Below are 115,343 nucleotides of genomic sequence, written 5' to 3'. Positions count from 1 at the left end.
TTGGTCGCCGCTTGAATTAAAAGCAGAGGAACAAAATCAAAAAGAACCGATTATTCTTATTCATGGTTTAGGTGGTTGGGGCCGTGATGAATTATTTGGCTTTAAGTATTGGGGTGGTTTCAAAGACATCGAGACAAATTTGAATCGACAAGGGTATAAAACATATACAGCTTCTATTGGACCACTCTCAAGCAACTGGGATCGTGCAACAGAGCTATATTCTTATTTAAAAGGTGGAACAGTTGATTACGGAGAAGCTCATGCGAGAGCGCATGGACATGCCCGTTATGGAAAAACATATTCGGGGGCATATAGCCAATGGGATAATCAACATAAAGTTCATTTCGTTGGACATAGCATGGGTGGTCAGACAGCAAGAGTATTATTACAACTATTAAAAGAGGGAAGTTTAGAAGAACGAGAGTATTATAAACAGCATCCTGAGGCAGGAATATCGCCTTTATTTGAAGGGAATAAAGATTGGGTACGTAGTGTAACAAGTATCGGTACGCCGCATAACGGTTCTACGTTTGCTGATGAAGAAACGATGTCTTCGTTTATAAAAGAATTTGTATTAAAGATTGCTAGTTTATCAGGCAGTAATCCAGAAACATTTGGCTATGACTTTAAATTGGAACAATGGGGATTAAAGCGAAAACAAGGAGAGAGCTTTTTACAATATGCAGATCGAATGCTTAATAGTTCCGTTTGGAAAAGTAAAGATGTCAGTGCTTACGATTTAACGACAGCGGGCTCTAAAGAGCTTAATCAATGGGTAAAAACATACGATGATGTATATTACTTTTCTTATACAGGAGATGCGACGTATCGATCACTACTGACAGGGCATTCTGTACCTTTGTTGACGATGAATCCACTTATGTATTTGTCGGGCTTACATATTGGCAAGTTTACACGAGGATATGCAGAGCCGTTTATTAATGGAAATTGGTGGCCAAATGATGGCCTTGTTAGTGTTGTTTCGTCACAATATCCGATAGGGCAGCGAAATCAGCTGTATGCAGGAAATGCTCAAAAAGGTGTCTGGAATTATACGGCGACAAAATATAATTGGGATCATCTCGATTTTATTGGAATTGATCTTGCAGATACGTTAGGGATTAGTGATATATATTCGTTTTATAATGAAGTTGCTGGCAATATTTATCGTTTACCCTTGAATTAAAAGAAGGAAATAGAAATCCCCTTCATATATTATGAAGGGGATAAAATATTATAGCATCTTTGTCCAAATCGCCTTTGTATAAGCAGTTTTGATTGCTTGAAATGAAGGGTTTCAATAGTAGTTTAACGAATATAAATCTAAATATATAGAAAAGAATGGGGAAATACATATGATACAATATCCGTTTTTGCAAAAAGGAGCAACAATTGGGGTAACGGCACCTTCTTCTGGTGTAAATGCTGCCTTACATAATATGTTCAAACAATCTTGTGAAAGTATGGAAAGAAAAGGTTATACAGTCGTCTGCGGAGAAACAGTTTGGACGCAAGAGAAAGTTAGGTCTGCTAGTGCGAACAAAAGAGCAAATGAATTTATGGAAATGATGCAAGATGAGAACATTGATATCATCATTCCTCCTTGGGGTGGTCAGCTATTAATTGAAATACTAGAAGATATTGATTTTGAAAAGATAAATAAGAAATGGGTATTGGGATACTCGGATATGAGTGTTTTATTATTAGCGATTACGTTAAAAACAGGAATAGCGACTGCTCACGGAACAAATTTCGTAGATGTAAGAGGCGAATATTCCGATCATACAACAGCAATGTGGCAAAGTGTATTATCAACGGAAGTAGGGGATTCAATCACTCAGTATTCTTCAGAGAAATATCAAGCGAAATGGCAACATAATAATCCATCGCCATGTGTGTTTCACTTAACAGAAGATACAAATTGGAAAACAATTTCGAATGGGAATGTGAATATTACAGGTCGATTGCTTGGCGGATGTATTGATGTGATTAGACACCTCATTGGCACGCCATTTGGTAACGTGCAAGAGTTTAGGAAGAAACATTGTAATAACGATCCGTTCATTTGGTATTTTGAAAATTGTGAGTTAACGACTACTGATTTACGACGTTCATTGGTTCAAATGAAACTGGCTGGTTGGTTTGAAAATTGTTCAGGTATTTTATTTGGCCGCAGTGCTGCAAATCATCCAGTGAATGAATATACCGCTGAAGATGTATATGTAGAATTAGCTAATGAGTTACAAATTCCAATTATTTATGATGTAGACTGTGGTCATACGCCTCCGCAAATTACATTTATAAATGGGGCACTTGCAGAGGTTGAAGTGGAGGATGGTAAAGGAGTAATTACACAGCATTTCAAGTAGAAATGTAGAAAGGAAATGACATGAATGGAATATGAAAAGATTGCCGAAAAATATCCAACACTCATTACAGAACGATTATGTTTACGGCCGTTAACAATAGAAGATGCTGATGATGTATTTGAATATGCTTCAAATTCAGAAATTGCAACATATACAGTATGGTATCCCCATGAGACACTACAAGATTCAAAAATGTTTGTTCAGTCAATCTTAGATCAATACGAAAAAGGAGAAATGGCGGCTTACGGAATAGAACTGAAAAAGGAAAAAAAGATGATTGGGACGTGTGGTTTTATCGAGTATGACAAGAATCATCATAAGGCAGAGCTGGCTTATGCATTATCGCCAAACAATTGGGGACAAGGCATTGCGACAGAAGCAGCAAAGGCATGTATCCGTTATGGATTTGAAATCTTACAGCTAAATCGTATTGAAGCAAGATGTCATGCTAGTAATGTACAATCCGAACGAGTGATGAAACGTTTAGGAATGCAATATGAGGGAACGTTACGAAAAGATATGTTTATGAAGGGAGCATATCGAGATACGAAAATATATTCGATTTTGCGAGAGGAATATGATTTACAAAAGGGAGAGTAATAGAGTGAATTATTCTTCTTTTCTTCTACTCTCTTAATCATCTAGAGGTATGCCCATTTTGACTCCAAATTCTTCGAGAGTGCGGTTTTTACCAGTGTAGGTCTACTGGTTTAGAACCCTACTCTTCTTAACACAACATGAGATAGAGAGAAAAATTATGAACCTCGATTCCAAAGTGAGTCGAGGTTTTTTATGACAATGGTTAAAATACAACGGAATAGTCCTTGTTTTAATTTTTTAAAAAACTGAATAGAAAGAAAAATGTGATATATTTATACTATCCAATCATTTTTAAGGGAGATGGGGAACATGACAACGGAAAATCAAACAATTGAAAATAAGGAACTCACGATTTTTAACCACATTGGAAACACAATTGTAACAGAAGATAGAGAAATCCAAATTATTTCAAGATTAGAAGAGCCTCTTATTGTCGTGTTAGCAAATGTATTAAGTGATGAAGAGTGTGAAATGTTAATGCAAATGTCCAAAAATAAAATGAAACGTTCTAAAATTGGTGTTTCGCGCAAAATAAATGACATTCGGACGAGTAGTGGTACGTTTTTAGAAGAAAGTGAGGTCACTACTAGAATCGAAAGACGAATTGCTTCGATCATGAATGTTCCTATTGAACATGGAGAAGGGTTACAGATTTTAAAGTATACAGTTGGCCAAGAATATAAAGCGCATTATGATTTTTTCGCAGAAAACAGTGCGGCAGCAAATAACAATCGTATGAGCACTCTTGTCATGTACTTAAATCATGTAGAAGAAGGCGGAGAGACTTTCTTTCCCAAACTCAACCTCTCTGTATCTCCGAAAAAAGGAATGGCGGTATATTTCGAATATTTTTATCAGGATGCATCATTAAACAAACTCACTTTACATGGCGGTGCACCTGTTATCAAAGGTGAAAAATGGGTTGCGACGCAATGGATGAGAAGAAGACCTTTGTAGTCAACTACCCACCACTTAAACGCTAACACGTTTTGAAGTGGGGGCTTAAAAAAAGCTCTGGTTGTCTAGCCTCAGTCTTTCGTGGACTCCGTTCGTAGTTGCATACCCAAGAATGATTCCCTAGTTCTTGGCTCTATGGTGGCTCTCTTTTAGTCAATATCAACATGAATGTTTGGCAGTGCTTTATTTAAAAAGAAAAATTTAAAATATATCAATATTTATCTAAATTTTCTAAAAATATTGACAAAATAACTTTCAATTTTTATACTTATGACAGCATAATGAACTGTTAATAAGTCCTTTTGTAATATCTAAAAATGAAAGCGTTTTTATAAGGGGGAGAAGAAATATGATGATGGATGTGCCATTAACAATTAGTTCGATGATCGAAAGAGCAGAGAAGTTATTCCCGAAGAAAGAAATTATTTCTCGTACACATAGCACAATTACACGGTTAACGTATAAGGAGTTAGGTGAGCGAACGAGACGTTTGTCTAGCGCGCTGCAAAAATTAGGTGTGAAGCAAGGAGAACGTGTTGGCACATTAGCATGGAATCACCATCGTCATGTAGAAGCATATTTTGCGATTCCTAGTATTGGTGTTGTCCTGCATACGATTAACATTCGTTTATCTCCGCAGCATATTTCTTATATTATTAACCATGCAGAAGACCGCATTTTACTCATTGATGAAGATATGGTACCGGTTGTTGAGAAAATGCAAGAGGAATTATCAACTGTACAAGCTTATATCATCATGACCGATAAAAAAGAGCTTCCTGAAACTTCGCTTCAATCTGTATACCACTACGAACAACTTCTTGAAGAAGGGAATCCTAATTTTTCATTTTTAAAAGATATTGATGAAAATATGCCGGCTGGTATGTGCTATACATCAGCTACAACAGGCAATCCCAAAGGCGTCGTATATACACATCGCAGTACTGTTTTGCATAGTATGACGCTTGGGCTTGCAGATACAGCGGCACTTTCTGAAAGTGATGCTGCTATGCCGGTTGTTCCTATGTTTCATGTAAACGCTTGGGGATTACCGTTTGCAGCAACATGGTTTGGATCAAAGCAAGTTCTTCCTGGACCGATGTTTACACCGAAAATTTTATTAGAAATGATGCAGGAAGAAAAAGTAACATTGGCAGCCGGTGTGCCAACAATTTGGCTTGGTGTGCTGCAAGAATTAGAAAAGAATCGTTATGATCTATCAAATATGAAACGAATTTTATGCGGCGGTGCAGCTGCGCCGAAAAGTGTGATTGCAGCTTTCGAACAAAAATACAATGTCCCATTTGTGCATGCATATGGAATGACAGAAACAAGTCCGCTTGTCACGCTTGCGCGTTTGAAAAGTTATGAACGTGAACTACCATATGAAGAACAACTTACGATACGTGCGAAGCAAGGTTATTTAGTACCTGGTGTTGAAATGAAAGTTGTTGGAGAAAACGGAGATGTAGCATGGGACGGACAAGAAATGGGCGAGCTATGCTTACGTGCTCCTTGGATTGCGGCAAGTTATTATAAAGACGAGCGAACAGCAGAGGGATTTCGAGATGGATGGTTATATACAGGAGATGTCGTTACGGTTGATGAAGAAGGGTGTATTAAGATTGTCGATCGAACGAAAGATGTAATTAAAAGCGGGGGAGAATGGATTTCATCTGTTGATTTAGAAAATGCTTTAATGGCACATGAAGCAATATTTGAAGCGGCTGTTGTTGCAGTGCCGCATAAACAGTGGCAAGAGCGTCCTGTTGCATGTGTTGTTGTAAAACAAGGTCAATCTGTTACAAAAGAAGAACTATATGATTTTTTAAAACCACAATTTGCAAAATGGTGGCTACCAGATGAGATTGTCTTTCTGAAAGAAATTCCGAAAACTTCAGTTGGGAAATTTCTGAAGCAAGCACTTCGAAAAGAATTGGAGCAAGTCTATAATGAACTAATTTAGTATAAAAAAGTGTAAAATTATATAAAGGTGTTGGCATATCAATGCTCAACACCTTTTAAATTTATTTAATAGTATACGGTAATTTAAAATGGAGTTCTTCCGTTAGTCGTTAAAGTAAGTTTTATAATTTCATTTTAATCAAACATTATTCTGAAGTTGCAAATAAAGGATTGTTTCATCATTATTTCTAAAATTGTTCTTGTGTACAAGAGGAAGGTATTTTCTCGGGCTAGCAGGCGCAGAAATATCTTTCTCTTTTTACTTTTACTTTTTACGTTTAGATTCATCAATAAGATATATGAATTATTTTTCATTGTTACTTCTCGGCATAAATTATCTCACCTTTTGATCTACTTGTAGATTACGCAACACCGACTAATGTATCATTTAAGTAAAGTTCAATAATTAAAAAAGTTTAATTATTCTTGGATAAGAAGGTGAAGTGAATTTAAATTTTCCACATTCTTCATATTAAAGTTGTATGAATGGTGCCTAAAACCATACCACTGGTTAAAGAAAATACCTATGTTGTGGACCTTTTGGGATAGATATAGTTATGCAAAAATGATAGCAAGGGGGTCAAGGAAGTGTTTAATGATTTTAAGCTTGTGGATAATCGTCCTGTTTATATTCAATTAAAGGATTATTTAAAAAAAATGATTATGAAAGGACACCTGCTGGAGCACCAGAAGCTTCCATCTACCCGAGAACTTAGTAAATTATTATTGATCAGCAGAAATACTGTGCTCACTGCTTACGCAGATTTAGAACAAGAAGGTCTAATCTATGCAATAAAGGGAAAAGGAAATTTTGTAGGGAAAGTCAAAACAGCCAAAACTCCATCCATCGAACTGAACTGGAAAGAAAAGGTCAATGAAGTTACCTTGCTAGCTGATGAATTAGATTTAATGAAGCACGGTGTTCGCTGGAAAAAAGGTATGATTTCATTCAATAGCATTGCCCCAGACGAAAAGCTTTTTGATGTTGAAAATTTTAAAAGGGCTTTTCTGACACGAATGTCTATTGAAGGAGATATCGTTTTGAACTACGGATATGCAAAAGGCTATAAACCCCTAATTGATTACCTTCTTCACTATATGGAAATGAAAGGCGTAGATATTTCCAATAAGGATATTCTGATCACAAATGGCTTCACCGAGGGTCTGGATATTTTATTGTCTTCCTTAGCTAAAAAATCTGGGCGTATTATTTGCGAAAATCCTACCCATCATGCCGCATTAAAGCTTTTTCGATTATATGGACTTGATATCTACGGAATAGAAATGAAGGATGATGGTATCGATATTTGTGAAGTTGAGAAAATTTTATCCGAAATGGATTTTGATTTTGCATACTTAATCCCGTCCTATCATAATCCGACCGGGATTGTCACGTCCTCGGAAAAAAGAACTGAAATCATGAAACTTTTTTCAAAATATCAAATTCCTATTGTGGAAGATGGATTTAATGAGGAATTACGTTATTCAGGTTCCCATTTAGCACCGTTATTGACTTTCGCCGGATTAGGCAACAATGTGATCTATATCAGCAGTTTTTCAAAAATTCTTTTTCCGGGATTACGTGTTGGTTGGATTTTAGCAGACAAGGAATTAATCCACTGTTTGGAAAGTGTGAAAAGGGCACGAACGATTCATACATCCACGCTGGATCAGGCGGTGCTTTATCAATATTTGCATGATGGTTATTTTGAAAAATATTTAAAAAAGGCCAAGTCAGTTTATAAGAAAAAATATGAACTAGCCCTTCATGCTTGCAATCAATACATTCCTTTTCAAAGAATGACAGGGGATGGCGGACTTCATCTTTTTATAGAGTTAGAAAAAGGAATGAATTCGCGTACACTTTTGAAAAAATGCTATGAAAAGGGAGTTGTTTTTTCTCCTGGAGACGTCTTTTACACGGATGGAAGGGGAAGTAATACGTTTCGATTAGGATTCTCTCGGCTAAAAGAAGCGGATATTCTTAAGGGAATTAAGATAATTGGAGATACATTGAAAAATGAAAATGGGAGTTGAAAAAAGTGAGAGTTGGCGTAATTATGGGAGGCGTGTCCTCCGAAAAACAAGTATCCCTCATGACTGGGGAAGAAATGATTTCCCATTTGGATAAAAGTAAGTACGAAATTGTGCCTATTCAACTAAATAACAAAAAAGAGCTAATTGAAAAGGTAAGGAATATCGATATTGCCTTGTTAGCGCTTCACGGAGAATATGGGGAGGATGGTACGATTCAAGGTACACTGGAGACGCTCGGCGTTCCATATACCGGAAGTGTCATGTTATCAAGCGGTATTTGTATGGATAAAAATATGTCGAAAAAATTGATTCGTTATGAAGGAATTCAAACTCCGGATTGGATTCATCTTTCGAATATGGAAGAACTTCAGCTTGATGAAATCGAAAAAATGGGGTATCCGTTAGTGGTAAAGCCTAATTCGGGTGGCTCTAGTGTAGGGGTGAAAATCGTATACGATCAGGATTCTTTACTATCCTCGCTTGAGGATGTATTGAAATGGGATTCTGAAATCGTAATTGAAAAATATATAAAGGGTGAAGAAATTACCTGTTCCATTTTGGACGGAAAACTTTTACCGATTATTTCGATTCAACATGTGGCTGAGTTCTTTGACTATCATGCGAAATACGATGATGCGGCTACGATTGAAGAGATTGTAGAACTTCCGGTCACAACTCAAAAGCGTGTCGCCGAGGCTGCAATGGCCTGCTATAAAGCATTAAAATGCAGTGTTTATGCTAGAGTTGATATGATTATAAAAGATGGAATCCCATATGTCATGGAGGTTAATACATTGCCGGGGATGACAAAAAACAGCTTACTGCCGAAAAGCGCTCATGCGGTGGGAATCCCTTATAGCAAGCTATTGGATATGATCATTGAAATCTCTTTAAAGGCTAGGAAAAGCGAAGGATTTTAATAGAAATATAATTAAATGCAGTGTTAAATGTATTGTTAATTCAGAGGCTTTAGACATAGTGAGGCCGTAACTATTCGTTTGATTAGTATGCTTGATCAAACTTTTTTCCTAAGTAATAACTGGAGTATTTCTAAATTGTAATTCATCAAATGTAGAGACCCGTAATTGTGATATACTGGGATTGGGAATTAACAGAAGATTCGATGCATAATAGAGAAAGTAAATAAGGTACGTGTCAAAAAATTGTAATTAATAAGTATATGACTTTATACACATGCCCATCAACTTAAGACATTTTAATACCCCCAAAGTATCAAAAAACGTTATTCTTTCTAAGCAAGCTAGATTAGAAAGGATGACGTTTTTTGATGAATCTCTCGATTCAAGATGAACTACAACCATTTGTAGAAGAATTACAACAATATGTTACACCTGTATTCTTAGAAGAACTTGCAAGAGAAAATGGATTCGTAATGCGCTTGGATTGAAAACGTTTCAGACAATAAAAAAGATGGTTATTGGAATCAAGATGATGCGAATGATTTAAAAAGACGACAAGATTTATAAGGTGAGTCTGTTCAAAATAAGAGAAAATCCATTCGGTAATTGTTTGGATTTTTGGAATAAGATACAAATCCGTTAGGTAGCATATTTTTTTCATTCTTTATTATGTATTTTCACTAGAACCAATACCCATTATTAGTGTGTATATTATTTTGTATAGATTTCACGATATTTATTAATCAATTCATTTTGATTTAAAATTATTATGTTAGATGTAATATCTGTATGTAATGTACACATAGACATTTTATATTCGGGATCTATTTCTAAAATTTGAAGAGTATATTTTGCGGAACTACTATCTGTAACTAATTTGATGTCGTTGCATCCATATATTTCAACAGAAAAAGAGTTTAAGGGTAAGGATAAACCTTTACCACAACATTTAATAAAGCTCTCTTTTAACGTCCATATATCATAAAATTTATCTAGTTGTTGCCGGAAATCACCTTTCATTATATAGTTGTATTCTTTTTTTGTAAAAAATTTTTTAGCTAAACTAATGTACTCAATAATTTTTATCTTTTCAATATCAATTCCTACAGGATGATTATCAAATACACATACAACAAAATCTCCGGAATGAGATAGATTAAATGAAATAGTGGGATGATTCTTTAAATATGGTTTTCCGTAATTATTTTTGCAAAACATGATATCTTTATGATGAATATTGAACTTTTGATTAATTACTGATCTTAGTAATATTTCCCCAATTAAAGCTCTAAGTTTATCTCTTTTTTTTATAAATTTTTCAATTCTATTTCTTTTTTAGTATCAATTAATAAACTGAGGGTGTTTAATTGCTCATTAGTTATATCAAGAATTTTGACTGCATATACCTCCATAAACTTGCCTCTTTTCTTTTATCTCACCATTATTATTTGAATACGCCACAAATTTATATATAGATGACATACCATAATTGTTTCATGTACTATCCGTAACTTCGTTATTTCGTTCATTAATATACATATAAATGGTTTAGTAATGATTAAAAAAACTTTGTTTAGTAGTTGATGATTATATACAATTTCAAGAATGAATCAAATTAATATACATCCTAATATATTTTAATTCTTTTTTTAACTGCTCACTTGTAATCTCTCGTATTCCGTTTCAATATAGGATCGAGTCTCAATTAGTTGGGTATGAAGATGTTTTAATTCTTTGATAGATTCTTCTTCTATAACCATATAAACCTCAATTAAGCTCATCATTATATTGATATCGTTTATAATATTTTGAATGACTTGGTTAGATGTATGTTTTTCATCATATTGTAAGGATCTTAATACTTTCCCCAGGCAAAATGTTATTTTTTGTTCTAAATTATTGATAAATTTTTTTGTATGTATTCCCATCCCGCTTTCCCCCCAAATTACGTTATAGATATTCAAGTTAAAAAGACTGATAATTCAAAATGTTTTTTGAGTATAAAAATCAATTACATTTTATCATGAAAGATAAACAAATAAAGGTATATATTGGTTGAAATAAAAAATCCCGATGATAAAGATTGTAAGGGGAATTTTACTTTTTATAAATGCCCTAAGTCTTAATAATGAACAAAAGTATCCACAGAAAACTTGAGAAATATAGAGAAAAATGGAAATGAAATGTACAATATTAGAAAAATATGGTTCAATAATGTCAGGTTACATTTTGAAGAAAGAGGTGGCATTTTTGGTTGTCGAATTACAATATATTCCGTTGACACACCCTCAAAAAAGAATACTTAACATTGAATATTTTTATCCAGATATTCCCATAAACCATATTGGTGGCATTATTCAAATAACAGGAAAATTAAACCTTATGTATTTAGAGCAAGCAATTCAGTCGTGTATTCAAACAACAGAGGCATTAAGAGTCCATTTAACTAGTAAGGATGGGGAGGTCTTACAATATATTAAAAAAAATAATCATATAAAGATTCCATTCTACGATTTTTCTAACGATGAGTGCCCGAAAGAAAGAATGTTACAATGGGCCGAAAGAGAATTTCAACAACCATTCTTGTTTTTGGAAAATCCGCTTGTTAAATTTGCTGTACTAAAGATTGATGAAAATACATGTGGTTATCTTATCAAGTGTCATCATATTATTGCTGATGGATGGTCAATGAAAATTATTATTGATAAAATCGAGAAACTTTATATGCAACTCGTAGAAGAAAAAAATCCCATTGAAAAATCCGACAATTACTATATCTGGGGTGAAAAAGAAAAGAAATATATGGAATCTTCACGATTTAAGAAAGATGAAGATTTTTGGAAGAACGAATTTTCAGATTTGAAAGGAATCTATTTGCAGAAAAGTTCTGAGCAAATTAATGGGAATCGAAAGACATTCAAAATTGGTGCTGTCCAATCAAAAAAGATTTATCAGTTCATAAAAGAACAGGGATGCTCTCTTAATGCACTATTTACAGCCGCGGTATTCTGTTATTTAAGTAAAGCATCTGCTCAAAATGATTTAATTATAGGAACACCTGTTCTTAATAGGTCAGGGAATAAGGAAAAGGAAACAGCAGGAATGACTGTTAGTACAATGCCATTTAGAAAAAAGATAAATTTAAATTTACCCTTTTCAACTTTTTTATTAGAAATCAATAAAACATACTTAAAATATTTTCAACATCAGCGTTATCCATATGACGTACTTGTAAAAGAATTACAGTTAGCTAAAGAAGGTTATGAACAGCTTTTTCAAATCTATATTAATTCATATAGTACTAATATGGTATCTGATATTGATGGGAACTCAGTAGAATATATTGAACTTTATAACGGATATCAACCGTATTCCTTACAAATTGTGATAAAGGAATGGGATAAGAGCGGGACTATAGAACTCCAGTTTGATTATAAGCAATTAGACTATAGGGAAGACGAGATAGATCTTCTAAATGAACGCTTAAATATATTAATTGAAAATGTTTTACAGAATCCTGAAATTTGTATGAAGGATATATCTCTTTTAAATAATCATGAGTTAGAAGAAGAAATCTATGAGTGGAATCAGACGAAAACTGATTATCCTAAAGAAAAAGTTATTTATGAGCTATTTAAAGAACAGGTAAGATTACATTCAAATAAGGTAGCAATTGAAGATCAAAATAAGGTGTTATCTTACCAGGAATTAGAAGAATATTCAAATAAAATCGCCCGTTATTTTTTAGAAAAAGGCTTAAAGCGTAACGATTTTGTTGCAGTTTGTATGAATCATTCTCCAGAAATGATTGCTTTGCTGCTTGGGATTTTAAAAGCGGGTGGTGCTTATGTACCCATTGATCCTGATTATCCTGTAGAGCGTATGGATTTTATATTAGAAGATAGTGAATCAACTTTTCTTGTAACAGATTCAACCGTAGAGCAGATAAAAAACTGTACATTCAGTGGAAATATTATTCGCTTTGAGTTGAGTATTTTTACACCATATGACGCGGGATACTTGCATACAATAAATTCCCCAACAGATACTGCATATATGATTTATACCTCAGGGTCTACTGGCCAGCCTAAAGGGGTTATTATTGCACATCAAAATCTTGTGAATTATATTACATCCTCCTCTAACAATTATATAACATCTCATGAAGATAGTTTTGCCTTATATTCATCCATTTCATTTGATTTAACAGTTACTTCTATATTTACGCCTTTAATAACAGGGAGCAAAATTGTTATTTATAGACAAGAAGATACAACAGAGTTTGTTATTCAACGCATATTTAGAGAAAATAAAACGACAGTGATCAAATTAACACCTGCACATTTATCTTTACTAAAAGATTGTGATATATCAAAATCCAGTGTTAAGAGATTAATTGTTGGGGGAGAGCAGTTATCAACGGATTTAGCAAAAAAAATAGTAGAAGCAGGAAAGAACCAAATCACAATTTTTAATGAATACGGACCGACTGAAGCTACAGTGGGATGTATGATTCATAAATATGATGTAAATACGGATTTACATAAATCTGTTCCAATCGGTTTGCCTATTCAAAATACGGAGATTTACCTTTTAGATGAGTTGCGTCAGCCAGTAATGCCAGGGGAAATTGGTGAAGTGTTTATTTCAGGAGATGGAATAGGAAAAGGGTATTGGAAACGACTAAATTTACAGGAACAAAATTTTATGGAAAATCCATTTGTTAAGGGCAAAAGGATGTATAAAACAGGAGATCTCGGGAAAAGATTGGAAAATGGAAAAATTGAATATTTAGGAAGGAAAGATAACCAAGTTAAAATACGGGGCTATCGAATAGAATTAGATGAAATTGAATTGACATTACTTTCTTTGAATGAAATTGAAGAAGCTGTAGTTGTGGCGTTTGATAATGAACATAAGCAAAAACAGTTGGTAGCATATATTGTACAGACGGAAGAATCAACAACCTTTCTTTTAAGAAAAAAACTTGCGAGGTTGCTTCCTGCTTTTATGATTCCATCCTATTTTGTTCCTGTAGACAGGCTCCCTTTGACACAAAATGGAAAAATAAACAGAGGTGCACTGCCAACTCTAGATTTAAAGCATTTGGGTAGTCATCTTGAATTGAACAACCAACAAAAAGCATTAGAGGGTCTTTTGTTAGAAATTGCACAAGAAGTGCTGGGGCGACAGAATATTAAGTTAGAGGATCATTTCTATCAAATAGGCGGAGATTCAATTAAAGCTATCCAATATGTATCTAAATTAAAAGAAAAAGGATTGTATTTAAAAACAAACGACATTTTTACTTATCCCGTATTCAAAGAGCTAGCAAGTGTTGTGGGAAATCAACCAGTAAGGGAAATTCCACAAGCACAAACAGAAGGGGAAGTAATGGAAACGCCTATTACAAAATGGTTTTGGTGTTTAGGTTTGAATCAACCTGCTTTTTGGCATCAATCTGTTATGTTATCTTCGGAAAATATAATAAGAGAGGCTGAAGTAAAAGAAGTTGTACAGATTCTTTTAAATCATCATGATGCATTAAGGATAAAGGTAAAAACCCAAAATAATAGACTTTATTATGATAACGCTATGCAGGATATAGAAATAAAAAGTTATGACTTATCCTTGTTAACTGAGGATCAAGTAGATGAGGAAATAAAACGACTTGGACCACAATTAAGAGAAACTATGGACATATATAGTGATACTTTATTGAAAATTGGATTAATTAAAACGAAAAATAAAACTATGGTGCTGTTCACAGCACATCATCTTATTGTTGATGGTGTATCTTGGCAAGTTTTTATAGAAGATTTTCTGAATATTTATAATGCTATTCATAAGGGTGAAACATGGAGATTGCCTTTAAAAACTCATTCATACCAAGTATTTGCGGAGAAGGTAAATGAATTAGCTAAATCTGAAGAATTATTAAGTGAGCAGGCATATTGGCTAAAAGAAGTGAAACGCATCCAGCCTTTATATAATCAAAATAAAGGAGAGGAAAAAGTAAAAGATAGTATGAAAATGCAACGGAAATTAGATTTAAGTATGACTGAGAAGCTTCTAAGTACAGCGAATAGAGCTTATCAAACGCGAATTTATGAACTGCTGCTTGCAGCTCTAACACGTGCTTGTCATCAATGTACAAGTCAAAATATCGTCTCATTAGAATTAGAGGGGCACGGTAGAGATCAGATGGAAGGGAATATGGATTTTTCAAGAACGTTAGGGTGGTTTACTACAATGTTTCCTGCTAATTTCAGTATGGAGCAGAGTTTATCGGCACATATACGTTCCGTAAAAGAAACATTCAGACAGATTCCGCGAAAAGGGATGGGCTATGGTATTTTGGCTTACTTAAACAATCAGTTTCTTCCTCATCAAAAACCAGAATTAAGATTTAATTATTTAGGAGAAATTGATCAAATGTTAACTGATAAATGTGGTTACAGTATATCATATCTAAATTCTGGAAATGAGTCTTCGCCAGAAAATCAACTGACTACACATTTGGATCTAACTGCAAGTATTCATAATCAACAACTTACTTTTAATTTGGCATTCAGTCACCACACGTATGAAATTCAGCAGATGGAGGAATTAATGGATGAACTGCTGTATCAGCTGGAGCTAATAACAAACCATTGCTGTGAGAAGAATTATACCGAGTTTACACCATCCGATTTTGAGACAGCCTCTATATCTTTAGAAGAAATGGATTCATTGTTTAGGTAATGAGAGCTGAAAAATTACCTTCTATATTAAAGGTTTGGATAGTATGTACTCTCTGTTTATTGGTTATTGTGATGAATGCTGATGTGGGTAGTGCGAAAAATGATTACAATGCATTGAATCAAATTATTGAACAACAAATGAAAAAAGGTAAGATTCCAGGTATGTCAGTTGTTGTTGTTAAAGGAGATACCGTCATTTATAGCAAGGGGATTGGTCACATAAATGACCATAGTAATAAAATGGTTACTAGTTCAACATTGTTTGAGCTAGGGTCCACATCGAAAGCGTTCACTTCATTGGCGATCTTAACGCTCGCTCAGAATGAGAAAATCGATTTAAAAGCACCTGTTAGTCGATATATACCAGGATTTCATGCTATGTACCATGGAGAAAAACAAGAAATAACAATTGAACAATTGATTCATCATACAAGTGGTATTCCTTTATCATCCATTGCTCGTATAAAAGCGGATTCTAGTGAAAAAGCTTTACAGCACACAGTCGAGAATATCAGTGGGATTGAACTCGATCGTAAGCCAGGAACTGCATTTCAATACGCTACTATTAATTATGACGTACTAGGTTATATCATCCAAAAAATTTCAAGGCAGACGTATGAAGAATATATAACTGAGCAGATTTTTAAACCACTCAATTTGTCACGTACGTATGCAGGAAGGCAGGATGTATATAAAGACGAATTTGCAGAAGGTTTTAAACTGAATTTTTTTAAAGCCAGTGCATACGAAGCACCTGAATATAAAGGAAATACACCAGCAGGCTATATCATTATGAATGCAAATGATCTGGCAAAATGGCTTCAGTATCAATTAAACGAAAACAATTCAATTATAAAAAAGAGTCATGAACCGGATTTGAAAGTTAGAACAGAGGAGTATGGAGTGTACTATAACTACGGGTGGTATATAAAAAAGGATAAATATCATACGCAAGAACTTTTTCATGGAGGTTCTAATCCCAATTATTCGTCTTTTTTCATCATCCGGCCGGAAGAGAACCTAGCTATTGGTGTTCTAGCAAATATGAACAGTGCTTATACAGAGCTGGCAGCCAGGAAAGTGTTGCATACAGTAGCGAATGAAAAAGCAAACAGTAATATGACTGATCCTTTTCAATTCATCGACGCGTTATCTGTGATTGTATTTATATTATGTATATTTGTTAATTTTATCATCACGTATCGTGCATTCGTTTTTATAAAAGAAATGCACCGAGGAATAAGAGGGTGGCAGGTACTAAACCGCCGAGTAGTTTTATCGATAGCAATGTGGTTTTTTATTTTGATATTAGGTTTCTTGATACCGAGTTTGATCTCGCAAGTTTTCTTTAAAGGTTTGCCCTGGGATTTGATTTTGATATGGGGGCCTTATTCACTTCGTTATTTATCTATTGGTTTTTATGTAATGCTAATAGGTGTTTGTTTATTTAGAATTATCAAAAGTTTCACTAAATTAGAAACCAAAAGGGGTAAAGTATATGAGTGTTGACAAGCAGATTCGTCATATTCAGCCATATAATGACGTATTTTACCGAAGCTGTTTTTTTAATTGTTATTTTTCAGTAGTGCGCTCGTTTCATGAAGAGCTTTATCCATACCTCCTGAATGACAGTTATTCATATGTTACAGACAAAGATGGTTACTTAAAAATGGAAAGTATGTCTGTATATAATCCTGAAAAGCTAATGAATCTGCAAGGGATTTTTACAGATAAACAATTTAAAAATGATGATCTCATTTTGAATTTAAAAAAAGATCTGCTTCAAGAAAGACCAATCATTATATGGATGGATATGTATGCGCAGCCCTACAGATCGGAATACTTATCTAAGCATGAGCGCAACTGTGTATTAATTTTTGGCATCCAAGAAAATGAACAAAAGTTTACTATTTTAGAAAACCGTTATTATGATAATTTGTCATATGAAATTCGTCAGATTTCTTTTCAAGATGTAAAAAAGGGATACTATGGATTTCATGACTATTTTAACCCTCATCATACATTTCACTCTTATGCAGCTTTTTATCATGATTCAAAACAAAAAAAAGCTAATGCACTTATGTTTCAAGACCGAGAAGTTTATTTTCTTCAAAATATGACTAAAAACATAAAGATAATGTTTAATGGTTTAGAAAGTTTTAAGCTCTTTATCAATCGGTTACATACAATCACGAATTCCGAAAAGTTACTTCAATCATTTAATCAAATAATGAATACAAAAAAAATTGAGCAGTATCGTTTGTCATATCTTCCATCTATGGATAAGAACGTTATTAAATTATTTAATGAAATGATACAAGAATGGGAAAAAGCTCGGTATCAGGCTGCAAAAATGTTTTTTTCAGAAAGTCATATATTAGATTATGCGACACGTATAGGAGAGCCTTTAGAAAGAATTATTCAAATGGAAAGAGAGTATTTAGAGTGGTTAGTGGATGCTTGTGAAAAGGAGCGTACTTTGTTATGAAATTATTCTGCCTACCATATGCAGGAAGTTCAAGCACAATCTTTAGTTCGTGGAAAAGATTTTTAGATAAGTCGCTTGAACTAGTAGCGCTAGAATTACCGGGACATGGAACAAGGATGGCGGAGCCGTTGCTCCATGACGTACTGACAGTAGTTGAAGATCTTTACTTACAGGTTCAGCCGCATCTCAGTTATGATGAGGAGTTTGCGATTTTTGGACATAGTATGGGTTCACTTCTAGCATATGAATTACAAAGAAAAATAAAAGATGAAAAGAAAAAAGAGCCTGTGCATGTATTTTTTTCAGGGCGTTTTCCCCCACATATCGCCGAGAAAAAAGTTTTTCATCAATTGCCAGATAACGAGCTCAAGGAAGCCATTATTAATATGGGGGGAGTACCTGAAGAATATAGGAGGAATCATCAAATTCTCGACTTCTTTATACCTGTATTAAGAGCAGATTTTCAATTGCTAGAAACATATAAGTGTCAAGCTGTTCATTCTGTGCAGTGCGATATTTCTATTTTTTATGGAAAACATGATTTGCCGTCCGTGCTTTTTGATTTAGATGAATGGGGTCAATATACAAAAAGTCACTGTCGTTTTTATGAATTTAACGGGGATCATTTTTTTATCAATCAGTTGCCTGAAGAAGTAGTTTCATATATTAATAATATTTTAAATCGAACAGGAGTGGTAGGAAAATGGAGATGAAATATGTAGGTGTTGTTGGGGCCGGAGTTATGGGTGCCGATATGGCTCTAGATTTATCAATGAATGGTTATAAGGTTATATTAACTGACATAAATGAAGAAAAACTTCAAGGTGCAGAAGAAAATATCAGGAAAACGTTCAAACTAGTGCAGCTAGTAAGAAAAAGAGTAATTAAGTCCTCTCTTGAAGAGGTACTTGAAAATATTCATTTTAGTACAAATATTAACGATTTTGCAAGAGCAGAAATTATTATTGAAAATGTAACGGAAGATTGGTCAGTGAAACAAAAAATCTATGAAAAATTAAGAGATATTTGTCATGAAAACACAATCTATTTTGTAAATACAAGTTGCATTTCTATTACAAAGATTGGAGCACTTATGCATTATCCAAATAAGGTAATCGGCGCTCATTTTATGAATCCTGTTCCTTTAAAAGAACTCGTTGAGGTAATTAAAGGCCATGAAACATCTGATGATACGGTTGAAACTACCAAACACTTTTTAAAATCGTTTGGTAAAAATCCAGTTGTTGTAAATGATTTTCCTGGATTTGTTTCGAATCGTGTATTGATGTTGACTATTAATGAAAGTATCTGGACGGTTCAAGATCAAGTAGGAACACCGTATAATGTCGATAAAATCTTTCGAGATGGATTTGGGCATAAAATGGGACCTCTTGCAACAGCTGATTTAATTGGTCTTGATACTATATTGAACTCACTTCTTGTATTATACGAAAGCTATAAAGATCCTAAATTCCGTCCGTGTCCGCTATTAGTAAAAATGGTTGATGCAGGTCAGCTTGGGAAAAAGTCAGGAAAAGGATTCTTTAGTTATGAGTGAAAGGAGAAAATGCTATGAATAAAAAAGTGAAGTGCGTTGTATGGGATTTAGATAATACATTATGGGAAGGTATCTTACTTGAGTCTGATGAGGTGAAATTAAAAGAATCAATGAAAGAAATATTAACTCAGCTTGATGAAAGAGGAATTTTACATTCAATAGCAAGTAGAAATGATAAACAGACTGTTTTAAATAAACTGAAAGAATTTGGTATAGATCACTTCTTTTTATATCCTGAAATCAATTGGAATGCTAAATCTACTTCAATAGACAAAATTAGCAAGAATTTAAACATTAATAAGGATACTCTTCTCTTTATTGATGACCAAGTGTTTGAAAGAGAAGAAGTTCAAAGTGTGCATCCAACTATAACATGTTGGGATGCAAAAAATTATAAAGATCTAATAGAAGATATAAGATTAAAACCTGATTTTATTACGGAAGATGCTAAAAGAAGAAGGGAAATGTATCTTGAGGATGATTGTAGAAAGAAGGATGAAGATAGCTTTGAAGGACCTTCTGAGCAATTTCTGGCTGGACTCAATTTGAAATTTAGCATTATGCAGGCTGAAGAAAATGATTTACGTCGAGCTGAAGAATTGACAGTTCGCACAAATCAATTAAATACAAGTGGTTATACGTATGATTATAAGGAATTAAATCATTTCAGAGTATCAGACTCACATATTTTACTCATTTGTGAGTTGGATGACAAGTATGGTTCATATGGAAAAATTGGTCTCTCTTTAATAGAAGAAAAAAATAATGCATGGCATATTAAACTGCTGCTAATGTCATGCCGTGTCATGTCAAGAGGGGTCGGAACAATCTTATTAACAGCCATTTTAAATGAAGCGAAAAAGCAAGGGAAAAAAGTATTTGCTGATTTTAAACAAACAGATCGTAATAGAGTAATGTATATCACATACAAGTTTGCTAACTTTAGAGAAGTAGCATCAGATGCCGAAGGCTATATTTTATTTGAAAATGATCTAAATCAACTTCAAGCATATCCACCATATGTTGAAGTCGTATCAGATTTTGGAATGAAAGTATCTGCAGGGAAATGAAATTAATAAAAGCGAGGAGAATGACTAATGAATCTTCATGAAAGAGTGAGAGAATATATTGAGAAAAATCTAGTTGTTTTTGATGAGGAAATAAATTTATCAAATGATAGTCATATTTTTGAGATGGGATTCGTTAATTCCCTGTTTGCAATGAAGCTTGTAAACTATTTGGAACAGGATTTTGGATTTGAGCTAGATAATCAGGATTTAAATATTGCGAATTTTAGTACAGTCAATCGAATTGTTGCGCTTATAGAAAAAAAACAGACAGGAGCGAACGTTCATGAAAATAGCTGAAAAGAAAACGGATATTATTGAAGAAATTCGTCGGTATTGTACAGAGAAGATTAGACCTTTTGCAGGGGAATTTGATGAGAAGGAAACTGTACCTAGAGAACTATTAAACGATATGGGAAGAAGAGGTTATTTTGCAGCGAATATTCCGGAAACTTACAACGGACTTGGGCTTAATCCTATTGAATATGGTTTGTTTACTGAACAAATTGGTAAAGCGTGTTGTAACATTCGGACATTGACTACTGTGAATTCATTAGTTAGTGAATCTTTGTTAAGATACGGAACAGAACAGCAGAAAAAAGAATGGCTGGTTCCAGTAGCAAGGGGAATGAAAATAGGAGCGTTTGCATTATCTGAGCCGAATATTGGCTCAGATGCTACTAATGTCGAAACTACTTATTATAGTCAAGGAAATGAATACATCATAAATGGAGTTAAGAAATGGATTTCTTTTGGAGCAATTGCTGATTTTTTTATTGTAATTGCAAGGAATGGCAAAGAGGTTACTGCTTTTCTTGTTGATAGATATCAGAGTGGGGTAGATGTAAAACGGATTTCTGGTATGATGGCGAATCGTGCTTCATATCTTGCAGAAATTAATTTTAATCAAGTAAGAGTGTCGGAGCAACAAATACTCGGCCCATTGGGGGGAGGGTTTAATCACATTGTTTCTTTAGCTTTGGATCATGGGAGATATAGTGTGGCATGGGCGGGTCTTGCTATAGCACAAGAGGCTGTTGATACTATGGTTACTTACTCAAGAAAAAGAACTCAGTTCGGAGAGAAATTATACAAGCATCAATTAATTAAAGGGATGATTGGTGACGCTGTAACGCGGCTTCATGGTGCACGTGCATTATGTTTGAAAGCTGGACAAATGAGAATGTCTCAAGATCCAGATGCAATAATAGAAACATCTATAGCTAAATATTTCACGTCAAAAATAGCAGTAGATATTACAAATGAAAATATACAAATTCATGGAGGAGTTGGTATTAGTAAGGAATGTTCCGCAGAGAGACTGTATAGAGAAGCAAAGGTTCTAGAAATCATTGAGGGAACTTCTCAAATTCAGCAACAGATCATTGCAAATTATGGACTAAGAAAATATTTCGTCAAGCATATATAGGCAGAACGGAGATGATCTTGTGAGTGATAAAGTGGAAAAATTAAATCGAACAAATATAGAGAATATGCTTGGCTTAACAACAATACAAGAAGGTTTACTTTTTCATCATTTGATGGAGCCAGACGGTGATGCATATTTTGAACAAATGTTTTTGCAAATTAAAGGGCAGATAGATCAAAGTTATTTTAAAGAGGCCTGGGAACTGACTGTTGAGAATAACGAAATGTTGAGAACTCTATTTAGATGGAAAGAAGTAATGAAGCCTGTACAAATTATTTTGAAAGAAAACACGGTGGATATTCGATATGTTGACTTATCTAATCGAAACGAAATTGATGTAAAACAGCTGAAGGAAAAAGTATTATCCCAAGATAGAAAAGAACGATTTAATCTTCAAGACGTACCTTTTCGTATTACCATTTGTAAAATAAGTGAAGAAAATAGTTGGATTATAGTCAGCTTTCATCATATTTTAATGGATGGCTGGAGCATGGGAATTGTACTAAGTGAATGGATGGAAGCATATAAAAATCTCACTGAAGGACAGGAAGTAAAGTTTTTGACAAAACCTTCTTATCAAGATTTTGTCAAGTGGCAACAAGATCAGGTACGGAAAAAAGGTAAACAAGAAGAGTATTGGAAGAAATTATTTAAAGGATGGGAACCTGTAAGGTTGATGGCTAAAACAGAAGAGTCTGTTCAAAAAAGCGGACGGTTTTCTAAACATGAAATGCAATTATCAGCATTACAGGTAAAGGCTCTTCGAGAATTTGCGTCTGAAAATCAAGTAACATTAGCTTCGGTTGTTTATAGTGTATGGGGATTTCTTCTTATGAGGTATTCAGATCAAGAAGATGTTGTTTTTGGTACAACTGTTTCGGGGAGAAATATTGAATTGCAGGGTATTGAAAAAATGACGGGGTTGTTTATTAATACATTACCATTACGTATGCAAGCTCATGCGCGATCCACAGTATTGGATTTTATACAAACCGTAAATAAGCAAACAAAAACAAGAAACGAGTATGAACACACACCTCTATCTGATTTGAAAGTATACGCAGGAGTTACAGCTGAGCAGCAATTATTTGAATCAAATGTCGTCATTGAAAATTATCCGATTGATCAAGTACTGAAAAATAGTGATCATCCACTTTCAATTTATCATTTTGAAATGTTTGAGCAGACAGAATTGGATTTAACTTTAAGTGTGCAGGCATTTAATGAAAATATCCATCTCTCGTATATCTATAATCCTGCTGTGTTTACAAGTAATCAAATGAAAATGATAAGTGAACACTTTACTCGCTTATTGTCTAATGTATTAAGGCATCCAGAGTATTCAGTTCCACAGCTTCAAATGCTGACAGAGACAGAAAAAGAATATCAACTCAATCAGATTTGTAAATATGATGGTCTCACAGGTTATGAAGAGCGAACTGTTATTGATATGTTTGAAGAGCAAGTGAAAAAAACCCCAAAAGCCAAGGCAATTGAATTTGGTTCAGAACAATTGACGTATGAGGAACTAAACAAAAAGGTTAATCAATTTGCTTATTTTTTAAAGAGAAAAGGTGTCTTGCCAGAACAAAGAATAGGTATTATGACGGAACATTCTATTGAAATGGTCATTGCTTGCCTAGCTATTTTAAAAACAGGTGCTGCCTATGTTCCGATTGATCCAGATTATCCAAGAGAAAGAATTGAATATTTATTAAATGATAGTGGAGTAAAGATTCTTTTGACCCAGGAAATGAATAATGTTACATATTCATACAATGGTATGAAATTTGATATTAAAAATCGAGAGTTATTTCAAGGAAATGATGAAAATCCAGCTAAAAATTACGGTTCTCAAAATATTGCGTACTGCATCTATACTTCAGGTACGACAGGTAGACCGAAAGGAGTATTAGTTAAGCATTTAGGTCTTGAAAATTATATTGATTGGGCAGCAAAGAAATATGTTCGAGGAGAAAAAAGAGATTTTGCATTATACACTTCTCTGGCATTTGATTTAACAATAACATCTATTTTCACGCCACTTGTCACGGGAAATACGATTATTATTTATCATCATAATAACCGCCAGTTGCTTGTCGAACATATTTTGAAAGACAATCGTGCTCATGTTATGAAATTAACACCATCTCATTTGTATTTTATTAAGGATTTACAGTTTCCAAACAGTGCGATGAAGTGTTTCATTTTAGGTGGTGAACAATTAGAAACATCATTGGCTGAGAAGATTGAAAAAAACTTTGACCATCAGGTTGAGATTTTCAATGAATATGGACCAACTGAAACAGTAGTTGGGTGTACGAGTTATCTCTATTCTTCGACTAAAGATCATAATGTGGATGTACCAATTGGACTTCCAGCTACCCAAACAGACATTTATATACTGGATCGTCATATGAATTTATTGCCTCAAGGTATGATAGGTGAATTATATATTGGGGGAAAAGGTGTAGCTAGGGGATATTTAGGAAGAGATGAATTAACAAAAGAGCGATTCGTTGAAAATCCGTTCAAGCCAGGTGAAAGGCTGTATAAAACTGGAGATGCTGCTTGTTTTATGCCTGATGGAAATATTCGATTTTTGGGAAGAAAAGATGAGCAAATTAAGTTGAGAGGCTATCGTATTGAAATCGGTGAGATTGAACATTGGCTCAATACATATGAGAAGATCAAATCAGCAGCAGTTGCTGTGAAAATAGATCCATCAGAAACTCCTTGTCTTGTTGCTTATTTTACATCAAGTCAATCAGTGAAGCAAAAAGAATTACGTGATTATTTAAGTCGTTATTTACCGGAATATATGGTCCCGTCACATTTTATAGCAGTAGATACAATGCCTCTTACGGCAAATGGAAAACTGGATAAAAAGGCTTTACCAGCCATCAATAAGACTGTACGAAAAGAAGATGAGGCTGAACCTAATTCTGATACAACAAAAATTATTCAAGAGATTTGGCACAATGTGCTTGGTGTGGCTAATATTGGTGTCCATGATAAGTTTTTTGAAATAGGTGGAAATTCTTTGAATCTCATTCAAGTTAATCAGCAATTATCAAAAAAGATGGGGAAAGATATTCCGATGGTCGAAATGTTTCGCAGGCCGACGATTTTTACGCTTGCTGATTACTTATCGGGAGTAGAACAAGAACCAAGTGAGAAAAAAGATACTACAGATAAACCAATACATGTCAGAAAAGCGAATGAACACATCGCGATTATTGGTATGGCAGGCCGTTTCCCAGGAGCAAAAAACTTAGATGAGTTTTGGGAGAATCTTCGAGGGGGAGTAGAATCTATTTCCTTCTTTACAGATGAGGAATTATTGGAAGCGGGTATTGATAAACAAACATTAGATAGACCTGATTATGTAAAAGCAAAAGGAATTATAGAAGGTCCTGATTTATTTGATGCTCCTTTTTTCGGATATTCACCAGTACAAGTTGAGATGATGGATCCTCAAATTCGTTTGCTTCATGAGTATGCATGGAAAGCGTTAGAGGATGCAGGTTGTGTTTCTACTGAGTACCATGGGAAAATTGGATTGTTTACTGGCTCATCATCTAATTTTCAGTGGATTCAGCGTTTTGCTAAATCTTTGGATGGGAGTATGTCTGAGCTTTTTGAAATAGGTTCTTTAAATGATACTTATACTGTTAGTACGCGCATTGCTCATAAGTTGAATTTAAAAGGTCCAGCTATAACGCTACAGACAGCTTGCTCAACTTCTTTAGTGGCGCTGCATTTGGCATGTCAATCTATCTTAAATGGTGAATCGGATGTAGCACTTGCAGGTGGGGTCTCAATTCTTCATCCTGTCACATCAGGATATATTTATCAGGAAAATATGGTGAAATCTCCAGATGGACATTGCCGCGCATTTGACCAAGCCGCAAATGGAACGGTTGGGGGAGATGGGGTAGGCTTTGTGGTATTAAAATCGCTTAGCCAGGCATTAGCAGACGGGGATCAAATACATGCAGTGGTAAAAGGTTCGGCTATTAATAATGATGGAGATCAAAAAATCGGCTACAATGCACCAAGTGTCCAAGGACAGATGCAGGTCATACAAGAAGCGATTACTATGGCTAACATTAATCCAGAAACAATTAACTATGTAGAGACACATGGTACAGGTACTGCTCTAGGAGATCCGATTGAGATAGATGCATTGACCAAAGCTTTTCAAACAAATAAACGAAGATTTTGCAGAATTGGCTCTGTTAAAACCAATATTGGTCATCTTGATGCGGCAGCAGGAATAGCTGGTTTAATCAAAACAGTTCTTTCATTAAAAAATAAGCATTACGTTCCAAGTCTTCATTTTAAACAGGCAAATCCTAATATCGACTTTGAAAACAGTCCGTTCTTTGTCAATGATCAACTTACGCCATGGGAAAAAAATAGTACTCCACGTCGAGCTGGTATTAGCTCATTTGGAATGGGGGGGACAAATGCTCATGTGATTTTGGAGGAAGCACCATCGTGTAAAAGAAAAGAAAATCCAAGATCTTACCAGCTGTTTCCTTTATCAGCTAAAACGAGGACTGGTCTTGAAAAGATGAAAAAAGATTTATTACATCATATTGAAAGTAATGAGAATTTGAATATCGCGGATGCTTCATATACTTTACAAACTGGAAGAAAGCATTTTGACTATAAACAAATATTTGTTGCAAAGGATAGGGAAGAGGCTGTCCGTTTGCTTACACAAAGTCAAGAGCGAGGTATTGGTTCGATTACTCATACTCAGCAAAATAAGGAAAAAAAGTTGGTATTCATGTTTTCAGGCCAAGGTAGTCAGTACGTGAATATGGGGCTTAACCTTTACCGGGAGGAACCTCTATTTAAAAAAACGATGGATGCTTGTTTTCAGGAGTTTTACAATATCACAGGTGAAAGATTAGAAATGATTTTATATCCTGATAAACAGTATGAAGAAACAGCATTCAAAAAGATTTTAGAAACAAAATATGCCCAACCGGCAATTTTTTCAATTGAATATGCACTAGCAGTTCTGTTAATGAATTGGGGAATGCGTCCTTGGACCATGATTGGGTACAGTTTTGGAGAGTTGACGGCTGCAACATTATCAGGAGTTTTTACATTATGTGATGCTATGAAACTGATCTGCCTAAGAGGACAATCCATGCAAGAAGCACCAAAGGGAGCAATGTTAAGTGTCCCACTTCCGGAAAAAGAAATTCAAGCCTTGCTTCCTGAACAAATATCATTAGCTGTAGTAAACGATTCCTCCTGTATTGTATCTGGTTTGGAGAAAGAAATTTTCGCCTTTGAAGAACAGTTAAAACGGAAGAAATTACTGTGCATGCGCCTAAATGGTTCTATTGCAGCACATTCTCATGTAATGGCTCATGCGGCTAAAGTCTTCGGAGAACAAGCAAAACATATGTCATATCAGAAGCCTAAAATTCCGTTCTTCTCTAATTTAACAGGTGATTGGATGACTGATAAAGATGCCGTAAACTGTGAATACTGGATGAAGCATATGACTGAGCCTGTTCGGTTCGCAGAAGGTATTCAGAAATTGTCAAATTATGAAGATATTATATTTATCGAGATTGGCCCTGGACAAGATTTAAGTGTTTTGGTGAAGAGATCTTTAAAGATAGAGAAAAATCAACAAGCATGTAATATGCTAAGGCACGCGAAGCAATCTATGTCGGATGTTCAATTTTTACTCGGAAAAATTGGAATGCTTTGGATGCACGGTACTAAAATAGATTGGATCAGTTTCCATTTAAATAGAAACCCAGGAAAAATTTCATTACCGACTTATCCGTTTGAAAAAGAATCTTTTTGGTATGAAACAAATAAAAGTCCGGTATCACCTGTAATTTCATCAGAAGGTGTGAAGAAGCCATTGAGGGATTGGTTCTATATGCCTCAGTGGAAAAAGGAAATTTTACCATTTTCCTCACGAGGTCAAGGTAATAATGAATGCGTACTAATTTTTATGGAAGAAACGGCCTTTGCACAACAGCTGATAACTGAAGTCACAAAGGTTCAAGATCATTGCATTATTGTGCAAAAGGGGAGTCATTTTAATAAACATGAAAATAACTTGTATACCATTCGTCCGGATTCAGCTGATGATTATCAACAACTGTTTGATTCTTTAATAAAAGATGATAACCATATTTCTCGTGTAATACACTTGTGGGGGCTAGCTGAAAGGGATACTAAGGTTGAAACGCCTGAGTGGATTAAGCAAATGCAAAGTGAATGTTTTTATTCACTACTTTACTTAGGACAAGTTTTAAAAAAGAGAGTAATAGATCAAGAGGTTCATATCACTGTCTTATCCTCACTTGCTTACTATATCGGAGGAGAAACGGTTCTATATCCGGAAAAAGCGCTTCATCTAGGGCCGAGTATGGTAATTTCGCAGGAATCACCGCTTCTTCATTATAGAATTATAGATATTGATAAACAGCAGATAGGAACGTGGAAGGAAGAGAAGTTGCTGAAGCTATTACAAGAAGAATTGTTGAGAGACAAGGGAAGTATATTAACAGTTTATAGAGATAATAAACGGTACATTAGAGATTACGTTCAAACAGCTCTCCCTTCACAATCTATGCAAGGTAATATAGGGCATTTAAAACAGAACGGTGTGTATATATTGATAGGTGGATTGGGCTTTATTGGTTTGAATTTGGCACAAACATTGGCGGAAAAGACCCAAGGAAAGCTTATTCTGACAAGTAGATCAGGACTTCCTCCAAGGAAAGAATGGCAGTTATTAATTGAGTCGCACTCTCAAGATGACCCTATGGTTAAAAAAATAATGAAAGTGAAGGCGATTGAAGAAGCTGGAGCACAAGTCATAATTGCTGCATTAGATGTCGGCAAAGAAGAGGATATAAATGAAGTGGTTCAGTTGGCGGAACGTACATTTGGAATGGTAAATGGTGTTATATATGCTGCAGGGGTAACTGGGGAACAATCATTTAGAATGATGGAACAAACAGACAAGGTATTTTCCGAAGCACATCTCCAAGCTAAAATGAACGGTGTTCTTTTGTTAGAAAAAGTTTTAAGAGATCGTCCGCTTGATTTTTGTATATTGCTTTCGTCTTTGTCACCCATTTTAGGTGGGCTTGGTTTCACTGCTTATACGGCTGTCAATCAATTCATAGATACTTTTGTGTATCAACACAACTTAAATCATCCTGTGCCATGGACTGCATTGAATTTTGACGGATGGGAATTTGAAGATGGAAAAAATCCTGATATACCAATCGCGAAAAATTTACAAGAGACGTTGATTCGTGCAAATGAAGGAAGAAATGTATTTGAAATAATTCTAAGATTAGGACATTTCGATCAAATTATTGTTTCAGCAACCAATTTACAAGAACGTATTGATAAATATGTGGATCGTTTACAGTTATCAGGGGAAAAGGATACAAAAGAAAAGCTTCCTTTATATGATCGTCCGGAGATATCTACTGAATATATGGAACCAGTTACTGTTTTAGAAAAAGAGTTGAGTATTTACTGGCAGAATTTCTTTAAAATCAGTCAAATTGGTATTGATGACGATTTCTTTGAGATGGGTGGTGACTCATTAAAAGCAATTAATTTTATATCCATTATCCATAAAGCATTCAGTGTTGTAATACCATTACCAGAATTCTTTAAAATACCAACAATTAGGGAAATGGCTCAATACTTGAGCGGAGCAGAGAAAAAGACATATCAAATTATTGAAAAAGCGCCGCAAAAGGATTTTTATCCACTTTCTTCAGCTCAGAAGCGACTCTATCTTGTACAGCAATTTGATAAAACGAGCACTGGTTATAATGAATTTACTGCTGGAAGAATAGTGGGAAAACTGAACATGGAAAAATTAGAGCGTACATTTATGAAATTAATCAAGCGGCATGAAAGTTTAAGAACTTCATTTGTCGTAATAGATGGTGTACCTGTTCAAAAAATTGAGGATAATGTTGAGTTTCATGTTGAATTCTTTGATTTATCAGATATAAACGATCAATTAAAGTCTGAACAAAGTCAAAAGGAAGTTATTAATCAATTTTTAAAGCCTTTTGAATTGGAACAAGCACCGTTGATGCGAACGGGCGTAATGAAGGTTACTGAAAATGAGTATGTGTTGATGCTTGACATGCACCACATTATCTCTGATGGATTATCGCAGGATATTTTAATTAGTGAGTTTATGGATTTGTATGACGGAAAGGAATTAACTTCTTTAGAGCTTCAGTACAAAGACTTCTCTGAGTGGCAAAATCAGATACTTGCATCAAATGAACTTAACAAACTAGGTGAATACTGGATAAAAAGGCTTGAAGGTGCACCTGTTTTGCAGCTTCCTACTGATTATAAAAGACCGGAAGTAAAAAGCTTTACAGGAGCCCATTATCAATTTCGGATTAGTAAGGAAGAATTAACGGCATTTAAGCGAATAATCGCAAGGGAAGATGCAACGCTGTTTATGGGGATCTTGACGATTTATCAAATATTGCTTCATAAGCTTACTGGTCAATCAGATATTGTAGTTGGTGTTCCTGTTGCAGGAAGAAAACAAGAGGAGCTTCAGAAGATTATAGGCATTTTTGTCAATATGCTTCCTCTGCGGTTCTATCCTAAAAAAGAAATGACGTTTATAGATCTTTTACGTCATGTAAGGCAGCTGGTGATCGAAGATTTTGAACATCAAGACTATCAATATGAAAATATGGTTCGAGATTTAAAATTAAAACGAGATATGAGTAGAAACCTTATATTTGATGTCGTGTTTGCTCTTCAAAATCTAAACCAGCCTGAATTGGAGATAGAAGGAATTAAGCTTCATGACTATAAATATGAAACAGCAGTTTCTCGGTTTGACTTATTATGGATTGTAACTGAGGAAGATGGGCTATCAGCTGTCATTGAATATAATACGGACTTATTTACGAAGGAAACGATTGAAAGGTTAGTAAATAGTTTGAAAGAAATTCTAGCGGCCGTAATAAATGATACACATATCAAATTAGAGGACATTGAGAGCCTTTCATCTTTACAGAAACTAGATGAAGTCTCATTACTCGAATTAGATGACTTGAAAATCTAGTATAAAGAGGTGAGTAAAAAGTGGATGAATTAAAAGTAGCAACTCTTGAAAAGGTGAGAGAACGGGCGTATTGGACAGATATTTTATCTGAGGCTCAGCCAGCTGTGCAATTTCCTTATCTTTCACATCGCCTCAATCAAAGAGATGAAGCAGCCAATCTGACATTTACGGTTCCATCTGATCTAAGTAAGAAAATTTTAGAGTCAGCAGGGGAATCGGATTTGCGCATGTTTACCATTTTAATGACTGTAACTGTAGTTTTAATGCATCGTTATAGCGGTAAGTCGGAATTACTGACTGCCGCTCCTATAATTAAGCAAAAAAATACACAAACAGGTATCAATAACATACTTCCATTAAAAGTAGAAATTGAGTCTACAATGAACTTCAGGGAATGTCTTCAACGTGTAAAGGAGGCAATGAAGGATGCATTCATTCATCAAAATTACCCTGTGAAAAGTTTCTTAGATGAGCTGTGGATGATACAAAAGAAAAATCAAAATTATTTTGGTTTTTCTCTAATGTTAGAAAACCTTCACCAGGAAACAACACTGAAAGAAATGAATACCGATCTGTTAATTTCATTCAAGCGTGGAGAAGATGATCACCTTAGTGGGGGGATTTTCTGGAATCTTCGCCATTATGATCAAGAAACAATACGCAGGCTGTCAAGCCATATCTGTACGCTGGCAGAACAAGCTTTAAATTCACCAGAAAAAGAAGTGTCTGAATATAAAATACTTTCTGATGAAGAGTTGGAACAAATGAAGGTATTCAACCAAATTATACAAACTTATCCTGAGGACAAATCGATTGTTGAATTATTTCAAGAGCAGGTAAGACAAAAACCTGATCATCTTGCGGTTGTTTTTGAGGACGTGCGCTATACGTATCGAGAGGTTGATGATTTGTCAGAGCGCATTGCTATGTTTTTAAGAAAAAAGAATGTAAATCAGAATGAACCAATCGGTCTTATGGTTTATCGTTCGGCTGAAATGATTATTGCGATACTAGGTATATTAAAAGCGGGTTGTCCATATTTACCGATTGATGTTCACCTACCTGTTGAAAGAATATGTTATATGCTTGAAAACAGCTGTACAAAGGTGATTTTGACAAATTCTACAGAAATATTACCGATAGAAAATAGAGATATCATTCTAATTGATGACTTGTTTGATTTCATTGGAAATATGGCGGTTCATAGTGATAAACCTGTCCCCACAGATTTGGCTTATGTTTTATATACATCCGGTACAACAGGGAATCCAAAAGGTGTGATGGTTGAACATCGTCAAGTCATAAATTTAGTACATGGACTAAAAAACCGTCATCTTAATAGATTACCATTAGAAAGTCTTCATATTGGAATGCTGGCATCGCATATATTTGATGCTTCTGTACAAACGATGTTTCCAGCTCTGCTTTTAGGTCATACTCTTTACATTGCACCTGACAATATTAGGGTGGATGGAAAACAATTATGGTCTTTCTATGAAAAAAACCACATTCATGTGTCAGATGCAACACCTTCACATTTACGTTTAATGACTGAAGCAGTTTCGGATAATGATTCCCATTGCGTTCAAGAATTAAAGCTGCTTTTAGTCGGAGGGGAAATTTTAACATCAGAATTAGTGAACCGATTTTTACAAACTTTTAAGAAAAATAGGCCGATTATGACAAATAACTATGGTCCAACAGAATGCTCTGTACAATCTACTGCATTTATAATTCCTGAAGATTGGAATGAAAATGTGGTTCCAATTGGAAGTCCAATGCCGAATGAACAAATATATATAGTGGATTCGTTTGATCAACTTGTACCAATTGGTATATTTGGAGAATTATGCATTTCTGGTGATGGTGTCGCAAGGGGATATATAAATCAGCCTGAGTTAACCAATCGAAAGTTCACATGGCTTCCTAGTCTTTCTGATAAAAAAGTGTATCGTACTGGTGATTTAGCGAGATGGCGTTCAGACGGCTTAATAGAATTTTTGGGAAGAAATGATAATCAAGTGAAGATCAGAGGTTTTAGAGTTGAACTGGATGAAATAAAGCAAGCCTTGCTTAATTTTCGAGAACTTGGTCAATGTGTTCGTGAAGTGGTTGTGGTTCCACAGCAAAAAGAATCACAAGATCAATTTCTTTGTGCATATATCATATCAGACAAGCCACTGAATCAAAGAAAGCTGCGGGAATTTTTGAGCACGAAAGTGCCTAGTTATATGATCCCAAGACACTTTATTCGAATTGATAAGTTTCCAATGAATATATCAGGTAAATTGGACTATCGTGCACTTCCTGATCCGGCGGAGCAGATGATACTCAATGAAACCGTGATAAAGGCTCATAATGAAACTGAAAAAAGACTAATTTCTATTTTTTCTGAAATCTTAAATATCTCAGCTTCACAAATTAGTATTGAAGACAATTTTTTTGATATTGGAGGCAACTCATTTAACATTGTTGAATTGTCACACAAGATACTAAAAGAATTTCATAGAGAAATATCTGTTTTACAATTGTTCCAGTTTACATCTGTATCTGAAATTGCCGCTCTATTAAACAATACACATGATAATCAAAAATTGTTGGACAGTAGTGAAGATGAGGAGGATGAATCTTTTGAATTAGAAAATATCGCGCAATTGTTAGGGGGGAGTAATGATGAGTAAGACAACAGGTTTAGAAATTGCTGTCATAGGTATGGCGTGCCGTTTTCCTGGTGCAAACAATATTAAAGAATTTTGGAGAAATCTAAAAAGTGGTACGGAATCTATCACCTTTTTTTCTAAAGAAGAGTTGTTAAAAGCGGGTGTTAAAGAAGAAGTACTAAATAATGATAACTATGTGCGGGCAAAAGGAACAGTCGATAATTATAATCATTTTGATGCAGAGTTTTTCGGATATTCTAAGCGAGAGGCAGAAGTAATGGATCCACAAATCCGTATGTTTCATGAAGTAGCTTGGGAATCGCTGGAGGATGCGGGGTATAATCCCGAATCTTACGATCAACCAATAGGACTGTTTGGAGCGGCATCGGCCAATTTATATTGGCAGGCATCTTCGATGCTATTACGGAATAATAGCGCATCTGAACAATTTTCAGCTATACAATTAACAGATAAGGATTTTATGAATACGAAAATCTCATACAAGTTAAATTTAACAGGACCAAGTGTAGCAGTTGACACGGCATGTTCATCTTCTTTAACAGCTGTTCATCTTGCCTCTCGTTCCTTACTTACAGGAGACTGTAAAATGGCACTAGCAGGAGGGGTTACGGTGTATTCTCCTCATAAGAAAGGGTATATGTATCAAGAAGGAATGATCATGTCTCCTGATGGCCACTGTCGTGCGTTTGATGCGGAAGCGAGGGGAACCGTCGGTGGAGAAGGGTGTGGTGTGGTTGTATTAAAGACACTTAAACAAGCAATAAAAGATCGTGATCATATTTATGCGGTTATTAAGGGTTCTGCCTATAACAATGATGGTAGTCGAAAAGTTGGTTATACAGCCCCTAGTATTGACGGTCAGGTGGAGGTTATAAAAAAAGCGCTGAAAATCAGCAAAGTAGAACCTGAAAGTATCTCTTATATTGAAGCACATGGAACGGGTACATCCCTAGGAGATCCAGTAGAAATTGAAGCTTTAAAACAAGCTTTTAATACAAATAAGTACCAATACTGCGGAATAGGATCTGTAAAAACTAATATTGGTCATTTAGATTCAGCAGCTGGAATTGCTGGTTTTATTAAAGCAGCGTTGACTTTATATAAAAAAACATTAACACCAAGTCTTCATTATCGAAAACCGAATCCGAAAATTGATTTTGAGAACAGTCCTTTTTATGTGAATACAACTGTGAAAAAGTGGACGAAGGAAAATGTTTTCCGAGCGGGAGTAAGCTCTTTTGGAATCGGTGGAACAAATGTCCATGTTGTAATGGAAGAGCCACCACTTCAAAGTAGAGATTTTAAGGAATCAAAAATGGATCAATTAATGGTCCTTTCCGCAAGGTCTGAAGAAACAGTTGAAAAATCAGTGGAACGCTTAAAATATTTTATAGCAGAGAATCAGCATATACCGTTAAAGGATATGGCCTATACATTACAGGTAGGACGTAAGCACTTTCCTTATCGTCAGACATTTACTATTGGTCAACATGGTATGACTGGTCATGAGTTAAAGCCTTATCGCTGCTTACAGCAGCCTGCAGTTATTTTTATGTTTTCAGGACAAGGTTCTCAGTATGTGAACATGGGGAAAGACTTATATGATAAAGAACCTGTTTTTAAAATGGAAATAGAACGTTGCTTTTCTATCGTAGAAGAAATAGAAGGAGTACATTTCAAAAAGATTTTGTACCCAGAGAATGCTCAGGACACGGCAACAGCTGAGAAATTGATCCATCAGACAGTCTACACACAGATTATTCTATTTTCTTTTGAATATGCATTAGCTTCTTTATTAATAAGTCGTGGTATTAAGCCTCATTACATGATAGGTCATAGCCTTGGAGAACTGACAGCAGCTTGTTTGTCAGGTGTATTTACCCTAGAGGATGCGCTTAAGATTGTAATAACGAGGGGTAATTTGATGCAAACGATGCCTGAAGGTGACATGGTAAGTGTGTCAATGTCGGCAAAAAATGTAGAAAAAGAGCTAATAGAAGGAATTGAGCTGTCAGCTGTTAATAGCTCGGACCTCTCTGTTGTTTCAGGTTCAACAGAGAAAATGAAAACTTTTGCATTAGGGTTAGAAAAAAAAGGAATCACGGTTCAGTATTTAAAAACATCTCATGCATTTCATTCGAGCATGATGCAAACAGCCTCGATCCATTTTGCGAGAATGCTCAAAGGGATGCATTTTAGAGAACCTTCTATACCATTTCTTTCAAATGTAACTGGTACATGGATTGAAAATGAAGAAGTAATGGATGCAGAATACTGGGCATCGCAAATAAGAAGTAAAGTGGAGTTTGATACCGGACTACAAACGCTTTTTAATATGGGAGAAGCCATCTTCGTTGAAGTTGGACCGGGAAACACGCTGTGTCAATTTGTCAGAAAACATAAAAATTATTCAAAAAATCACGCAGCAGTAAATTTGATTAGGCATCCAAAGGAAATAGGAGAAGACTATGCTTATTTGCTAAATGGAATCGGGAAACTTTGGAAACTAGGTGTCAGTATCAATTGGGGAGAATTTCAAGGAAGTGAGCAATATAAGCGTGTGTCACTTCCGACGTATCCTTTTGAACATCAACAATTTCCTGAGCCTCACGAGTTCTCTGAAAATATGGAAGGAAGACTAAAGGGGCAAATAATATCCATAGATAAGCACCAATCGCCTTTTGATGAATGGTTTTATATTCCGGTCTGGGAGCGGATAGAACCGACAATCAAATCCATACGTCATCAGGGGAAAAAGGTAATTGTTTTTGAAGAGACAGAGCGTCTAAGTGAGTATTTAAAGAACCAAGGTGCGGAAGTCGTAACAGTTAAAGTGGGTAAAAATTTTTTGGAAATAGGAAAAAATGTATTCGAAGCAGATCATCATCAAACTCCACATTTACAGTTACTCATGAGCAAGTTGAAAGAGAAAGATTTTGTACCTGATGATGTTGTGTGTATGTGGAAACCAGTAGAGGGAGATGAGATGGCGGACTTAGAAAAGACATTGTCAGGCTATCTTCCGATTTTAGATATTGTACGATTAATAGGAGCAGATAGCACTAAAAAAGTGAATCTCACTGTTATTACGAACAAAGGGCATGATGTAACAGGAACAGAGCATCTGCAACCTCATCAAGCTGCCATCGCAGGAGTTTGTTTAACAATTCCACAAGAATATAAAAATATTAAATGTAAAAATATTGATCTTTGCCTTGAAGAGAAAGAGTATGACACAGAGGAATGGCCTAGTTTTATTTCATATGAATTAGTAAAAGATGATTCACAAGCAGTTGTTGCATATCGAGGTAAAAGTCGCTGGATACGGGGGACAAAAAAGGTAAGTAAATCTGATAATATCTCAACTTCTAGCATGCTTAAGAAAAAAGGAGTTTATATTATTACTGGAGGACTTGGAGGCATTGGTTTAACATTAGCAGCTTATTTGGCAAAGCATGTTCAGGCAAGGCTTGTTTTAATCAGTCGTACTTCAGTTCCTAAAAGGGAACTATGGCATGAAGAATCAATTCGGGAAACTATTCAAGCCAGAAAAATCAAGAAACTGTTGGAGTTAGAAAAGCTTGGGGCAGAATTACTCGTTATAGAAGCTGACATATCAGAAGAGGATATGCTTCAAAAGGCTATAGCTAGAACAATAGAGCGGTTTGGTGGTGAGATAAACGGTATCATTCATGCAGCTGGGATTGCTGACGGGAAAATGATTCATACAAGATCAATAGAAGATGAGAAAAAGATATTGAGAGCAAAATTAAAGGGTACATTGCTATTACGAAAGGTATTAAAAGATAAAAAAATAGATTTCTTTCTTCTTTGTTCCTCCCTTGTTTCATTTTTAGGTGCTGGTGGACAGGTAGCTTATGCAGCAGCTAATGCCTTTTTGGATAGCTATGCACATGCTGCTATGAGAGAAGGGAAAAATGTAATAACGGTGAATTGGGATCGTTGGGATAAAGTTGGAATGTCATTTGAATGGGAAACTGCTGGCTTATTATCTCGATCACTTAAGGAACGGGAAAGTGAAAATAATGGAATGCAACCTGCTGAAGGGGCACAAGCATTCGCAGAAGTATTGCAGCTTGGTTATCCGCAAGTTCTTGTCTCGTTAAGTGATTTAAATACAAGAATAGAAAACAGATTGTATCAAACAGTTGAGAAACAGCAGGATGCAACAGTTACTAAAAATGATTTAGGTAGTCTTGAAGAAAAGTTGACTAACATTTTTAAAGATTTTTTCCATTCTCAACAGACTGATATAAATGAGAATTTCTTCGAACTAGGGGCATCTTCACTTGATTTACTCCAAGTGAGTGGAATCATAAAATCTGAATTGGGGTTGGAGGTTCCTGTTGTTATGATGTACAGCCATCCATCAATAGCATCTTTAGCAAATGCTATAAAGTCCCAGCATGGGTACAATGAACAGGAAAATGTAAAAAAAATTGACAGACAGCAAGCGATAAATGAAGGGAAAAATCGTAGGAAACAGCGTTTAATACGAAAATAAATGTAACCCACACTTTAATTTTAGATAGGAGAGTGAAATCTATGTCAGATGAGAAGTCATGGACTGAATCAGGATTGGAAGTTGCCGTCATTGGATTGGCAGGGAAATTTCCTGGTGCGAAAAACATTAATGCCTATTGGGAAAATATATCAAAGGGAAAAGAATCGGTTACCTTTTTTTCAGATGAAGAATTAAAGGAGGCGGGGGTTACTGAAAAATTTCTACAACATGCCGATTATGTAAAAGCAAAACCAATCATTGATAACGTTTCTAAATTTGATGCCGATTTTTTCGGATATTCTCCTAGAGAAGCTACATTAATGGACCCGCAAATTAGGATGATGCATGAATGTACATGGGAGGCTTTAGAACATGCAGGTTGTGATCCGGAACGTTACGATGGATCAATTGGTTTATATGCAGGTGCATCAAGTAATCTTTCGTGGATGGGAGAGCATTTATCTTCTTTACAAAAGAATGAAGATACGTTTCAAATCATGAATTTAAATCATTCATCTTTCGCTTCACGAATTGCGTATAAGCTCAATTTGAAAGGGCCGAGTGTATCTGTACAGACCGCGTGTTCAACCTCCCTTGTAGCAATCCATATGGCATGTCAAGGGCTTATCGGCGGTGAGTGTGATTTAGCTTTAGCAGGTGGGGTGTCACTCAATCTGCCGCACAAAACAGGTTATTTTTATCAAGAGGGGATGATTTATTCACCTGATGGTCATTGTCGGCCATTTGATAAAAAGGCACAGGGAACGATTTTCGGAGAAGGTGTGGGGGTTGTTGCTTTAAAGCGTTTAAAAGACGCAAAAGAAGACGGGGATTTTATTTATGCTGTTATCAAGGGTTCAGCTATTAATAATGATGGAAATAATAAAGCTGGTTTTACAGCGCCAAGTGTAGAAGGACAGGCAAGTGTGATAGGAATGGCAATGGAAATGGCGGGAATTGAACCTGATTCCATTGGGTATATTGAAGCACATGGAACTGGGACTCCTATAGGGGATCCAATAGAAATTGAGGCATTGACACGTGCATTTAAAACTGATAGAAAAGCCTTTTGCGCGCTAGGATCTGTAAAAGCTAATATTGGTCATCTTGACGCAGCATCTGGTGTAGCTGGTTTGATCAAAACAGTGATGATGTTACATCATAAGAAATTCGTTCCAGCTCTTCATTTTGAGAAACCGAACCCAAGTATTCGCTTTCAGGAAACACCGTTTTATGTGAATACAGAACTGAAAGCATGGGATTTACCACATGGTCCAAGAAGAGCGGGGGTCAGTGCTTTCGGAATAGGTGGCGCAAATGCTCATGTTATTCTTGAAGAATCACCGAATATGCAGGAAGAATCAAAACCGAAGGAGGAGGTATCTTCTGAACTGATTTTAATTTCTGCAAGAACAAAAAATGAGCTTATGAAGTTAGCGGAAAATCTTAGGGATTATGTACATGATCATCCTGAAATACCGCTTTCTCAAATTGCGCACACATTAAAAATAGGGAGAAAGTATTTTAAACACAGATATTCTTTGGTTTGCTCAAGTACACAAGAATTACAAGAAATGTTGAATATTAACCCTCTGAAGATCAATGAAACAGTCAAAAAAATTAAAAACAAATCTTTTATCTTATCAGGAGAAAGTCAAGAGAGACTAAGAAGCTATATGCAGCTTTACCGTTTGGACAGACAATTTCAGGAAGAAGTGAATACTTATTTAAGACTATCTCAAGCGGTTTTAGATGAAGATATTAATGGTTTTTTTGCAGAATGTTTTGCAAATCCCCAAAAAATTGGCATGAAACATACACTCGGTCTTTCTTATGTCGTAATGTTCATTATGGAATATGCATCCTCGTGTTTTTTACAAAAAAATGGTATCAAGCCAGATAAGCTTATTGGAAGAGGATTTGGAGAGTTCACTGCAGCATGTGTAGCTGGTGTTTTTAAGCTGGAAGATGCGATATCTATTGCTTATAAAAGGGGCGAACTGATTAGTTACTCACCTACGGGAAAAATGATTGGAATTCCTTTATCCGAACAAGAAATCTCTCCTTATTTGGAAAATACGTTATCATTGGCGCTGATAGAAGCAAAATACTGTGTCGTATCTGGTATTGAAGAGGACGTACGTAGATTAGAGGAATGCCTTAAAGAACAAGCGATCCATGTGGATTTATTGGATATGGATTGTGCACTACAGTCAGTTGTTATGAGGGAAGCGGCTGATGAATTATTTAAGTTGATTCAATCTGTTCCGTTGAATCAACCTAAGATTCCATTGGTTTCTTCAGTGACAGGGAAGATATTAACTAATATTGAGACGGTTGATGCTCAATATTGGGCCTCTCAGATATGCAAACCAATTAGATTTTCTCAGACTATAAAGGAAAGTTTAAAAGAAGAAAATATCGTGTATATTGACTTGCGTTTACTGACAGACTCTTGTGTTTTTACAAGCTATCAAGTAGCAGATAGCTTGGAGAATATAAGTGATGACACAAAAAGCGGTAATTTTATATTATCAATCTTGGGGATGATGTGGAAACTAGGTGTGGATATTGATTTTACAACTTCAAAGCATTCTCAACATATAAAGAAAGTTCCTTTACCAACTTATCCATTTACGAGAAAGGATTTCGCATTTCCAAATGTACAAAAAGATATAAAGCTCAACATAGATCAGTCCGAAATTCAAGAATTTGTCTCATTCATGCCGCTCTCTTCTCTTGAAAAAGAAATAAATTTAATGATTAGGAATCATTTTGGATTTCGGGAATTAGATGACCAAGTACCATTTTTTGAGTTGGGTGCATCTTCACTCGACATATCACAGTTAGCAGTAAAATTGACTGAGAAGCTGCAACTAAAAGTAGAAACGGTTCTTCTTTACCAGTTTTCCACTGTTAATAGCCTTGCTAAGCATCTGCATCAGAAGTATAAAAAGACGTTTAAACAAAGAAAGCCACCTTCAAGAGCCAATGAAAATCAAGTAGATGATAAGGAGCTTTATAATCAAAGTGATATTGCTATTATTGGAATGGCTGGACGTTTTCCAGGTGCAAGTACGTTAGAGGAATTTTGGAATAATCTTGTTCAGGGTAAAGAATCAATCAGTTTTTTCAATGATGAAGAATTAAAAGCATCTGGTGTGGATGAAAACTTGATGAAACATCCTAACTTTGTAAATGCAAAAGGTATTGTTGAGAACATTGATATGTTTGATGCTGACTTTTTTCAGTATTCTTCTAGAGAAGCAGAGCTTATGGATCCGCAATTTAGACTTTTGCATGAATGTGCATGGGAAGCATTAGAGGATGGAGGATGTGACCCAGAGCGCGTAAATGGGAAAATCGGTGTATTTACTGGAACGAGTCCAAATTTCGAATGGATAAATCGATCAGCAGCAAATTTGAAAGGGACAGAGCAATTCAGTTCTATGTTGTTAAACGATAGAGAATTTTTTAGTACACAGTTGGCATATAAATTAAATTTACATGGTCCGAGTATTACGATGCAGACCGCCTGCTCGACTTCTTTGGTTAACATTGGGATGGCTTGTCAGGCATTATTAAATGGATCATGTGACGCTGCACTTGCTGGTGGGATTACAGTGGGAATACCGCATAAATCCGGTTATATATATCAAGATGGGATGATTCAATCCCCAGATGGTCATTGTCGTCCTTTTGATGGAGATGCAAAGGGAACAGTATTTGGAGATGGGGCAGGGATTGTTTTATTAAAAAGGTATGAGGATGCTGTTAAAGAAGGGCATACAATCCATGCTGTTATTAAGGGCATAGGCATAAATAATGATGGAAGTCGTAAAGTTGGATTTACAGCGCCAAGTGTAGAAGGACAAGCAGATGCGATTCGGGAAGCATATAAGAGTGCTAATATCGACCCCCAGACTATTGGATATATTGAAACTCATGGGACCGGAACGCAAATGGGGGATCCAATAGAAATTGAAGCATTAGGTCATGTGTTTGCAAATAAGAATCAACCATTAATACCAATTGGATCTGTAAAAAGTAACGTTGGTCATTTAAACAGTGCGGCTGGGATTGCAGGGCTTTTCAAAGCAGTGTTGGCTTTGAAATATAAAACAATTCCTCCAAGTCTTAATTATAAAACACCAAATAAGAATATAAATTTTGCCGAAACGCCGTTTTATGTTACTGAACAAGCAATGTATTGGAAGGAATCTGATTATCCAAGAAGAGCAGGTGTGAGTTCATTTGGTATTGGGGGAACCAATGCGCATATCGTTATAGAGGAACCGATAAATCAAGAGAGTATGAAGGCGTCAAGGAACAATCATTTATTGTTATTGTCGGCGAAAACAGAGACGGCTTTGGAGACAATGACGGATAATTTGAAAGATTTTATACGTAAACATCCGAAAGTTCCTATTGAAGATATAGCACATTCATTACAAGTTGGTAGAAAACAATTTCCATATAGAAAAACAGTTGTTTTTTCTAACAAAAATGAATGGATTGACCAAGGGTATACTGGTCATTTAGAAATGACAGGGGTACAAAGTAAAAATAGCCGTACGGTTGCGTTTATGTTTTCAGGACAGGGGTCACAATATACTGGTATGTTAAAAGATTTATATCAGGAGGAAATAATTTTCCGTCAGGAAGTAGATTACTGTTTTGATTATGTAAGAGATAACTATGAAGTAGATTTAAAACGGATTGTGTTCTCTGAATCTAACGAAACTGAGAGTTTAACCCAAACATCAAAAGTACAACCGCTCCTTTTTATTTTTGAATATGCACTTGCGAAGCTTTTGCAAAGCTTTGGTATTATTCCGGATTATATGATAGGTCATAGCATAGGAGAATATACAGCTGCCTGTCTATCGGGTGTGTTTTCTCTAGAAACGGCTTTGGATCTTGTTGTGATGCGAGGCAAACTGATGCAAAGTGTGAAACCAGGTGCAATGATGAGTGTAGCACTTTCGGAAGAAGAACTTTTGCCAATGTTATATGGGAATTTATCAATTGCTGCTGTAAATGCTCAAAATTTATGTGTTGTGTCAGGTGAAAAAGAGGATATTAATCGATTTGAAGCCCAGCTTACAGAGAAAGGGATTGTCACACGCCACTTGCATACATCACATGCGTTTCATTCATATATGATGGAACCTGTTCTTCAAGAATTTGAAAAGGTTATTAAGGAATTAGATTTACAAAAACCACGTATTCCTTATATTTCAAATTTAACAGGAACATGGATTGACAGTGAGCAGGTGCTGACTCCTGCTTATTGGACAGAGCATCTTCGCGAAACAGTACGCTTTTACGATGGATTAGAACAAATTTTAAAAGATGAGCATGTGACATTAATTGAAATTGGACCAGGAAATAGTCTGACAGCATTAGCCAAAAGGCATCAAAAACGAACAAATAACCAGGAAGTACTGAATATAGTTAGACATGTTCACGAAAAAGCTAATGATCATGTATATTTTCTAAAATGTTTAGGTCGGCTATGGATGACGGGCTGTGAGATTGATTGGCAAGGATATTATAAAAATGAAACGAGAAAGATTATACATCTACCAACTTATCCATTTGAAAAGAAAAAGTATTGGATTGAAGCCAATAAGCTAATTGAAATTCATGCTTTTGATTCTTCATCCGAGGATAAAAAGAAACCAATGGATGAATGGTTTTACTTACCTTCTTGGGAACGTAAGCCACAGTGTCCACGTATACAACATGACAAGGTAGAAATCGATAGTCAACAAAATCGGGTTTGGTTAATTTTTTATGAAGAAACTGATTTTAGTGATCAATTGATACGAAAAATTGAACAAGATGGAGAGCAAGTGGTTATTGTAAAGAAAGGGGTGGACTTTGAAGAAGAGGGAGAACTAGTTTATAAGATTAACCCAGCTAAATCCAGTCATTATAAACGCCTGCTAGAATCGATTGAATTAAATAGTATGATGCCTAATCGTGTCATTCATTTATGGGGGATTTCAGACAATGATGAAATTGAACAAGACATTCAATTTCAAGTACACAATGAAAGTGGTTATTATAGTTTAATTTTCTTGGCACAAGCAGCCGGGATACAAAAGAATATAAAAGAATGTCGGATATTTATCTTAACAAGTAATATTCATGAGGTGACTGGGGATGAACATATATGTGCTGCGAAGGCTACAGTGCTTGGACCTTGTAAAGTCATTTCCCAGGAGTATAGCCATATTAAGTGCTGGAATATTGATATTGCTAAACCTTCTATACGTATAACCTGGAAAGAAGAAGATCTATTAAAGCAAATTTGGTCTGAACTTAAGTATCCGGGAAAAGATCAACTGATTGCATATCGGAATGGACGCAGATGGGTTCAGAATTATAAAAAGATGAGCCTGGCAAAAGAAGGTGGTCTACCTAAAATGATTCGTTCTGGAGGAACGTATTTAATTACCGGTGGATTAGGGGGTATTGGATTTGTTTTATCGAAAATGCTGGCAAAAACAGGCGGCGTTCAGTTGGTTTTAACAGGGAGAAGTGCTTTACCACCTCGTGATCAATGGGAAAGTTGGATGAATAAAAAAGGAGAAAAAGATCCTATAACAGTAAAAATTAAGAAAATAAAAGAATTAGAAAGACTAGGTTCAAGAGTGACAGTTTTACAGGCTGATTCTGGTAATCTACATCAAATGCAGGCTGTTTTTAAAGAAATTCATGCAACATATGGACAATTAAATGGTGTTTTTCATGCAGCTGGTTTGCCAGGAAGTACATCTTTTAGAGCGATTAAAGATATCCCGAAAGAAATCGATCAAGGAGAGGATCAATTTCAATCAAAGGTCAAAGGCTTAACTGTGCTTGGAACATTACTGCGGCGAGAGGAAGTAGATTTCTGCCTTTTATTTTCATCAATTAGTTCACTGCTTGGTGGACTCGGTTTTTCAGCTTATTCTGCAGCTAATATATATATGGATGCCTTTGCACAAAGGATGAATCAGGAAAGTAAAACTCCTTGGATTTGTATCAATTTTGATGCCTGGAATTTCTGGGGAGAGCATGATTCGACACTCGGAGAATCCATTACTAATCTTGCTATTATGCCAGAAGAAGGGGCGGATCTGTTTAGTTATTTATTATCAGATGTTCAGAATCGCCATATATTGATTTCAACAGGGGACCTAGAGGAACGGATCAATCAATGGACTAGCTTCGAAACAAGAACACTGCTCAAGGAAGAAAAGAAAACATCAATACACACAAGACCGGATTTAAAAAACCCATATGTAGCTCCTAGAAATCGGATTGAACAAGTAATTTGCCAAATTTTCCAGGATTTCCTTGGTCTTGAGCAAGTGGGCATTCATGATAATTTCTTTGATCTCGGCGCAAATTCCCTGGATATTGTTCAAATAACAAATCGTGTGAATAAAGAATTAGGGACAAATGAAGCCGTAGTTACGTTATTTACTTATCCGTCAGTAGCTGAACTAGCACAACATTTGAATCCTACTCAAGAAGATAGCAATGAGGATTATGAAAAGGAAGTAGTACTAGCAGGATTAGATAGCAGAAAAAATCGTGTTCGTAATCAAAGAAACAAAAGATTGAGAGGCGGCGATAATGATGAAAAATCAAACTTATAATTATCATGGTGGAGAGATTGCTGTAATTGGAATAGCTGGGCGTTTTCCAGGAGCTAAAAATATTGAGCAATTTTGGGACAATATTATAAATGGAAAAGAATCAATTTCCTTTTTCAGTGAAGAAGAACTGAAAAGTGAAGGGGTAGAGGAGTCTTTATTGAAGAATCCTCGTTTTGTTAAAGCAAAAGGAATAGTAGATGATATTGATTTATTTGACGCTGATTTTTTTGATTATACTCCAAAAGAAGCAGTAATAATGGATCCTCAATTTAGAATTTTTCATGAGTGTGTATGGACAGCTTTAGAAGATGCTGGCTATGATCCTTTCACATACAAAGGGCAAATTGGATTATATGCTGGTGCTGGAATTAATGCTGATTGGATGATGAGAACTCTGCAAGGTGTACAAGCAGGAGGAGATTCCAAAGTTTTAGAAACCGCTGTTTTAAATATGCGCGATTATCTAACCACACTCATTTCCTATAAACTCAATTTAAAAGGACCGAGTATGATGGTACAGACTGCATGTTCGACTTCGATGGTATCCATTCATCTTGCAGCTCAGGCATTATTGAGCGGAGATTGTCATATGGCTGTAGCAGGCGGAGTGTCTATCCGTCTTCCTCAAAAATCGGGTTATCTTTATCAAGAAGGAATGATTCATTCACCAGATGGCCACTGCCGTGTTTTTGATGACCGAGCAGAAGGAACAGTGTTTGGAGACGGGGCGGGAGCTGTTGTACTAAAAACACTTGAAGATGCATTAGAAGACAGGGACCATATTTATGCGGTTATTAAAGGAACAGCTATTAATAATGATGGGAATCTAAAAGTTGGCTACACAGCACCGAGTACGAAAGGGCAAGTAAGGGCTATTAAGACAGCATTAAATATAGCAGAGGTGGATCCAGAGACAATCACATATTTAGAGGCTCATGGTACAGGAACAACACTTGGAGACCCTATTGAGATTGAAGCCTTAAAACAAGCTTTTCAGACTAAACAGTATGGATTTTGTCGAATTGGTTCGGTTAAATCTAACATTGGTCATTTGAATGATGCTTCTGGTGTTGCAGGGTTTATTAAAACAGTTTTAAGTTTACAGCACAAACTGATTCCTCCAACAATCAATTTTAAAAAACCGAATGCTAAAATTGATTTTGAGAAATCACCATTTATTGTGAATACATCTCTGGTTCCATGGGAAGAGAAAAATTTCCCTCGTCGTGCTGGTGTCAGTTCATTTGGAATAGGAGGAACGAATGCCCATGTGATTTTAGAAGAAGCACCGTCAGTCCAAAGATCATTTGCAGATGAACCTTCTGATCAACTTATACTGTTATCTGCAAAAACACCAGCCGCATTAGAAAAAATGACTACAAATTTTGCCGAGTATCTTATTAAAAATCAGCAAATTAACCTGGCTGATGTATCGTATACACTTCAAAGAGGAAAACACGTTTTTCCTTATAAGAAAGCGATTGTAAGTAAGGATGTTCCAGAACTGCTTGATATAATTAATGAAAATAGAAAAGACAAGATGAAATTAGCAAGCTCCCAAACTTCTAGCAGACCTGTTGTCTTTTTATTTCCGGGTCAGGGTACACAGTACGTTGATATGGGAAGAGAATTATATGACACTGTTCCTGCTTTTAAAGCTGAACTAGACAAATGTCTGAATCTATTACAGCAGTTTATGAGAGTTGATCCTCGTACTGTTTTATTTACTGACTCAAAGGACCATGATTCGGATCTAATTAATCAAACTGAATTTACACAACCTCTTCTTTTTAGTATCGAGTACGCCTTAGCAAAGACACTTATTCATTGGGGGATTAAGCCGGAAGCTATGGTGGGACACAGTATAGGGGAATATACTGCAGCAGCAATTTCAGGTGTTATGTCCTTAGAAAATGCTTTAGAAATTGTGGCGTACAGAGGTAGTACTTTGCAAAGCTTACCTTCAGGCTCTATGCTAAGTGTGGAACTTAGTGAAGCAGATTTAAAGAATTATTTAGAAGATAATGTATCGATTGCAGCTGTCAATTCAACTAGTTTGTGTGTTGTATCTGGAAAAGTAGATACACTGGATGCGTTAGAAAAAAGGTTGACTGTAGATGGACACATATCTAGGAAACTTTATACTTCGCATGCGTTTCATTCAGCTATGATGGATCCTATTGTACAGCCTTTTAAAGATAAATTGTTAGAATTCTGTTTTGAAAGCCCAAGTATTCCGTTTGTTTCAAATGTAACAGGGGATTGGATAACTAATGCAGAGGCTACTAATCCAAGATATTGGGCAAATCACCTGCGCGGAACTGTTCGTTTTATGGATTGTGCAAAGCGTTTACAAGAAGAGTTGAACCCGATTTTTATTGAGGTTGGACCAGGCAATTCACTCAGTTCCTTTATTCACAAAATGGATCAAGAAGAACAAGTATCTGCTATTCAATTGTTGCGGCACCCTAAGGAGCAATATTCGGATTACCGTTATCTTTTAATCAGATTGGGAGATATGTGGCTTCAAGGGATACCAATTGATTGGAAAGAAATTCATCAAGTAGAAAAGCGTCATACGGTATCACTACCTACTTATCCGTTTGAGAAAGAACGTTATTGGATCGATAAAGTAACGGAAGGGCCTGATATAGCCTTATCTTCTGAGTTTAAACTTGTAATTCCTAACAGCCCGAAAACTGATAATAAACAAAACATTTCGAATTATAACGTGGATTTTAATGCAACTGAGGTTGTATTGGCTAATATGTGGAAGGATATTCTCGGAATTAACCAAGTTAATATTGATACCCATTTCTTTGAAATGGGAGGGCATTCTTTAAATGCTACGGGATTAATATCAAGAATTCACAGAGAATTTGGGGTAGAATTAACATTAAGCGATATATTTAAGCATCCAACAATACAAACACTTTCAGGACTTATAGAACGTTCAGAAAGAAATCAATATACAGCGATTACACCTGCTGAAGTGAAGGATGTATATAGGCTATCAGCAGCTCAAAAGAGAACGTTCCTTGTTCATCAAAGAATAGGGAAAATGACCACTTATAATATGCCAATGGCGCTAATATGCTATGGTCCAATGGATGTGAAACGTTTTGAAAAGACTTTTAAACAGCTAATTGAAAGGCATGAAACACTTCGTACGACATTTGAATTGAAGGATGGAGAACCTGTACAAAAAATTCATCGTGAGTTTGATTTTGCAATTGAAATAACTGAATCAGATATGGAAAATTTAGATAAGGAAATAGATGATTTTATTCGTCCTTTTGATTTAAAAGTGTCCCCTTTAATTCGTGTGAAGTTTGTAAAATTAGATAATAGAAAGCATGCTTTATTGGTTGATATGCATAATATTGTTGCTGATGGCGCGAGCATGAATATTTTTATTAAGGAATTTACGCAGTTGTACAAAGGTGAGAGTCTACCTGAAATAAAAGTACAATATAAGGATTACGCTGAATGGCAGCACGCATATTTCCAAAGTGATATGTTCTATAAACAAAAGCAATATTGGATTCAGCAACTTGAAGCTGATGTACCGCAATTAGCAATGCCGTTTGATTTCGAACGAACAGAAAAGAGCTTTCTTGGAAAAGCCATCAAATTTACAATTGACCCTAAAATCGTGAAAAAACTTGAACAGATTGGTGATCAGTATCGCTTGACAAACAATGTACTGTTATTTCAATTATATGGAATTTTGCTTTCGCGTTATACAAATCAGCAGGAGCTAATGATTGGGTCTTTAGTTGCTGGCCGACGTCATGCTGACATAGAGCATACAATTGGGATGTTTACTAATTTTCTACCGATAAGGCTTCGAATTAATCAAGAACAATCTTTTATTGATAATGTATTGAAAACAAAGCAGACTCTACTTGAAGCATATGATCATCAAGATTATCCGTTTAATCAAATTGTTGAAGAATTGTGTCCTAAGACCGAACCAAACCGCAATCCTTTATTTGATACGATGTTGATTTACCATAATGAATATGATCCAAATATTAAAATGGAAGCAGATGGAATGAAATTTGAAACTTATGAGTTTGCAAAAGGTATATCGAAACTAGATATGAAAATGGACGTAGTTAAAGAGGTAACAGGAGAATTAAAATGTGTACTTCAGTATAATAGTTCATTATTTAAATCAGAATCCATGCAGGCATTTGTCTCACATTTCAGTTCATTGATTGAAAAAGTAAGTGATCAGCCTCAAGAAATTATGAAAAATATACCAATACTTAGTCCGAAAGAACAGGAAGAAGCAAAAAAGAAGAGGGAGAAAACAAACAAAGTTTCAAACTCAACTTTACTAACTGTGAGTTCGACTTTTATAGCTAATCCACTTGCTCCATACATTAGATGGTGGGGAGAACAGTTTGATTTGAATGTTGAAATTGAATTTTCTCCCTATGGACAAGTCTTTCAGGAATTATTAAATAAAGATAGTTTGTTATCTCGTCGTAAAAAAGGAGCGAATCTTCTAATGATCCGTTTAGAGGATTTAATGGGAGATGCAAGTCTATCAGAAAAAGAGAAAATGCAGCATTTACAACAGAATTTGTTTGATCTTTTAAATATCATTAAGAACATAGAAAAGCATGTACCTTACCTGATTGGAATTCTTCCACTTAGAGAAATATTTAATGGTCAATTCCAGAAACAGCTTGAGAGAATACAGAAAGACTGGATTGAAGGTTTAACTAGAATTGAAAATATTCATCTTATAGATTTCCGTCAATTGAGGGAGACATATCAATTAGATGAAGTATTTGATTATCAAGCTGAAAAAGCTGCGCATATTCCATTCACTGAAAATTATTATGCAGCATTAGGAACGAGAATTGCACGCGAATTAATTGCTTGGCTAAAAGTGCCGTTCAAAGTTGCAGCAATTGATTGTGACCATACATTATGGAAAGGTGTGGTTTCTGAGGTTGGTGTTGAAGGAATTGAAATAACAAAGGCTCATCAAGAATTACAGAAGTTTTTAAAGAAAAAACAAGAGGAAGGATTACTACTTGTTCTTTGTAGCAAAAACAATGAAGAAGATGTATGGAGCGTGTTTGATCATCATCCAGATATGATATTAAAGAGAAGTGATTTTGTTGATCATCGTATTAACTGGGGACAAAAGAATGATAACATTGTAGAACTTGCCAAAGAATTAAACTTATCTACCGATCGTTTTATTTTCTTGGATGATGATCCCGCTCAATGTTTAACAATGAACCAGCGACTTCCAGATGTCCTTACGCTACTTTTACCGACTAGCACTGAAGCGATTCCTCTGTTTTTGGAGCATGTATGGGCATTTGATCATTTTCATGTGACTGATGAAGATAAAAAACGAACGGAAAGATACTTGGCAGAAAAAGAGCGGAAATCGGCTCTTCATACAGCAGCTTCTGTTGAGGATTTTCTCAGTACTCTAAATTTAAAGGTCAGTTTAAATCGTATAGTAGAAGAACATCTACCTCGCATTTCTCAAATGACTGCTAGAGTTAATCAGTTTAATATGAATCCAGCTGTTTATGATGAGCAATGGCTTCGCCAACAGTTGAATTCAAAGGGGAGAATTGGATGGGTTGTTGAATCAACTGACCGATTTAGCGATGAGGGGATAATCGGAGTGATCCTGGCAAAACAGGCACAAGACACTTTATTCATTGATACCTTTTTAATAAGTTGCCGAGCACTTGGAAAAGGAATTGAAAGTAAGGTGTTATCAGGTATCGCTAAATATTGTCGAAACGAACAGCTTAAGTATATAAAGTTTAAATATGTTGATTCAGGGAAAAACCAGCCTTTTAAAGTATTTATGCATACACACGATATACATCTGATAGATGTGGATGAGCAATCGACGTATCACATTGCAGTGAAAAATATTCCTGATTATAGTCCGTATATCGAGTACTATACAGATAAAAAAATAACATTGATTAAACAAGATGAATCGGATAAAGCTGCTGAATATGAAGTAAAAAGGGATCGATTAGCAAAAAGTTCAGTTTATCAATGGGATGTGTTATATCCTGAAAAATCTATGCATACATCATACTTACGTGCCCTTGAAATGAATTGTCCTGAAAAACTTCAATCTTTATTAGTGAGAAAAAATCAAAAATTCAGTTTACAAGAAGTTGAATCAATGACTGAGCAAGAAGCAATTCTTATGAATATATGGAAAGATATCCTCAAATTAGATAAAATAGGAATGTGCCAAGACTTTTTCAGTTTAGGAGGAAATTCGCTGTTAGCTATCAAAATGGAAGTGGAAATAGAAAAAAAAGGATGGGTTGTTGATAATATGAATTTTGCGACGGAACATACAATTAGAGGACTCGCAAAATGTATGAGGAGAGAGAATCAGCATGCATAAAGATATAAAAGCTATTTTTAATGAAGAAGAGATAATAAAAAAAGCAGCAAAAATATATGGGTTTAATAGAGAAGATGCTCATTTTCTTGCTGATGCAGAAAATTATGTATATGAATTTTCGAAAGATCGAGTATCATATATTTTGAAAATTACTCATACAATTCGCAGAATACCTGAATATATTATGGGAGAAATGGAATGGCTTCACCATTTAATAAAGGGAGGACTCTCTGTTTCCAGACCAATTCCATCACTAAAAGGAAATTATATTGAAGAAGTATGTGATGGAAAAGGTGAGGGTGGCGCATTTTTATTGAGAGTTTATGAGAAAGCCACAGGTCATAAAGTAGAGGCGTCAGATTGGAACGAAGAATTATTTTATCAGCTTGGAAAGTATACAGGTAACATGCATCGTTTAACAAAAAGCTATCAGTTAAGTAATTCTGCATATAAAAGACAAGAGTGGGATGAAGAGGAACAATTAAAATTGAGAAAATACGTACCAAAAGATCAAACAATTGTTTTTCAACAGGCAGATAAGTTAATGGATGCACTACGTCAATTACCAAAGGATCGAGATAATTATGGGCTAGTCCATGCGGATTTGCATCACGGTAATTTTTGCTGGGATAATGGTAAAATTACCATGTTTGATTTTGATGATGTAGGCTACAACTGGTTTGTAAATGACATTAGCATTCTATTATACAATGTTTTATGGTACCCAGTGATTCCATATGAAGATAAGGCAGCGTTCACGGAAAAATTTATGCGTAATTTTCTGAAAGGGTATGAAGAACACAATAAGCTGGATTTAAATTCCTTAGAGAGAATTCCTGATTTTCTACGTTTACGTCACATGCTCATCTATGGATTATTACATCAGGCTTTTGATTTTGATACAATTGGCCAAGAAGAAAAAGATATGCTTGCTAGATTTAAAGATGAAATAGAGAATCAAACTCCTATCACGGACTTTAATTTTACGGCATTAACAAAATAGAATAGGGTGCTTGTCAAAAAGACTAAACTACCTGTTCTCTAAATTTTTTAGGGGACAGGTAATTTAAATTCTCTTGAATTAGCATACAATTGTAGTAATGAATGTATGCTAGTACACTCTTTCGCACGACTATGTTAGATACTCTTGTTATTTTTGGTGAATAAAAAGCTTTACTTTTCAAATGTTTTAAGAAATCTTCTATTACGGTGTTATTATACAAATTTCCTTTTTATGATGTGCTTGTAATCATTCTGTTGTTTTTTGAGACTTGAAATGCTTTCGCTATATAAATATTTCCTTGATTAGAATAAAGAAGAACACCTTATACCTTTTTTGTTTGTTTCAACGTTGCTATTGTTACCAATTCACTCAGATGTTAATTCGTTATATGCGTATATTAGAATTATGTTTGTTTTTTATTTTAATTCCTTTCCAGTTTATTTTTCCTGGATAATGGACCTTTCTCATCCCCCATTACTGGAGGTACTCCACTCACATAAGTAAGTATTTTTTATTTGTTTATATAAATAAATGTTTCTCTCTTATAAGAATTGTAAAAGAAATAAGCTCTACTAAAGGAATTATTATAAGGGTACTTCGAGATAAGATTAAGTAAGAATAAAACTTTCTCAATATATAAAAAGCCAAAATTAGGTGAGAGTTATTCATATTTACAATAGCATATTCTATACTATGAATTGTAATACGAATCTACTAAACAAGAGGGCAAGTATGAAGAGAATGAAATATTTATACTTAATGAAGCTATTTATTAGATCAATAATCAATTGATTTATATTTAATTGGAGGAGAGATGATGTTTAAAAAAGTAGCAACAATTGTATTGGGAGTTAGCCTATTATTTTCAGGAGTTTATTTTCATTTTGATAAAAAAGTATCTGCAAAAAATGGAAATGTAAATAAGAAAGTTAAAAATGTAATCTTTTTAATCCCGGATGGTTTTTCAGCAGGTTATGCGAGCAGTTACTATTGGTATAAAGGTTCAGGTTTAGTGATGGATCAAATACTTGTTGGAATGATTCGTACACATCCTGCAAATCAGCAAGTGACTGATTCGGCAGCAGCAGGAACAGCAATGGCAACGGGAGTAAAAACTAATAATGATATGGTAAGTGTTTCGCCTCAAGGAGAGAAATTAAAAACAATTCTTGAAGCTTCTAAAGAAGCAGGGAAATCAACGGGATTAGTTGCAACAGCAAGTATTACTGATGCTACCCCGGCAACTTTTGCTTCTCATGTAGTTTCTCGTGCTAAAGAAGTGGATATTGCAACTCAAATAGTAGATAACAATGTTGATATACTCTTAGGGGGAGGAAAACAATTTTTTCTTCCTGTAACAGAAGGGGGAAAGCAACCAACAAGAAATTTAATTGCTGAGGCACAAAAAAAAGGATATCAATTAATAGATACGCATGAACAGCTTGTTAAAGCTAAAACAAAAGGGAAAATATTAGGTTTATTCGCTAATGAAGCAATGTCACCTGAATTAGATCGGGAAAACACCAATCAGCCAAGCCTTGAAGATATGACAACATTAGCTCTGAATACGTTAAAAAAAGATGAAAATGGATTTTTTCTTATGGTGGAAGGTAGTCAAATAGATGATGCGGGTCATGAGCATGATGCTGCAAAAGCTATGAAAGAAGTTGAGGCATTCGAAAAAGCAGTAAAAGTTTCTCTTGATTATGCAAAAAAAGATGGAGAAACTTTGGTTGTTATAGCGGGAGATCATGATACTGGAGGGCTATCAATTGGGAGAGGAAGCGTCTTTGCTACACATGTTGAAATCTTGCGTAATGTAAATGCTTCAGGGGATTTTATGACCAAGCAAATCAATAATGAAAAAAGTAACATACAAGAAGTGTTAAAACAGTATGCAAATATTGATTTAAATGATCAAGAAATAAAAAGAATTAAGGAATCGGCAGATATGAAACCGACTATTAATGATATCATTAGTGAACATGCAGTAATAGGGTGGACAACTATTGGGCATACAGGTGTTAATAATCCCGTATATGCATTTGGTCCGAATTTTGAATGGTTTAGAGGGTTACATGATAATACAGACCTTCCAAAATTAATTGCAAAAGCATCTGGAATTAAGCTTTAAAATTCGGAAATATGTTTACTATCCATATTTCCCCTTTTTGTATTAGTAGGTATAACAATAACTACTAATACAAAAAGATGGGATGGCGATGTTGTCATGCCCCTTTTAGTTGTTTTATAGAGTTATTTTAGAAAGTCATATGCCATATCTACCACACAAATACATGCTAGCACAAAACCGAACAGTGTTTCAATCATTTCACTCCTTTCAATTTTAGATAAGTCTCCAAATACTGATACTGTCCCTACACATTGACCATCTACATTCGTTATAAAAGTAATTGGAAATATATCTGCGTATGTTTCCTTAAAAAAATCGACAACTTCTTCATATGTTTTTTTACTACTAGTTGGTATAACAAATTTTTTGTAAACCATTTTAGTAACATCTTCTATATGCTCTGGCCGATTTACTAATAAATCAATGTCCATAAATACCTCTCCTTTTTTTAATTCTTACTATTGTCTTTGTGTTAAATATCAATTACCAAATATTCTATATAATCATTATAAACGATATAGAAAAAACGACACTAAATCTCTTAGTATCCATTTTATTTTGAACAACTTTATTATTCGTGAACAAAAACCAAAAAAGTGAACTTAATTATCCTAAATAAATTTGGCGAGAAAAATTTCATCTTGGGGGTACTTTAAAATCTTAAGTTGATGGGCATGGACTTTATACATCCTAAGGAGAGTGCGTATGAATGTAAATATATTGTGGGATTTTGATGGTACCTTAGTAGATAGTTATTGTGTATTTATACGTATGTTTAAAAGAGTTGTAGAAGAAAATATACATGAAGATGAAATTATGAACCATTTAAAGATTTTATTTACACATGTAGTAAAATACTATGGATTATGACAACAACAAATTGATCAAATATTAGAAATGGAAAGGTCTTTGCATCCATCAGAATATCAACTGTTTCCTAGAATAGAAGGAGTATTACAAAGAGCGAATTGCAATTGCATTGTAACGCATAATTCGAGGCAGGAAGTACTGCGGATCTTAGAGTATTATGGGTGGTTACACTACTTTTCTGAAATTATTGGATGGGAAGATGGATTTCCTAAAAAGCCGAATCCGGAAGCATATATCCATATGCAAAAGAAACACTCTATTAATTTTGTCGTGGGAGATCGTGAGTTAGACATTATACCAGCTACAAAACTAGGAATCACAACATGTGCTTTTCAAAACGAGATAATTCAAGACGCAGATTATTATATTGATTCTTATCATCAGTTACTTCATATTCTGAAAGAGAAGAGTCTTCACATATAAAAGAAACACAAGAAGCTATTTATGCTTCTTGTGTTTCTTCTTGTATATGAATAAGGTGCGATAAAAATACTTCGCCTGTAACAGTTGCTTTACCGCCGCCGCGTGCGCTTTTTGGATTTCCGCCACCTTTTCCTTCTATAAGGGGAAGGGCTGCTTTTAAAAGGATATTCATATTTAGCTTAACGGCTGGACCACATGCACAAATGCATTGTAAGTTTTCGCCGTTTTGTGTAACAAAATATGTAATGGCATATTCATCTTTTTCTGTAAGGATAGCTGCTAATTTTGCAAGTTCCTGCATAGAACGATCTGTAAAATTAACACCAATTTGTTTCCCAAATGAAGTTTTTTCTGCTTGCTGTAACAATTCATTTGCCTCTACAAGAATGAGTTTTTCGTTGACTGCTTGCAACGCTTTCTCAGTTTCCTTTTGAGTAGAAAGGAGCTGCTTTATTTTGCTTGGGATATCGTTTTCTTTACTATGTAATTGTTGCGTGGCATCTTTTACGAGGGATTGATTGCGCTTCATCAGTTCAATTGCACGCCAGCCGCAAACGAATGTAAGGCGAATGTTTCCTTTATGACGCTCCCAATTGATGATTTGAACTGGGCCGACTTCACCAGTTTGTTTTGGATGTGTACCGCCACATCCGTTATAATCAAGATCTTCAATAATAACAACACGAATATTTTCTGTTACGGTTGGTTCCTTGCGCAAAGGAAGTTGCTTTGCTTCTTCTAAATTTACCCACTGAACTGTAATTGGCCGATTTTCAAATACAATTTGATTAGCAAGATAAGCAGCTTCTTCAGCTGTTTCTAAAGAAAGGTCAGAAGTTTCTAAATCAATTGTTACGATTTCTCTTCCTAAGTGAAAACCGATTGTTGGAATGTTGAAGTGATCCCAAAATATAGCGGACAAAATATGTTGCCCAGCATGTTGCTGCATATGATCGAAACGACGTTTCCAAGAAACATGTCCCGTTACTTCATCTGCATGTATCTCTTCAGTAATGTAATGACGAATTTCTCCATCTATTTCTTCTACATTTATAACAGGAATTTGATTTAAATACCCTGTATCATGTGGCTGACCACCGCCCGTTGGATAAAACGCTGTTTGTGTTAATACAACATAGACTTTGTCGTCTTTGTCACGTATTTGTTTTGTGATTTGAGCTGTAAATGTTTGTAAATATGAATCTGCATAAAATAATTTGTGATTCACAATCTTACTCCTTTCAAACTTAGCTATATAAATACAAATTAAAAAATCGACCTAAAAACACTCTTTCTTTTTAGGTGAGCGAGAGCATCTGGCCATGCATAGAAGCGGTCAGGGCCTTTTTTTCTGCCACAGGCAAGGTTTAAAACAAAAGGAGAAAGCAAGTAGCAGTCCTTTTGTATTCTACATAGCAGCGAGTTATATGTGGAAAAATTAAAATGGACAAATATAGTTCTATTGTAAAACAATACGTATAATTTTCCTAATATTTCATAAGAAAAATTCTCCTTTTTGGAATTTTCTTGCTATAATGAGAAAAAGGAACATAACGGGGGTGGATGATATGTTGTATGAAAATGGCGTACGCAAACTGATTCATCTAAACACAAGTATTTCTGAACTATACCGAGAATTGCATGAAATGACCCGTCATTTAAAAGAATGTAACCGTGAAAGTGTAACATTTGATCGATTATATGTGAAAGAATTATTTTGGAAAAAAGAAGATATAGTTTCTATGTATGATCAGCTCCTAATTCAACTTTGTATTAATGAATGTTTTGATATGAAAAGTTTCATTTCTGGGGAATATGCTTATACACATGAAGAAGTAGAGAACTGTGTAGCAGAATTTAATAATAAACATAATGTGAATATTACAGTAGAGGAAGTATTAAAAGAATTACAGTTTACATATGGTATTGATATGGAGCTGAAACGAACAGCTCGTGTTTAAGAAAACGAAAATTATGTTTTCAAAGGAAGCTGCTTTTCAGCTTTCTTTTTCTTTGCATTTAGATATAGAGAAGGTGAAAGAGATGAAGGAGAAGTTAAGGAACATTCATCCAATCGGGATGAATATCATTATTGGAACATTATTTGCAAGATTTGCAACATCGATGAGCATTCCATTTTTAGCAATTTACTTGACGACTGCAAAAGGAATATCAGCTGGAGTTGCAGGAGCTATTATTGGAACGAGCGCATTAGTTGGTGTATTCGCAAGTTTTATTGGCGGAAATTTATCAGATCGTTATGGGCGAAAGAAGATTATGTTAGCCTCTATTTTTGTTTGGATTCTTGTCTTCATTGGATTTGGATTTGCGGAGCATGTTGTTGCATTTTTCCTGCTAAATGCACTAAATGGGATGTGCCGTTCATTTTTTGAACCAACGTCCCGTGCTTTATTATCCGATTTAACAAAGCCAGAGCATCGCTTAATGGTGTTTAACTTGCGCTATGGTGCGATTAATGTCGGATTTGCAATCGGACCGCTTATTGGTCTTCAGCTTGGCAGTGCAAAATCAACAATGCCATTTTTTATAACAGCTGTTGTGTATGTTCTATATGCAATTGTGCTTGTAGTACAGTTTCGAAAGTATCATATTGAAGAAGGAAAAAAAGAAGAGAAAAAGGCAGCTACTTTTATAGATTCTTTGCACATTATAAGAAAAGACATTGTCTTTTTAGTTGCGTTAATTGGAATTATTATTAGTACAGCAGGATATGCGCAATTTTCATCAACGCTTTCTCAATATTTCGCGAACTCCCATGTATTTGAAAATGGAGTGACGTTGTTTTCTTACGCATTAACATTAAATGCAGTTACTGTCGTTATCGTCCAGTATCCAATCGTGCAAGCTTGTAAAAGGTATACACCGCTTGTATCAATTATGATCGGTACACTACTTGTTAGTGCGGGATTATGTGGATTTGGATTTGCAGGGTCAATGTGGGCTGTTTTCGTTTGTACAATCATATTTACAATTGGAGAAGTACTAATGTTTTCCATGACAGATGTGTTTATTGATCAAATTGCAGCTTCAAATTTAAAGGGAACTTATTTCGGTGCGATGGGGTTCTCTGGAATTGGTGCTGTTATTGGACCATGGTTTGGAGGAGCTCTGTTAGATTATTACGGTTATCAGAGTGGTTTTGTGATTTTTACAATTTTGGCGACTCTTTCAATGTTTGCATTTCCGATTCTTTTATTAACAAGAAGTTTGCTTCGTAAAAGAACGATAGAAGAAAACATGAGCAGTACAAATGTAATGTGAGTTTACATGTAGGAATAAGGTTTTGAAAGAAAAAGGTGGATGAATGTAGTCAGCCACCTTTTTTTCGTATACATTATTTTAGTTAAAGAAAGGGTATTTCTTATATTACTTGGAAAATTTGTATACGATTATTTTGTAAGGAGAACGGTTCGTTCTGTTAATTGCGCTGCTTCTGTTTTAGAAATGTGAATGGCAAGAAGGCCATTTTCAAGATAGGCTAACATTTTTTTATATATAATATTGGCTGGTAAGAAAATCATATGCTGCAATGCAGAATTATTACTAGATACACTAATTTGTAGGCCTGTCTCCATCTTTTTAATAAGAATATTTTGCTCAACTACGTTCGGGATATCAGCTTCTAAAATATATTCTTGTTCTGTTTCAAAAAGGTCAACGTGAATATCGTTTGGAGAGGGGGAGTTTGCGTATAAATCGGAGCAAAATTGATTCATCCATTCTTCAAAGCCATCAACATGAAAAAGGCAGTCTTTTTTCTTTTTCTTGCCCATTGTAAGAAAACCTCCGTAAAAGTTCATTCATAATACGATATTCACTTTGAAAATAGAGGTGAAAAGGAAAGAGGAAATGTGCTTAAAAAAGAAGAGGAGATAATATAAATATATGATAAATAGACAGTGCACATGCACTGTCTATTTTTTACATGTCGTGGTGAGCATGGTTTTTTTGGCGTGAATGCTTACGGTTTTTTACTTTGTGTGATCCGCTTAATGGTTCTGGTTGTCCTCCAGAAACTTGTCCTTGCGGTGAATTTTTACGAATGGATTTGCTGTTGTTTTTTTCCATTTATAATACCCCTCTTTTTATTAAGCTCCAGTGATGAATTGGATAAACGGTAGAGCTTGATTAGCGAAACGAATCAGCTGAGAAAGAGCACTTCAGCTTAAAGTTTCGCTTTATATTAGGATGAGAGAACTTCATAAATTTATACGAGAATGTTTTTTGAGAAAAAGGTAAAAGATAATGGAGAGTAAAGACAGAAAGGGGAATGATTATGCCGTACCACAAGGATAAACAACAAGCATTTCAAGCTGCGCAGCAAGGAACGGAAGATGCAGAAAATTTATATCAAAACATTGTGAAAAACGATCCAAATTATGCCCAGGACTTAAAACATTTACGTCAAGAAGTGCAAGAAGCATATGAACAAATCCAAAATGCATTAGAAGTCGCTTCTGAAACGCAGCGAACGCAATTACAGCAATATGAGCAAGAGTTGCAACATATTATGCAAAATGTGGAGGAAGCACGTGATTAATAGGTTGTTGAGTGTCCTCAGCAGCCTTTTCACATAAAAAGGGATAATAATGATTAAAAAAACGAACCGCATTATAATCAGTTGTCTAATCATAGTGTTAAGCTTGATGGGAATTGAAAAAGTTGATGCAAAAATGTTAATGAGAAAAGAGTTAGAGCCAACTGGCTATGTAACATGGGAAGTACCAACGAATGAAAAAATAATAGCAATTACTTTCGATGATGGTCCGGATCCTACATATACACCGCAAATTTTAAAAACATTACGCGAATACCACGCTGAAGCAACCTTCTTTATGATTGGCTTCAGAATTCAGCGTAATCCATATTTAATCGAACAAGTATTAAAAGATGGTCATGAAATTGGGAATCATACAATGAACCATTTGTATGCACGCAGTGCAACAGGCCAAAAGCTTGAAAATGATATTCTAGAGGGAAAAAAATATTTGGAAAAGTGGGTAGAGAAACCACTCCTTTTCCGTCCGCCTGGTGGTTATATTAATGAATCGGTGTTTAAAACAGCGACAGAAGCAGGATATCAAATCGTATTATGGTCTTGGCATCAAGACCCAAAGGATTGGTCTAATCCTGGAAAAGATAAAATTGTAAAGCATGTTCTAAACAATGCAAGAAGTGGTGATATTGTTTTACTGCATGATGGCGGAACCGATAGAAGCCAAACTGTTGAAGCATTAAAAGAAATTTTGCCAGCGTTACAAAAACAAGGATATCGATTTGTGAAAGTATCAGAGTTATTAAAGTACAAGCATTAAAAAATCCCAAAAGATTATCTTTTGGGATTTTGAATTATTGATTCTTTTTACGTTTTTTATTGTTTTGGCGTTGTGCAGGTGTTAATGGCTCATTCGAAAATTCCTCATTGTATCCTGTACCTTGTCCTTGTGCAGAGGCGGCATTCATTCCAGGAATGACATGATTTGCTTTACGTTTTCCCATTACTATTCCCCCTAATTGGCTATAAGAACTTGAATTGTTCCACTTATTTATAAAGTAAAATATCTTTTAAAAAGAAGTTTCACTTTACAGGAATAGTATCTGTTAACGAGAAAATTATTATACAACAACGAAGGTATAAAGAAAACTTATGGGAAACTATAAGTTTCTTATTATTTACTTATCCATTAAGTTGTAATAATATATTATCGTAAGGTATTGAAAAATTTGTCTACATTTTATATTCAGACAATTTTAGTCACGTTTAACAGGGGGGTAACCATAATGGTAAAACACAATCCATTTCACGCTCGCGCAACATTTGAAGTAGATGGAAACACGTATCATTATTATAATTTGAAAGCGCTTGAAAATGCAGGGGTAGGTAATGTTTCTAAGTTACCTTATTCAATTAAAGTATTACTTGAATCAGTACTTCGTCAAGTTGATGGCCGCGTTATTAAAGAAGAACATGTTGAAAATTTAGCGAAGTGGGGAACGAAAGATATTCAAGATATCGATGTACCGTTTAAACCATCTCGCGTTATTTTACAAGACTTCACAGGAGTTCCAGCTGTTGTTGACTTAGCTTCTCTTCGTAAAGCAATGGCAGATATGGGCGGAGATCCTGATAAAATCAATCCAGAAATTACAGTTGATCTTGTTATTGACCACTCTGTACAGGTTGATAGAGCAGGTACAGCAGATGCGCTTCAATTTAACATGGACTTAGAGTTTAAACGTAATGAAGAACGTTATAAATTCTTAAGCTGGGCACAAAAATCATTTGATAACTACCGTGCAGTTCCACCAGCAACAGGTATCGTTCACCAAGTAAACCTTGAATATTTAGCACCAGTTGTTCATGCAGTGAAAAATGCTGAAGGTGAACTTGTTGCATACCCAGATTCATTAGTAGGAACGGATTCTCATACAACGATGATTAACGGTATCGGTGTTCTTGGATGGGGCGTTGGCGGTATTGAGGCAGAAGCTGGAATGCTTGGACAGCCTTCATACTTCCCAGTACCAGAAGTAATCGGTGTGAAATTAACGGGTACACTTCCAAGTGGTACAACAGCAACAGACGTTGCATTAAAAGTAACACAAGTATTACGTCAAAAAGGCGTAGTTGGAAAATTTGTTGAATTCTTCGGTAGCGGTTTACAAAGCATGCCATTAGCTGACCGTGCAACAATTTCTAACATGGCACCAGAGTACGGCGCAACTTGTGGATTCTTCCCAATCGATGATATTTCATTAGATTACTTACGTTTAACAGGAAGAAGCGAAGAACAAATTCGCATCGTTGAAGAATATTGTAAAGCAAACGGCTTATTCTATACAGCGGATAGTCAAGATCCAATTTATACAGATCTTGTTGAAATTGATTTAAATACAATCGAGTCTAACCTTTCTGGTCCGAAACGTCCACAAGACTTAATTCCTCTTTCTAACATGAGAGATGATTTCCGTAAAGCTGTTGTGGCACCAGTTGGTAACCAAGGGTTTGGCTTCACAGAACAAGAATTTGATAAAGAAGTGAAAGTAGTATTACAAGATGAAGAAGTAACGATGAAAACAGGTGCAATTGCAATTGCTGCGATTACAAGCTGTACAAATACATCTAACCCATATGTATTAATTGGTGCAGGTTTAGTTGCGAAAAAAGCAATTGAAAAAGGCCTGAAGGTACCTGGTTATGTAAAAACATCATTAGCACCAGGATCTAAAGTTGTTACTGAATACCTAGATAAGTCTGGATTAACAACTTATTTAGATCAATTAGGTTTCCAAACAGTAGGTTATGGTTGTACAACTTGTATCGGTAACTCTGGTCCATTAGCACTAGAATTAGAAGAATCAATTGCTGCAAATGACTTATTAGTAACATCAGTATTATCTGGTAACCGTAACTTTGAAGGTCGTATTCATCCGCTTGTAAAAGCAAACTACTTAGCATCACCACCGCTTGTAGTTGCATACGCACTTGCTGGTACAGTAGATATCGACTTGAAAAATGATGCAATCGGTAACGATGCAAACGGCAACCCAATTTACTTTAACGACATCTGGCCAACAGCGGCAGAAATCGAAGAAGTAGTACAGAACGTAGTAACATCTGAACTATTTAAGAAAGAGTATGCACAAGTATTTAACAGCAATGAACGTTGGAATGAAATCCAAACTTCAAACGAAGCGTTATATACTTGGGATAATGACTCAACATATATCCAAAACCCACCGTTCTTTGAAGGATTATCTAAAGAGCCAGGTGAAGTAGAAACACTTTCAGGACTGCGCGTAGTTGGTAAATTTGGTGATTCTGTAACAACAGATCATATTTCACCAGCAGGATCTATTGGTAAAAATACACCAGCAGGCCGTTACTTATTAGAAAATGGCGTACAGCCAGTTGACTTCAACTCTTACGGTTCTCGCCGTGGTAACCATGAAGTTATGATGCGTGGTACATTTGCGAACATCCGCATTAAAAACCAAATCGCACCTGGCACAGAAGGTGGATTCACAACGTACTGGCCAACAGGCGAAGTGACATCTATCTATGATGCAGCAATGAAATACAAACAAGACGGTACAGGTCTTCTTGTTATCGCTGGTAAAGACTACGGTATGGGAAGCTCACGTGACTGGGCTGCAAAAGGTACAAACCTATTAGGCATTAAAGCAGTTATCGCAGAAAGCTTCGAGCGTATCCACCGCAGTAACCTTGTATTAATGGGTGTATTACCACTGCAATTTAAAGATGGCGAAAGTGCAGAAACATTAGGTCTTACTGGTCAAGAATCATTTGAAATTCAAGTTGATAAAACAGTAAAACCACGCGACCTTGTAAAAGTAGTTGCGACTGACTCAGAAGGAAACAAAAAACAATTTGAAGTTGTAGCACGTTTCGACAGCGAAGTAGAAATCGACTACTACCGTCACGGCGGTATCTTACAAATGGTTCTTCGTGAGAAATTAGAAGAGTCTAAGGTTTCTAACTAAGTTTAGATGTCAATGATTTTAAATGAACAGTAGTTTAGTAGTTTCTAGATTAGTATAAATATTTACACTGTATGGAAATGGGAAGGTGACGAAAGTTATCTTCTCTTTTTTGTAATTACTCAACTACTTTATAAAAAAAGGCAGAAAAGCATTTTTTTTAGTGGGCGAGAGGGAGTGGAGATGCATAGGAGCGGTCAGGGCCTTTTCCTACCACGTGCAAGGTTTGAAAACAAAAGTAGACAATAAGAGCAGGCTCCTGCCCTTGTTTGCATGACAGCAGTCTATATACCAAAAAATGAATTTATCCCGCATTAACGAGCAGTAAGACCCCCACCTCAAGATGCAGAGAGGAACGTTGTCCAGCTCTAGCGGCTAGAATCTCCGGTCGTTTCGCCCCCTCGGACGAGGAAAAAAGCGCCTCTTTGCCGGGTGCTCCAACGTCCTGAGATTCTAAGCGAGCCGCTTCCGCTTTTCTTAAGAAGATAGGTGGGGGATAACTGCCAGTAAAGGCCTGATTGGACGGGCTTTCCATCAGTGAGAAAAGCGTCACTGATGGAAGCTTCACTTTATAAGTAATAGAGGGACACATCTTCACTAGAACCATACCCTTTTCTAAATTTCTAAAAGGTATAGCTGAGTAGTTCCCTTTTTTTATAATCGCGAATTCTGAATTTGGGCGGATAAAACTAACTTATAATGGGGGGAAGAAATATATCGGTGGTAATCATGCTTTTTAGTGATCAAAATTGGGTTGAATATAATAAAGAAATACAAATACATTTTTAAAATAGTAATAGGGGCGATAGAATGACTGTTATTCAAGATATCGGAAGTCTATGTATGGTAGATAAAGAGGGGCATATTATCAACCAGTCGGATAAGAAGAAAATCAATCCTATTTTTTTACCTGTAATACATGATGTGATTCATGCTTATTCTACCTATCTCAAAGATGATTTACATAGTGTATATATAAGAGGATCAATTCCAAAAGGGATAGGCATTGAAGGTGTGGCTGATTTAGATACAATAGCGGTTACAAAGCAACGCCCTACTGAAATACAGTTAAATTGGGTGAAAAAAATAGAACACAGGTTAAATCAAAAATATGATTGTGTAGATGGTATTGAACTAAGCTTCTATTCCATAGAAGATATTCTAAATTCTTCATCTTTTTCTATAATGAGTTTTATACTTAAAACCAATGGAATATGTGTATTTGGGGAGGATTTTATACCTCAATTACCAAAATATAAAGCTAACGAAGCTTTAGCAAATGACCATCTTATTCACTTAGAAGCTCAAATTAAAAATGCTTGTGATGACCTTCAAAATAATTGTGACATAGAGGATATTAAAGATTGTTGCAAGTGGATTATGAAAATTATAGTAAGAGCTGGACTTGCACTTGTTATAACGAAAGAAAACACATATACAAGAGATTTATATCCTGCTTATAAATTGTTTTTGAAATATTTCCCTGAAAAGGAACATGATATGAGAAAAGCACTTGAATATGCAATAACACCTATAATAGATACAAAAGTACTATTATTATTTTTAAATGAATTTGGAAAATGGATGGTTAGTGAAGCTGATAGATGGCTACAAGTCTACAATCCAAACAGGGAATGTTACATGAAGATATAGGTTAATTAGTAACTTTTGAGGACATGGATTGTAGAGTTAGAGATGAAAATATTTTTCTCAACTTTAAAATGTTTGAATTGATAAAAAGGTCTTTGACATAAATGAAATAAAAACAATTGGTAATTTATATTGTAATATTATAAAAGTTTTGGAGGGGAAAATGATGAAAGGAAATAAAAAGGAGATACAAACAAACGACAAGACGATTCGTTATACACATATAGAAAGGGGTTTCAAAACGATTTGCTTTATGTTTTCAGGTTCAGGTTACAATTACGATAAACCATTGTTTTATTACGCGACAATGGCAATGCTCCAAAATAAAATTGATATTGTCCATATCCATTACTCCTATAATGAGCAACCAACGAAAAACAATATTGAAAAGATAACAAAAATAATGATGGATGATATTAATCCTGTGATTTTAGATGTTTTAAAAAATGGACAATATAACAATTCTATTTTTTTAGGAAAATCACTCGGAACAATACCAATCGCGAATGACCTAATGAAGAGAGAAGAATTCCTAAAGTCAAAAATGATTTTATTTACTCCTCTAATAAATTTTGATTCAATCTTTGACTCAATCTTGAATAGTCATCATCAAGGTCTTTTCGTTATCGGGGATAAAGATCATTATTACAATGCAAATCAAATTGACCAATTAAGTAAAGCGAATTTAAAAGTTGATGTAATTCAAAATGCAAATCATTCCTTAAATGTTGGAGAACTCGAAACAACAAATTCAATTTTAGCTTTATCAAGAGTAATGGAAAAACTCCAAGAAACCGTTAGGACAAATTAGTGATAAACTGATATTATCAAAAGTATTAATTTAATTGCTAAATAAATGCAAAATAGGTGCTAATTGCACCTATTTTTGAATGGTCATTTTTAATTTTGTATTTCAAATCCGAACCCGTTACTATTAGAAGAACTGCTTTATTATGCTTTTAAACTTTCAGCACCTTGAGACGAAGATTGCTGTTTTCCTGGTTTCACAAATACCATGGCCAGCATACCAATAACGACTGCAATTGCGGCAGCAAGGAACATGGCTTGATATCCATATTTTGCAACAAGGCTTCCTGTTAAGGTCGGTGCAAGGATTGTCGCAAGATTGGCAATGAAATGCGTAACACCTCCAAATGTACCTGCCTTATTGGGCTCTGTATCTAATACAACCGTCCAGTAAATTGAGTTAGGTAAGTAATTGAATGCATTCCCAATACACATTAAAGTTAGTACCATTGCAGGACTTTTTACAGTCGGAATCAGCATAAAACAAACAGCAGTGCAAAATAAAGATGCAACGGTAAACCAAGATCTTGCTAGGCGCAAATTCCCTGTTTTTTCTCGTATTTTATCAGAAATTTTCCCGCCAAGCAGTCCTGTGAATATCGCACCAATCCATGGGGTCATTCCTAAAAACCCAAGCGAAGCTAATGAAAATCCAAATTCATCTTGTAGATATTTTGGTGTCCACGTAAGTAGTAAAATATTCACATATAAAAACGCAAAATATCCAATGGCATTCATGACTAAGGAAGGGTTTTTGAAAAAATGATACCAAGGGATCTGGGTTTGTTCTTTATTTTCTAATTGACTTTCCCCATCAAGCAAGCCATCTGTACTTCGAATTTCTTCTAATTCTTCTTTTGATACGTTCGGATGATCTTCTGGTAAATCCGTAAACACTTTCGCCCATACAAATACCCATAGTAACCCGACAACGCCTAAAATAATGAATGTGACCTTCCAGTTTGTAACAGAGAGAAGACCAACAACAATTGGTGCGGTAATGAGAGCACCGACGGGTGTTCCAATTAATCCAAGTGCGACCGCAAATCCTTTTTCCTTTGGTGATACCCAGTTTGCCATGGTACGATTCATCGTTGAAAGTGTAGGACCTTCTGCAAAACCGAACAATACACGAAACACAGCAAAGCCAGCTAATGCTGAACCGCCAAATAGTGCAGCGCCCAATTGCCCAGCAAAAATCGTTCCAATTTCAAAGATTGACCAGCTTGTACCTGCTAGGATCCACATAAATTTCGGTCCCTTTTTATCTGCAAGCGCTCCGCCAAATAAAGCGCCAAATATGTACCCATATCCAAAGTAGCCAAGAATTGCTCCCCAGCTTACTGGATTCAAGTTGAATTCTTTAATAATGGCAGCTTGTGCGTAAGACATGGCGCCTCGATCGATATAGTTAATAATCGTCATAAGAACAATCATAAAAATGATAAAATATCTATATTTATTCTTCATCATGTGTCCCCCATTTATAGATCTTGTAGTGCAATTGTAGTAGGTGTTTTGTATATCATTTTTTGTGAATCAAATATAGTAATAAAAAAGCAGATTAAAAGTGCCATTTGTTATGTAAGACAAAAACATATGCTTTAAAAAACCCTCCATTACGATCTTTCCAAAGTATTTCACCACCTTAACTAAAATATATTTGAATTTTTAGAAAAAATAATCTATTCGATATTTTATCATAGTTATTTTATATATAAAAGACAATGTATAGATATTAACTAGAGATATTCCCATCTCCTTGAATATCGCGCGATGCTGGTTGTATCCATTTCTATAATTATTTTTATTTTCCCTTTATCTTCAACAACCTGGCCCTTTAGTTGAGTGACATAAAGTTGTTCCGTTAAAGGGCAAGATTGTGAAATAACTATTTACATGATGGATACCGCAAGTAAAGGTAGTATCTGCGAATTGTGCCACCATATGTCCAATAATGAATATAGCCCACAGGTAAACTGGTTCGTATATTCGGCCAAAAAAAAGTTTTCATAAATTAAGTTTTTTTGTCACAATTGAAACCCTCTATACGTCTTGATTAATGAAAAGAATAGGAGGGATTTAAATGAATAAATTTGATGTTGCCATTATTGGTGGTGGGTTTGCTGGATTAACAGCTGCTCTTTTTCTAGCAAAGGAAGGTAAGAAGGTAGTGGTGCTTGAAAAATCAGACCGATACGGAGGACGGTCGATGACCATTAATAAAAATGGCGTTCTCATGAACCTAGGTGCACATGCCCTTTATAAAGGCGGTGAAGCAATGAAGATATTTGATGAACTCGGGATTACAATCAAGGGAAATGAACCGTCTACGGGTGCACATGTTATTTGGAAAAATGAGGTTTATCAAGTACCGATGGGTTTACGTTCCTTATTTTCGAAGCAATTTCTTAATGGTTTAGGGAAGGTCCGTCTTGCAAAGCTTATGTTTCATCTCAGTAAAATGGATGTGAATTCGGTTTCAAATGAAAGCGTGCAAGCTTGGGCAGAAAGGGAAATCATTGATCCAATGGTACGCCACTTCTTTTATGCATTATGTAGATTAACCACTCTAACATATGCTCCAAGTATACAGCTAGCTCGCCCAGTTGTAAGGCAGATCCAGAGGGGGATAAAAGAAGGTGTTCTCTATATCGACCATGGTTGGGAATCTATTGTAACCGAATTAAGGTCTAAAGCTGTTAGTTTTGGTGTTAAACTTCTTGAATCTATGAATGTGAATAGTATTGACTACAATGGCCAAGTTGAACGAGTGAGTTGTACGAATGGAGAATCGTTTGATGTAGAAAGTGTGATTATTGCAACACCTCCTAACGAAGCATGTCGTCTTGTGCCCCATGTTGAAAAAACCTCCCTGTATCGTTGGAAGGAGGAAGCAATTCCTGTAACCGCATCCTGCTACGATTTAGGATTAAAAACGTTACCTAATATAAATCATCAATTTGTGCTGGGGCTTGACCAACCAGTCGCCTTTACAAATCAATCCAGGGCAGCAAAGCTGAGTAATGACGGAACATCTGTAGTTTCCTTGGTTAAATATCATGATTTGAATAGAATTTCGATAGATTCTCGAACAGATAAACAACAATTAGAACATACAATGGATTTGCTTCATCCAGGCTGGCAAAAAGAAGTGGTCGAACAGCAATATTTACCTAAAATAACCGTTGTGCATAATTTTCCTCATACCGGTAGAACGGAAAAACCAGGTCCAGCAGTTCCAGAAATAAAGGGCCTTTATATAGCAGGAGATTGGGCAGGAGACGAGGAATTATTGGTCGATGCAGCTGTTGCAAGCGCGAAACGTGCAGCATTACACATATTGAAAAAAGATTGGGTGTTAGTATGAATCAAGAGAAAAAGAAGATGGAATTAGAACAAATTTATCAAGATTACAAGCCACTGCTTTTTTCTCTGGCATATCGAATGCTAGGAAGTGTGATGGATGCAGAAGATATTGTTCATGAATCATTCGTTACTTTTGCAAAACTTAAAGATTACAAGTACATTACAAGCGTAAAAGCCTATTTGTGTAAAATTACGACCAATTGTTGTATTGATCACTTAAGGTCTGCTGCCCACAAGAGAGAAACTTATGTGGGCACATGGCTTCCTGAACCGATTGTGGAAGATTACCTTGATGATCCGGCTAATTCATATTTTATGAAGGAATCTTTATCCACCGCCTATATAATGTTGTTGCAACAGTTATCTGAAGTTGAAAGAGCGGTGTTTCTTTTACGAGAAGTCTTTCAATACGAATATGATGAGATTGCCTCTATGGTGGATAAAAGCAGCACAAACTGTCGGCAAATATTTCATAGAGCAAAGAAAGGCCTTGTATATGAACCGAATGTTTACCAACAAGATTATCAGCAATTTAGTAACTATGTAGAAAGGTTCACTGCGGCATTGCAAAACGGTGAAATTTCAGAAATGATTCAAATGATGCAGAAAGACGCAATCTTTTATGCAGATGGTGGTGGGAAAGTTACAACTGCACTTAAACCTATTTATACTGCGGATCGAATTTCACACCTATTCTTGAATGTAATTAAAAGGTTACCTCAAGGTGCTTTGTTCAAATTTAAAAAGGTTAACGGTGGACCGGGAATTGTTGTTATGATTAACGGTTACCTAGCCTACGTAATTTCATTTGAGTTTAAAGAAGGGAAAATCAATTCCATTTACATGGTGGCGAATCCTGATAAGCTTAGCCGTTTAAACGAAAATATTTAAGAGGTTATCCAAAACATCAGTAAAAAATGATGTTTTGGATAACCTTGTATTCTACTTACTTCATTATTGCTGAAGTTGTTTAGGTGAAATCTATTTCGTCTTTAATTTCATGTTCTTGGTGAAAACAAGCAATAATCCAAATAAATAATAAATGATACTTACTGTTATAACACTATAAGTAAACACTGGAATCGTCGTTGGAGCCCATACTTTAATAAATGCCCAAGACCATCCTCCAAGTAAAATTTTCGGAAACATGATTGTAAGCGTCAAGATTGCAGCTACAATCAACGTATGAATGGATAATAACAAGATCCTCTTTGCGTTTAATGATGTCCTAACTCGTTGTTTTCTAACGAGCTTCCGTATTATTCTTAGCGATAGTAGGATAAAAAATAAACCAAAACAGCCGACTACAATACATAGGATAGTCACGAATCTATCTAACTTTTGATAGTTATCGGAATGATGATTAGTAACATTGTTTCCCTCCCATAGATCCATCACGCCTTCACCTATGGCTGCTGTAAAGTTCGTATTCATATTGGACAGAATTGCTACCCCTAATTGTTCATCGGGCTGCATGATGAAATATGAGGTGAATGTTGGATTCTCTCCGGCATGGAAAATATATTGTTTTTCGTTTTTTTTCATAACTGCCCATCCGCTGGCATAGTAGGTATCCTTATCGAAAGGCTCCACTGACTGATCAGGGATATGCGATTCTTGAATGAGCTGCTTGTCGATTGTATTGCTCGGATCGTTTCCTAATTGTATTTTCATCCATTTCGCTATATCATTCGTATTGCTGATAAGATATCCCGCTGGTATGTTCCCCCGATAAATAGGCGGCGTGTAATACTGCTCTTTCATAAATCCTCTTTTATAACCAGAAGCCATTTCAGTGGACTGAACTTGATGCAACCCAACGAACGAGTCTTTCATACCGATCGGCTCTAATATCTGTTTTTTCATATATATATCATAGGGCTGCTTTGTTACGCTCTCGATAACGAGTCCCAGTATATCATAATTGATTGTCGCATATTCAAAAGAGCTACCTGGCTTTCGGTTTAATTGCTGATTCAGTAATTTTCTTACGGTTAACTCAAGGGCGTTATCTGCATTACTTTCAGGAATTTGTGTTATAGAATTAGAAGCTATCCCGCTGGTATGATGAAGCAGCTGATTCAAAGTAATCGTCTGCGGTTCTCCATTATATTTTAACTCTAACCATGGGATATACTTCCGGACATCATCTGATTGTTTTAACAGCCCTTCTTTTTCTAATTGTAAAATGGCTAGACCTGTAAATGCTTTCGTTGTAGATCCGATTTCAAATAACGTATTAGAGGTCACAAGTGTTTTCGTCTTTACATCAGCGTACCCGAAGCCTTTTTGATAAACCGTTTTCCCTTTCTCTACAATAACTAACGATATCCCTGGAATTTTACTAATGCTTCTTTGCTCTTCAACAAACTGTTCGATCTTTTGAATTTTTTCACTTGATTCAGCGTTAGCTATTTTGGGTATGAAGCCACTAACCGCCAGAATTATAGCAATCATTAACATACAAAGTCTTATTGATGATTTCATTACCGATTCTCCTTGATTAAATTTATGCTTTTCATATAGCTGTTGCTGGCTACATAAAAGTAAATCGTTTGCATTGCCACGTAAATGTCTTCATGTACTTTAATTCCTCCTTATACATTGTTGGTGTACTAGATCATATGTCTTTTGTATACAACATAAACGAGAGACGGGCGTGAAGGACAACGGATATTTAAATATTTTAGAAGAATATGGTTAAAGAAGACATGTATCTGTCTTACAAATTAAGCTTGTATTCTTACAAATTTGTCACTTTGTATAAAGCATAGTCACAAGGTTTCTGTCATAGAGTGCAAGGTAAATTGTTATAAAATAATAAGATTCGTTATCAAAAACCCGTATTTTTTGTAACTATTAACATGTTTATTAGCCTGTTAATTAAAGTGGTAATCTGCTGTAAAAAATGAAGTAAACAAAAAGTAACTCTAAAATCAATCTTTATGGTGTAACTTGGATTTTATTGACGTTTACGGTATAGACATAATGATGTAATATATTGAATGAAAATACATGAAGGATGGACATAAAATGGGAGATTTATTATTGATGATGATTGAACGTGTTGGTTTAATCGTTATTTTAGGATATTCACTTTCACATATTAAGGCGTTCCGTTGGCTGCTGCATAAGCAAGATGGTTATAAAGGTAGCTTTATGTTAATTGGCATATTTTCATTATTTACAATTGTAAGCAACTACACAGGGATTGAGATTTCTGGTAATACGATTTTGAATGATAACTGGCTGCGGGGTGTCTCTTCTTCTAGTACGATTGCGAATACGCGTATTATGGGAATTGGGATTAGCGGGTTACTTGGAGGCCCAATTGTTGGAATAGGAGTAGGATTTATAGCTGGCATTCATCGTTATATGCTAGGGGGAACGACTGCATTGAGCTGTGCAGTCTCTTCAATTTTAGCTGGGATTGTGACAGGTTATATTGGCCATTTATATCAAAAACGAAATCGCGTTGTGACCCCTAAGTTTTCTTCGGTGCTTAGCATCTGTATGGTATCGCTGGAAATGCTTATGATTCTTTTTATAATCGACGACGGCTGGAGCATTGTGAAAACAATTGCAATTCCAATGATTATCGTAAATGGTTTCGGAAGTTTTATTCTATTGTCAATGATTCAGTCCATGTTACGACAAGAAGAACATGCGAAGGCATTACAAACGCATAAAGTATTGCGCATTGCTGATAAAACACTTCCGTATTTTCGCCAAGGATTAACGGAAGAATCATGTACGCAGGTGGCGCAAATTATCCATCACTTTACAGGAACAGATGCAGTTTCTTTAACAGATACAGAAAAAATATTAGCACATGTTGGATTAGGATCTGATCATCATATCCCTTCCCATAGCTTAATTACTGAATTGTCAAAAGAGGTGTTAAAGGTCGGGGAGATTATGAAAGCAAAGTCGCGTGAAGAGATTAATTGTCAGCATGGAGGGTGTTTATTACAAGCTGCAATCGTGATTCCGCTCACATCACGTGGAAAGACCATCGGTACGTTAAAGCTTTATTTTAAAAATCCCAATTCATTAAGCCCCGTAGAGGAGGAGCTGGCAGAAGGATTAGCGAAAATCTTTTCAACGCAGCTTGAGCTTGGAGAAGCAGAACTTCAAAGTAAATTGTTGCAAGATGCGGAAATAAAGGCGCTGCAAGCACAAATTAACCCTCATTTTCTTTTTAATGCGATTAATACAGTCTCTGCTTTATGTCGTACAGATGTAGAGAAAGCAAGGAAATTATTGTTACAGCTAAGCGTGTATTTTCGCTGCAATTTACAAGGTGCAAGGCAGCTTCTTATTCCATTGGAACAAGAGTTAAATCATGTACATGCGTTTTTGTCGTTAGAACAAGCAAGATTTCCGAATAAATATGAAGTAAAAATGTATATTGAAGATGAATTGCATAATATTTTGCTTCCACCGTTTGTGCTGCAATTATTAGTAGAAAATGCTCTTCGTCATGCATTTTCCCAAAAACAGCCTATATGTCAAGTTGAAATTCATGTTTATGCCAAGCAGGGCAGCGTACATTTCAAAGTAAAAGATAACGGTCAAGGGATTGAACCAGAACGATTAGAGCGGTTAGGAAAAGCAATTGTATCGTCAAAAAAAGGAACGGGAACAGCATTATATAATATTAATGAACGGTTAATGGGCTTGTTTGGAAAAGATACAACACTTCATATTGTTAGTGAGCTAGAAGCAGGGACGGAGATGTCCTTTATGATTCCAATTCAAAGAAAAGGAGGAAGCGATATTGAGAATATTAGTAGTTGATGATGAAATGTTGGCACGTGACGAATTAAAATATTTATTATATCGAACGAAAGAAGTCGATATTATTGATGAGGCAGACAGTGTAGAAGAAGCGTTAGAGAAGTTGATAGAAAGTAAACAAGATCTTGTTTTTTTAGATATTCAGCTGTCGGATGATAATGGATTTGAAATTGCTAATATACTAAAGAAGATGAAAAAGCCACCTGCTATTGTATTTGCAACAGCCTATGATCAATATGCCATTCAGGCATTTGAAGTAGATGCTTTAGATTATATTTTAAAGCCGTTTGACGAAGAGCGCATTGTCCAAACGATTAAGAAATTTAAAAAACGAAAGCAACATGAAATGGAAGAGAAACAAGAAGTACATGCGTCAGATGTATCTAGCAGAATGAAAAAATTAGCGCTGCTGATTGATGAATCGATTGTATTAGTGAATATAGAAGATATCGTATATGCTGGATTGTTAGATGGAAAAGTAATTGTGAAAACGATTTGTGATACGTATGTGACGAACGATACGCTTGCCATATTAGAAAAGAAATTGCCACAAATGAATTTTCTACGTGTGCATCGCAGTTTTATCGTAAATGTAAACCATATTTCTGAAATTCAGCCGTGGTTTAACTCTACGTATAATTTAATTATGAAAGAGGATTCAAAAGTGCCTGTAAGCCGAACATATGCAAAAGAATTAAAGAAGCTGCTTCGTATTTAACATATTTCCAAAAGAATTCCCTTTCCTCAAGGAATGAGAAGGGTGAAGCCCCATGAGTATGAAGGGGATGAATTTTAGTTGGCGTAAGCCAAAGGAATGAAAAAGGAATTTCCTCAAATTAGATAGAATGTATGTAAAGAATGCTTTTGATCTCAAAGTTATTGTTTGCTGACTGTAGGCGGTGCACCATTAGAAATGCTAAATCAATACATCGAAACCCAAGGACAAAACTAATGGGAGGTGATGACAATGTTGTTGAATCAAAAATATGAAATCTTTCCAACAGAAGCGCAAAAAGAAGTGTTAGACCGTTGGTTACAATATTGTCGTCAAACCTATAATTCTGCCTTACTAGACAAAGAACGGAAATATAAGAAAAACAAAGAAAATTACAATCGTTATGATATGCAAAGACAACTTACATTGGACAAGAAGATGTATCCTTTTCTAAAAGAAGTGCCTTCTCAGCCGCTGCAAGAAGTTTTTGTACGTCTGAAAAAAGCGTTCGATCATTTCTTTCGTAAAGATGCAAAGTATCCAAAACAGAAAAAGTATAAAGCCTATACGAGTATGACATTTCCGCAATTTGGATTTAAACGAAACGGAAAGCATCGTTATGCCATGTCTTTTTCTGATAACGGTAAGTTATACAATAAAAAATTGGGAGAAATAGATATTCTACTCCACAGACCAATCGAAGGAACAATCAAGCAACTGATCCTCAAACGTCAAGGGAAAAGGTGGTACGCTATTTTCTGTGTCGAAAGACAAGTGGCACCATCTGATATCGATACCAATCGTGCGATAGGAATTGACGTGGGATTACATAAGTATGCCGCTCTTTCTAATGGTTTAGAATATGAGAACCCTAGATTTCTCCGTGAAAAAGAAAAACAACTAAAGAAAGCAGGGCGGAAACTTTCTAAGAAGAAAAAAGGTTCTACTAACTTTATAAAACAGGCCGAGCGTGTTCGCAAGCTACATGAAAAAGTAGCGAATCAGCGCAGAGATTTTCTTCATAAACTCAGTTACAATCTAGCGAAAGAGCATTCCGTTATCGTTGTAGAAAATCTGAACATTCGTAACATGGTTAGAAACAGAAAGTTATCGAAGGCTATTTCTGATGCTGGGTGGGGAATGTTTCGAAACATGCTTGCTTACAAATGTGAAAATCATGGCGGAGTACTGATCAAAGTAGAACCAAAGTATACTTCACAAGACTGTTCTGTTTGTGGGAATCGTGTGAAGAAGTCTCTCTCTATTCGTACTCACATTTGTATAAAGTGCGGTACGGTATTGGATAGAGATTATAACGCGAGCCGGAACATCTTACAAAAAGGATTAGAAGAACTGCTTGCCACAAACTAAAGTCTACAAACTGTAGGGCAAGGTTATGTCCGAACAGTATAATCCACGCCTGTGGAGACCGTGTAAGACGCAGTGGGACACCCCACTATGCAACGGTCTATGAAACAGGAAGTCCCTTCTTCATTCAGAACGTAAGGTAGATAAGGAGGGGCTATTCACCAAGCAGCTTTTTGCATTTCATCCTTCCTTTTCTGTAACTGAGTTCATATATTTGACGCCCTGTGTTGTAAGCACCTACACAATCGTTTACATCCTATACAATAACGGTATCAAATCGAAAGAGGTGGAAGGATAGTATGAAAAAATCATCTATTAATCCATGGCTTGTTGTCCTTGGTACAGTCATTGTCCAAATGGGACTTGGAACGATATATACATGGAGCTTATTCAATCAGCCTTTAGTGAGTAAATACGGATGGAGTCTTAACGCTGTTGCTATAACCTTCTCAATCACTAGCTTTTCATTAGCATTTTCAACTTTGTTTGCGGGTAAATTACAAGAGAAATTGGGGCTTCGTAAACTCATTATGATAGCCGGATTAGCTTTAGGAATTGGCTTGATGCTTAGTTCACAAGTTTCCTCATTACCAATGCTTTATGTACTAGCAGGCGTTGTTGTTGGTTACGCAGATGGTACAGCATATATCACTTCACTATCCAATTTAATAAAGTGGTTTCCAGAGCGTAAAGGTTTAATTTCTGGTATATCTGTCTCCGCATATGGCGCGGGTAGCCTAATTTTTAAATACATTAACGCAAAGTTCATTGGTTCAGTTGGTGTATCACAAGCATTTTTATACTGGGGCTTAATTGTTGCAGTTATGATAGTGATAGGCGCTTGTTTTATCCATAAAGCGGCTGAACAAGATACAGTTCATGAAACAAAAAGTCATGACTTTACAATAAGAGAAATGCTACGTACAAAAGAAGTATATCTGTTATTTATTATGTTTTTTACATCATGTATGAGTGGCTTATACTTAATTGGTATGGTAAAAGATATCGGTGTTAAACTTGTAGGACTTAACGCAGCAACAGCAGCTAATGCTGTCGCTATGGTTGCGATCTTTAATACGGTTGGACGAATTATTTTAGGACCGTTGTCAGATAAAATCGGTCGTTTGAAAATTATTTCCACAACGTTTGTCGTTATAGCTATGTCTGTTTTTGTTCTCAGTTTTGTGAATTTAAATTATGGTATCTATTTCGCATGTGTAGCGAGCGTTGCTTTTTGTTTTGGTGGAAATATCACGATTTTCCCAGCAATTGTTGGTGATTTCTTCGGTCTAAAAAATCATAGTAAAAACTACGGTATCGTATATCAAGGCTTTGGTTTTGGAGCACTCGCAGGTTCCTTTATCGGTGCACTTCTAGGTGGATTTAAACCAACTTTTATGGTAATTGGCGCATTGTGCATCGTGTCATTTATTATCGCTATTTTAATTCAACCACCTAATCAGCAAAAAGAAAAACAAGAAAATTATCGCAGTGCAGCGTGAGCATGTTTCATTTTTATTTAAAGTTTAAAGATAAAAGAAGAGGGATTCGCTTTTCTAATGAAAAGTAAATCCCTCTTCTTATTCATACTTATAAATATATATGATTTTTAAATTTAATTAAGGATATAATTACGATTTCTAGCCTAAGCGATGTGAAAATTTTTTCTATATAAATACAAATTTAAAAATCGACATAAAAACCGTCCTTCTTTTTAGGCGGGCGAGAGCATCTAGCCATGCATAGAAGCGGTCAGGGCCTTTTTCTGCCACATGCAAGGTTGAAAACAAAAGGAGACAGCAAGTAGCGATCATGTTGTATTCTGCATAGCAGCGACTTATATGTTGAAAAATTAAAATGAATATATATAATATAACCAGACCAGTGACAGAGAACTTTTTAGAGTGGTATGCTCTTGATTTCTATGAGAAGTAAGAGTGGTAATTCATTTTCATTTACTTATGAAAGAATTATTCGTCATATCATTACTCATGAAATTCATCACATTGGACAGTTGTCTGTTTGGTTACGAGAAATTGGCTTAAAGCCTGTTTCATCTGATTTATTAATAAGGGATTATATATAAGAATTTAGTTCTATTTCTTAATGCTATTATTGATTTAAAATAATGTTGAGGCTTTTTAAAATCTAGAAGATGAATATGATGTGGTTTGGCATAACAAGTTCGCTTTTTGTGAAGTGGGAAATGGCGATTACTTAGCGTTTGATTTGAATCATAGTAATGATGCTCCAATAGTCTACCTTAGTCATGATGATGGAGACGGACACGGATATAAAATAGCGAATAATTTCATTGAATTTATTTGATAATTGTCTTGTGCTTATTCGTGAATCGAGCACTTCTTTTAAAATGAAAAATAATAAACGTGTGTGAAAAAGGATGTTATGTTTCCTCATAGAAAAAAGCAACCGGTTGAATTATAAAAGTTGAAATTAAGATCCATATGGCAAGGATAAGGAATGTATTCGTCATTGGGCTTATAAAAATTAATAAACAAGTTAGTAAATGAAATAGAACATAGATCAGAAAAGATTTTTTTGTTGCATGTAATGTTGTATCGCAGTTTGGACAAACAAGCTTATGAGTGTTGTTTCGTAAAAAGAGGGTTCTTTTCTTTATTTCGCTATGGCATTTGGGACATGTTTTCATTTTTATTTCACCTCATCATTTGTTAATTTGAAGACTACAAAATTCTTTGGATCAAATAAGAAAAGGAGTAGAGCAATTCAATGTTTTTCTTTTACTATCAATCTACGTAAAAGAGAGTATATTGATAGAAAAATGATGATATAAATCCCGAAATCAATTGTGAATAATAAAATGTCGAATTTATCCTGAAATATGTTGTAATTCAGGCCGATATAGGAATATATGAATTTGGAAATGAGATTTGAAAGCAGAATAGAAAAGAACATTACAATGAAGTTTCTCATTGGCATCCTCCTATAAAATACCATATGTGTATATTTATTGTACTGAAAATTCTAATTATATTTAATAGATGAACAAGAACCTTTGAAGGGATGACTTTATCTTGAATTTATCCCCCGCCTATCTTCTTCGATTCTCTCTGAATATTGAGGTGGGGGTCTTACTACCCGTTAATACGGGATAAATGTATTGCACATCCATTCATAAAATTTTTCCTTCTCTTCAAATTGTGGATAATGAGCTGATTTCTCAAAAGCAATAAATTCTTTTTTATTGGCTTCAATCATATCAAAATATTTTTTTGCTGCATTAGATGAAGTCATATAGTCATGTTTACCCATGATAAAATAGCACGGTAATTTAAGTTTTGTTACTAAAGTAGGTAATGGATTTTTTAATACTTCCTTTAACAAAATCTTTTGTGAATAGGCTAACCCATAGTTATAACGGATTACATCTAATAAATTGTACTCACTACTAAATAACATACCGATGTTATTACCATCGGGGTTATCAATAAGTTTTGAACTCCCACCATATTTCATAACATAATTTCGTGGAGTAAACGTGTTGCCATTTTTGATTTTTTCAGTTAACCCTTGTAAATATAAAACATCATCCGTATTGCCATCATTTTTAGCCTGATTAATAGAGTAATTCAAACTGTCAATCTCGTTTTCTACTGTATCACTCATCTGTCCAATACCAACATATGCTTCATATTTTTCAGGAGCTTTATAGGCAGCTTGCATTCCAATATATGTACCATAAGAATGACCAATTAGTATTACCTTTTCTTTGCCAAGACGTTCTGATATATAATCCGTCATAGCTAATAAGTCCTCTACGAGTAAGTTTGATGAAAGATTAGAATAATCCTCAAAAAAATGATATGATTTTCCACTTGCTCTTTGGTCGTAATTAACAACCGTAAAATTGTTTTCCAATAAGTCTTGGTACTTATCGGCATACGGTATTTCCGGACATCCAGGTCCTCCATGTACAAAAATAATAACTGGATTATCCTTATTTTTGCCACGTATCATAATTTCATGATTACTTCCATTTATCTCTACTTGTTCTAATGTACTTATACTGTTATCACCTTTTATATGCGAAGTCCATGTAGGGAAAAAAAGTGCTATGATTAGTAATATGATAATAATTACTCCGATACATTTTATTAATTTTTTTATATTTTTCATATGACCCCTTTCTTCTTAATGTGTTTATTTGTCAAAAGTAAATTATTACCTTTTTACTTTAACACAGTTGAAATAAATATAGGTTACATTATTTGTAAAAACATTTACTGACAATTAATAAAAGAGATTACTGCTTTTTGAACGAACCTGCCCCGTTAGTTAAAAAGAAAATACCCCTAGACAAATAATTACCTAGGGAGTTGACTGAATAGGTATGTATTTTTTGAATCCCTTGCTTATGGTTCCATTATAGCCATTTTTCGTGAAGAATTTATGTGCTTCTACTCTAGTTGCGCTACTTAATAAAATAATTCTTGTAGATCCTCTTGCAATTGATAGCTGTTCTACATGTTTTAATAATTTTTCACCTATTCTATTCCCTCGAAATTCTTCATTTACAATCACATATTCTAGAACAGTATATGGTCGAAATTGATATCCAGGGTCAAGGCAAAAAGTCATAAATATACTTCCTTTCACCTTGCCATGCTCCTCATAAACAAACAAGAAGTTATTAGCATCATTCCTAATTTGTTCAATTCTTTCTGGCAAAACCTTAATGTTTTTACTGTGCGGTGCTAATATTTTATAGAGATTTTCAATTGCATTACTGTCCTTTGATTCAGCTTCGCGAATCATATAACTCCTCCTCCGTTCACATTGATATATAAATAGTTAGAAATATTGTTACATCTAAATCATATCCTAAGAAATACTTTTTTGGTACAATTTAGATGTAGGTTTACGCTTAGCACAGCCAAAAAATAAAATGTATGATATGGAGAGACTTTATATATGCAAATTTTACTTTGGATTTTCTTTATCCCGCATTAACGGGCAGTAAGACCCCCACCTCAAGATTCAGAGAGAAACGAGGAAGATAGGTGGGGGATAACTGCCCGTAAAAGCCCGATTGGTTCAACTAACCGTCAGTGGGGGATGAAGAAAACTCCCACTGACGGAAGTTTCACTTTATGCCAATACTTATATTATGTGGAATTATTGGAGGAATCTTTTTAATTATAGCAGGGGCTAAGTATCGCAAATTACTCGTTATCATATCAGGAATTGTTTGTTGTTCATTTATCATTATGCCTTTTGTTTTCTTAGGGATGGGTATCGATATGGAGGAACTTATTCCGATTCCAACTGTTATGTACTGGAGTTTGTTTGCTTTAACGGGGTTATTTACATGCTTGAGTGGGATTAGTAATCAAATTGTGAGTATTCGAAATGCGGGAATTATTATTTGTTCTGCAGGAACACTCGGAGCTATTTTTTATCAAATTATATAATATTAGCGATGATGAGCGAAATTGCTGTTTTCATATTTTGCGAACTAACTTCGTTGCAATTGAAGATATAACCAGTTTATTGTGATGCTATTCATTTATCCGGAGGACAAACGAGTTATTTTTATAGGATGATTAAAAAGAGGGGATTTCACAAAATAATTAGAGAGTTCATCTTAAGTGGAAAAATGCTTATTGGAATGAGTGCAGGTGCAATAATAATGGGGAAATCAACAAGAATAGCTACTTTATTAGAGAATGATATAGTAGAAAATGATAACGGATTATGTTTGTTTAGCTTTGAAATTTTTCCACACTACACAGAAGAAAAAGAATCTATTATCACTGAATATATTTATGAATATCCAGATAATATGGTCTACGATTTGCCTAATGACGCACTTATACACCTCAAAGAAAAGAAAATGAGGTTGTTAGGTGATATATCTATTTATCATTCCAAAGTTTTCAACATATAATTTTATGTGAAATTAATATTTGTATAATGTGTAATTCTATCTTCTTATTTTAGTGAATTCCTGCTTGGTTTCGCTGGTGTAGAGATACGATTGAAAAGTGTAAAAAGTATGTTGCTAATGTTGGTGGAATGTATACAAGAAAAATAATAAACACTTAAAGTAATTTTTTACTTTGAGTGTTTATTATTTTTTGAGACTATATATGATAAGTCAATGGAGATTGGCCAGGTTGTGTAACCCTAATATTCTCATACTTAACAGTAGTTCTTATTTTGCATAATAGTGATGTAATATAAGGAGAGTTTATATGGTACTTATTAATAATCTTGATATAAAAATTTTCCTATTATAACAAAAGGTATTTTATCTTGACTTGGATAAAATGACTCTTTGACATTGATCTGACCTAAGAAGTAATTCTAGTACTAATACAATTAATAGGATCCATTTCTATGAAAGGAAGTGAAAAAATGATTTGTAAATTATGTGAATTTAGTTGAATTATATTGAACATATATTAAGGATTTTACACTGTTGTTATAGAATTATTTTATAAAAAGCTTTGCGAATCGCTGTTTCTCTAGGATCATCAAACATTTGCATACCAACGCGTGTCATCGCATAAGAAAAGCCAACTCGGTTTATCGGATCAGCGAAACATAAAGAGCCACCCGCGCCTGGATGACCAAAGCATGAGGAATTTCCGTAGTGAGAACCTGTTTCTAACGGTTTGAAAAAACCTAATGAAAAAGCGGTGTCAATGGTTTGGACAGCATCACGCCAGCCACCGCCCGTTTGTGCAGGTGGTTTTGATAGTTCGCTTAAAGTATATGGGCTTAAACCTAATATGGGACCACCATTAGCAAATTCACTATATATTTTTGCCATATCACGCACTATACCGATACCATTTCCAGATGGGAATTCTATTTCTCGTAATTCTCTTTTGTTAAAATTATCATGCGCTAGTAATCCTTTTGGATCCACCATACTGCGTTTTGCTAAGGATTTTGGATTCATAAATGCCCATAGTAAGCTTTTGGGGAAAGAACCAAAACTTTTAAATATGTCAAAGATAGATTGAATTCCTTTAATAGTCGCTATTCGTTCATCTGGAAATGAAGAGGGGATACCAATATACATTTCTGCTTGTAAAGGCTGTGCAATCTCTTCATTGAAAAATTGAGTTAGATTCCTTCTTTTTGGATCTACATGACGAATTAATTCACTTATATACCAACCGATTGTCCAAGTATGATAGCCATGTCTTGTACCAGGTTCCCAAGCTGGTTTCATGGTTTCCAAATAAGGAGCAACGTTTTTGGTATCGAAATCACTCAGTGTATGTAGTGGTAATTTGTTAATACAACATAAACCAGCTTCGTGTCCAAGTAGTTGACGAACTGTGATGTTTTCTTTTCCGTTTACCCCGAATTCGTTCCAATAAGTAGATACTTTTTCTTCGTAATCTATATAACCTTTTGAATGAGCTAAGGCCAGAGCAAGAGAAGCGAAACCTTTTGTTCCAGAAAATATGAGAACGGCTGTATCTTTTTGCCAGAGTTCTTTTGTAATATGATCACAATATCCACCCCATAGATCAACAACACACTCACCGTTGTAATAGATGCAGCAAGCTGCCCCTAATTCTTCACGATCTGTAAAATTTTCTATAAATACTTGTTTGATTTTTTCAAATCCAGGTTTGACAAAACCGTCAATATGAATAGCTTGTTCCATTGTCATATCCCCTTACTGTTTAAATTAGGACAAATAAAATATTATTATATATAATAATACAACACCAAAATATGTAAATCCTTTATACTTAACTTAATAAAGTAACATAAGGTTAATTTTAAATATAGAATGTATATATATTCAGTTGTTATTAAAAGGGTATGGAGAAACACTACAAAGTAACACTTGTTTTTACATATATGTTAAATTGCGCCTCCGCAAGATCAAGACTTCAAGTAGGATTTTACGATGATAACCATTATATATTTGAGAGTTATCGAGACTTAAAGGTTAAACATTTTCATTATATTTCACAACGCGTCATATTTTTCTTGTTTTTAGAAATATTGCTAATTAATGTATTTGCCTTTATATTATTATAGTACATAATTTTCAGATTTTTTATTTTTAGGTACTTATCTTCTGATTTATGTATTGATTTGTAAAGGAGTTATTTTATGGATTATAAAATTGTATTTTTTGATGTTGATGGAACCCTTACACATCATGAAAATGGTAGTATTTCAGATCATACGAAAGAAGCTATAAAACTACTGAAAAATAAAGGATTAAGGGTGGTTGCAGCAACTGGAAGACCGTTATCGATGTGCGATGAAATAAGGAAATTAGGAGTAGATACATTCATTACAGCAAATGGAGCTTATGTGAAGCACAATCAAGAGGTTCTTCATAAAGTACCAATGGATAAAAATATCATTCGAGAAGTGGTTGAATTTGCAAATATGGAGAATAATGGGCTCTCATTTTTTACAGAAGATTTTAGTATGAATGGTGTAGAAGATAAAGAAATACTAAAAGCATTGAATGAAACGTTGTCATTGAATGCTTATCCAACTATAGATAAACATATTTATAATCAAGAGGTCTATTTGATGTGTTTATATGCTACTGATGAAACAGTAGAGAAATACATTCATAAGTTCCCACATTTAACATTTAGCAGATGGCATCCTTTTGTTTTAAATGTTTTACAAGAAGAAGTATCCAAATCTTTAGCAATTAAAAGTGTCTTACAGTATTTTGGCATTGATAAATCAGAGGCTATTGCGTTTGGGGATGGTGGAAATGATATAGACATGTTGGAATTAGTAGGACTTGGGATTGCTATGGGAAATGGGAATGAAGAATTAAAAGCAGTTGCAGATTTCGTCACGAAAGAGTCAAGTGAAGATGGAATCGACTTTGCTCTTAGAAAATACGGAATTATTTAAGTATGAATAAATAACGATCATTTTTTGTATTCTCAAAACCCTTGGTATATTAGGGGTTTTGAGAATTATGAAATATTAACTTATCCCGCATTAACGGGCAGTAAGACCCCCACCTCAAGATTGAGAGAGAAGCAAAGAAGATAGGTGGGGGAAACTGCCCGTAAAAGCCCGATTGGTTCAACTAACCATCCGAGGGGGATGAAGAAAACCCCCTCGGATGGAAGTTTCACTTTATTCAATCCTCTCTGGATTCGCCAACGCATGGCTTTATCAGATAGATAATCCAAAATAAAAATGGTTTTTTCAATCCTCCCCATTTCTCGTAATGCTTTAGTTACTTTATTTTGACTATAGGAACTTAAATAGTAGGTAGTTCCATATATTGTTACTTGTTGGATGGGTCAAGCCCTTTTTAGACAGCCTCTTGTTACATTAATCAAGAATTTTCGTTTAGGCTTAGAATTTTTTTGGTAATTTCATTTCTTTCAGTACTTGTAAAAGTCATTAGTTTTGGAGCTGAAGGGATGTTGAAATTTACATGAGAATGAGATAATTCAAAAAGAAAAGTACCAATTAATTGTTTATTTCGGTTTTCAATGACAATCCAAAAGATACGCTTTTCATGATCGGGCGTTCCCCATTTTGCTTTTTCAATAGAATTTCTAAAATTTAAGCACCCAGCAATAATAAAGTCATCTTCTTTTGTTTTTTCAGCAGACTGAAAACCTGCTTTCTCAAGCTCTTTCCATGCTGGGGGAAGTAGTTTATCTAAGTACATACCATACGTGGCATCTTCATACTCAGGAAATAATTTTTGGAGTTCCTCAATGGTATTTGCAAGAACTTCTTCCCAATGGTCCTTTAGATAACCAGATACTTTTTGTCCTAACTCTTCAATTGACATTTCGGGTTGAATGTTTAATTTTGACACTTAGATCCCTCCATCATTTTTTATTACTTACTTCTTAATCTTATAACATTAAAGCCAATTATAAAGTTTTCAATTGTATATACTTATTTTAGAGGGGATTAAATGATAAACTTTATAATAAATTTAACGTTGATAGGGATGAAAAAGAATGAAGAATAATATAAGGCCTATTGATATTGCGAAAAGGTTAAATTTAAGTACTAGCACTTTAAGAAGTTACGAAACAAGGGGGATTATCCCAACCACAGAAAGGTTGGGTACAGGATATCGAATCTATACGGAGGAACATTTAGCATATTTTGAATGTATAGTAGCCATGTCACCCGGGTTTGGAATGGAGATAACAACAGCTGTATTAAAAAAACTGCAACAAAAAAATCTAAATTCTGCACTCTGGATAATCAACGAGATACAAGCAGTCACCTATCAAGAAAAAGAGTTAGCTACTAGAATAATAAAAGACTTAAACAATATTGTTGATTCTCAATCGATAGCAAATAACCTGATGACGATTGGAGAGGTAGCAAATAAAACAAAAATTTCTACTTCTACTATACGATATTGGGAAAAAGAGAGATATGTTAATTCAAAGAGAGGTGAAAATAATTATCGCTACTTTAATTCATATCAGTTTATTAAAATTTTGTTAATGAAGCTTACACAAAACGCTGTGTATTCACACGAAATTGTTCAATTAAAAAAATCTATTAGAAATTTGGAGGAATACAATATTGAAGGGGCAAAAAGTATTGTAGAGGAGTGCCAACAGCATTTAAATAAACGTAATCAAGAACAGTTACATGGACTATACTTTTTGTATCGATTATGTGCAAAGTTAGGATTAAAATAACTAAGAAAATATTAATACAGGGTAATTTTGCCCAAATCCCCGAAAAGGGGGAATAAGGTTGATTTATTATAAACAAAAGAAATCCCTCTAAACTAATTAGAAGGGTTTCTTTTGTGTTCAGCTTAGATACATTCCATGTAGAATCATTGAGATACACTAATCCACTACAATTTATGTTATTTTTTAAATACTCCAAAGTAAACTGTTAAATAATAGTTTACCTTCAGTTTCTATAATACAACCTAATAAATGTTAATAAACGTTAATAAATGTTAATATATGTTATGTATAATAGATATTTACTTTATAAAATAAGGGGGAATATTATGACTGAAACAAACGAATCTTCAGGAGTCAATTTTAAAAAAGATGTGAAGTTTTCTATTATAATCCCTGCACACAATGAAGAAAAGTATATTAGAAAATGTTTGGATTCAATTGCAAAGGCATCAGAGGCATATAAAGATCAAACTGAAGTCATAGTTGTTTTAAATCGTTGCACAGATAAAACAGAGGAAATAGCAAAATCTTATAACTGTATTACATTAAAAAATAACGATAAAAACTTATCCAAAATCCGAAATGCAGGGGCCAAAATAGCTAGTGGAGAAATAATCATTACTATAGACGCTGATACCCAAATGACAGAGTCTATGTTGTCTAATGTAGATAAATATTTAGCTTCAGGTAAATACATTGGCGGTGGGGTAACTGGGAAGTTTGAAAGAATATCTTTAGGAATATTCCTTTCCGCAATGTTAATAATAATCCCCCTACTTTTTAAGTATGGAGCTATATCTGTAGGGATTTTTTGGTGCTATAGAAAAGACTTTATGGTAATCAACGGCTTTAATGAAAACATGCTTATGGCAGAGGATGCAGATTTCGCTAAACGGTTAAAAGAATGGGGAAAGCAAAATAATAAGAAATTCGGTACAATTAAAAATGGAATGATAACTTCATGCAGAAGATTTGATAAATATGGAGACTGGTCTTTACTTAAAAATCCAAAAGTAATCTTAGCCTACCTAAAAGGAAATGATAAAAAATACGCAGATAAAACATATTATGATAACCAAGAAAGATAACTGTGAAAATTCCTAAACAAATCATCATCAAATGAACTAGTAAAACAAGATAAATAAAAATTTAACAAAACTAAAAGAATCTTATTTATTTAGGATTCTTTTTTTCTTGTATAAACGATTTATTAAATCAATAATCCAAGAATTAATAATAACTACTGTGAAAATAACTAAAATAGCAACGATATTTTGATTTGAAGATATGTATGGTATCAGTGGACCACATACCACCCAAAAAATATAAGAGCAAAAACTAAAGACCAAATAAATTTCAGCATTAATTCATCCCCTTTTCTAATAAATATAGTACAAATCAATTAGAAAATAATGTAAAAAGATGAATTAAACTTTTACATAAAAGTTTAATTTTTTATCTATCTGGCCTTACTCTGTAATAAAAAATTATGTATATTTAGTAATAAATGACACTTATCGCCAAAATGTACAAAGGGGTCTCATAATGGATATTTTTTTATTCAATTTATTATTTTTTTTAGTCTTAATTTTAGTGAAAATTAATTTTATTTCAGCACTAAATACAGAGCTAAAAAAAGAGTCAAAAAACTATTTAATAATAATTATTAATTGTCTTTTTATAATTATTTTTTTGTGGCTTAGTATAACTGTTTTTTTAGAAATCACTTTAATATTACGCAGAACTTTCGATAATCTATCTTTATAAAATATTATATTAATTCATTGTTCTTCATTAATTTGTTTAACTATAATGTTATCAAACTGTAAAAACTTTTAGATGTTCATATTAAAAAAACAAATGTAAACTTTTTATTATTAGTTTACATTCAAAATATTGATTTCATTAGCCTTATTAACTTTAGCTATTTTTAGCAAAAGTATACATTCAAAATATGATGAATAGAGAGATTAAGACACCCGTGATCAAAAAAAGCTAGATTCATACTAGCTTTTTTACATAATTCTCGAAATCGGAAGTGAAAATTATCTTTTTTGATAAATACAAGAAATTAAGAACTGATCCTTACTCAAGAAAAGTACCCGTTAATTCAATAACCATCTCACATAATTTTTTTCAATAACCTTACCATAAATGGTGTCTTTAATGTCTCTTTTATTAGTGAATTTTTGTGTTTCATAAAATTATTGATCTGTTTTCTTCTATTTGGAACCATTAACAAAGGTAATTTACTAGGATTAAACCACCCAATTTTTGCAGTTTCAGGTCCATTATTTATTGGTTCTCCCCCTAGTAATTTTCCTGAAAATATATGTTGCATATCATCGTATTGAGGTTGGTGATATTCTCCTATTTTACGTTCAATAGCAATTATATAGCCCGTTTCTTCTTTAGCTTCTCTTATAGCACACTTATCTAACTGTTCATTCTCTTCTAATGTTCCCCCAGGCAAATCCCAGATAGGATAATCATTTCGTTTAACTAGCAATATTTTGCCTTCAGTATTATTAACAATAGTAAAGCACCCTGTGGTTTTTGTAGTATTCATTATAAATATGATCTCCTTAACTTATTCAATTGCCAACTAACTTGTACTTCCCTTTGTCTAATAAAATTTCCTTCTTACGGAATTAAACTGGTCCTTTAATGGAACAACATAAGATGAATATTCTATACATGATTGGTTAACATAACGTCTCATTATTGGAAGTAAAGTAAACCTCTTTTATTCAAAGAAAGGTATTACATGCTATTCCAAATGCAATAAAACAAATAAAATACCAAGACAACAACAGTAATAATATTCGATGTTGTTCTGAAAGTTTTGTTTTCATATGTTTTATTTAACAAGAAGAAGAACAAAACGACCCAGACCCCGTTGGAAAAGAATGATGTTAGTGCATTGAAAATAACTCGAAACGCAAACATAGAATCTTCCATTAGCTTTCCACTTTGTCGTTTTTCCTTATTATACCATTTCTAAAAAGTGATGTGCGGTGTTTTTTGGATTGTATATCCTATACATGCTCGGTTAACATAACGCAACATTAGCGGTAGCAAGGAAAAAGACGGACCCTTACTCTCACAAGGGAACCTCCTTTTTTTGTTCTATGGATCGATGCATTTTTTATGCATTCCTATCCTGGCGCGGTTTTCGGGTTCTCGTTTGTTACTGGATTAGCCGAAAAACTGTATAAAATTTTGCATGCTCTTAGCGTGGGTTTTATGACATTTGGTTGGCGGGACCCCGGCTAGTGATGTATATGTAAACGTATGTTAACTTAACGCAAAAGAAACCGGCTCTTATGAGTCGGATTTTTTATTTTTTCTGTATTTTTGTTTTTAAAATCACGTAGTGAGGGAAAATCTTTTATATTATGGCTAGTAATATAAATATATAACGATATAATATTATCTTATATAACTTTAACTGTTTCTATAAAAAGGAGAGATAACATGATTCATCAAATAGATAATAATTCAAATAAATCCTTAGGTAACGAGAATATTGAAATGGAAACTAATGTGAAAACTGAGGACTCAACTTTTCCTTATGTTGATGTAAGAATGTATGGTGCAAAAGCAGACGGAACACAAGGTACATTAACAACCGAAGCTATACAAAGAGCATTAGATATTGCATTAAATGAAGGAGGAGTTGATATTTTTATTCCTTCAGGTATTTATCGTATAACAAAATATTTAACTGTTTACAAAAATACGAAAATACGTCTGGGGAAAAATGCGATTTTATTAAGAGGGCATCCAGGAGGTATTATGAAAAATGGAAATTCAGGAGATTTGTTTGAAGGCTATAATGGTAACGGCAACATAAGTATTGAAGGTGGAACGTTTGATGGTAATGTCCTTGAGTTTCCCCAAGGATTTAACATGACAGGATGGGCTCGAGGGGGAAATCTAACGTTTAGAGATATTACTTTCAAAGATGTTATTAATGCTCATATGATGGATATTAACGCTTGTCGTAATGTTGTAATTGAAAGATGTAAGTTTTTAGGCTACAAAGATGCAACCACGGATAAATCAAGAGGGTATGCAGAATCTATTCAAATCTCTAACCATACTAAGTTAGGATTTTCTGATTTTGGAGCATGGGATGGAGAACCTTGTGATAATATAACTATTCGTGACTGTTATTTTGGTAGTAGTGATACGAAAGGGATGAATCCGATAGCTACGGGAATAGGAAATCATTCTTCTGTAATGTTCCTTTTCAATAGAAATATTAAAGTTATCAATAATACATTTGAGAATGCAACTTATGCAGGTGTTCGTGCTTTGAAATTTGGCGATATGACTATACAAGGAAATACATTCTTAAATTGTGAGAGAGCTATAGCACATTCGAATCCTGATGGAAGTTCTGGTGAGGGGCAAAAAGACCGCGAAGGTAATGACACAGGAATGCCAGAATCAGGTTATAACTTTGTTGTAAAAGAAAATACATTCTCAGGAACAAGACGAGAAGATATCTATATTGTTGGATGGCAAAATGATAAGAAAGCAGCTTTCTTTGATAGCGTTAAAATTATTGATAATGAATTTAAAGAGAGCAATTCACCCGAAGATTTTGCTACTATCGTACTTTCGTATGTTGACAGATGTAAAATTAGAGGCAATACATTCAAGAAATCATTTAGACATATTTTTTTCAAACAATGTAGAAAGTTAGAAATTAAATATAATTCTTTTGAAGATTCACGAAATGAATTCATCTATAATACAGCATTAACTTCTTCAGATAACACTGATTTTTTAGAGGATGTTGATATTTCTAATAATATTATGATTAACTCAGGTCGTGTAGGAATCTTCCTCCAATCTATTACAAGATTCTTTATTGATAAGAATAACATTCGCAATACTTCGCTTGAAGCTGACAATCAACGTAGTGCTATTTTAGTTGGTAGTGCTTCTAAAGAAGGGTACATTCGTGATAATAGAGTGAGGATGTCAACTACCGAAAATAAAAATAAATATGGGATTGAAGTTACTCCTACATGTTCTAATGTACAAGTATTTAATAATGATGTGGAAGGAAAAACAGGTTGTGTTTTAGTATCCTCATCTGCAGGATTTGTTGGTTTCTTCGCTTATGATACGAATGGTGTAAAAAGAAAAGTAACCATTGACAATAATGGTACTTTAGTTTCTAGCCCTGTATAAGTAGAGGACGAGATGGAAAAAAGCCGGCTCTTAATTCTGAGTCGGTTTTTTTATTTTACATCAACAAATTCATCAATTTGAAATCGTGTATTTAAATTGAATGCACTCGGCTTAGACATACATAATCCACATCCTTTTTAGATTAATAGTATTAGTATGTCCAAGTTTGGCAGATTTTTTTGTACCAGAACCTATTAACGTCAATTATACTGGAGAAGGTACAAATGATGTCATTCAGAGCGCAATTCAAAAAGCAACTCTTACAATATTATCAGCCTTTGCAGAAAAAGAGCGCATTGATATTAAACAACGTCAAGCTGAAGGAATTGCTCTTGCCAGAAAACAAGGTAAACGTTTAGGACGTCCGCCTGTCGAAATAACAGAAGAATTTAAGGATGCTTACAAGGAATGGAAATCTGGTTCAATTACAGTCGTAGGAGCTATGAGAAAGTATGGCATCAAACGTTCTTCTTTTTATAAGATTGCTAAACTATATGAGGAAAAAATAAAAGAATAATTTGTCTTATTTAGGATACCGTCACATTACCAAGTAAATTTGGGAAGAAATAAATTTCTAATAAATTATTAAGACTATTTTTCAGGCTTAGATTTAACATAATCTAATACGTTATAAAACATTCTTAAAGTAAACATAATAAATATTATTGGATAGGCCCACGAATTAAAATAAATTAAGCTAGCAAATACAAGACCAATTGATATTATAAGACATATAAAATCTAAATAAAAAAATATTTTACCTGTTTTTTTCTTCATCAATAATTCTCCTATTTAATATTAATAATCATTAATATAATAATAATATCATATCAAGCCAAACCTAAAAAATAACAGGAAGTGATGATTTTGACTTTTTATATAATGAGAGAAACTTATGCAAATTAAAAAATGCCATCATTGTGGGAGAATTTTAGAGAATACACGTACTATAGAAGGATTAAGTGTGAATACAAAAGAATGGGATGGTTCAGACATATTTTTCTTCAAAAACTGGTTTGGGGTCATTATTGTGACAGAAAAAGTGAAAGAAATTATTGAAAAACATAAATTTAAAAACATTAGATTTATAGATCTCGCAGAATTTAGATTTGCTTGATATCAACACACCATTAATGAGATATTTTTTAAGTAGAAGATGACAAATGATGAAAAGGGGTCTCGCCGCATCGCTATCAAGCTAACATTTTGAAGTGCCCCCAAAAACAAAATTTCATTTTTTCATAGGCATATAAGTGTCCATGGGAATTTAGTTCATTTTTTCTTTTTGAGGAACAATTAATTTTTTAAGTTGATAGGCATGGGGTCACCATATCAAAAAAAGAAAATCGTACATTTAGACACATTTTGGACACATTTTAAGGGTTTGGAGTATTATTGCCGTTTCTGGGGTACGGAAACAATTCAAAGAATAACCCGCCACATCTGAAAAATTTTCCAATTCGGGCGGGTATTTTTATTATGATTTATCTTGTAGTTTCCTATATAAAGAAGATCTTGAAACATTGGTAATTTCACAAATTTGTTTCACCGTCATATTCCCTTCGTCATAAAGTTTAATGGCATACTTCATTCCTGCATGCTTTTCATGATACTTTTTAACTCGTCCTTGATACTTTCCTTCTTTTTTTGCAAGGTCAATCCCCTCACGTTGACGCATTCGAATTAAGTCACGTTCTAATTGGTTTACTCCCCCCATTACGGTCATCAAGAAATGACTATATGGATTTTCTTCAGATAAATCCAACCAAGTATCTTTTAATGATTTTAAGTTTGCCTTTTTAGTTTTTATGTAATCAACTAGTTCAAATAAATCTCTTGTACTACGAGTAATCCGGGTTAGGTCAGTCACATAAATTGTATCGCCTACTCCCAGGTCATTTAACATATTTTGAAGTTCAGGCCTGTCTTGTGTAGCACCTGACACTTTTTCTTCATATATAATGTCTATTCCAATTTCCTTCATTTGTTGTAATTGTCTCTTAGGGTTCTGATCAACAGAACTTACTCGTACATACCCTATTTTTCTCATATTCTACTCTCCTATTTTGAAACAAGTCATATGGGACACTCTGAAGTACCATTATACCAGGTTCAAAGAACCATCCCAATAGGGTACACTCAATTGATAAAGATATATACAATGAATCAAACTCTATGTGGCTTTGAAATAAAGTTCGATAATTTCTAAAAAAGATTGCTGATTAAGAAAAATCTTAAACTGTTTTTCTATAGTATTTCATGTACAATAATTGTAAGAATTTTCATTTGACTATAGGACAGGATGGAGAGAATTATGAACAAAATTCAAGGGGATAAAGTATTTTTAAGATTACTTAGTAGAGAAGACGCGATATTCATATTTGATTCAACAGAAATAGAAGAAATTCGTTTTATGACAGGGACTACGAAACGATTTAAACTTGAAGAAGTCGAAGCACATATTCAAAAAAGTGTTGCTGATCCAACACGTGTAGATTTTGCTGTTTGCCTAAGTGAAACAAATGAAGTCATTGGAGATTTAGCTATTTTAGAAATAGATGAGGAGAATCGAAAAGCGTTTTATCGTATTTCGATGCATAATTTAAACATAGTAGGGAAAGGGTACGGCTCAGAAGCTACTCAACTGGCACTAAGTTATGCATTTGATGTATTACAACTTAATCGTGTCCAGTTAGAAGTATATAGCCATAATCCACGAGGAATTCGCGCATATGAAAAAGCAGGTTTTATACAAGAAGGAAGATTGAGAGAATCGATATTCATTAATAATCAATTTTCTGATGAAATCATTATGAGTGTATTAAAAAGGGATTATGAAAAGCAAAAGAGATAATAAACATAACATTCTTCACCCTTTTGATAATCAAACTTATAAGGGGGAGGACTTGAAAGATAGATGTTCGACATTCTAAATAAGACCACAGAATTTCAGAAATTTATTTTGAGAAATTCAAAACGGTATGTTATTAAGAACAGTCCTTTTATTAAATTATGATAAAAGGACTGTTTTTTTAGTCATAATAGGCCTAGTGACAAGGTACCTGGTCTAGTCTGCAGTAACATTACCTAATAATAGGGTTTTATATTTTTAAGCGATAATTTTCCATTCCCTTGCCCCCTATACAGTTGTAGATGCAGAGAAATACAATTTGCAAAGATATAAAATTTTCATTATGGGGGTAATTAAGAATCTTAGCTTGATAGCGATGTTGCCGTACCCCATATAGAGGTGTTTTTGTATATTACAAAAATGTAAGGTAAATGTAATGTTAACCCATGGCAGATTATGTCGAAAAATGCAGAATAGGAAAAGGAAAAACAATTATAGGAGGATATATATGAACAAACCAGTTGTCGACGTTAAAAACGTCCAAAAAGTATACGGTAAAAAAGGCGAAAGCCAATCACACGCATTAAAAGGTGTGTCGTTCTCGATTCAAGAGGGTGAATTTGTTGGCATCATGGGACCATCTGGTTCAGGCAAAACAACGTTACTAAATGTAATCTCAACATTGGATAAAGCAACGGGCGGTGCTGTTGAAATTGCAGGCACGGATATTACGAAGATGAAGCAAGGAGCGCTTTCTGATTTCCGTTCTCAAAAATTAGGATTCATCTTCCAGGACTTTAATTTACTAGAGAACCTATCAATTTATGAAAATATTGCATTGCCGCTTTCACTTCAAGGTGTTCCGTCTCGTAAGATTGGACCGAAAGTGGAAAAAGTAGCGGACATGTTAGGGATTTCAGCAATACTTCAAAAGTATCCATCTGAAGTATCTGGTGGGCAAAAGCAACGTTCAGCAGCAGCCCGTGCGCTTGTACATGAACCAGCAATTATTTTAGGAGATGAGCCAACAGGGTCACTTGATTCTAAAAATGCAACGAGTCTTTTAGATGCGATGACAAATCTAAATGAAGAACAAGGTGTTTCCATTATGATGGTTACACATGATCCGTTTAGTGCAAGTTACTGCCGACGTATTCTATTTATTCAAGATGGCGAATTATATAAAGAAATTCATCGTACTGGTACGCGTGAAAAGTTCTATAAAGAAATTTTAGATGTGCTTGCAGATTTAGGTACACAAAAATCATAAGAAAGGAGGTTCAAGCATGTTATTTAAGCTTTCCATGTCAGGACTAACAAGTAAGCTAAAAGATTATATCGTCTTACTTGTTGGTCTCGTTATGTCAATTTCAATTTTTTACATGTTCCAAACATTAGCGCAGAATGAAGCATTTCTTAAAGCAAATTCTACTATTAGTCAAATTGGATTCGTCTTCCATGCTGGTACGGTGCTACTAGCGATCATCATATTCTTCTACATTTTGTATGCGAATTCTTTCTTACTATCACTTCGGCAAAAAGAATTTGGTATGTATATGATGTTAGGAGCAAAGAAGCATAAGGTTACATTTCTTATGTTTATTGAGACCATAGTGTTAGGTGCGGCGTCCCTTGTAATCGGAATTGCAGTCGGTGTAGGTCTTGCACAAGGGGTTGGACAGTTACTTATGAAGCAACTTGAGTTTACTGGAGGTGGTTATCAAGCCTTTTATGTTCCATCAATAACTGTTACTTGTATTTTCTTCTGTGCACTATTTGTGTTAGCTGCCATTATGAATAGCATTAAATTATCACGTATTTCAGTATTACAACTTGTACATGCAGATGCACAAACCGAACGTCCTGTGGTTAAAGGGAAAATCACGGGAATAGTTGCAGTTTTTGCAATCATTTTACTAGGCGTTGGTTATCATTCCATGATTAATATATCTAAGTTACAAGAAATGGGAGTTATCATTGCATTAATTACAATAACATCAGGGACTTACATGTTATTTGGATCCGCCCTTCCATTTATGATTAAAAAACTAAAGAGTAATAAAAAACGTAGTGAAAAAGGTCTTAATGCTTTTACATTCGCGCAATTAAACTTCCGTATTAATAATTTAACAAAAGTACTAGCGACAATAGCGATGTTAGTTGCACTTGGAGCAGGTGCAATTTCAACTGGTATGGCCTTTAAAAATAACGTTATGCGCACTGTAGATACTTTGGCGATTTATGATGTAGCGATTCATAATCCAAGCACAGAGGAAAAGAAAATATTAGATGGTATGACATTCCAAGAGAAAAATGAATATCATTACAAAACAGACGATAAATATGTGTATTATATAAAAGATGAATTAGAGAAAAATCGTCCTTTAGTACAAGATTCAAAAAATGCTAAAAGACTGGCAGATGCCAGTAAAATCAAACGCGTTTCTGGAGAATTACCAGTAGGTGCTATTTTAAATGATATTAAGAAGACATCTGATAATGTGATTCCCGAGGAGTGGCGTACCGCATTCAAAAAGATTCAACCACATTATCTATACACTGATCAAACAATCAAAATTGTAGATAAAAAAATGTATGATGGTTTGCAAGGTAAAGAGAACATTGCATTTCTTGGAAAAACAAATGATTTGTTAACATATAAAAAAGAATTGAAAAAAATTGACGAATTGCAATTAGCTAAATATAAAATAGCAGAAGTCGAGTTGACAAGTAAATATTCTATATACACTGAGTTTTACGGTTTTACAAGCGGAACTGTATTCATGGGCTTCTTCCTAGGAATTGCCTTCTTAGCGATGATGGCAAGTTGTTTAATGTTTAAGATTTTATCTGGTGCATCAAAAGATATTACACGTTATCAGATGCTTCGTAAAATCGGTGTTCGCCGCGAACTATTAACAAAATCTATTTATAAAGAGCTATTTTTAGTGTTCTTATTCCCAGCGATTGTGGGTATTGCTCACGTTTTAGTTGGTATGAATATGTTTGGATTTATATTACATGATCCGTATTTCCGTATTTGGGTTCCGATTGTTATGTTCGTAGTCATTTACGCGATTTACTACTTCATTACAGTTCAATTGTATAAAAGAATTGTCCTTCCGAAAGAGGACTAAGAAGGTTCTGTTGCAAAGATCTCTAAACTAAGCTAATCTTTAGAAAAAGTGTGCGGAGGAGAATGATATAAGGAGTATTTTAAAGAAAAACGACAATAATAGCCGTCGGCTACTATTGTCGTTTTTCTTTAAGTTATCGTGATGTATCTGATATCCTGAAAGAAGTAAAATAGGAAGGATTGAAAGAACTTTATATAACATTATAATGGTTGCAGAGTCTTGAGCTTAGAAGACGTGTACAGGTTGGTTTAAATAAAGGTGAAGCAAAGCATGCACTTGCTCGAGCTGTATTTTTTAATCGATTAGGGGAAATTCGTGATCGTTCTTATGAGGACCAATTACATAGAGCGAGTGGTTTGCAACTTCTTATTTCAGCAATTGTATTATGGAATACGGTATATATATCACGTGCAGTAGATGCTTTACGTGCAAAAGGCGTGGACATTTCAGAAGAATATTTACAACATATATCTCCACTTGGATGGGAACATATTACGTTGACAGGTGATTATGTTTGGAACTTAAGTGAAAAAAACAAATTTTAATAATCTAAGACCATTACGAAAAAAAATTATATTAAAAAGTAATAAAGTAAGTAGCCGGTTCCTTAACGTACAAGGAACCGGCTAAATTGTGTCTTAACGTACAATTTTCTTTTTTTGATATGGTGACCCCATGCCCATCAACTTAAGAAATTAATTGTTCCCCAAAACGAAAAAAATGAACTAAATTCCCATGGACACCTATGAAAAGATGAAATTTTCGTTATGGGGTCACTTTAAAATGTTAGCTTGATGGGCATGCGGCAAGCCCCATAGAAGACATCGCATTCATTTCTGTTGACTTTATCAATTCTTCAGTAATATTTGCAATTGAATTCATGTTATCACAAAGATAAAAAACATGTTGTATATTTTAGAATTGACATGAGATTATATTAATTTTATACTGTTAATAACATATTACTGTTAATGACAGTATAATGTTATTAACAGTAATGGTTTTAATGTTATGTTAACGAAAAAATTTTCACATTTAAATTAGGAGGTTGTATATTTTATGAAACATACAGGGAGACATACAGGTGCATTTCTTTTGCTGTTTTTAACAGAGGGAGATTGCTATGGAGGGAAACTTCTGCAGAAATGTGAAGAAGAGCTTCCCATCAATCCAATTGATAGTGCCATCATATATCGCACACTAAAAAAATTAGAGAAAGAAGGTGCTGTTGAGTCTTATCTGGATACAACTGATCAAGATAAGCCGATAAAGATGTACAAAATTACTACAGTTGGAAAAAGAAAATTAAAAGATTTTCAAATAGATATTGAAGAAAAAATTAAGAATTTATCATTTTTCTTAAACAAATATAAAGAATGGAAGGAGTCTGATCATGATTAATGGTGTTATCCTTTACGCTATCGCTATTATTCTTATCAGTATTTCTTTTATAAAGGATCGAAATAAAACAAAAGATGCTCTATTAAAGTCATGGAAAATGTTTCGTAATATTATACCTGACATGTTATCAATTATGCTTTTCGTTGGACTATCACTATCTATATTAACGCCATCAATCATTTCTTCAATCATTGGAGAAAAATCTGGATTGATAGGTATTGTTTATTCGACAATAATTGGCTCTGTTGCACTACTTCCAAGCTTCGTTGTATTTCCTCTTGGACATACATTAGTCCAAAATGGTGCGGGTCTTCCTCAAGTAGCTGCATTAATGTCTACATTAATGTCAGTAGGAATCACAACTTTACCTATGGAACAAAAAATATTTGGACGAAGTTTTGCTTATTCTCGCAATGCATCTGCAGTGGTAATGTCTCTCATATTTTCATATATTATTTGGGTGGTGATGATATGAATGAATTAAGAAAGTATCGTTTCTTTTTTATTTTACTATCTGGTCTCATTATCCTAACTCTTATAAACCAAACGGTGGGATGGAAGGCATTTCAATTAACAGGAAAAAGCATTTTAGATATGTTGCTTCTACTCCCTCCTGTCTTAGTATTCGTAGGTTTGCTTGACAAATGGGTGGAGAAAGAAACGCTAATTAGATATATGGGGGAAAAATCTGGCATTTATGGCATCTTATTTTCCCTATTATTAGGAGGAATTGCAGCTGGCCCCCTTTACGTGGCTTTTCCAATTGCGGCACTTTTATTAAAAAAAGGAGCAAGCATACGGTACATTGTATTTTTTTTAGGAGTTTGGACAACTGCAAAATTACCGGTTATTGTATATGAATTTGCTTCATTTGGAGTTAAATTTACACTCATTCACATTTGTTTTGGTTTATTATTTTTCTATTTAATGGGTGTTATTTTTGAAAAATTTTATGACCATCGACAATTGTTAAAGTATGATATAACGAAAGAAGTTTAGATTTAGGTCAATAAGTCTTTAAGCTCCTCAAGCCCAGATTCTTTTGTAACTGTAGATTTTAAATAGCATTTAATTAAAAATCCTTATAAACCAGCATAGATGAACAAAATAAATAAATCTTGTTATATAATTAAATTAATGATTTGTTATTCATCTTTACCATACTATAAATAAGTCATGTAAACTTACAATTCATAATTCTGCAGAAAAGAAATATATCTTCTTGAATAAAAATAAACAAAGTGATGCAAAAACGGTAATTGGAATATCTATAGGAATGTGTTTGGGGACAACTTTTGGGCTACTTATTAATAATCTTGCTCTTGGTATAATGATTGGTGTTGCTATTGGATTTGGAGTTTCTAAAATAAAACGAAAGAAATAACTTCATTTATGCTAAACAACAGCAGTAGAATAACCCCTTACCTTTGAAATGGTAAGGGGTTATTCTTATAAAATTTAGTTACCATAATCTTTGTTATCGGTAATCAAAAAGGTCAATTCTTATATACGAATAGGTAAAAATTTTTTCTATTATTAAATTCTAATTTATTTACCAAATAGGGGATCAGCCGAGATACATGTAATTTTGGGTCATAGTCTGTATTTTATTTTCAATTCATAGTTTTAGTTGTAACAAAAAAGTATTAAATCAATAATATTACAAATTACTTTTGACACAGTATTTTGTTACAACTAATTCAAGAGTTATCAGACGCATTATTTTTAAATATTAATCTTCTTCTCTGGAATAAATCATTGTTCCATTTCTTCTATTTTTTATTTACTGTGTAAACAGTACATCTATTTTTGACAATAGCACATAATTGCTTGATAAAGAAATTTACTCAAATCTTCATCACTGAATTGGTTAAGGTAATTTTTAAATCTATTATCGGATTTATAAGTATTAGCAATACATTCTAGTATGTCTGTATCACAAACAATGTATTGCTCTAGGTAACTTTTCCATTCAACAATTAATTGTTGAACCTCATCGGATGAAGGGGATTCACTAATATGTGTTGCTAATTTTTTAAATACTTTCTCCATGTTATTTGCAAATTTATAATATAAATTCGTTTTTTCATCATCAGAGAGTTTTTCTAGTTTTTTCTCATATTCTTTGTATTTCTCTGTTTCACCATATAGTATTTTGGCTTCACGATTATATTGTTCTTGTAATGGTAGAACTGTTGAATTGTTAAAAATATTTAAATTAAATATATCTCCACCCGATATATAATCTTCCAACGCATTAATAATTGTTCCTAATCGTTGTTGCTTTAATATTAAAGTTTGGTAATGCATTTCTAACATTTTATGTTGTTCTTGTTTTGGAAGTCGCATAATATCTGATATTTCTTTTAAAGTTAAATCCATTTCCTTAAAAAACAAAATCATTTGAAGATTTTCTAAATCATTTCTATCATATACTCGATAACCATTTTTTGATTTACGACTGGGCCTTAATAAATTTATTTTATCGTAATAACGTAATGTTCTTGGAGTTATCCCTGTTATCTGAACAATATCTTTAACGGTTAATAATTGTTTCTTCATTCCAAAATCCTTCTACTTCTTCTAGTATTAAATTAGCAGGTGTAATTGTAGCTTCAATTATAGTTTTTCCTGTTTTTTTCAAATAGTATTTTATCAGATAGTAGCCACAAGCATATCCAGCACAATAGGGCATATTAACAGGAGAAAAATGTTGAAGTTTTGCAATTTCATCCCCATAAAGATAGGGACTAATTTTATCAAAACCACAAAGATTTAATTGTTCTTTCATAACAGGTTTAATACGCTTATTAAGTATCTCCATACTTGTTTTGCTTACCCATGGACCTAGAAATTCTTCTCCATAGATTGATGTAGCAAAGTTTTCTGCTAATCCTTCGCTAACTATCATTTCTCCCAGCGTAATATTATTATTCCATTGAATAAATTGATATCTAACGTTATGATTACACTCATGTGCTAAGGCCGCTTTAATACGAGGTAACGTATAATTATTAGGAACTAGCGTACATAAGATATACCCTGGTATGCCACCATCACCAGTGTAACCTTCGCTTAACATCAGTATTTGGCTTTCCGAGTTTCCTAAAAGGATAGTAAAAAGATATTCTGACACGGTTAGTTTGATTCCGTGTTTAGTGAATAACCGTAAGCTATTGGTAACTGCATCTTTGCATTCTAACCAAAAACTATCCGAAGAAATTAACTCTAATTCTGACTTGATTTCATTTGTGACTTTAGTAGGAGATAAATTTGTCACATTATTAAACATGATAACATCAAATCCGTTAGGCACATTTGTTTTAAAAGGGATATGTTGTATCTCCCATTTTTTCTTAAATGGTGCCATCATTTCCGCTCTGTATAGTTCAACTTTTTCTTCTTGAGGAACTTGTAAAATCTTTTGATAAATTTTATCAGAACGTAATGCTTTTATATTCATTTTCCTCACTCCTTTTTTTATATCTTAAACTATGACGTTACGTCATAGTCAAACATAAATTTTAAATAGAAAGGTAGTAAAATAAATAACCAGTTCCTTAATGTACAGGGAAAACATACCCCTTTAGATACATTTTTAACTTTCATGTGTTTAGTGTTAAGTGGACCTCTTGAATCGTCTGTTGTAAATTTGAAATAAAGTTTGATAATTTATAATAAAGAACAATAATTTGTAAAAAAGTTTGATCAAAAATACTGTGTAGGTATGTAGGATTCTTATGTTCAACAAACAGGCCAAATTGTTAAATGAAATCAAATTAATGTTCCTGTTGCACATCGCTTAATGAATGGTATTTGGAATCAGATAATGAGGAGAATGAAAAAATGGGCGTAACTATTAAAAAATTCACAGGAGAAGACTTGGATTATTCTGTTATCATCAATGATCGATTCACAGTAGATTCGATTCTTTTTTTAACAGCAACGGAGCATTCCATCCAGTATACGGTGAAGAAAGTCCTTCCTTATGAAAAACAGTATTCAGAGGATCCAGATAATCTACTTGACTTGCAAAAATACATTGATCATCCAGATAAAGCGATATTCTTGGCGATTGAAGGAAATGATATTGTCGGCTTGGTTATAGTAAGGCGAAACTGGAATGAGTTTGCTTACATCGAAGACATCAAAGTAGATCAAAAATATCGGCGACATGGTATCGGCCGCCTACTTATGGATAAGGTCAAAGATTGGGCTCAAGATAACCGAATGACTGGGATTATGTTAGAGACACAAAATAACAATGTAGGTGCATGTAAGTTTTATGAACGCTATGGTTTCTTTATTGGTGGCTTTGACAAATATGTCTACAAAGGCATCAATCAGCTGAGTGACGAAATAGCGATATACTGGTATTTTATATTTGAGTAGCTCTCTACAATAAAGTTATTACTTTAGCAAGCACCTATTGAAGTTCTATTTTGGTTTGAAGAATAGGTTAATTCTATTACGGGTAAGTAAACTTTTGTAATAGACATGTTCATGAGTTTTGATCAATCTTTTTTCAAAATGGATTCTTTTGTTTTGGCGTAAAATGAGAGTTTAAGAAGGATGCTTGACCCAACTATCGGTTTGAAGCAATGATGCACCGTTTGTAAGAAAGTCGTACTGTTTTGAAAAAAGTTGAACCGTTTATCCCGCTATTCGTGGGCAGTAATACTCCCACCTCAAAATTCAGCAAAAGCATTGTCCAGCTCCAGTGGCTAGAATGTTCGGTGGCTTCGCTTCTTCCTACGAGGTAAAAAACTCCCTCTACGTCAGAAGCTCCATCCCCCTCACATTCTGAACGAGCCACTTCCGCTTTTCTTAAGAAGTTAGGTGGAAGATAAACTGCTGGCATGCGCCCGATTGGCGAGGGCTGATAATCAGTGGGGGATGAAGAAACCCCCCACTGATTAAAGTTTCACTTTATAAAAAAGATGAACTGAAATAACTTATTCTAGGCAATGGAAGGGGTTTAGGTTTCTTTTTGTTTGTTGCAAAATACAAGCCTAATTAATGTTTTTGATTAAACCTTCTTTTAAATTAACAATGAATTTTTTCTTGTCTTCTTTCCTTGGAAAAATTATTTTGTCCCTAATCCCATCTATACTGATATTGGGTCAAAAAAAGAGTTCCTATACTTGGAACTCTGAAGTATTCTTAAAAATTAAAAGGATGTTAAATAATTAATATTTTTAATTATTAGATATTTTTTTCGTGTGAAGTATGTAATTTTTGGCGCTTTCTTCCAATTTTTCATCTGTCAAATTGTGTTCAGCACCATATACAGCAAATGTTGGTAAGAACTTCATACCAGTATAGAGGCATGTAGCTTGATAGGGCTTTAATAATTCGCTTAATGTATATTCATTTGCTTCACCTGCTTGATATTCCTTCTCTATTACGCCTGCGGAGATTGCTAAACCGAACTCTTTTCCTTGAAGCTTATCTCCTTTAGATCCGTATGCAAAACCATATGTTAAAATATCGTCAAACCATTTTTTTAATAGTGGTGGTGAACTATACCAGTAAAATGGAAATTGGAAAATATAACGATCATGTTTTAATAAGAGATTTTGCTCATATTCAAGATCAAAGTTCCAATCTGGGTAACGTTTATATATTTCGTGTACAGTGAAGTCTTCTGGATATTTTTTCATTTCCTCTAACCAACGTTTATTCACTCGTGATTCTTCAATATTTGGATGCGCAATGACTACAAGTGTTTTCATAAATATTTCCCCTTTCAAAAAAGTAATGCTACATGATATCAATAACATCTCATATTTTGATCATATTGATATTATGTAGTATATATATTAATCTTTAAAGTACGCACTTAAAAGTGCTATAGGTACTTTTAAGTTCTATAGATACTTTTAAGTGCCTATAGAAGGGGAAAGGAAGTACTTATTCATTTTTTCGCAAGCTTTAGATTTAGAACTATTGTAGCTCTAGTATAAGTTAAAAAGTTAGTGAAGAAATTAAGGGTTCTTTTTCTGACAAGTAAAGGGGGATAATTTTATGAAAAAATACAATTTTCCTATAGAGGCAACTCTTGATGTTGTAGGTGGTAAATGGAAAGTAGTATTATTATGTATTTTATTAAATGGAAAAAAGAGGACTAGTGAGATTAAACGTGCGATGCCTAGTATTACACAAAAGATGCTTACCCAACAATTAAGGGAATTAGAAGCAGATGGGATCATTAATCGTACGGTTTATAATCAAGTACCTCCTAAAGTAGAATACTCTTTAAGTGAGTATGGAAAATCTTTAACGCCTGTACTTGATTGTATGTGTGAATGGGGTAAGAATCATATACAGAAACAATTAGAAGAGACAGATAACGGTATCAAATGTAACCACTAAATAAGATTGGATACTTTACTGTTTGATAAGGCTGAGCGCTTTTTTTCAGTTCGAAGCACCTGTTTTACACGAAGAGGCGTGCATGATAGGCTAGATAACCTGCAAATCGCGGCTTTCAGGGGAACATCTTGTATACAGAGGCTCCATGTCAAGTGATTACATTTGCTTTATCCCGCATTAACGGGCAGTAAGACCCCCACCTCAAGATTCAGAGAGAAACGAGGAAGATAGGTGGGGGATAACTGCCTGTAAAAGCCCGATTGGTTCAACTAACCATCAGTGGGAGATGAAAAAACTCTCCACTGATGGAAGTTTCACTTTATTCGCTGTCATAAATACCTGGACATAAGGAAATATTAAACATACTGTATACACAACATAAAATGAGGGATAGTGTGAAAAGAAAACTATTGATTAGCATGTTTCTGCTTATCATTTTATATACATATACTTATGCTTATATGACAAGAGAAAAAGAACACCCCTTGACACAAGTTAAAAAACTTTCTGGAAAGGGGTGTATCATATTAAATTACCATCGAATTCGTCCCGGTAATGCCATCATCAAATATCTTGCGAAAGTAAGTGGAAACTCAGAATTAACAACGTATTCTGTTTTTAAAGATGATTTTATGAAGCAAATTGCATTTTTACAAAAACATCAATTTCAATTTATCACACCAAAAGAATTATATGATTACATAAATCAACAAAAAAAAATGCCTCCCAAATGTGCGATGATTACATTTGATGACATTGATCAGAGCGTTTATCGTTATGCGTATCCCTTTTTAAAAAAACAACAAATCCCTTTTACAATTTTCATTATTACAGGAGAAGTAGGAAATCCAAATTTTAATGGATTAACCATGATTAACTGGGATCAAATTTTTGAAATGACACGATCAAATCTAGTAACAGTGGGGACACATACTCATCAGTTACATTACATTGAAAAAGATGAGAAACCACCTTTTTTAAAAAGTGAAAATATATCTAAATTTATTACAGATTCCAAACGAGCAAAACAAGTTTTTTATGATCATTTCGGGTATGAACCTAAATATTTTGCATATCCATATGGATATGGGACACCACAGACAGATAACATATTATTATCTGAGAAATATGATTTACTATTCACTCTATCACCAGGAATCGTTAATCAACATAGTTTACCTTTTTTTATTCAAAGAGTATTAATTGATGATGTTTCTTGGAAAGCGATACAAAATTGGGTCCATACAACTTCATGAAACATGCAGTATATGTTAGGCATCCAATGGGTATTCTATTTCTATATATGTTTCCGTTTGGAAATATATATTCTCTTCTTTCGTCAAATTGAAAAAACGAGATGTCATATATGCATGTTGTTCCATATTCCAAACCTGTCTTTTTGTTTTTGATTGAAAATTATAAGACCTATACGTATTCCACAGAAATATGAAAAAAAATGAGAGAATACCCCATGCCAAAATAATAAACATCATTATTCGAATATGTGATGGGTTTGTATTCAATAAAAATAATAGGAATTCCGTATACTCCATATTCCATTTGAGACAAATCATGATAATAAAAATACCAAACATTATAATATACAACCATAAAGAGAAGGATATGCTATATTGTAAAAATTTCATTTTCGTTAAATTCAAATCATATACAATTATTTCGTTTGTTGTAGACCTCTGTCTGGACTTTCCCATACTGCAAATTTTCCTTTCTGCTTTGTTAAAACTTTCATAATAGCCATTAAAATCACAAAAACATTAATATACCAATAACATATGGGATACCAAGCAGCCCATAAATATTCTCTTATTAAATTCACATCATATTTTTTATCTATCATGATCGCAATGAAAAATTGAAACACGCATATCATCGATAATATCCCTGATGATACTGTAAATAATTTCAAAAAATCAAATGTAAAAGAAATATTTATGAAAAGAGTGACACTCATGAGAAACCATACGATTGACCATACAATACTTACAAGTTGTTCTATATAAATGATATATAAACTTTTATATTTCCAATTTAAAAAGATATCCCTATGTTTGATTAAAACTTCTAAACCGCCTTGTGCCCATCGAACTCTTTGTTTCCACAATCCATATAGGGTTTCAGGAACTAACATCCAACAAATAGCGCGGGGTTCATATTTAATTTGCCAACCTTTTTTCTGTAATTTCCATGTCACCGCAATATCTTCCGTTAAAATATCTCGATCCCATAATTGACAATCTAATAATGCTTGTTTTCGAAAAGCAACAACGACACCCGAAACTGTCATTATACTTCCATATATACTTTGTGTTCTTTTAATCATGCCTACTATACTTGAAAATTCAGATATTTGGATTTTACTTAATAAGTTATTCCGATTTCTAACTCTTGGATTTCCAGTTACTGCACCTATATTGTTTCCTTGATTAGCAGTTGAAAAATGTGGAATCATATATTGTAACGCATGTACATCTAATATCGCATCTGCATCTATACAAACTAAAAAATCTCCTTTAGAAGCTAATAATCCGGCATGTAATGCATTGGCTTTTCCGAAATTTTTTTTCACATTGATACAGCGCAAATTCGGATATTTATCAATGAGTTGTTTCACAATAGAAACGGTTTGATCTGTACTTCCATCATTTATCACAATAACTTCATAATGGGGATATTTTTGTTTCATTACATAATCTATCGTTTCTCGAATTGTATGTTCTTCATTGTAACAAGGTATTAAAATTGAAACAAATGGTGTTTCATCTCGAGATAGTATTTGCTTAGATTCTATACAAATATAAAATATAATAGCACCCATCATCCAAATAATAGACATACAAATTGGATACCATATTACAAATTCAGATAGAAAAGACATCATATTATATACACCTCTACAGGTTTATTTCCAAAGAAATGTTATTTTCTCCTATACTAGCATAAATGATTTTCTAACCAATCACTATTGTTAAATAATACTAATTCCCAAACTACTTCCGCTCCTTTCCTTCCTTTTTCTACCACTAACTTTACTGCATATAGTTTAAACTCGTTATCGTATGTTTTTGCCATTATGGACATCTCGTTCTTTTTAGTAAGTTTATCCCGCTACTTTAGGGCAGTAAGACCCCGATTGGGTGGGCTTTCCATCAGTGGGGGATGAAGAAAACCCCCACTGATGGAAGTTTCACTTTATTATGCTAAAAACCTCAGTTTGTCGTGTCCACTTTTTAGACTAGCATTATATATCTACATCCCTAATGAATTCATTCAATAGAATGTTTAAACCTCATGCAATAAGCACAGAATAATTGAGAAGTTATTTATGACTATCATGAAAGGGTGTTAAATTTGCATACAAAACGTTGTTCGCATAAAAATTGCCAATGTTTTATTGTACCTAACTATATTTTGGAGAATTTAGCTCAAAACGAAGTAGAAGCCGCACGAATCAGTTTAGCAAAAAGTCACCACATTCGAAAACGCAGAATCTTGAAGGAATATGATATTAATGGTGTTGTTGCTTTAACTGATGCAGGAGCAGGACCACGAGGTGAATCTGCTCGCCATGTATACGATTGTAAAGGAGGGACAGAACTTCGGGTTAATGAGGTTAGGAAAGAAGGAGACCGATCAGGTGGAGATACTGTGGTTAACCATGCGTATGATTATGCTGGAATTGTGCGTGACTATTTCAAGAATGTGTTCCACCGTAATTCTATTGACGACAACGGTTTGGATCTCATTCTGAACGTTCACTATGGGCATAATTTCCAAAATGCCTATTGGGACGGTGATGAAATGGTGTTTGGTGATGGCGATGGAATTATTTTTACCAGTTTTGCAAATTCACTCGATGTCATTGGGCACGAACTTACACATGGCATTACTCAGTTCACTAACGGGTTAGAGTATGAAGGCCAGTCTGGAGCTTTGAATGAACATATTTCGGATGTATTTGGTATTGCAATTAAACAAGCGTATTTAAAGCAAACAGCACAAGATGCAGACTGGCTAATTGGTGCTGATATAATGGGGCCAACACTAAAAGGACAAGCCCTTCGTTCAATGAAAGCACCTGGTACTGCATTTGACAACAAACTAATGGGTAAGGATATGCAACCTGATCATATGAAAAACTATTATCAAGGAGATCGTGATCACCACGGTGTCCATATTAATAGTGGCATACCAAATAAGGTGTTTTATCTTGTATCCATGGAAATTGGAACAGATAAAGCAGCCTTGATATGGTATACTGCAATTCAAAGCTTATTTGCAACTGCAAATTTCAATCAATTTGTACAAATTGTTATCAAAGCAGCACAAAAACTTGTTGATAGTGGAGAAGTTCCTAAAACAGCAGCCAAATCTGTAGAATCTGCTTTTAAAACTGTTGGACTCCCTTATTAATGGGGTTGTTTATCATGAATTGGAGGCTCAATAATTAACATGTACATCCAATTTAGCTGTATAGGAGGAATTGCTAACTTTGACCTAACCTTTCAGACAGATACGGGTGAATTACCAAAGGAAAAAGCTGAAAAATTACTAGATTTAATTAAGCAATCTAATCTTTTCAACCTCAGATTAAGTGAAGGGGAGATTGCTACTATCCAAGGAGCGGATGCTTTTTCTTACGAGCTTAGGATAGAAGATGGTGAAAAGAAAAAGTCCTTCTCATTTACGGATGTAACAGCTCCACAGGAAGTGCGCCCTTTATTAGATTACTTACGTAATCTTGCTGTTGCAGAAAAAATGAAGGAATAACAAAAATAAATAATATTTAAAGTGCTAGTATATTCTAAAGCGATGACCTTGCTTCACTATATTATTTGAGTACTTTTGTTGTCTAAAAAAGCATACCTCCAGGTATATAGCTATCAAGTTTAGAGAAATGAGTCCGATGCGGAGGCATCGGACTCATTTTTTGTTTTGGGGTTTAATCTGTTTTCTTAGGTTAATGGGTGTGGGTTATAATTACATTTCTAGAAAATTGTACATTTAAGCGCGATTTGGACCCAAATTAACTCTTCTATTGTACGCTAAGAGATATTTGTACAGAAATCTTTACTTATAAATAAAGGATAAAACTTAACAAATTCAACGTTTTCTAGCTATATTCACGTTTATAAAGTGTGTAAATAGCTTAATGTTCAATTAATCGTTGGTTTTTATCTTTTTGAACATGGATATATCCTTTGGAAATACTGTCACGTTAAGGCTTTGCAGTCCTTAGCGTGCAATTCAGCTATGGAATGAGTTGAGGTACAACGGTGGAATAGTTCAGTGATCATAGCTTTACATACGGACATTAAAACTGCTTTTTTATTCCTTATAAAGGTGGCAATATATAGTAATACTAATAGTAACATTAGTGATACTATGTGACATAAATGTGCCTTCTTACATAATTTGATTTTGCAATCTATAATTTAAAGAGAAGCACAATTTTTATTAAGCGGAGGAAATGAATATGAAAGCAGTTGGTTTATTAGAATATTTGCCTATCGAAAATGAGAACAGTCTAATCGATATTGAATTACCACGTCCGACACCGAAGGGAAAAGATTTACTTGTGAAAATCTATGCTATTTCGGTTAATCCTGTTGATGTAAAAGTTCGAGCACCAAAAGATAAGAAAGAAGAAGCGTACAAAATACTCGGATGGGATGCTAGCGGCGTTGTTGTAGAAGTTGGAGAAGAGTGTACTTTGTTTCAACCAGGTGATGAAGTTTTCTATGCAGGAAGTATTATTAGACCAGGTACATATAGTGAGTATCATCTAGTGGATGAGAGAATTGTTGGAGCGAAACCGAAAAATTTGACTCATGCACAATCAGCTGCTATTCCTTTAACTGCGATTACAGCATGGGAAGGTTTGTTTGAACGCTTAGCAATTGAAGTTAATAATAAGGAAAAGAATGAACTAAAAAATATTTTAATCATTGGGGGTGCAGGTGGTGTAGGTTCTATTGCTATACAATTGGCAAAATGGGCTGGTCTTAACGTTATTACAACTGCCTCTCGAAAGGAAACGAGAGAATGGGTGGAAAGTTTTGGCGCCGATTATGTTATTAATCACCATGAATCATTTAAAGAACAATTATCGCAAATTGAAATAGATGAAGTTGATTATATTTTCTGCTTAAACAATACAGATCAACATTGGAACAGCATGGCGGAAGTAATCAAACCACAAGGAAAGATTTGTTCTATTGTAGAAAATGAGAAGCCATTAGAGTTAGGATTATTAAAAAGTAAAAGTGCTACATTTGTTTGGGAATTCATGTTTACAAAATCTATGTACCAGACTGAAGATATGATTAACCAGCATCTTTTGTTAAATCAAGTTAGTGAGTTGTTGGATCAAAAAGTGATTAAGACGACTTTAAACAAGACGTTATCGCCAATTCATGCGGCTAATATTAGAAAAGCGCATGCGATGATTGAAACAGGAAGTACGATTGGAAAGGTCGTATTAGAAACATTTTAAAAGTATATATGTGAATTTGAAGTAGAGTCACAATGTTTAATAGCAAGAGCCGATCCTAAAAATATGTAGTGTCGGCTTTTTTCGATTAATGTGCAATAATAGTGTGAATATTCATTTTATATAAATTAAGGGCGAAATTCTTTTCATATTTATGATGAAATAAAAGTGAAACTATAAATTCTGAAGGGGTAATTGGTATGAAAATTGCTATAATGGCTGACATTCATGGAAATAAAGATGCCTTACAAGCTGTACTAACAGATATTAATAACCGAGGGATTCAATCTATTTATAATTTAGGGGATAGCTTATATGGTCCTTTATTTCCACTGGAAACCTATGATCTTTTAATGAACCAAAATATTCAAAGTATTAAAGGGAATTGCGATCGAATTTTATTAGAGCCTAATACGTCTAATTTAACGGTTCAATATGTACAGAATTTATTAGAGGATGAGCATAAAACGTGGATTTCTAATTTACCTAATTTCTTACAAACAGATGATTTTTATTTTTGTCATGGAACACCGACAAGTGATGAAATATATTTGTTAGAGGAAATGAACTCTAGTGGATCAGTACTTAAAAAGACAGAAGATATTATGAAATTAGTAAGTGGTATTCCACAAAGGCTTATTTTTTGTGCGCATACACATATACCAAGAGTCATTTATCTTCCAAATGATAAAATAATTATTAATCCAGGAAGTGTTGGGCTACCAGCTTATGAAGATGAATTACCAATCTATCATAAAATGGAATCAGGTTCACCATTTGCTAATTATACAATTGTTACAAAACAAGAAAATGATTGGATGATAGAGCAATTACATATTCCTTATAATCGAGATGGAGCAATTAACAAAAGTGAAATAAACGGTCGCTTAGATTGGGCTAGAGCAGTGAAAACAGGAAGAATTTAAACTTTTATAAACTGAGAAGTATGATGATAATAACCTTTAGCCATAATTACGACTAAA

82 protein-coding genes and 7 pseudogenes (1 of these 89 only partly in view) are annotated in these 115,343 nt (G+C 34.4%); 64 read left to right on the top strand and 25 right to left on the bottom strand.

Annotated elements, in window-relative coordinates; translation table 11 throughout:
- From BM350_RS00790 to BM350_RS27800, 8 genes are all read left to right on the top strand, one after another.
- Positions 1 to 1,186 carry the 3' portion of an esterase/lipase family protein gene (locus BM350_RS00790; RefSeq protein ID WP_090913177.1) on the top strand. 53 nt of this gene lie to the left of the window's left edge, so 1,186 of the gene's 1,239 nt are visible here — the last part of the coding sequence; the start codon falls outside the window, past its left edge; it ends in the stop codon at positions 1,184 to 1,186.
- Positions 1,187 to 1,355: 169 nt separating this feature from the next.
- Positions 1,356 to 2,369 (top strand): S66 family peptidase, encoded by a 1,014-nt coding sequence (locus BM350_RS00785; RefSeq protein ID WP_090913179.1) that lies wholly within the window; start codon positions 1,356 to 1,358, stop codon positions 2,367 to 2,369.
- Positions 2,370 to 2,393: 24 nt separating this feature from the next.
- Positions 2,394 to 2,969 (top strand): GNAT family N-acetyltransferase, encoded by a 576-nt coding sequence (locus BM350_RS00780; RefSeq protein WP_090913181.1) that lies wholly within the window; start codon positions 2,394 to 2,396, stop codon positions 2,967 to 2,969.
- Positions 2,970 to 3,278: 309 nt separating this feature from the next.
- The gene (locus BM350_RS00775) at positions 3,279 to 3,926 is read left to right on the top strand and encodes a 2OG-Fe(II) oxygenase (RefSeq protein WP_090913184.1); all 648 of its coding nucleotides are present in this window, start codon (positions 3,279 to 3,281) and stop codon (positions 3,924 to 3,926) included.
- A 349-nt stretch (positions 3,927 to 4,275) separates the two neighbouring features.
- Positions 4,276 to 5,892, top strand: a complete 1,617-nt coding sequence (locus tag BM350_RS00770; protein WP_090913186.1) for a long-chain fatty acid--CoA ligase — start codon at positions 4,276 to 4,278, stop codon at positions 5,890 to 5,892.
- A gap of 587 nt (positions 5,893 to 6,479) precedes the next feature.
- A complete protein-coding gene (locus BM350_RS00765) occupies positions 6,480 to 7,928 on the top strand; it encodes a MocR-like pyridoxine biosynthesis transcription factor PdxR (protein ID WP_090913188.1) in 1,449 nt (482 codons plus the stop codon).
- 5 nt (positions 7,929 to 7,933) lie between these two features.
- Positions 7,934 to 8,848, top strand: coding sequence for a D-alanine--D-alanine ligase (locus tag BM350_RS00760; protein WP_090913190.1), 915 nt, complete (start codon positions 7,934 to 7,936; stop codon positions 8,846 to 8,848).
- A gap of 365 nt (positions 8,849 to 9,213) precedes the next feature.
- On the top strand, positions 9,214 to 9,336 hold the full coding sequence (locus tag BM350_RS27800) for a hypothetical protein (protein WP_280141360.1): 123 nt from the start codon (positions 9,214 to 9,216) through the stop codon (positions 9,334 to 9,336).
- Positions 9,337 to 9,559: 223 nt separating this feature from the next.
- Here BM350_RS27800 and BM350_RS00755 read toward each other — a convergent pair whose 3' ends face one another.
- Positions 9,560 to 10,066 (bottom strand): 4'-phosphopantetheinyl transferase family protein, encoded by a 507-nt coding sequence (locus BM350_RS00755; RefSeq protein ID WP_244547922.1) that lies wholly within the window; start codon positions 10,064 to 10,066, stop codon positions 9,560 to 9,562.
- Positions 10,067 to 10,497: 431 nt separating this feature from the next.
- Positions 10,498 to 10,776, bottom strand: coding sequence for a hypothetical protein (locus tag BM350_RS00750; RefSeq protein ID WP_090913192.1), 279 nt, complete (start codon positions 10,774 to 10,776; stop codon positions 10,498 to 10,500).
- Positions 10,777 to 11,026: 250 nt separating this feature from the next.
- Between BM350_RS00750 and BM350_RS00745 the strand changes: the two genes are divergently transcribed.
- The 14 genes from BM350_RS00745 to BM350_RS00680 all read left to right on the top strand — a co-directional run bounded on the left by BM350_RS00745 (position 11,027) and on the right by BM350_RS00680 (position 53,536).
- The gene (locus BM350_RS00745) at positions 11,027 to 15,592 is read left to right on the top strand and encodes an amino acid adenylation domain-containing protein (RefSeq protein WP_348272191.1); all 4,566 of its coding nucleotides are present in this window, start codon (positions 11,027 to 11,029) and stop codon (positions 15,590 to 15,592) included.
- A 71-nt stretch (positions 15,593 to 15,663) separates the two neighbouring features.
- On the top strand, positions 15,664 to 17,100 hold the full coding sequence (locus BM350_RS00740) for a serine hydrolase domain-containing protein (RefSeq protein WP_244547921.1): 1,437 nt from the start codon (positions 15,664 to 15,666) through the stop codon (positions 17,098 to 17,100).
- On the top strand, positions 17,090 to 18,079 hold the full coding sequence (locus BM350_RS00735) for a cysteine peptidase family C39 domain-containing protein (protein ID WP_090913198.1): 990 nt from the start codon (positions 17,090 to 17,092) through the stop codon (positions 18,077 to 18,079). The genes BM350_RS00740 and BM350_RS00735 overlap by 11 nt, the downstream gene beginning before the upstream one ends.
- Positions 18,076 to 18,792, top strand: coding sequence for a thioesterase II family protein (locus BM350_RS00730; RefSeq protein WP_017151592.1), 717 nt, complete (start codon positions 18,076 to 18,078; stop codon positions 18,790 to 18,792). The genes BM350_RS00735 and BM350_RS00730 overlap by 4 nt, the downstream gene beginning before the upstream one ends.
- A complete protein-coding gene (locus BM350_RS00725; protein ID WP_090913201.1) occupies positions 18,783 to 19,637 on the top strand; it encodes a 3-hydroxyacyl-CoA dehydrogenase family protein in 855 nt (284 codons plus the stop codon). The genes BM350_RS00730 and BM350_RS00725 overlap by 10 nt, the downstream gene beginning before the upstream one ends.
- A 14-nt stretch (positions 19,638 to 19,651) precedes the next feature.
- Positions 19,652 to 20,707 (top strand): HAD-IIIC family phosphatase, encoded by a 1,056-nt coding sequence (locus BM350_RS00720; protein WP_090913203.1) that lies wholly within the window; start codon positions 19,652 to 19,654, stop codon positions 20,705 to 20,707.
- Positions 20,708 to 20,734: 27 nt separating this feature from the next.
- Positions 20,735 to 21,004: an acyl carrier protein gene (locus BM350_RS00715; protein ID WP_017151595.1), complete on the top strand. Its 270-nt coding sequence runs from the start codon at positions 20,735 to 20,737 to the stop codon at positions 21,002 to 21,004.
- Positions 20,991 to 22,133, top strand: a complete 1,143-nt coding sequence (locus BM350_RS00710; RefSeq protein ID WP_090913205.1) for an acyl-CoA dehydrogenase family protein — start codon at positions 20,991 to 20,993, stop codon at positions 22,131 to 22,133. The genes BM350_RS00715 and BM350_RS00710 overlap by 14 nt, the downstream gene beginning before the upstream one ends.
- 19 nt (positions 22,134 to 22,152) lie before the next feature.
- The gene (locus BM350_RS00705) at positions 22,153 to 31,254 is read left to right on the top strand and encodes a hybrid non-ribosomal peptide synthetase/type I polyketide synthase (protein ID WP_090913207.1); all 9,102 of its coding nucleotides are present in this window, start codon (positions 22,153 to 22,155) and stop codon (positions 31,252 to 31,254) included.
- 20 nt (positions 31,255 to 31,274) lie between these two features.
- The gene (locus BM350_RS00700; RefSeq protein WP_090913209.1) at positions 31,275 to 33,935 is read left to right on the top strand and encodes a non-ribosomal peptide synthetase; all 2,661 of its coding nucleotides are present in this window, start codon (positions 31,275 to 31,277) and stop codon (positions 33,933 to 33,935) included.
- Positions 33,925 to 38,460: a type I polyketide synthase gene (locus tag BM350_RS00695; RefSeq protein WP_348272190.1), complete on the top strand. Its 4,536-nt coding sequence runs from the start codon at positions 33,925 to 33,927 to the stop codon at positions 38,458 to 38,460. Before BM350_RS00700 ends, BM350_RS00695 begins: the two co-directional genes overlap by 11 nt.
- A 41-nt stretch (positions 38,461 to 38,501) precedes the next feature.
- On the top strand, positions 38,502 to 46,115 hold the full coding sequence (locus BM350_RS00690) for a type I polyketide synthase (protein WP_090913214.1): 7,614 nt from the start codon (positions 38,502 to 38,504) through the stop codon (positions 46,113 to 46,115).
- Complete coding sequence (locus BM350_RS00685) at positions 46,093 to 52,533, top strand: type I polyketide synthase (protein ID WP_090913216.1); 6,441 nt, start codon at positions 46,093 to 46,095, stop codon at positions 52,531 to 52,533. The genes BM350_RS00690 and BM350_RS00685 overlap by 23 nt, the downstream gene beginning before the upstream one ends.
- Positions 52,526 to 53,536 (top strand): phosphotransferase enzyme family protein, encoded by a 1,011-nt coding sequence (locus BM350_RS00680; RefSeq protein ID WP_090913218.1) that lies wholly within the window; start codon positions 52,526 to 52,528, stop codon positions 53,534 to 53,536. Before BM350_RS00685 ends, BM350_RS00680 begins: the two co-directional genes overlap by 8 nt.
- A gap of 22 nt (positions 53,537 to 53,558) precedes the next feature.
- On the opposite strand, the pseudogene BM350_RS27315 reads toward BM350_RS00680, so the two are convergent.
- Positions 53,559 to 53,906, bottom strand: a pseudogene (locus tag BM350_RS27315) (IS3 family transposase); the annotation flags it as partial.
- Positions 53,907 to 54,350: 444 nt separating this feature from the next.
- On the opposite strand from BM350_RS27315, the gene BM350_RS00670 reads away from it, so the two are divergent.
- Positions 54,351 to 55,670: an alkaline phosphatase gene (locus BM350_RS00670; RefSeq protein WP_348272189.1), complete on the top strand. Its 1,320-nt coding sequence runs from the start codon at positions 54,351 to 54,353 to the stop codon at positions 55,668 to 55,670.
- A gap of 122 nt (positions 55,671 to 55,792) precedes the next feature.
- Here the strand turns inward: BM350_RS00670 and BM350_RS00665 are convergent, their stop codons facing one another.
- A complete protein-coding gene (locus BM350_RS00665) occupies positions 55,793 to 56,101 on the bottom strand; it encodes a hypothetical protein (RefSeq protein WP_175483364.1) in 309 nt (102 codons plus the stop codon).
- 274 nt (positions 56,102 to 56,375) lie between these two features.
- Here BM350_RS00665 and BM350_RS26665 point away from each other — a divergent pair, with 274 nt between their 5' ends.
- Both BM350_RS26665 and BM350_RS00660 read left to right on the top strand, forming a co-directional pair.
- Positions 56,376 to 56,540, top strand: a complete 165-nt coding sequence (locus BM350_RS26665) for an HAD hydrolase-like protein (RefSeq protein WP_170857629.1) — start codon at positions 56,376 to 56,378, stop codon at positions 56,538 to 56,540.
- Between the two features lie 39 nt (positions 56,541 to 56,579).
- The gene (locus BM350_RS00660) at positions 56,580 to 56,963 is read left to right on the top strand and encodes an HAD-IA family hydrolase (protein WP_170857628.1); all 384 of its coding nucleotides are present in this window, start codon (positions 56,580 to 56,582) and stop codon (positions 56,961 to 56,963) included.
- Between the two features lie 19 nt (positions 56,964 to 56,982).
- Here the strand turns inward: BM350_RS00660 and BM350_RS00655 are convergent, their stop codons facing one another.
- Entirely contained in the window at positions 56,983 to 58,191 is a 1,209-nt protein-coding gene (locus BM350_RS00655) for an alanyl-tRNA editing protein (RefSeq protein WP_170857627.1), read from the bottom strand.
- Positions 58,192 to 58,531: 340 nt separating this feature from the next.
- Here BM350_RS00655 and BM350_RS00650 point away from each other — a divergent pair, with 340 nt between their 5' ends.
- Positions 58,532 to 58,924, top strand: coding sequence for a hypothetical protein (locus BM350_RS00650; RefSeq protein ID WP_090913227.1), 393 nt, complete (start codon positions 58,532 to 58,534; stop codon positions 58,922 to 58,924).
- 82 nt (positions 58,925 to 59,006) lie between these two features.
- On the top strand, positions 59,007 to 60,245 hold the full coding sequence (locus tag BM350_RS00645; protein WP_090913689.1) for an MDR family MFS transporter: 1,239 nt from the start codon (positions 59,007 to 59,009) through the stop codon (positions 60,243 to 60,245).
- 128 nt (positions 60,246 to 60,373) lie between these two features.
- Here BM350_RS00645 and BM350_RS00640 read toward each other — a convergent pair whose 3' ends face one another.
- Both BM350_RS00640 and BM350_RS00635 read right to left on the bottom strand, forming a co-directional pair.
- The gene (locus BM350_RS00640; RefSeq protein ID WP_090913229.1) at positions 60,374 to 60,757 is read right to left on the bottom strand and encodes an Hsp20/alpha crystallin family protein; all 384 of its coding nucleotides are present in this window, start codon (positions 60,755 to 60,757) and stop codon (positions 60,374 to 60,376) included.
- A 148-nt stretch (positions 60,758 to 60,905) separates the two neighbouring features.
- Positions 60,906 to 61,052: a small acid-soluble spore protein P gene (locus BM350_RS00635; RefSeq protein ID WP_020063100.1), complete on the bottom strand. Its 147-nt coding sequence runs from the start codon at positions 61,050 to 61,052 to the stop codon at positions 60,906 to 60,908.
- A gap of 208 nt (positions 61,053 to 61,260) precedes the next feature.
- On the opposite strand from BM350_RS00635, the gene BM350_RS00630 reads away from it, so the two are divergent.
- Together BM350_RS00630 and BM350_RS00625 are read left to right on the top strand one after the other, a co-directional pair.
- Positions 61,261 to 61,524, top strand: a complete 264-nt coding sequence (locus tag BM350_RS00630; protein WP_090913231.1) for a hypothetical protein — start codon at positions 61,261 to 61,263, stop codon at positions 61,522 to 61,524.
- Between the two features lie 49 nt (positions 61,525 to 61,573).
- Positions 61,574 to 62,299: a polysaccharide deacetylase family protein gene (locus BM350_RS00625; protein WP_090913233.1), complete on the top strand. Its 726-nt coding sequence runs from the start codon at positions 61,574 to 61,576 to the stop codon at positions 62,297 to 62,299.
- A 34-nt stretch (positions 62,300 to 62,333) separates the two neighbouring features.
- On the opposite strand, the gene sspO is transcribed toward BM350_RS00625, so the two are convergent.
- Positions 62,334 to 62,483 (bottom strand): small acid-soluble spore protein O, encoded by a 150-nt coding sequence (gene sspO, locus BM350_RS00620; RefSeq protein WP_020063103.1) that lies wholly within the window; start codon positions 62,481 to 62,483, stop codon positions 62,334 to 62,336.
- Positions 62,484 to 62,765: 282 nt separating this feature from the next.
- On the opposite strand from sspO, the gene acnA reads away from it, so the two are divergent.
- From acnA to BM350_RS00600, 3 genes are all read left to right on the top strand, one after another.
- Entirely contained in the window at positions 62,766 to 65,489 is a 2,724-nt protein-coding gene (acnA, locus tag BM350_RS00615; protein ID WP_090913234.1) for an aconitate hydratase AcnA, read from the top strand.
- Between the two features lie 807 nt (positions 65,490 to 66,296).
- Positions 66,297 to 67,139 (top strand): nucleotidyltransferase, encoded by an 843-nt coding sequence (locus BM350_RS00605; protein ID WP_090913236.1) that lies wholly within the window; start codon positions 66,297 to 66,299, stop codon positions 67,137 to 67,139.
- A gap of 163 nt (positions 67,140 to 67,302) precedes the next feature.
- A complete protein-coding gene (locus BM350_RS00600; RefSeq protein WP_090913238.1) occupies positions 67,303 to 67,947 on the top strand; it encodes an alpha/beta family hydrolase in 645 nt (214 codons plus the stop codon).
- 140 nt (positions 67,948 to 68,087) lie between these two features.
- Here the strand turns inward: BM350_RS00600 and BM350_RS00595 are convergent, their stop codons facing one another.
- Positions 68,088 to 69,413: an MFS transporter gene (locus BM350_RS00595; protein ID WP_170857651.1), complete on the bottom strand. Its 1,326-nt coding sequence runs from the start codon at positions 69,411 to 69,413 to the stop codon at positions 68,088 to 68,090.
- A 616-nt stretch (positions 69,414 to 70,029) separates the two neighbouring features.
- Here BM350_RS00595 and BM350_RS00590 point away from each other — a divergent pair.
- Both BM350_RS00590 and BM350_RS00585 read left to right on the top strand, forming a co-directional pair.
- Entirely contained in the window at positions 70,030 to 71,313 is a 1,284-nt protein-coding gene (locus BM350_RS00590; RefSeq protein ID WP_090913242.1) for a phytoene desaturase family protein, read from the top strand.
- Positions 71,314 to 71,330: 17 nt separating this feature from the next.
- Positions 71,331 to 72,203, top strand: coding sequence for an RNA polymerase sigma-70 factor (locus BM350_RS00585; protein ID WP_090913693.1), 873 nt, complete (start codon positions 71,331 to 71,333; stop codon positions 72,201 to 72,203).
- Positions 72,204 to 72,293: 90 nt separating this feature from the next.
- Here the strand turns inward: BM350_RS00585 and BM350_RS00580 are convergent, their stop codons facing one another.
- Positions 72,294 to 73,799, bottom strand: a complete 1,506-nt coding sequence (locus BM350_RS00580) for a serine hydrolase domain-containing protein (RefSeq protein ID WP_090913243.1) — start codon at positions 73,797 to 73,799, stop codon at positions 72,294 to 72,296.
- A gap of 546 nt (positions 73,800 to 74,345) precedes the next feature.
- On the opposite strand from BM350_RS00580, the gene BM350_RS00575 reads away from it, so the two are divergent.
- From BM350_RS00575 to BM350_RS00550, 6 genes and pseudogenes are all read left to right on the top strand, one after another.
- Complete coding sequence (locus BM350_RS00575; protein ID WP_090913245.1) at positions 74,346 to 76,112, top strand: sensor histidine kinase; 1,767 nt, start codon at positions 74,346 to 74,348, stop codon at positions 76,110 to 76,112.
- Positions 76,090 to 76,830 (top strand): LytR/AlgR family response regulator transcription factor, encoded by a 741-nt coding sequence (locus tag BM350_RS00570; RefSeq protein WP_090913247.1) that lies wholly within the window; start codon positions 76,090 to 76,092, stop codon positions 76,828 to 76,830. The genes BM350_RS00575 and BM350_RS00570 overlap by 23 nt, the downstream gene beginning before the upstream one ends.
- Positions 76,831 to 77,073: 243 nt before the next feature.
- Positions 77,074 to 78,198: an RNA-guided endonuclease InsQ/TnpB family protein gene (locus tag BM350_RS00565; protein WP_090913249.1), complete on the top strand. Its 1,125-nt coding sequence runs from the start codon at positions 77,074 to 77,076 to the stop codon at positions 78,196 to 78,198.
- Positions 78,199 to 78,494: 296 nt separating this feature from the next.
- A complete protein-coding gene (locus BM350_RS00560) occupies positions 78,495 to 79,697 on the top strand; it encodes an L-lactate MFS transporter (protein ID WP_090913251.1) in 1,203 nt (400 codons plus the stop codon).
- Positions 79,698 to 80,119: 422 nt separating this feature from the next.
- Complete coding sequence (locus BM350_RS00555; protein ID WP_244547941.1) at positions 80,120 to 80,281, top strand: DinB family protein; 162 nt, start codon at positions 80,120 to 80,122, stop codon at positions 80,279 to 80,281.
- Positions 80,282 to 80,340: 59 nt separating this feature from the next.
- Positions 80,341 to 80,517: pseudogene (locus BM350_RS00550) on the top strand (SMI1/KNR4 family protein); the annotation flags it as partial.
- 801 nt (positions 80,518 to 81,318) lie between these two features.
- Here the strand turns inward: BM350_RS00550 and BM350_RS00545 are convergent.
- Together BM350_RS00545 and BM350_RS00540 are read right to left on the bottom strand one after the other, a co-directional pair.
- Entirely contained in the window at positions 81,319 to 82,353 is a 1,035-nt protein-coding gene (locus tag BM350_RS00545; protein WP_090913256.1) for an alpha/beta hydrolase, read from the bottom strand.
- Positions 82,354 to 82,545: 192 nt separating this feature from the next.
- Positions 82,546 to 82,992: a GNAT family N-acetyltransferase gene (locus BM350_RS00540; RefSeq protein WP_090913258.1), complete on the bottom strand. Its 447-nt coding sequence runs from the start codon at positions 82,990 to 82,992 to the stop codon at positions 82,546 to 82,548.
- Between the two features lie 335 nt (positions 82,993 to 83,327).
- Between BM350_RS00540 and BM350_RS00530 the strand changes: the two genes are divergently transcribed.
- Positions 83,328 to 83,648, top strand: a complete 321-nt coding sequence (locus BM350_RS00530) for an ammonia permease (protein WP_090913260.1) — start codon at positions 83,328 to 83,330, stop codon at positions 83,646 to 83,648.
- 89 nt (positions 83,649 to 83,737) lie between these two features.
- Positions 83,738 to 84,124 carry a Type 1 glutamine amidotransferase-like domain-containing protein gene (locus BM350_RS00525; RefSeq protein ID WP_139207597.1) on the top strand — a complete coding sequence of 129 codons (387 nt, stop codon included), beginning with the start codon at positions 83,738 to 83,740 and terminating at the stop codon, positions 84,122 to 84,124.
- A 537-nt stretch (positions 84,125 to 84,661) separates the two neighbouring features.
- Here the strand turns inward: BM350_RS00525 and BM350_RS00520 are convergent.
- A complete protein-coding gene (locus tag BM350_RS00520; protein ID WP_090913264.1) occupies positions 84,662 to 85,864 on the bottom strand; it encodes a serine hydrolase domain-containing protein in 1,203 nt (400 codons plus the stop codon).
- A 458-nt stretch (positions 85,865 to 86,322) separates the two neighbouring features.
- Here BM350_RS00520 and BM350_RS00515 point away from each other — a divergent pair, with 458 nt between their 5' ends.
- The gene (locus tag BM350_RS00515) at positions 86,323 to 87,096 is read left to right on the top strand and encodes a Cof-type HAD-IIB family hydrolase (protein WP_090913266.1); all 774 of its coding nucleotides are present in this window, start codon (positions 86,323 to 86,325) and stop codon (positions 87,094 to 87,096) included.
- A gap of 230 nt (positions 87,097 to 87,326) precedes the next feature.
- Here the strand turns inward: BM350_RS00515 and BM350_RS00510 are convergent.
- Positions 87,327 to 87,458 (bottom strand): annotated as a pseudogene (locus BM350_RS00510) (Tn3 family transposase); the annotation flags it as partial.
- Positions 87,459 to 87,532: 74 nt separating this feature from the next.
- Positions 87,533 to 88,027 carry a DUF6022 family protein gene (locus BM350_RS00505; protein WP_090913268.1) on the bottom strand — a complete coding sequence of 165 codons (495 nt, stop codon included), beginning with the start codon at positions 88,025 to 88,027 and terminating at the stop codon, positions 87,533 to 87,535.
- Between the two features lie 148 nt (positions 88,028 to 88,175).
- On the opposite strand from BM350_RS00505, the gene BM350_RS00500 reads away from it, so the two are divergent.
- Positions 88,176 to 88,877, top strand: coding sequence for a MerR family transcriptional regulator (locus tag BM350_RS00500; RefSeq protein ID WP_244547920.1), 702 nt, complete (start codon positions 88,176 to 88,178; stop codon positions 88,875 to 88,877).
- A 326-nt stretch (positions 88,878 to 89,203) separates the two neighbouring features.
- Positions 89,204 to 89,965 (top strand): glycosyltransferase, encoded by a 762-nt coding sequence (locus tag BM350_RS00495; RefSeq protein ID WP_090913270.1) that lies wholly within the window; start codon positions 89,204 to 89,206, stop codon positions 89,963 to 89,965.
- An 81-nt stretch (positions 89,966 to 90,046) separates the two neighbouring features.
- Here BM350_RS00495 and BM350_RS27955 read toward each other — a convergent pair.
- The 3 genes and pseudogenes from BM350_RS27955 to BM350_RS27950 form a co-directional block, all read right to left on the bottom strand.
- Positions 90,047 to 90,240: pseudogene (locus BM350_RS27955) on the bottom strand (hypothetical protein).
- 759 nt (positions 90,241 to 90,999) lie between these two features.
- Positions 91,000 to 91,446 (bottom strand): NUDIX hydrolase, encoded by a 447-nt coding sequence (locus tag BM350_RS00480; protein WP_090913276.1) that lies wholly within the window; start codon positions 91,444 to 91,446, stop codon positions 91,000 to 91,002.
- A gap of 194 nt (positions 91,447 to 91,640) precedes the next feature.
- Positions 91,641 to 91,838, bottom strand: coding sequence for a hypothetical protein (locus BM350_RS27950; protein ID WP_090913278.1), 198 nt, complete (start codon positions 91,836 to 91,838; stop codon positions 91,641 to 91,643).
- Positions 91,839 to 92,354: 516 nt separating this feature from the next.
- Between BM350_RS27950 and BM350_RS00470 the strand changes: the two genes are divergently transcribed.
- Both BM350_RS00470 and BM350_RS00465 read left to right on the top strand, forming a co-directional pair.
- Positions 92,355 to 94,085: a right-handed parallel beta-helix repeat-containing protein gene (locus tag BM350_RS00470; protein WP_090913280.1), complete on the top strand. Its 1,731-nt coding sequence runs from the start codon at positions 92,355 to 92,357 to the stop codon at positions 94,083 to 94,085.
- Positions 94,086 to 94,263: 178 nt separating this feature from the next.
- A pseudogene (locus tag BM350_RS00465) lies at positions 94,264 to 94,602 on the top strand (recombinase family protein); the annotation flags it as partial.
- A gap of 74 nt (positions 94,603 to 94,676) precedes the next feature.
- Here BM350_RS00465 and BM350_RS00460 read toward each other — a convergent pair.
- A complete protein-coding gene (locus BM350_RS00460) occupies positions 94,677 to 94,862 on the bottom strand; it encodes a hypothetical protein (protein WP_090913282.1) in 186 nt (61 codons plus the stop codon).
- Between the two features lie 118 nt (positions 94,863 to 94,980).
- Between BM350_RS00460 and BM350_RS00455 the strand changes: the two genes are divergently transcribed.
- Positions 94,981 to 95,202, top strand: a complete 222-nt coding sequence (locus tag BM350_RS00455; RefSeq protein ID WP_090913284.1) for a hypothetical protein — start codon at positions 94,981 to 94,983, stop codon at positions 95,200 to 95,202.
- Between the two features lie 360 nt (positions 95,203 to 95,562).
- Here the strand turns inward: BM350_RS00455 and BM350_RS00450 are convergent, their stop codons facing one another.
- A complete protein-coding gene (locus tag BM350_RS00450) occupies positions 95,563 to 96,135 on the bottom strand; it encodes a recombinase family protein (RefSeq protein ID WP_090913286.1) in 573 nt (190 codons plus the stop codon).
- A 264-nt stretch (positions 96,136 to 96,399) separates the two neighbouring features.
- Here BM350_RS00450 and BM350_RS00445 point away from each other — a divergent pair, with 264 nt between their 5' ends.
- The 9 genes and pseudogenes from BM350_RS00445 to BM350_RS26660 all read left to right on the top strand — a co-directional run bounded on the left by BM350_RS00445 (position 96,400) and on the right by BM350_RS26660 (position 102,858).
- Positions 96,400 to 96,939, top strand: a complete 540-nt coding sequence (locus BM350_RS00445; RefSeq protein WP_042985012.1) for a GNAT family N-acetyltransferase — start codon at positions 96,400 to 96,402, stop codon at positions 96,937 to 96,939.
- Between the two features lie 505 nt (positions 96,940 to 97,444).
- The gene (locus tag BM350_RS00440; RefSeq protein WP_090913288.1) at positions 97,445 to 98,206 is read left to right on the top strand and encodes an ABC transporter ATP-binding protein; all 762 of its coding nucleotides are present in this window, start codon (positions 97,445 to 97,447) and stop codon (positions 98,204 to 98,206) included.
- Between the two features lie 16 nt (positions 98,207 to 98,222).
- Positions 98,223 to 100,073, top strand: coding sequence for an FtsX-like permease family protein (locus BM350_RS00435; RefSeq protein WP_090913290.1), 1,851 nt, complete (start codon positions 98,223 to 98,225; stop codon positions 100,071 to 100,073).
- A gap of 95 nt (positions 100,074 to 100,168) precedes the next feature.
- Positions 100,169 to 100,237: pseudogene (locus BM350_RS25935) on the top strand (IS6 family transposase); the annotation flags it as partial.
- Between the two features lie 2 nt (positions 100,238 to 100,239).
- A pseudogene (locus BM350_RS00430) lies at positions 100,240 to 100,703 on the top strand (Tn3 family transposase); the annotation flags it as partial.
- Between the two features lie 429 nt (positions 100,704 to 101,132).
- Positions 101,133 to 101,474 carry a PadR family transcriptional regulator gene (locus BM350_RS00425; RefSeq protein ID WP_090913293.1) on the top strand — a complete coding sequence of 114 codons (342 nt, stop codon included), beginning with the start codon at positions 101,133 to 101,135 and terminating at the stop codon, positions 101,472 to 101,474.
- Positions 101,467 to 101,949 carry a hypothetical protein gene (locus BM350_RS00420; RefSeq protein ID WP_090913295.1) on the top strand — a complete coding sequence of 161 codons (483 nt, stop codon included), beginning with the start codon at positions 101,467 to 101,469 and terminating at the stop codon, positions 101,947 to 101,949. The genes BM350_RS00425 and BM350_RS00420 overlap by 8 nt, the downstream gene beginning before the upstream one ends.
- Complete coding sequence (locus BM350_RS00415) at positions 101,946 to 102,473, top strand: permease (protein ID WP_139207598.1); 528 nt, start codon at positions 101,946 to 101,948, stop codon at positions 102,471 to 102,473. Before BM350_RS00420 ends, BM350_RS00415 begins: the two co-directional genes overlap by 4 nt.
- 223 nt (positions 102,474 to 102,696) lie before the next feature.
- Positions 102,697 to 102,858: a glycine zipper domain-containing protein gene (locus BM350_RS26660; RefSeq protein WP_170857626.1), complete on the top strand. Its 162-nt coding sequence runs from the start codon at positions 102,697 to 102,699 to the stop codon at positions 102,856 to 102,858.
- A gap of 419 nt (positions 102,859 to 103,277) precedes the next feature.
- Here the strand turns inward: BM350_RS26660 and BM350_RS00410 are convergent, their stop codons facing one another.
- Both BM350_RS00410 and BM350_RS00405 read right to left on the bottom strand, forming a co-directional pair.
- The gene (locus BM350_RS00410; RefSeq protein WP_090913299.1) at positions 103,278 to 104,036 is read right to left on the bottom strand and encodes a MerR family transcriptional regulator; all 759 of its coding nucleotides are present in this window, start codon (positions 104,034 to 104,036) and stop codon (positions 103,278 to 103,280) included.
- On the bottom strand, positions 104,011 to 104,937 hold the full coding sequence (locus BM350_RS00405; RefSeq protein WP_090913301.1) for a DUF2268 domain-containing putative Zn-dependent protease: 927 nt from the start codon (positions 104,935 to 104,937) through the stop codon (positions 104,011 to 104,013). The genes BM350_RS00410 and BM350_RS00405 overlap by 26 nt, the downstream gene beginning before the upstream one ends.
- Before the next feature lie 383 nt (positions 104,938 to 105,320).
- Between BM350_RS00405 and BM350_RS00400 the strand changes: the two genes are divergently transcribed.
- Complete coding sequence (locus tag BM350_RS00400) at positions 105,321 to 105,866, top strand: GNAT family N-acetyltransferase (protein ID WP_090913303.1); 546 nt, start codon at positions 105,321 to 105,323, stop codon at positions 105,864 to 105,866.
- Positions 105,867 to 106,672: 806 nt separating this feature from the next.
- On the opposite strand, the gene BM350_RS00395 is transcribed toward BM350_RS00400, so the two are convergent.
- Positions 106,673 to 107,209 (bottom strand): NAD(P)H-dependent oxidoreductase, encoded by a 537-nt coding sequence (locus tag BM350_RS00395; RefSeq protein ID WP_090913305.1) that lies wholly within the window; start codon positions 107,207 to 107,209, stop codon positions 106,673 to 106,675.
- 292 nt (positions 107,210 to 107,501) lie between these two features.
- On the opposite strand from BM350_RS00395, the gene BM350_RS00390 reads away from it, so the two are divergent.
- Both BM350_RS00390 and BM350_RS00385 read left to right on the top strand, forming a co-directional pair.
- A complete protein-coding gene (locus BM350_RS00390; RefSeq protein WP_090913307.1) occupies positions 107,502 to 107,849 on the top strand; it encodes a winged helix-turn-helix transcriptional regulator in 348 nt (115 codons plus the stop codon).
- A gap of 395 nt (positions 107,850 to 108,244) precedes the next feature.
- On the top strand, positions 108,245 to 109,105 hold the full coding sequence (locus tag BM350_RS00385; RefSeq protein ID WP_170857625.1) for a polysaccharide deacetylase family protein: 861 nt from the start codon (positions 108,245 to 108,247) through the stop codon (positions 109,103 to 109,105).
- 416 nt (positions 109,106 to 109,521) lie between these two features.
- On the opposite strand, the gene pgaC is transcribed toward BM350_RS00385, so the two are convergent.
- Both pgaC and BM350_RS26655 read right to left on the bottom strand, forming a co-directional pair.
- The gene (gene pgaC, locus BM350_RS00375) at positions 109,522 to 110,748 is read right to left on the bottom strand and encodes a poly-beta-1,6-N-acetyl-D-glucosamine synthase (protein ID WP_090913313.1); all 1,227 of its coding nucleotides are present in this window, start codon (positions 110,746 to 110,748) and stop codon (positions 109,522 to 109,524) included.
- Positions 110,749 to 110,801: 53 nt separating this feature from the next.
- Positions 110,802 to 110,939 carry a hypothetical protein gene (locus tag BM350_RS26655; RefSeq protein ID WP_170857624.1) on the bottom strand — a complete coding sequence of 46 codons (138 nt, stop codon included), beginning with the start codon at positions 110,937 to 110,939 and terminating at the stop codon, positions 110,802 to 110,804.
- A 279-nt stretch (positions 110,940 to 111,218) separates the two neighbouring features.
- Here BM350_RS26655 and BM350_RS00370 point away from each other — a divergent pair, with 279 nt between their 5' ends.
- The 4 genes from BM350_RS00370 (at position 111,219) to BM350_RS00355 (ending at position 115,286) form a co-directional block, all read left to right on the top strand.
- Positions 111,219 to 112,280: a M4 family metallopeptidase gene (locus tag BM350_RS00370; RefSeq protein WP_090913315.1), complete on the top strand. Its 1,062-nt coding sequence runs from the start codon at positions 111,219 to 111,221 to the stop codon at positions 112,278 to 112,280.
- A gap of 39 nt (positions 112,281 to 112,319) precedes the next feature.
- On the top strand, positions 112,320 to 112,637 hold the full coding sequence (locus BM350_RS00365) for a protealysin inhibitor emfourin (protein ID WP_090913317.1): 318 nt from the start codon (positions 112,320 to 112,322) through the stop codon (positions 112,635 to 112,637).
- A 706-nt stretch (positions 112,638 to 113,343) separates the two neighbouring features.
- Positions 113,344 to 114,363, top strand: a complete 1,020-nt coding sequence (locus tag BM350_RS00360; RefSeq protein ID WP_090913319.1) for a zinc-binding alcohol dehydrogenase family protein — start codon at positions 113,344 to 113,346, stop codon at positions 114,361 to 114,363.
- 197 nt (positions 114,364 to 114,560) lie between these two features.
- Positions 114,561 to 115,286 carry a metallophosphoesterase family protein gene (locus tag BM350_RS00355; protein ID WP_090913321.1) on the top strand — a complete coding sequence of 242 codons (726 nt, stop codon included), beginning with the start codon at positions 114,561 to 114,563 and terminating at the stop codon, positions 115,284 to 115,286.
- The last annotated feature ends 57 nt before the right edge of the window (positions 115,287 to 115,343 follow it).

It is taken from the genome of Bacillus sp. 103mf, assembly GCF_900116295.1.
GTDB classification, from domain to species: domain Bacteria; phylum Bacillota; class Bacilli; order Bacillales; family Bacillaceae_G; genus Bacillus_A; species Bacillus_A bruguierae.
This window is presented reverse-complemented; position numbering and strand designations above follow the sequence as displayed.

Coding starts and splice junctions, on each gene's coding strand:
- BM350_RS00645 (WP_090913689.1), top strand. CDS start 59,007: ATGAAGGAGAAGTTAAGGAACATTCATCCAATCGGGATGAATATCATT.
- BM350_RS00520 (WP_090913264.1), bottom strand. CDS start 85,864: ATGGAACAAGCTATTCATATTGACGGTTTTGTCAAACCTGGATTTGAA.
- BM350_RS00740 (WP_244547921.1), top strand. CDS start 15,664: ATGAATGCTGATGTGGGTAGTGCGAAAAATGATTACAATGCATTGAAT.
- BM350_RS00600 (WP_090913238.1), top strand. CDS start 67,303: ATGAAAGGAAATAAAAAGGAGATACAAACAAACGACAAGACGATTCGT.
- BM350_RS00685 (WP_090913216.1), top strand. CDS start 46,093: ATGATGAAAAATCAAACTTATAATTATCATGGTGGAGAGATTGCTGTA.
- BM350_RS00565 (WP_090913249.1), top strand. CDS start 77,074: ATGACAATGTTGTTGAATCAAAAATATGAAATCTTTCCAACAGAAGCG.
- BM350_RS00770 (WP_090913186.1), top strand. CDS start 4,276: ATGATGATGGATGTGCCATTAACAATTAGTTCGATGATCGAAAGAGCA.
- BM350_RS00755 (WP_244547922.1), bottom strand. CDS start 10,066: ATGTTTTGCAAAAATAATTACGGAAAACCATATTTAAAGAATCATCCC.
- BM350_RS00630 (WP_090913231.1), top strand. CDS start 61,261: ATGCCGTACCACAAGGATAAACAACAAGCATTTCAAGCTGCGCAGCAA.
- BM350_RS00415 (WP_139207598.1), top strand. CDS start 101,946: ATGAATGAATTAAGAAAGTATCGTTTCTTTTTTATTTTACTATCTGGT.
- BM350_RS00495 (WP_090913270.1), top strand. CDS start 89,204: ATGACTGAAACAAACGAATCTTCAGGAGTCAATTTTAAAAAAGATGTG.
- BM350_RS27950 (WP_090913278.1), bottom strand. CDS start 91,838: ATGGAAGATTCTATGTTTGCGTTTCGAGTTATTTTCAATGCACTAACA.
- BM350_RS00650 (WP_090913227.1), top strand. CDS start 58,532: ATGTTGTATGAAAATGGCGTACGCAAACTGATTCATCTAAACACAAGT.
- BM350_RS00395 (WP_090913305.1), bottom strand. CDS start 107,209: ATGAAAACACTTGTAGTCATTGCGCATCCAAATATTGAAGAATCACGA.
- BM350_RS00540 (WP_090913258.1), bottom strand. CDS start 82,992: ATGATTCGCGAAGCTGAATCAAAGGACAGTAATGCAATTGAAAATCTC.
- BM350_RS26665 (WP_170857629.1), top strand. CDS start 56,376: ATGAATGTAAATATATTGTGGGATTTTGATGGTACCTTAGTAGATAGT.
- BM350_RS00575 (WP_090913245.1), top strand. CDS start 74,346: ATGGGAGATTTATTATTGATGATGATTGAACGTGTTGGTTTAATCGTT.
- BM350_RS00595 (WP_170857651.1), bottom strand. CDS start 69,413: ATGAAGAATAAATATAGATATTTTATCATTTTTATGATTGTTCTTATG.
- BM350_RS00720 (WP_090913203.1), top strand. CDS start 19,652: ATGAATAAAAAAGTGAAGTGCGTTGTATGGGATTTAGATAATACATTA.
- BM350_RS00725 (WP_090913201.1), top strand. CDS start 18,783: ATGGAGATGAAATATGTAGGTGTTGTTGGGGCCGGAGTTATGGGTGCC.
- BM350_RS00585 (WP_090913693.1), top strand. CDS start 71,331: ATGGAATTAGAACAAATTTATCAAGATTACAAGCCACTGCTTTTTTCT.
- BM350_RS00680 (WP_090913218.1), top strand. CDS start 52,526: ATGCATAAAGATATAAAAGCTATTTTTAATGAAGAAGAGATAATAAAA.
- BM350_RS00460 (WP_090913282.1), bottom strand. CDS start 94,862: ATGAAGAAAAAAACAGGTAAAATATTTTTTTATTTAGATTTTATATGT.
- BM350_RS00670 (WP_348272189.1), top strand. CDS start 54,351: ATGATGTTTAAAAAAGTAGCAACAATTGTATTGGGAGTTAGCCTATTA.
- BM350_RS00435 (WP_090913290.1), top strand. CDS start 98,223: ATGTTATTTAAGCTTTCCATGTCAGGACTAACAAGTAAGCTAAAAGAT.
- BM350_RS00480 (WP_090913276.1), bottom strand. CDS start 91,446: ATGAATACTACAAAAACCACAGGGTGCTTTACTATTGTTAATAATACT.
- BM350_RS00605 (WP_090913236.1), top strand. CDS start 66,297: ATGACTGTTATTCAAGATATCGGAAGTCTATGTATGGTAGATAAAGAG.
- BM350_RS00750 (WP_090913192.1), bottom strand. CDS start 10,776: ATGGGAATACATACAAAAAAATTTATCAATAATTTAGAACAAAAAATA.
- BM350_RS00515 (WP_090913266.1), top strand. CDS start 86,323: ATGGATTATAAAATTGTATTTTTTGATGTTGATGGAACCCTTACACAT.
- BM350_RS00590 (WP_090913242.1), top strand. CDS start 70,030: ATGAATAAATTTGATGTTGCCATTATTGGTGGTGGGTTTGCTGGATTA.
- BM350_RS00450 (WP_090913286.1), bottom strand. CDS start 96,135: ATGAGAAAAATAGGGTATGTACGAGTAAGTTCTGTTGATCAGAACCCT.
- BM350_RS00625 (WP_090913233.1), top strand. CDS start 61,574: ATGATTAAAAAAACGAACCGCATTATAATCAGTTGTCTAATCATAGTG.
- BM350_RS00455 (WP_090913284.1), top strand. CDS start 94,981: ATGCAAATTAAAAAATGCCATCATTGTGGGAGAATTTTAGAGAATACA.
- BM350_RS00730 (WP_017151592.1), top strand. CDS start 18,076: ATGAAATTATTCTGCCTACCATATGCAGGAAGTTCAAGCACAATCTTT.
- BM350_RS00425 (WP_090913293.1), top strand. CDS start 101,133: ATGAAACATACAGGGAGACATACAGGTGCATTTCTTTTGCTGTTTTTA.
- acnA (WP_090913234.1), top strand. CDS start 62,766: ATGGTAAAACACAATCCATTTCACGCTCGCGCAACATTTGAAGTAGAT.
- BM350_RS00545 (WP_090913256.1), bottom strand. CDS start 82,353: ATGAAAAATATAAAAAAATTAATAAAATGTATCGGAGTAATTATTATC.
- BM350_RS00420 (WP_090913295.1), top strand. CDS start 101,467: ATGATTAATGGTGTTATCCTTTACGCTATCGCTATTATTCTTATCAGT.
- BM350_RS00715 (WP_017151595.1), top strand. CDS start 20,735: ATGAATCTTCATGAAAGAGTGAGAGAATATATTGAGAAAAATCTAGTT.
- BM350_RS00640 (WP_090913229.1), bottom strand. CDS start 60,757: ATGGGCAAGAAAAAGAAAAAAGACTGCCTTTTTCATGTTGATGGCTTT.
- BM350_RS00635 (WP_020063100.1), bottom strand. CDS start 61,052: ATGGAAAAAAACAACAGCAAATCCATTCGTAAAAATTCACCGCAAGGA.
- BM350_RS00400 (WP_090913303.1), top strand. CDS start 105,321: ATGGGCGTAACTATTAAAAAATTCACAGGAGAAGACTTGGATTATTCT.
- BM350_RS00365 (WP_090913317.1), top strand. CDS start 112,320: ATGTACATCCAATTTAGCTGTATAGGAGGAATTGCTAACTTTGACCTA.
- BM350_RS00580 (WP_090913243.1), bottom strand. CDS start 73,799: ATGAAATCATCAATAAGACTTTGTATGTTAATGATTGCTATAATTCTG.
- BM350_RS00555 (WP_244547941.1), top strand. CDS start 80,120: ATGAGAAGTAAGAGTGGTAATTCATTTTCATTTACTTATGAAAGAATT.
- BM350_RS00665 (WP_175483364.1), bottom strand. CDS start 56,101: ATGGACATTGATTTATTAGTAAATCGGCCAGAGCATATAGAAGATGTT.
- BM350_RS00445 (WP_042985012.1), top strand. CDS start 96,400: ATGAACAAAATTCAAGGGGATAAAGTATTTTTAAGATTACTTAGTAGA.
- pgaC (WP_090913313.1), bottom strand. CDS start 110,748: ATGATGTCTTTTCTATCTGAATTTGTAATATGGTATCCAATTTGTATG.
- BM350_RS00785 (WP_090913179.1), top strand. CDS start 1,356: ATGATACAATATCCGTTTTTGCAAAAAGGAGCAACAATTGGGGTAACG.
- BM350_RS00390 (WP_090913307.1), top strand. CDS start 107,502: ATGAAAAAATACAATTTTCCTATAGAGGCAACTCTTGATGTTGTAGGT.
- BM350_RS00405 (WP_090913301.1), bottom strand. CDS start 104,937: ATGAATATAAAAGCATTACGTTCTGATAAAATTTATCAAAAGATTTTA.
- BM350_RS00775 (WP_090913184.1), top strand. CDS start 3,279: ATGACAACGGAAAATCAAACAATTGAAAATAAGGAACTCACGATTTTT.
- BM350_RS00500 (WP_244547920.1), top strand. CDS start 88,176: ATGAAGAATAATATAAGGCCTATTGATATTGCGAAAAGGTTAAATTTA.
- BM350_RS00440 (WP_090913288.1), top strand. CDS start 97,445: ATGAACAAACCAGTTGTCGACGTTAAAAACGTCCAAAAAGTATACGGT.
- BM350_RS00355 (WP_090913321.1), top strand. CDS start 114,561: ATGAAAATTGCTATAATGGCTGACATTCATGGAAATAAAGATGCCTTA.
- BM350_RS00410 (WP_090913299.1), bottom strand. CDS start 104,036: ATGAAGAAACAATTATTAACCGTTAAAGATATTGTTCAGATAACAGGG.
- sspO (WP_020063103.1), bottom strand. CDS start 62,483: ATGGGAAAACGTAAAGCAAATCATGTCATTCCTGGAATGAATGCCGCC.
- BM350_RS00360 (WP_090913319.1), top strand. CDS start 113,344: ATGAAAGCAGTTGGTTTATTAGAATATTTGCCTATCGAAAATGAGAAC.
- BM350_RS26655 (WP_170857624.1), bottom strand. CDS start 110,939: ATGGCAAAAACATACGATAACGAGTTTAAACTATATGCAGTAAAGTTA.
- BM350_RS00690 (WP_090913214.1), top strand. CDS start 38,502: ATGTCAGATGAGAAGTCATGGACTGAATCAGGATTGGAAGTTGCCGTC.
- BM350_RS00780 (WP_090913181.1), top strand. CDS start 2,394: ATGGAATATGAAAAGATTGCCGAAAAATATCCAACACTCATTACAGAA.
- BM350_RS00695 (WP_348272190.1), top strand. CDS start 33,925: ATGATGAGTAAGACAACAGGTTTAGAAATTGCTGTCATAGGTATGGCG.
- BM350_RS00470 (WP_090913280.1), top strand. CDS start 92,355: ATGATTCATCAAATAGATAATAATTCAAATAAATCCTTAGGTAACGAG.
- BM350_RS00560 (WP_090913251.1), top strand. CDS start 78,495: ATGAAAAAATCATCTATTAATCCATGGCTTGTTGTCCTTGGTACAGTC.
- BM350_RS00735 (WP_090913198.1), top strand. CDS start 17,090: ATGAGTGTTGACAAGCAGATTCGTCATATTCAGCCATATAATGACGTA.
- BM350_RS00710 (WP_090913205.1), top strand. CDS start 20,991: ATGAAAATAGCTGAAAAGAAAACGGATATTATTGAAGAAATTCGTCGG.
- BM350_RS00745 (WP_348272191.1), top strand. CDS start 11,027: ATGAAATGTACAATATTAGAAAAATATGGTTCAATAATGTCAGGTTAC.
- BM350_RS00530 (WP_090913260.1), top strand. CDS start 83,328: ATGCCAATACTTATATTATGTGGAATTATTGGAGGAATCTTTTTAATT.